Source organism: Nocardioides bigeumensis (assembly GCF_039531755.1).
Lineage (GTDB): Bacteria > Actinomycetota > Actinomycetes > Propionibacteriales > Nocardioidaceae > Nocardioides > Nocardioides bigeumensis.
The window spans coordinates 56,623-171,965 of the sequence record NZ_BAAAQQ010000014.1 but is presented as its reverse complement, the minus strand read 5'-3'; the positions used below and the strand labels follow the sequence as shown (position 1 = coordinate 171,965).

The window sequence follows — 115,343 nt, the reverse complement described above, 5'->3', positions numbered from 1 at the left end:
ACCAGGACCAAGCGCGGCGCCAAGGTGCTGGCCAAGCAGCTCAACCAGAGCGGTGTGCCCGCCGTCGAGCTCCACGGCAACCTCAGCCAGGGTGCCCGCACCCGGGCCATGGACGCCTTCCACTCCGGCAAGGCCACGACCCTGGTCGCCACCGACATCGCGGCCCGCGGCATCCACGTCGACAACGTGGCGCTCGTGGTCCACGCCGACCCGCCCGCCGAGCACAAGGCCTACCTCCACCGTTCGGGCCGCACCGCCCGGGCGGGTGCCGCCGGCAAGGTCATCACGCTGATGACCAACGACCAGGTGCGCGACGTGCGCGCGCTCAGCCGCGCGGCGGGCATCTCGCCCAGGACGACGGTCGTCGACGGTGTGAAACACCCCATGCTGCGGACGCTGGCCCCTGGCGACCGGACCCTGGTCGACGGCGGGCTGGTGCTCGAGCTCAAGGAGATGCCGGCCTACGGCGGCCGCGGTGGTCGTCAAGGCGGGGGTCAGGGCGGGGGTCAAGGCGGGGGTCAGGGCGGGGGTCAAGGCAGGCGCCAGGGTGCCCCCTCCGGCAACCGCTCGGGCGGGCCGCGTCGCAAGCCGCGCGGCTCCGGCGGCGGCACCGGGGCTCCTTCCGCATCGTCCGGCTCGTCCAAGGGCGGCTCGAACGGCGGTCGTCGTCGTGGTGGCGGCGGACGCACCGGTGCGCCCGCGGCCGCTCGCGGCGGCTCCAGCCACAGCGCCGCGTCGTTCAGCTCGCGCTGACGCCGGCCGGCCCCCTACCCCTGGGGGTGTTTGGCGGCTCCTGTCCGAGTGTCACGCTCGAAGGACACCGACGAGAGGACACAGCATGGGACTGGACGACAAGGCCAAGCACAAGCTCGAAGAGGTGGGCGGCAAGGCGAAGGAGACCACCGGACGCGCGACCGACGACGAGTCGCTCGAGGCGGAGGGTCGCGCCGACCAGTCCGAGGCCAACGCGAAGCAGGCCGGCGACAAGGTCAAGGACGCTGCCGGCAACGTGAAGGACGCGTTCAAGAACTAGGTCTCGACTGAGCTCGACCACCGGCTCGACCACCGGCTCGACCACCGGCTCGACCACCGGACGATGAGGCCCGCCTGGCGATGTTCGCCCGGCGGGTCTCGTCCATCCCGGCCTCGTACGCCGCGACGAGGCTGCTGATCGAGAGCGGCTTGAGCCGCTCGACGACCTCCTGGATCCGCTCGGGCGACGCACCCGTCTCCCGGTAGTGCGACCAGACCTGGGTGCGGAAGACCTCGTAGAGCTCCTCGGCGATGGCCCGGCCGTGCTCGGCGTACACCTTCGCCGCGGCGCGCGCGGCCTCGACGGGGTAGCCCAGGTCGAGCAGCCCCACGGCGACGGAGAGCTGCGAGAGCGCGACGCTCCACCTGCCCCGGCCGACGGGCTCGACCACGCCGAGCGACGTGAGGGTCTCGAGGTCGTCGGCGCTGAGCGCCCGCCCGGCCCGGCGGTTGAGCTCGGCGCGCGTCAACGTCGTCGGGTGGTCGGCGTGCCAGGGAGCCAGCATCGTGCGGTGCAGCGCGATGTCCTCGGGAGTGGCGTGGTCGGGGATCTGGGCGACGTACCGCTCGATGGCCGCGAGCGTGAAGCCGTGCCCCTGCAGCTCCTGCACCAGCTCGAGCCGGGCGACGTGGTCGGCGGTGTAGTAGCCCGAGCGACCACGGCGGATCGGTGGCGGCACCAGGCCGCGGGCGGTGTAGAACCGCACGTTGCGCACGGTCAGGCCGACGCGGTCGGTCAGCTGGACGAGGGTCAACAGCCCGTCAGGGGCTGGTTCCGTGACAGCCACCACACTCCTTTCGATCTTGACAGTGATGGTGTCACAATCGAACGCATGGCAGAAGCATTCGTCTACGACCACGTGCGTACGCCGCGTGGCAAGGGCAAGACCGTCGGCAGCCTCCACGAGGTCAAGCCGGTCGATCTGGTGGTCGGACTCCTCGACGAGATCCGCGCCCGCAACCCCCAGCTCGACCCGGCCGGCGTCGACGACGTCGTGCTCGGCGTGGTGACGCCGATCGGCGACCAGGGCGGTGACATCGCCAAGACCGCAGCGCTCGCCGCAGGATTCCCCGAGACCGTCGCCGGGGTGCAGCTCAACCGCTTCTGCGCCTCCGGGCTGGAGGCCGTCAACCAGGCGGCTCAGCGGGTGCGCAGCGGGTTCGAGGACCTCATCCTCGCCGGCGGCGTCGAGTCGATGAGCCGGGTGCCCATGGGCTCCGACGGCGGTGCCTGGGCGGCCGACCCCGCCACCGCGCTGACCACCGGCTTCGTGCCCCAGGGCATCGGTGCCGACCTGATCGCCACCTTGGGGGGCTGGACCCGCCACGACGTCGACGCGTACGCCGCCGAGTCGCACCACCGAGCCGCGAAGGCCTGGGCCAACGGCTACTTCTCCGACTCCGTCATCCCGGTGCGCGACCAGAACGGTCTCGTCGTCCTCGAGCACGACGAGATGGTGCGGCCCGACACCAGCGCCGAGGGCCTGGCGGCGCTGAAGCCGTCGTTCGCCCAGATGGGCAGCGACGCCGGGTTCGACGACGTGGCGCTCGAGAAGTACCACTGGGTCGAGCGGATCGACCACGTCCACCACGCCGGCAACTCCTCTGGCATCGTCGACGGCTCCGCCCTGATGCTGATCGGATCCGAGGCCGCCGGCGCTGCGCACGGCCTCGCCCCGCGGGCTCGCGTGCTCGCGACCGCGGTGTCGGGCGCCGACCCGACGATCATGCTGACCGGTCCGGCCCCGGCGTCGCGCAAGGCGCTGGCCAAGGCCGGTCTCGAGGTCGACGACATCGACCTCTTCGAGATCAACGAGGCCTTCGCAGCCGTCGCCATGCGCTTCATGCGCGACCTCGACATCTCGCCCGAGATCACCAACGTCAACGGCGGCGCCATCGCCATGGGCCACCCGCTCGGCGCCACCGGCGCGATGATCCTCGGCACCCTCGTCGACGAGCTCGAGCGTCGCGACCTGCGGCGCGGCCTCGCCACCCTCTGCGTCGGCGGCGGCATGGGTATCGCGACTGTGGTCGAGCGTGTGTGACGGCGGAGCCGTCACCACACGCGACCCTGCGAAGCCGTGACCCGCGTGTCGAGACCCGGTGAGACGAGAGAAGACCTGAACCACGTGACCGACAAGGAGAACGACATGGTCTCGACAAGCTCGACCAACGAAGTGCTGTCCGCGGTCCGCTACGACCGCGACGACGACGGCATCGTCACGCTCACGCTCGACGACCCGACGGCGAACGCCAACACGATGAACGAGCTCTACAAGGACTCGATGATCGCCGCCGTCGATCGCCTCCACGACGAGGTCGACGACGTGACCGGTGTCGTCGTCGCCAGCGCCAAGAAGACCTTCTTCGCCGGTGGCGACCTGCGCTCGATAGTCACCGCCACGCGGCAGGACGCCCCCGAGATCTTCGCCCTCTGCGAGGAGATCAAGCACGGGCTGCGTCGCCTCGAGACGTTCCCGCGCCCCGTGGTCGCGGCCATCAACGGCGCCGCGCTCGGCGGTGGTCTCGAGATCGCCCTGGCCGCCAACCACCGCATCGCGGTGGACGACCCGCGCGTCGAGCTCGGGCTCCCCGAGGCCACGCTCGGCCTGCTGCCCGGCGGTGGCGGCCTCACCCGCGTCGTACGTCTGCTCGGCCTCCAGGACGGCCTGATGGAGGTGCTGCTGCAGGGCACCCGCTTCCGTCCCGCCCAGGCCAAGGAGAAGGGCCTGGTCGACGAGCTGGTCGGCAGCCAGGACGAGCTCGTCCCGGCCGCCAAGGCCTGGATCAAGGCCAACCCGGAGAGCAGCCAGAACCCCTGGGACGCGCCGGGCTACAAGATGCCGGGCGGCTCGCCGAAGAGTCCGGCGCTGGCGCAGTTCCTGCCCGCCTTCCCCGCGCTGCTGCGCAAGCAGCTGAAGGGTGCGGACTACCCGGCACAGCGGGCCATCATGTCGGCCGCGGTCGAGGGCGCGCAGGTGGACTTCGAGACGGCGTCGCGGATCGAGTCGCGCTACTTCACCAGGCTCGTCACCGGTCAGCAGTCGAAGAACATGATCCAGGCGTTCTTCTTCGACCTGCAGGCCATCAACGCCGGCAAGCTCAGGCCCGCCGACGTGCCGGCGTACACCGCCACCAAGGTGGGCGTCCTGGGTGCCGGGATGATGGGCGCCGGCATCGCCTACGTCTGCGCCAAGGCGGGCATGCAGGTCGTGCTGAAGGACGTCTCGGCCGAGAACGCCGAGCGCGGGAAGGCCTACAGCGCCGGCATCCTCGACAAGGCGATCTCCCGCGGGCGCAGCACGGAGGACAAGAAGGCGGCGCTGCTCGACCGGATCCTGCCCACCGGCGACGCGGCCGACCTGGCCGGCTGCGACCTCGTGATCGAGGCGGTCTTCGAGGACCCGTCGCTCAAGGCCAAGGTCTTCGCCGAGGTCGCCGAGCACGTCGACCCCGGCAGCCTTCTTTGCAGCAACACCTCGACGCTGCCGATCACCGAGCTCGCCGCCGGCGTCGACCGGCCGGCCGACTTCATCGGACTGCACTTCTTCAGCCCCGTCGACAAGATGCCCTTGGTCGAGATCATCAGAGGCAAGGAGACCTCCGACGAGGCGCTGGCCAAGGCCCACGACGTGGTCCGCCAGATCGCGAAGACACCGATCGTCGTCAACGACAGCCGGGGCTTCTACACCTCGCGCGTCATCGGCTTCATGGTCAACGAGGGCCTCGCGATGCTCGCCGAGGGCGTGCACCCGCAGTCCATCGAACGCGCCGCGACCCAGTCCGGCTACCCGGTCGGTCCGCTCCAGCTCAGCGACGAGCTCAACATGGAGCTGATGGCCAAGATCGCCAAGGCCACCCGCGAGGCCGCGCTCCGTGATTCGGCAGGGGGAGAGGGTGCCGCCCCGACGGAGCACCCCGGCGGCCGGGTCGTGGAGCGCATGCTCGAGATCGGGAGGCCGTCCAAGCTCAAGGGCGCGGGCTTCTACGAGTACGCCGACGGCAGGCGACAGTCGCTGTGGGCCGGCCTGGCCGAGGAGTTCCCGGTCGCTGCCGAGCCGATCCCGTTCCGTGACGTGAAGGACCGGATGCTCTTCGCCGAGGCGCTCGAGACCGCCAAGTGCTTCGAGGAGGGCGTGCTCGACTCCGCCGCGGCGGCCAACATCGGCTCGATCATGGGCATCGGCTTCCCGCCCGGCGCCGGTGGTGCCGCGCAGTTCATGACCGGGTACCAGGACCCCGCCGACCCGGACGGCCCGGTCGGTCTCGAGGTGTTCGTGGCCCGGGCCGACGAGCTCGCGGCGGCGTACGGCGAGCGCTTCCGGCCGACCGAGCGGTTGCGCGAGATGGCGGAGAAGGGCGAGACCTTCCCCGCGTAGGCCTGCGGCAGGGCGTGGGACGCGGCTTTACCGAATCCGGCGACGGCCAAGGCTGATTCGGGGAGAATCCTCGGGTGACTTCCCCTGACCGTCCTCCCGTCGTCGACGTGGTGGGCCTGCACGTCCGCTTCGGCGAGGTCGAGGCCGTCGCCGGTGTCGACCTGCAGGGCCACGCCGGCCAGGCGACCGCGCTGCTGGGCCGCAACGGCGCTGGGAAATCGACGACCATGCGGGTGCTCGCCGGCGTGGTGCCGCCGACCGCCGGCGAGGTCCGGGTGGCGGGTCTCGACGTCCGACGCCACACCCTCGAGGTGAAGCGGCTCGTCGGCTACTGCCCCGACGTGGGCGGCCTCGTGCCGCGCGCCACCCCCTGGGAGCACCTGCAGCTCTCGGCCCGGTTGCGGCGCCTCGACGACTGGGAGAAGCGGGGCCGCGACCTGCTCGAGCGCTTCGAGCTCGGCGACGTCGCCCACCGCATCACCGCCGGCTTCTCGCACGGCATGGGCCGCCGGCTGTCCGTGGTGCTGGCGTCCCTGCACGAGCCCCAGGTGCTGCTCCTCGACGAGCCCTTCGACGGGGTCGACCCGATCGGCGTGGAGGCCACCTTCGAGATCATCGCCGACGCGCGCTCGCGCGGCGCCTGCGTGCTGATCTCGACGCACCTGCGCGAGCTGGCGATCCAGGCCTGCAGCACGGTCCTCGTCATGCGTGGCGGTTCCCGCGTCGCCACGGTCGACGCGGGCGACATGGTCGGGGAGGACGGCGCCCGTGCCTACCGCGCTCTCCTGGACTGAGACCACCAGGGCGATCCGCGACGTCGGCCACCTCGCGTGGTTCCGCAGCGCGGCGACCAAACGTCGTACGGCCTCGCGTTGGGGCGTCGGCATCATCGCTGCCATCACGACCCTGGCGGCGACGTTGCCGGCGTACACCGAAGTCTTCCGCACCGACGAGCACATCCGGGACGTGCTCCTCGTCCTGCCGTCCGCCATCGGCGCGTTCCTCCTGATCAACGTGATGTCGGGCATCGCGTCGGGAGGTGGTCGCGAGCTCCTGTCGCGCGAGCAGGGCGTGACCTTCCCGGTGAGCCCGACGACCGACCACCTCGGAGCGCTGCTCCTGACGCCGCTCAACGTCGCCTGGCTCGTGCAGAGCTGGACCCTGCTGGGGGCGATGTCGTTCGGCAACGGCCCCGACGGACTGTGGGGCGCCCAGCTGGTGGTCGTGCTCTGGATCGTCGCGGCCACCTGCGCCGCGCAGGTGGTGGCCTGGGCCGGCGAGGCCGTCCGCCGCGGCCCGGCGGGCATCCTGATCATGCGACTGGTCGGTGCCGCGCTCGGTGTGGCCGCCGGTGCGCTCTATCTCTTGGGCAAGGTCGGCGCCACCTTGGACGCGCTGCCGAGCACCCAGGTGGTGCTGGGTGCGCTGTCGGCTCACTCCGGCAACTGGGACCGGTTCTTCGGCACCGTCGCCCTCCTGCTCCTGTCGGTCCCCCCGCTCGTCGCGCTCGGCGCGGTCGCCGCGCACCTTGCGGCCCGGCGGCACCCGCGTGACGAGCTGCGCCTCGAGAGCGAGGCCCACTCGCCGCGGCCGATGGCGAGCACGAGCTTCATGAGCCTGGTCCGGACCGACCGTGCCTCGGTGTGGCGGGTCGTCCCGATGCGCCGAGGGATCGTGTTCCTCGCCTTCGGACCCGGCATCGTCGGCCTGGCCGGCGACCTCGACTGGCCCCAGCTGACGATCCTCCCCGGCCTGGTCGCCTCGGGTGGTGCCCTCCTCTTCGGCGTGAACATGTGGTGCCTGGAGGGACGCGGCGCGCTGTGGCGCGAGAGCCTGCCGATCTCGCCGGGGACCGTCTTCAGTGCGCGCGTCGTGGTGCTCCTGGAGTTCCTGCTGCTGTCCTCGGGCTTCACCATCCTGCTGTCCTCGCTCCGGGCGGGTCTCCCGTCGTCACACGAGCTGGCCTCGATCGTGGCGACCTGGCTGGTGGTGATCATGCAGGTCGTCTCGGCGGCGACGCGATGGTCGCTCAAGAAGCCCTTCGCCGTCGACCTCCGCTCGGCGCGGGCGACGCCCGCGCCGCCGGGCGTGATGGTCGGTTACTCGGCGCGCCTCGCGGTCTGCACGACCTTCACCAGCCTGATCTTCTCCGGGCTGGCCAGGATCCCGGCCTGGGAGCTGTCGGTCCTCGTCGCGCTGCCGTTCCTGGCGTGGTCGGCCGGTCGCGTCGTGATTGCGCGCGCCGACTGGATGGACCCCTTCACGCGGGTGCGCGTGGTCTCCACCGTCGCGGGCTGAACCGCTGGATCGGCGCAGGGCCGACTAGGGTCCGAGCATGCGCAGGGTCCTGGTCACCGGTGCCGCGCGCGGGCTGGGCGAGGCCCTGGTGCGGGCGTTCCGGACCCGTGGCGACGAGGTGCTGGCCACCGACCGTGACACAGCGGCGGAGATCGACCTGGCCCTCGACGTGACCAGTCCCGACGACTGGACAGCCGCGCGCGCCGCTGTCGAGGCGCGTTGGGGCGGGCTCGACGTCCTGGTCAACAACGCCGGCGTCGCCGGCGGCGGCCGCCTCGACGTCGCGGGGCTCGACGAGTGGCGCTGGATCACCGAGATCAACCTCTTCGGGGTGGTGCAGGGGACGGCGGCGTTCGTGCCGGTCTTCAAGCGCCAGGGGTCCGGCCACGTGGTCAACGTCGCCTCGCTGGCCGGGCTGGTCCACCCGGCCGGGATGGCGTCGTACAACGCGGTCAAGGCGGCGGTGGTCGCCCTCACCGAGACGACCGGCCACGAGCTTGCCGCCCACGGCGTGCGGGCCAGCGTCGTGTGCCCGTCGTACTTCCGCACCGACCTCGTCACCCGCATGCAGGGCCGCGACAAGGCGCTGAGCCAGGTGATCGCCCAGCTCGTCGCGGACTCGCCGCTGGGTCCGGAGGACATCGCGGCGGCCGTGCTCGACGGGATCGACCGGGGCGACGAGCTGATCCTCCCCGACCCCGCCGCGCGTGCGGCGTACGCGCTGAAGACGACCGACCGGGCGGCGTACGACGCCCAGCTCCGACGCCAGGCAGCCCGCCTCGAGATGCTGCCGGACGGCGTCGGTGAACGGCCTGCCGATGAGTGACGAGCCGGTCGCGCTCCGCGACGAGGACGCCTTCGACGTCGGCGCCGTGACGGTGTGGCTCCGCGCGGCGGTGGGCGACGAGGACGCCGGCGTGGTCGCGGGAGAGCCAGAGGTGCGGCAGTACCCCGGCGGTGCCTCCAACCTGACCTACCTGCTGCGCTTTCCCGCAGGCGACCTGGTGCTGCGGCGGCCACCCGTGGGGGCGAAGGCGCGCGGAGCCCACGACATGGGGCGTGAGTTCCGCATCCAGGCGGCGCTGCGCCCGGTCTTCCCCAAGGTGCCGCGGATGGTGGCGCACTGCGACGACGACTCCGTGCTGGGCTCGGAGTTCTACGTGATGGAGCGGGTCGTCGGGGAGATCCCGCGACGCGAGCTGCCCTGGCCGCTGGACGCGGCGGCCTGCGACGCTCTGTGTGCTCGCGCTTGGGGTCTGCTCGTCGACCTGCACTCCGTCGACGTCGCCGCCGTGCCCGAGCTCGCGGCGCTCGGGCGGGGCGAGGGGTACGTCGCCCGCCAGGTCGCCGGATGGACCGAGCGGCTCGCACGGGCCGCCACCCACGACCTCGGCGCCTGGGGCTCGATCACGACCTGGCTCGACGACGTGCAGCCGCCGGATGCCGGGGTGTGCCTGATCCACAACGACTTCCGGCTCGACAACTTGGTGCTGACCCGAGGCGCGCCCCGGATGGTGCCTGAGGTCGCGGCCGTGCTCGACTGGGAGCTCGCGACCGTCGGCGACCCGCTGATGGACCTCGGGGGCGCCCTGGCGTACTGGATCGAAGCCGGCGACGACGACGCCATGCAGCGCTTCCGACGGCAGCCGAGCCACCTGCCGGGCATGTGGACCCGGGCCGAGGTGGTGGCTCAGTACGCCGCTGCCACCGGTCGGGTCGTGTCGGCTGAGGCGTGGCGCTTCTACGAGGTCTTCGGGTTGTTCCGGCTCGCGGTGATCGCGCAGCAGATCTGGTACCGCTACGCGCTCGGCGAGACCACCAACCCGGCGTACGCCGTGTTCGGGCCGGCGGTGGAGATGTTGCGGCTGCGCTGTCTGCGTCTGATCGAGGGCCGGGCAGCGAGCGGATAGTCGGAATCCCTTGCCGGGCTCTTGGGGAAGGTGTGCCTACCGGGTATGCATACGTGGTATACATACCCGGTAGGCAACCCATGAGGAGTCTCCATGTCGGTCCGACAGGCACTGTTGGCGCTGCTCGACGAGCAGCCGCGCTACGGCTACCAGCTGCGCAGCGAGTTCGAGCAGCGGACGGGGGCGGCATGGCCGCTGAACGTCGGGCAGGTCTACACGACGCTGGCCCGGTTGGAGCGCGACGGCTTCGTCGAGGGTGCGGGCGACGACGGCGACGGGCACGTGATGTACCGCGTCACCGAGCAGGGGCGGGCCGAGGTCGCGGCGTGGTTCACCACGCCGGTGGGTCGGACGCAGCCGCCGCGCGACGAGCTGGCGATCAAGCTGGCGATGGCGGTCACCGTGCCGGGCGTCGACGTCGGCACCGTCATCCAGCAGCAGCGAACCGCCACGATGGGGGCGTTGCAGGACTACACCAGGCTCAAGCAACGCGCCGGGAGCACGGAACCCGCGGAGCTGGCCTGGTCGCTGGTGCTCGACTCGATGGTCTTCGCCGCCGAGGCCGAGATCCGCTGGCTCGACCACTGCGAGGCACGGGTCCGCAGGGCGGCCGCCGAGGCGCGTGCGACAGCGTCGACCAGCGACGTTCCCACCGCGGCCGAGGAGGTCGCTCGATGAGCGCCGTGCTGCGGCTCGACGACGTGACCAGGGTGCACGGCTCGGGCCCGACCGAGGTCCACGCGCTGCGCGGCATCTCCTTCGCCGCCCACGCAGGCGAGCTGGTCGCGGTCATGGGCCCGTCGGGCTCGGGCAAGTCGACGCTGCTCACGCTGGCCGGCGGACTGGACACGCCGACGACCGGCACGGTCACCGTCGAGGACGCCGACCTGGCGGCCCTGGGCAACGTCGGGCGAGCCCGGATGCGGCGTACGTCGATCGGCTACGTCTTCCAGGACTTCAACCTGATCCCCGCGCTGACGGCAGCGGAGAACGTCGCGCTCCCGCGCGAGCTCGACGGCGAGCGCCGCGGGCCTGCCCTCAGGGCCGCACTGGCCGCGTTGGAGGAGGTCGGCATCGCGGACCTGGCCGAGCGGTTCCCCGACGAGATGTCGGGCGGCCAGCAGCAACGCGTCGCGATCGCACGCGCCGTGGTCGGGGAGCGGCGGCTCATCCTCGCCGACGAACCCACCGGCGCCCTCGACACCGACACGGGAGAGGAGATCCTGCGGCTGCTGCGCCTGCGCTGCGACGCCGGCGCCGCCGGGGTGCTGGTCACCCACGAGGCCAGGCACGCCGCCTGGGCCGACCGGGTGGTCTTCCTGCGTGACGGCGTCGTCGTCGACGAGTCCGGCGCCGACCGGGTCGAGGCGCTGCTCGACGAGGGCGCCCGGCGTTGAACAGGGCGATGACGTTCTTGCACGGCTGGGCTCCGGTGCTCCGGATGGCCCGCCGCGACGCCCTGCGCCACAAGGGCCGCAGCGCCCTGGTGCTGGTGCTCATCGCGCTGCCGGTCCTGGCGGTGACGACGGCCGCGGTCGTCTACTCGACCTTCTCGGTGAACAGCGTCGAGGCGCTCGACCGTGAGCTCGGCGCCGCCGACGCGTTGGTCTCGGTGCGGCCCGGCCAGACCCGCGTGTTGCAGGGGTTCGACCCCGACGACCTCGGCAGGTCCGAGTACGACGAGACGTACCCCGAGCCGACCGCGGCCGCAATCCGCCAGGCGCTCGGCCGCGAAGTACCCCTGGCGCCATTGGTGCACGGTGACGCCCAGTTCGTGACCGAGGCCGGGGTGGCCGACGTCAGCCTCACCGAGCTCGACCTCCACGACCCGTTGGCCGAGGGGATGTTCGAGCTCACGTCCGGACGCCTGCCACGCTCCGCGGGGGAGATCGTGGTCAGCAGCGAGGTCGCCTCGCGTGGTCCGGACGTGGGCTCGACTCTCGAGCTGGGCGAGGGCGCGACGTACGACGTGGTCGGCATCGTCGAGTCGACGACCCTGCGCGAGGCCGACCTGGCGGTCGGCATGCCCGGCGCGCTCGGGCTGGCAGAGGGCGACCACTACGGCACGGACTACCTCGTGGGTGGCGGTCCGGTGAGCTGGGACGACGTCCGGGCGGTCAACGAGATCGGCGGGCTGGTCGCCTCGCGCTCGGTCCTCACGGACCCACCGCCGCGTTCCGAGCTGCCGCCGGAGATCCAGCAACAACCGACGGGTCGCGACGGCGCCACGGTCGCGGTCGTGGGTCTCATCGTGGTCATGGTGCTCCTCGAGGTCGTGCTGCTGGCGGGCCCGGCGTTCGCGGTGAGCGCGCGCCGACAGTCGCGGACCATCGCGCTGATTGCGGCCTCCGGAGGAACGCCCGCCCAGGCGCAGCGCCTGGTCCTGGCGGGCGCACTGGTGCTGGGTGTCGCCGCATCGGTGACCGGCGTGGTGCTCGGCATCGTCTCCGGCTTCGCGGTGCTGCCGGCGGTGCAGTCCTTCTCGTCGACCTGGTTCGGGCCCTTCGAGGTGCCCTGGCTGTGGCTGGTCGGCGACGCGGCGTTCGGCCTGGCGAGCGCGGTGCTCGCCGCCGGTGCACCCGCCTGGATCGCTTCGCGCCAGGACGTCGTCGCGGTGCTCGCCGGGCGCCGCGGCGACCGGGCGCCGTCGATGCGCTCGCCGATCCTGGGCGTGGTGCTGGTCGCCGTCGGCACCGCCGCGGTCCTCTTCGGCGCGACGAACGGCTCAGGGGGCGAGCTGGCCATCGCGTTCGGCGTGCTGCCCGCCGTCCTCGGCATGATCCTGCTGGTCCCGCTCGTGGTGGCCGGCCTGGCGCGCGCCGGGGGCAGCCTGCCCCTGGTGCTGCGGTATGCCGTCCGCGACGCCGCCCGGCACCGCACCCGCACCGTGCCTGCGGTCGCGGCGGTGGCCGCGACGGTGGCGGGTGTCGTGGCCTTCGGCGTCGGCGGCTCCAGCGACCAGGCGGAGCAGGAGGCGGGCTACCAGCCCGGCTTCCCGGAGGGGATGGCGGTCCTCACCGACGGGGGCCCCACCGCGGACTGGACCGCGAACCGCGCCGCCGTCGGCGCCGCCCTGCCAGGGGCGCGGGTGCAGGAGATCCACGGCGTCAACGAGTGGGGGATGCCCGACGCTGCTTCCTATCTCGCCGTCGGTGTGTACGCCGGGAGGAGCGACCAGACCCCGGGCGGCGTCTGGACCGGCAGCATGCTGGGCTCGGTCGTGGTGGACGACGACGCGACCTCGCTCGCGGTCCTCGGGTTCGCTGACCCGGTCGTCGAGGAGGCTCGGCGGACGCTGGAGGCGGGCGGGATCGTCGGCTTCGCCGACCGGACCGTCGACGCGGACGAGGCGAGGCTCGAGCTCACCGAGTTCGAGGCCGACACAGGAGACGAGGTCGACAGCACGTCGATCTCGCTGCCCGCGCTGTGGGTCCCGATCGACGGGGTGCGCGTGCCCCAGGCGGTCATCCCATCGAGCGTTGCCGAGGAGCACGGGCTCGACGTCGTCACCACGGCTCTCGTCGTCTCCGGCGCCGAGATCGACGAGGCGACCGAGCAGGACCTGGTCGAGGCGCTGGCCGCCCGCACCATGGTCGCGCAGTTCAGCGTCGAGCGCGGCTACGTCGCCGACGACGGCTGGTTCATCGTGATGCTCATCCTCGGCTGCCTGGGTGGCGTGCTCGTGCTCGGCGGGACGCTGACCGCGACGTTCCTGGCGCTCTCCGACGCGCGGCCCGACCTCGCCACGCTGTCGGCGGTGGGCGCCGCTCCGCGCACCGGACGGGGGGTCGCGTCGGCGTACGCGCTCGTGATCGGCGTGACCGGCGCGGTGCTGGGGGCGGTGCTGGGGTTCCTGCCCGGCATCGCGATCACCTACCCCCTCACCAGCGACACCTGGACGCAGCAGATCGACCCGGACCTCCCGTCGCACTACCTCGACGTGCCGTGGGTCCTCGTCCTCGGCCTGGTGGTCGGGCTGCCGCTGCTCACCGCCGCGGTCGTCGGGCTCACCGCGCGCTCACGGTTGCCGCTGGTGGCGCGGCTCGACTGACAGCTCCGCGTCGGCCGTGAGGAGGATGGTCTCTGTTTGCTGACCATCACCGACAAACAAGCAGGCTTGACTGTTTGTTGTGTTGCACGCGACGATCTGCTCGTGACGAGTCCGGCGACCACGCGCGTGCCGCAGGAGGAGCGCACCCGCGTGATGCGGGCGCGGTTGCTGGAGGCGACCGTCGAGTGCCTGGTCGAGAAGGGGTTCGCCGGCACCTCGACCACGGTGGTGTCCGAGCGGGCGGGAGTGAGCAGGGGCGCCCAGCTGCACCACTTCCCGGCCAAGAACGACCTCGTGGTCGCGGCCGTCCGGCACCTGACCGAGCGGCGCGGTGCCGACCTGCGTGCCGCGGTACGCCGGGTGCCCGCCGGGCCGACGCGCACGCGGGCGGTGCTCACCGTGCTCGCCGAGCACTTCACGTCGCCGGTCTTCACCGCCGCCCTCGAGCTGTGGGTGGCGGCCCGCACCGACCCCGCGCTGCTGGCCGCCGTCGCGCCCCTCGAGCTGGAGGTCGGCCGCGAGACGCACCGGCTCGCCGTGGAGGCCCTCGGCGTCGACGAGTCGCAGCCGGGCGCGCGCGAGCTCGTGCAGGCGACCCTCGACCTGCTCCGCGGCCTCGGGCTCGCGGGCACCATCACCGACGACGCCCGGCGGCGCGGCCGGATCCTCGACCAGTGGGCCCGCACGCTCGACACGATGCTGGACCCTGCTCCTGACGCAACGAGCGGAGCGGCGCGATGACCGACAAGACCCAGCTGCTCGACGGCCTGCTCGCGGACCTCAGGGCCGAGACCGACCAGCTGTGGGCGACGGTGTCCGGGCTCGACGACGCCGGGTGGCGCACGCCGACCCCCCCCGAGGGCTGGGACGTCGCCACGCAGGTGGCGCACCTGCTCTGGACCGACGAGGTGGCGGTTGCCGCGGCCCGGGCGAGGACCGACCCGACCCCGTGGGACGACGTCGTCGCTGCCGCGCTCGCCGACCCCGCCGGGTACGTCGACACCGCCGCCCGTGAGATCGCCACGCTCTCGCCGCAGGCACTCCTGGCCCGGTGGGGTGCGGCGCGCGACGCGCTCGGCACGACGCTGCGGGCCTACCCGGTGGGAGAGCGGATGCCCTGGTTCGGCCCGCCGATGTCGGCGGCGTCCATGGCGACCGCGCGCTTCATGGAGACCTGGGCGCACGGCCACGACGTGTACGCCGCGCTCGGCATCGAGCCGGCGGTCACCGACCGCATCCGGCACGTCGCCCACCTCGGTGTGCGCACGCGCAACTTCGCGTTCGCCACCAACGGGCTGGACGCGCCGCTGGAGGAGTTCAAGGTCAGGCTCACCGCGCCGTCGGGCGAGACGTGGGCGTGGGGGCCGGCCGAGGCTCCGCAGTCGGTGCGCGGCTCGGCGTACGACTTCTGCCAGCTGGTGACCCAGCGGATCAACCGCGTCGACACCGACCTCGAGGCGACCGGGCCCGACGCCAACCGGTGGCTCGACATCGCCCAGGCCTTCGCGGGTCTGCCTGGAGCCGGGCGGCCGCCGCGATGACGGCGGTCAGGGTCGGCAACTGCTCGGGCTTCTACGGCGACCGGTTGTCGGCGATGCGCGAACAGCTCGAGGGCGGCAACGGCGAACAGGGTCTGGACGTCCTGACCGGCGACTACCTCGCCGAGCTGACCATGCTCATCCTCGGCCGCGATCTCATGAAGGACCCGTCGCTCGGCTACGCCCGCACCTTCGTCCGGCAGCTCGAGGACTGCCTCGGCCTCGCGCTCGAGCGGGGCGTGCGGATCGTCAGCAACGCGGGTGGGCTCAATCCGTCCGGCCTCGCCGAGCGGCTGCGCGAGGTGGCGCGCGGGCTCGGCCTCGATCCCGCCATCGCCCACGTGGAGGGTGACGACCTGCGACCGGTGGCGACCAGCCTCGGGCTGGGCGAGAAGGCGCTCACCGCCAACGCCTACCTCGGCGGCTTCGGCATCGCCGCCGCCCTCCGAGCCGGGGCGGACGTCGTGGTGACCGGCCGGGTCACCGACGCCTCGCTGGTGGTGGGGGCCGCGGCGGCCCACCACGGCTGGTCCGCCACGTCGTACGACGAGCTCGCGGGCGCGACCGTCGCCGGCCACGTGCTCGAGTGCGGCTGCCAGGCGACCGGCGGCAACTTCTCGGGCTTTGGCATGGTCGACTGGACCCGCCCCCTCGGGTTCCCCGTGGCGGAGATCGCCGCCGACGGGTCGAGCGTGATCACCAAGCACGCCGGCACCGGCGGCGCGGTCACCGTCGACACCGTGACCGCCCAGCTGGTCTACGAGATCCAGTCGACGCGCTACCTCGGACCCGACGTCACCACGCGCCTCGACACGATCGAGCTCGCGCAGGCCGGGTCTGACCGGGTCGAGATCGGTGGCGTCGTCGGCGAGCCCCCGCCGCGACGGCTGAAGGTCTGCCTCAACGAGCTCGGCGGCTTCCGCAACTCCTTCGAGCTGGTGGTCACCGGGCTCGACGCGGAGGAGAAGAAGGCGCTGGTGCGCTCTCAGCTCGAGGCGGCTTGGGGCGAGCGCCGTCCGGCGACGGTCGTGTGGGACGACTCGACCCCCACGCGCTACCGCTGCACCGTGCTCGACCCGTCGCCCGACGTCGCCGGCCGGGGCTTCACCGGCCCCGCCGTCGAGCTCGCGCTGGCGTCGTACCCGGGCTTCACGCTGACCGCACCGCCCGGCCCGGCGACGCCTTACGGCATCTATCGGCCCGCGTACGTCGACCGGAGTTCCGTGACCCAGACGGTCGTCCATGCGGACGGCCGGCGCGAGGTGGTCCCGGACCCGACCGCCTTCTCCGAGACGATCTCTGACGAAGGTCAGCGACCGTCGCCCTACCCCGCACCCCAGGACGTGCGGACCCGGCAGCTGCCGCTCGGCACCTTCGTGCACGCCCGGTCCGGCGACAAGGGCGGCGACGCCAACGTCGGGCTCTGGGTGACGCACGGCTCCCCGACAGCCCGAGCCGACGACGAGCACCGCGCGGCCCGGTTCACCTGGCTCGCCAAGATGATGAGCCCGGTGCGGATCCGCGCGCTGGTGCCGGAGGCAGCCGACCTCGACATCGAGGTCTACCTGCTGCCCAACCTCGGGGCGGTCAACGTCGTCATCCACGGTCTGCTCGGGGACGGGGTCGCGGCCTCGACCCGGATCGACCCGCAGGCCAAGGGGCTCGGCGAGTGGCTGCGCGCGCAGCCGGTGGCGATCGAGACGAGCCTGTTGTGACGGAGAACCGAGAAGCGATGCTGGAGAAGCTGGCGGCGCTGGACGCCGAGCACGCGAGGGCGGTCGCTGGTGGCGGGGCGAAGTACGTCGAGCGTCACCACGCGCGCGGCAAGCTCCTGCCGCGCGAGCGGATCGAGCTCCTCGTCGACGAGGGGTCGGCGTTCCTCGAGCTCTCGCCGCTGGCGGGCTGGGGCTCGGACTTCACTGTCGGCGCCAGCGTCGTCACCGGCATCGGGGTCGTCGAGGGCGTCGAGTGCATGATCACCGCGAACGACCCGACGGTGAAGGGCGGCGCCTCCAACCCCTGGACGGTCAAGAAGATCTTCCGGGCCTCGCAGATCGCCGAGGAGAACGGCCTGCCCACCGTCGCCCTCGTCGAGTCCGGCGGCGCCGACCTGCCGACGCAGAAGGAGATCTTCATCCCCGGCGGGCGGCTCTTCCGCGACATCACCAGGTCGTCGGCCGACCGGCGGCCGACGATCGCGATCGTCTTCGGCAACTCCACCGCCGGTGGCGCCTACGTGCCGGGCATGAGCGACTACACCGTCATGGTGCGCGGGCAGGCCAAGGTGTTCCTCGGGGGGCCGCCACTGGTCAAGATGGCGACCGGCGAGGAGTCCGACGACGAGTCGCTGGGCGGGGCAGACATGCACGCCCGCGTCTCGGGGCTCGCCGACTACCTCGCCGAGGACGAGCACGACGCGCTGCGGATCGGCCGGCGGATCGTGGCGCGGCTCAACTGGCGGAAGGTCTCGGGAGGTCTCGTGACAATCGCCGGCGCGACTTCCTCGACCACAGGCGTTGCGCCTCCGGAGGAGGACCCCGACGGCTTGCTGGATCTGGTGCCGGCCGACCTCAAGGAGCCGTTCGACCCCCGCGAGGTGATCGTCCGCATCTGCGACGGGCGCTCGGCGGAGAACGGTCAGGTCTTCGACGAGTTCAAGCCGCTCTACGGCTCCTCGTTGGTCACCGGGTGGGCTCGGCTGCACGGGCACCCGATCGGCATCCTCGCCAACGCCCAGGGCGTGCTCTTCAGCGAGGAGGCACAGAAGGCGACGCAGTTCATACAGCTCGCCAACCAGGTCGACGTACCGCTGCTGTTCCTGCACAACACCACCGGCTACATGGTCGGCGCGGACTACGAGCAGGGCGGGATCATCAAGCACGGCGCGCAGATGCTCAACGCGGTCTCCAACAGCTCGGTCCCGCACCTGTCGGTGGTGATGGGCGCGTCGTACGGCGCCGGCAACTACGGCATGGCCGGCCGCGCCTTCGACCCGCGGTTCCTCTTCACGTGGCCGTCGGCGAAGTCGGCGGTGATGGGTCCCGCGCAGCTCGCCGGCGTGCTGTCGATCGTCGCGCGCGCCGCCGCGGAGGCGAAGGGGCAGTCCTACGACGAGCAGGGCGACGCCGGCATGCGTGCCTTCGTCGAGCAGTCCGTCGAGGAGGAGTCGCTGCCCTACGTCCTGAGCGGGATGCTCTACGACGACGGCGTCATCGATCCGCGCGACACCCGGACGGTGCTCGGCATCTGCCTGTCGGTGATCGCCACGCGCGGGTGGCGCGGCGGGCAGGGATACGGGGTGTTCCGGCCGTGAAGCGGCTCCTCGTCGCCAACCGGGCCGAGATCGCGTCGCGGGTGTTCCGCACCTGCCGGCGGCTCGGCATCGAGACCGTCGCCGTCCACTCCGACGCGGATGCCGACCTGCCCTACGTCGCCGAGGCCGACCTCGCCGTCCGCTTGCCGGGCGCTGCGCCGGCGGACACGTACCTGCGCTCCGATCTCCTCGTCGAGGCGGCGCGACGTGCTGGGGCGGATGCCGTGCACCCCGGCTACGGCTTCCTGTCCGAGGACGCCGGCTTCGCGCGGACCGTGACCGAGGCCGGCCTGGTCTGGGTCGGCCCCCCGCCGGAGTCGATCGAGCAGATGGGCTCGAAGGTCCGGGCGAAACGGATCATGGCTGCTGCCGGAGTACCTGTGCTGTCAGCGCCGGACCAGCCCACCGACGCCGATCTCCCGCTGCTCGTGAAGGCGTCGGCGGGCGGTGGCGGTCGGGGCATGCGGATCGTGCGGTCGCTCGACGAGCTGCCCGGGGCCATCGAGGAGGCCGGGGCCGAGGCGCTCTCGGCGTTCGGCGACCGGACCGTGTTCGTCGAGCCGTACGTCGAGCACGGCCGCCACGTCGAGGTCCAGGTCGTCGGCTTCCCCGACGGCGTCGTGGTGCTGGGCGAGAGGGACTGCTCGCTGCAGCGGCGGCACCAGAAGGTCGTCGAGGAGACGCCCGCCCCGCTGCTTCCCGACGCGACCCGCGCGAAGCTCCACGATGCGGCACGGTCCGCGGCGGCCGCCATCGACTACCGCGGCGCGGGGACCGTCGAGTTCCTCTACGACGCCGCCGCTGACCGCTTCTTCTTCCTCGAGATGAACACCCGTCTCCAGGTCGAGCACCCGGTCACGGAGCTCGTGTGGGGCGTCGACCTGGTCGAGCTGCAGCTGGCGGTCGCCGAGGTCTCGACTGCGCTCGACCACCGGGCGTCCGGAGACCCGTCCGGACACGCTGTCGAGGTGCGGCTCTACGCCGAGGACCCCGCCGACGACTACCGCCCGCAGTCGGGGGTGCTGACCCGCTTCGAGATCCCAGAGGGCGACGGAATCAGGGTGGACGCCGGGTACGCCACCGGGTCGGTCGTGTCGACGCACTACGACGCGATGCTGGCCAAGGTGATCTGCCACGCCCCGTCGCGGGAGGAGGCGATCCGACGCCTCGCGGACACGTTGTCGCGGGCGCGGATCCACGGGGTGAGGACCAACCGCGACTTCCTCGTGGAGGTGCTGCGGTCACCCCAGTTCCAGGCGGGTGGGGTGTCGACGTCGCTCCTCGGGTCCGGGGGACGGTCGCCTAGCGGCTCCTCCTCGACCACCGGTGGGGCGAACGTTGCCGCGGCGCTGGCTCTCGCGGCCCGGGCCGGCGACGAACGCCTTGTCCAGCAAGGGATTCCGGTCGGCTGGCGCAACGTCCCGAGCCAGCCGCAGCGCACCTCCTTCGAGGGCGGCGTCGTGGTCGAGTGGTGGGGCACACGCGATGGCTTCGCCGTCGACGGCCTCGAGGTCGTGTCGGCCACGCCGGATCGCGTCGTGCTCGAGGAGGACGGCGTGCGGACGGCGTACGACGTGTCGATCGTGGGAGACGCCGTCGATGTCGACTCGGTGCACGGCCACGTGCGGCTGCTGCGGCAGCCGCGGTTCATGGATCCCGCGGACGCGGTCGCGAGCGGCAGCCTGCTGGCGCCGATGCCCGGCACGGTCGTCCGGGTGGCCGTGCAACAGGGCGACGAGGTCGCCGCGGGTGACCCGGTGCTGGTCCTCGAGGCGATGAAGATGCAGCACACGGTGGCCGCGCCGTACTCCGGCACGGTCACGCAGCTCAACCTGAAGTCCGGGGTGCAGGTCGCCGCCGGAGAAGTCTTGGCAGTGGTGGAGGGGTCGTGACGATTTTCCCGCACGTGTTCGCGGAGTCCGAGGAGCGGCAGGAGCTGCGCCGACAGGTGGCCAAGCTGGCGGCGAAGTACGGCCGCGAGTGGTTCACCGACAAGGCACGCGCCGGCGACAAGACGACCGATCTCTGGCTCGAGGTGGCCAAGAACGGCTACCTCGGCATCAACATCCCCGAGGAGCACGGCGGTGGTGGTGGCGGCATCGGCGACATCGCGGCGGTCTGCGAGGAGCTCGCGGCCCAGGGGTGCCCGCTGCTGCTGATGGTCGTCAGCCCTGCCATCTGCGGCACGATCATCAGCCGCTTCGGGACCGAGGAGCAGAAGCAGAGGTGGCTGCCCGGCATCTGCGACGGCACCGGCACGATGGCGTTCGCGATCACCGAGCCCGACGCCGGGACCAACTCGCACGCGATCACCACGACCGCACGGAGGGACGGCGATGGCTGGGTGCTGACCGGTCAGAAGATCTACATCTCGGGTGTCGACGAGGCCGACCACGTGCTGATCGTCGCCCGCGCCGAGGACGCGCGGACCGGTCGGCTGAAGCCGTGCCTCTTCGTGGTGCCGACGGTCGCGCCCGGGTTCGAGCACCGCGACATCCCGATGGAGATCGTGAGCCCCGAGAAGCAGTTCACGGTCTTCCTCGACGACGTGCGGCTGAGCGACGACCACCTTGTCGGCGACGAGGACGCGGGTCTCGAGCAGCTCTTCGCGGGACTCAACCCCGAGCGGATCATGGCCGCGTCGTTCTCGACCGGGCTGGCCCGCTTCGCGCTCGGGAAGGCGGCGGCGTACGCCAAGGAGCGCGCGGTCTTCGGGCAGCCGATCGGCGCCCACCAGGCGATCGCGCACCCGTTGGCGCAGTCGCACATCGAGGTCGAGCTGGCCAGGCTGATGACCCAGAAGGCAGCCGCGCTCTACGACGCCGGCGACGACGCGGGCGCGGGCGAGGCCGCCAACATGGCCAAGTACGCCGCCGCCGAGGCCGCCTGCGACGCCGTGGACCGGGCGGTGCAGACCCATGGCGGCAACGGGATCACCCAGGAGTTCGGCATGGCCGGGCTGCTGGTCGCGACCCGCGCGGGCCGGATCGCGCCGGTCAGCCGGGAGATGATCCTCAACTACGTGGCGATGCACTCGCTGGGCCTGCCCAAGAGCTACTGACCAGCGCCCCCGACGGGCGCCGACCGGGGCAGGGCCCCGCCGACGCCCGCCAGGTCGTCGACGGATCGATCAGCGGTGGGTCGTGGCAGGCTGTGAGCGTGGCGAAGAAGGTCGAGCGCCCCCTCGTCCCCGAGGAGTGGGTGCGGCGGATCGGTGCTGTGCTGACCGCGTTCCCGCGCTGCGAGGAGGAGCCCGCCTGGGTGGGCACGCGGTGGCGGGTCGGCTCGGCCACCGTCGCCCACGTGTTCGGCGGGGAGGACCAGCTGTTCCGCATCACCTTCCGCGCCGAGACCGACGAGGTGATGGCCTTCCAGCACCTGGGCGCGCCCTACTTCAAGTCGGAGTGGGGCGGCAACGTCGTCGGGATGATCCTCGACGACGACACCGACTGGGCCGAGCTCGCCGAGCTCCTCACCGACTCCTACTGCGTCCAGGCGCCCGGGCACCTGGCGGCGCAGGTGGAGCGGCCTCCGGTGGTGGGGTGACGGCCGATCGTCTGCCGGTCCGTCTGACGCGGACGGAGCGCGGCGAGCCGTCGGGGTTGCGGATCAGCCTGACCGGGTCGTCGTCCTCGTCGTCGGGCGTGCGCGCGACCGGGCCGGCGTCGTGGTGCTGCTTGATGTCACGGGCAGCCCGGGCCTGGCCCGGGTCGAAGACGTCGATGAAGTTGCCGAAGGCGTCGGCCGTGCCGCTCGCGCCCGATCCGGCACCGCCGTTGCGCAGCCCTCGGTGGCCGATGACGGCGAGGACCAGCCCGCCGACGAGCACGAAGGCGGTGCCCATCACGAGGCCGGCGTCCATGCGATCACGGTACGCCCACGGATCCGAGAGGGCAGGTCACACCAACGGCACGAACCGGTAGCGGCCGTGCCGGGTCACCTCGTGCTCGTCGCCGTGGCGGACGACGCGCAGCATCTCCCCGGCCACGGGGATCACGAGGATCCCGCCGTCAAGGTCGAGCTGGGCGACGAGCTCGCCGGGCAGCCGGTCGGGCTCGGCGGAGACCAGGATCCGGTCGTACGGCGCGTGGGCGGGCAGGCCCAGCACCCCCGGTTCGGCCTCGAGCAGGCTGGCCCAGGGCTGGTCCGTCCTGGCGAGGTTGCGCGCACCCCACTGCGCCAGCTCCGGCACGATCTCGACCCCGCGCACCTCCCCGGTCTGCCCGACGAGCCGGGCCAGGAGCGCCGTCGTCCAGCCCGATCCGGCGCCGACGTCGAGCGCCCGCTGACCGGCCCGCACGTCGAGCAGCCGCAGCATCTCGGCGACGGTGCGCGGCTGGCTGTTGGTCTGGTGGTGCCCGATCCCGAGCGGCCCGTCGTAGTCGGCCCGGCGCCGGTCGGCCCGGCGCAGGAAGCCCTCCCGACGCACCTCGCGCATCGCAGTGGACACCGCGTCCATCCCCCGACGTTACGCCGCGTGGGACCCAGAACGGCGAGGAGGGCGTGGGACCAGCATCGGCACCCGAGCGGCGTACTCGGGGTAGCCAGGACGCTGCATCATTGTCCGCTCCAGCGGGCGGGCGCCGGTGGCGTAGGCCAGGAAGTAGGTCATCGCGAGGGGCGCGGGCACCGTCAGCAGCGCGGGCAGCCAGCCGGTGCTCACGGCGGCGACCAGCCAGATCCCCCACCACACCGCCGCGTCGCCGAAGTAGTTGGGATGCCGCGACCAGGCCCACAGACCGGAGTCGAGCACCTGCGGCCGGGACTCGCGAGGCAGCGCCTTGTAGCGCTGCAGCTGCAGGTCACCGACCCACTCGAAGAACAGGCCGACCAGGAAGACCGCGATGCCCGCGTACGCCGCCCACGTCCACGCGACCCCGTCGGCGAGCGCCGCGGCCTGGAGCGGCCACGAGACGAACCAGACGGCGCCGCCCTGGAGCACGAACACCTTGCGCGTGGCGCGGCCCCACCAGCCGGGCGACCCCACCGCGCCGACGAGCCGTTCGTAGCGGGGGTCCTCGCCGTGCCCGCGCGACCGCACCACCATGAAGCCGGACAACCGCAGTCCCCAGACCGCCACCATCACGAGGACGAGCAGCGTCAGGCTCGAGCGCGCGAACACCCAGCACCACAGCGCGGTCGCGGTCAGCGCCACTCCCCAGGTCACGTCGACCACCGAGATCCGGCGCACGCGGATGGCGACCAGGGCGGTCACGAGCATCCCGAGCACCCCGATGGCCATCGCGCCGGCCGAGACCAGGGCGAGGTCAGCCAGGGAGTCAGCCAGGGAGTCGGTCACTGCCCCATCATCGAGAACCGGACCGTGCGGCGCGCTCCAGCACGATCTGCTGCACGTCGAGGTAGCCCGACGCGAAGCCGGCCCGGGAGTACTCGAGGTAGAAGTGCCACATCCGCACGAAGGTCTCGTCGAAGCCCAGCTCCGCGACGCGGTCCCGGGCGGCGAGGAACGCGGCGTCCCAGGCGTGCAGCGTCGCGGCGTAGTGCGCGCCGAAGGAGAGGCGGTCCGTCGTGCGCAGCGACGTGCGGGTGCGGGTGATCTGCTCGATCGCCTCGACCGAGGGCAGGAAGCCGCCGGGGAAGATGTACTTGTTGATCCACGTGTAGGTACGCCGGGTCGCCAGCATCCGGTCGTGCGGCATCGTGATCGCTTGGAGCCCGACCTTCCCGCCGGGCGCGAGCAGCCGGTCGAGGATCCGGAAGTAGTCCTCCCAGTAGTCGTGGCCGACGGCCTCGATCATCTCGACCGAGCAGATGGCGTCGTAGCGGCGCCCGCCGCCGATCCGCCGGTAGTCGCGCAGCTCGACCGAGACCTGCCCGGCGTCGAAGGAGCCGTCGGCCGCAGCCGCGGCGATCCGTTGCCTGGCCAGGGACTGCTGCTCGACCGACAGCGTGACCGAGTCGACGACCGCGCCGCGGCGGGCGGCGCGGATCGCCAGCTCTCCCCAGCCCGTGCCGATCTCGAGCAGCCGCGTGCCGCGGCCGACACCGGTGGCGTCGAGGAGCCGCTCGATCTTGCGGACCTGCGCCTCCCTCAGCACCTCGCGGTCGAGGCCGGCGCCGAGACCCGGGTGGGAGTCGTCGAAGAGGGCCGAGGAGTAGGTCATCGTCTCGTCGAGGAACGTCTCGAAGAGGTCGTTCGACAGGTCGTAGTGGTGTCCGATGTTGGCCTGCGCGTTGCGCACCGAGCTCTTCTGGTGACGCGGTGGCCTGGCGACGTACGCCGCCCGCAACCGCTGCAGCGACGCCGGCACCAGCTGCGGCAGCTCGGCTGCCAGCACCGTGAGGACGGCACCGAGGTCGTCGGCCTCCCAGGCCTGGGTGAGGTAGGCCTCGCCGAAGCCGATCAGCCCGGCGCTCCCGATCCTGGCGAAGAACTCGTCGGGGTCGTGCACGGTCATCTCGGGGCCGCCGCGGCCGAGCGGGCGGTCGTCGCCGGCGAGGCGGACGCTGACCGGCAGTCGGGAGACCGCGCTGGTGAAGAGGCGCCGGGCGACCCGGCCGGACACGCGGGCGCGAGGACCGGTGGGGACTACGTGGAGGCCGGGCCAGGTCAGGGACGATGGCCGGCTGGGTGCGAGAGTCACTGGACTCCCTTCTGGGGCGAGTGGGCGGGTCGGTCGATCACCGGGAGCCGCCGCACCCAGAGCCAGATGCCGTGCGCCCGGATCAGCGCCGCCCCGCGCAGTGCGGCGGGGGCGGACCTGACCAGGCCCACGGACGACGGGGCTGCGGGCGAGCCCGTGAAGGACGCGCTGAACGCAGCTCCGTCGTCGGTGTGCAGAGTAACGGCGACGCGCAAGCCACCGGGAGCCCGGCTGGGCACGGGGACCGCGAGCTCGTAGCTGCCGTCGGTGCCGTGGAACGGCGAGACGTACATCGCCTTGTCGGTGCGGGCGCGACCCTGCTGGTCGGGGTGCACGAGATAGGCGTGCCGGTCACCGTAGGTGTTGTGCACCTCGACCACGACACCTGCCTGCTCACCGTTGGCGTCCAAGCACCAGAAAACCGAGATCGGGTTGAAGCAGTAGCCGAACGCCCGTGCGTTGGCGACCATGAGGATGCGGGTGGGGCGCTCGACGCCGTGTTGGTGCAGGAAGGCGTCGAGGTTCTCGCGGATCGTGAGACCCGGGTCGCCCAGGTGGTCGCGCGCCTCGAACCTCGCGAGGAGACCGTGGTCGGGCAGGTCGTCGAGGTCGACCAGCCACATCGTCGAGCGGTTCTTGAAGGCGCGCGCGAAGGGCTTGCGGCGGGTGTGCCTGATGTCGACGTCGTAGCGCGTGGCGGGCTCTCGTGACGGTCGCTGCGCGACCTCCTCGACCACCGGAGCAGCCCCCGGGGTGCAATGCCACCGTGCGCCGAGCTGCTCGGCGGCGGCGAGGCCGGACCTCGCGCCGTCCTCGTGGAAGCCCCAGCCGTGGTAGGCGCCGGCGAAGACCACCCGGTCGGTGGCGATCTCCGGGAGCCTTCGCTGGGCGGCGACCGAGTCCGGCGTGTAGAGAGGGTGCTCGTACTCCATCCGGTCGATCACCGTCGCCGGGTCGACGAGGTCGTCGCCGCCGAGGGTGACGAGGTAGTGGGTGTCGGTCGACAGTCGCTGCAGCCGGGTCAGGTCGTAGGTCACGGTGACCTCTCCCGCTCCGGACTCGGCGGGCCGCCGGAAGTTCCACGACGCCCAGGCGTTGCGGGTGCGCGGCAGCAGGGAGGTGTCGGTGTGCAGCAGCGCGGTGTTGGCGGAGTACGGCATCGCGCCCAGCACTGCGCGCTGGGTCGGCGTCGGCGACGCGAGCATCGTCAGCGCGTGTCCGGGGTGCGTGGCGATCACGGCGGCGTCGTAGGACGAGACATCGCCGTTGCCGTCGGTGACCTCGACACCGCCGGGTGTCTCGGCGACGGACGTGACCTTGGTGCCGAGCCGCACGTCGTGGAGGTGCTCGGCGACGCGGGCGACGTACTCACGCGAGCCACCCGTCACCGTGCGCCACGACGGTGAGCCGAAGACGCCGAGCATCCCGTGGTGCTCGAGGAAGGCGAAGAGGTAGTGCGCCGGGTAGTCGAGCGCGACGTCGGGATCGCACGACCAGACCGCGGCGACCAGCGGCTCCATGAAGTGGCGGGTGAAGTGGGGCGTGAACCTGCCGGCGCGCAGGAACTCCCGCAGCGTCGTGTCGGGCCGGTCGTCGGCGAGTGCTCGGCGAGCACGCCGGTGGAAGCGCGGGATGGCGACGAGCATCCGCAGGTACGCCGGATCGGCGAGGTGGCCCCAGGTCGGGAGGACGCCACGGCGGCCGAGGGCGCCTGCCCACTCGAGCCCCGTGCCGCGGTCGCTGATCGACATCGACATCTCGGAGTCCTGCGTCGCGACCCCGAGCTCGGCGAAGAGCCGCAGCAGCACGGGGTAGGTGCGCTCGTTGTGCACGATGAACCCGGTGTCGATCGCGAGCGATCCGTCGGGCGTCGCGACCTCGTGGGTGTCGGCGTGGCCGCCCAACCGGTCGTCGGCCTCGTAGAGCGTGACGTGCACGTCGTTGTCGGGGCGCGAGAGCACGTACGCCGAGGTCAGTCCCGCGACTCCCGAGCCGACGACCGCGACCCGGCGAGGACGGTGGGACGTCACGCGAGCTCGATGAGCGCGACGGGCGGCAGGCTCGGCTCCTCCGACCCGCCCTCGGGCTCGATCGTGATGCCCACGCCGATGGCGTCGGTGGCATCGCCCTCGAGGACGAACGTCTGGTCGGCGCGGTCGGGCATCAGGCCGGCGGCCACCATCTCGGCGCCGCGCTGGAGCCAGAGCTCGTAGACCTTGCCGTCCGGCGCGGCCGGCATGTCCTTCGTGACGATGACGGCGCGGCCGTGCTCCTTGGAGCGGTAGACGGTGGCGTGCCCGCCGCCCTCGAGGTCGAGGTTGACCATCTCCACGTCGGACGCGCCGATGATCTGGTCGGCGGCGCTGATCTGTCGTTGTGACGTCGTGTCGTCTGCCCAGGGCTGGGTGACGGCGACGCCTACCCCGACCACGGTGAGGACGGCCGCCGCGACCACAGCGGGAAACCAACGGCGGCCGGAGGCCCTCCGGGCCCCCGGGGTGGAGCCTGCAGCGGTCTTCTCGATGACCGGCGGCAGTGGCCGCACGGTGGCGATACCGGCGAGCACCGCGTCACGGACGTGGGCCGGTGGTGCGACGGCGGTGGTCTCGGCGAGGAGGGCGGTCGTCTCGAGCAGCCCGGCGACCTCCTGACGGCAGTCGGCGCAGGTCTCGAGGTGTGCCTCGAAGCGGGCTCGTTCGAAGTCGTCGAGCGCCCCGACGGCGTACGCACCCGAGAGCAGGTGGACGGCGTGCTCGGTCATTGCCCAACTCCCATCGCGTCGCGCAGCCGGATCAGTCCATCTCGGATGCGGGTCTTGGCCGTGCCGACCGGTAGATCGAGCATGGTGGCCACCTCCGTGTGCGTGTATCCCCCGAAGTACGCCAGGCCGATCGCTTCTCGTTGGGCCTCGGTGAGCTGCTGCATGGCGTGGCGTACTCGTTGTGCTTCGAGCGTCGTGGTCACCGCGTCGGCGGTCTCGTCGTGGGCGACCTGGTGGTTCGTGTCGTGGTACTTGGTGTCGCGTCTCGTGCTGGCCTCGGCCGAGCGGACCCGGTCGACGGCCTTGCGGTGACCCAGGGTGAGCAGCCAGGAGACCGCGCTTCCTCGGTCGGAGTCGAACCTGGCGGCGGTGCGCCAGATCTCCAGGAACGCCTCCTGGGTGACCTCCTCGGCCTGCGCGGGATCGCGGACGACCCTCAGCACGAGTCCGTGCACCCGCGCCGACGTGGCGTCGTACAGCTCGGCGAACGCCTGCTGGTCTCCGCGCGCCGACCGGCGCAGCAGCTCGGCGAGCTGCCCGTTCGCGTCGGTCGCAGAGGTGTCGGGCGCGCCCGTCCCCTCCGGGGTTCCGGAGGGGACGGGCGTGAGGCCTGGCATGTCAGCAATCCTGACTGATCAACGTGTCGACCGGGTAGTCGTCGATCAGGACGGCATCAGGACGGTGTCGATGATGTAGACCGTGGCGTTGGCGGTGGGGACGTTGCCGCACAGCACGGCCGCGCCCTCGGTGCCGACGGTGAAGTCCTCACCCTCGCCCTCGACGGTCAGCATGTCGCCCGCGAGGGTCTCGTGCTCCCCGGCGAGGTCGTCCGGCGACAGCTGGCCGGCGACGACGTGGTGGGTGAGCACCTTGGTGAGCGTCTCCTTGTCCTTGAGCAGACCGTTGAGCTGCTTCTTGGAGAAGGCGTCGAAGGCCGGGTTGGCCGGCGCGAAGACGGTGATCCCGTCAGCGGAGTTCAGCGTGTCGACGAGGTCGGCGGCGGTGACCGCGGCGACCAGGGTCGAGAGCAGCGGGTTGGCGCTCGCCGCGTTGGCGACGGGCTCGGTGGCCATGCCGACGAAGGAGCCGGCGCCGTCGGCGGGAACCTCGCCACAGGCGGGACCGAAGGTCTGGGCGGCCGGGTCGGCGTCGCCCATGTCGTCGGACTCCTCCTCCATCGGGGTCTCCTCCGGCGTCTCCTCGTCCATCGGCGCCGAGGACTCCGAGGTGGTGGTGTCGTCGGCGGCGTCAGGCTCGTCGGAGCCGCACGCAGAGAGGCTGAGCGAGGCCGTGAGGACCAGCGCAGCGAGGCCGGCCGTGCGGTGCAAGGTGGTGCGCTTCATGGTCGTTGTCCCTTTCGAGGGGTGATGCGATCTGGGGCTGCCACCGGCGGGTGGCGGCTTCTTTCACGGAGTGATTCGGTGCCGTCGGGCGGCCGGATGGGTACTTTTCGTAAAAGGTTTGTCCGGGCTTTGCGGTCGCCGGTCAGGCGACGATCACCGCGATCGACTGCCACCCGGACGCACCGTCGGGGAACGGGTCGGCGCGGTCCTCGGTCTGCACCTCGCCGTCCTCCGTGGTGGCGCGCACGGCGATGTCGTGGCGGCCGGACGTGGCGTCCCACTCGAGGTACCACTGGCGCCAGTAGTCGACGGTGACCTTCGGGCCGAGCTCGGCCACCTGCCAGTCGCCGTCGTCGATGCTGACCTCGACCTTCGCGATGCCGCGGCGCTGCGCCCAGGCCACGCCGCCGATGACGACCTTCCCCGCGTCGAGGCTGGCCAGCGCCTTGGGCGTGTCCACGCGGCTGGCGATCTTCACGGGCGCGTCGATCGCCCAGTCGCGCTCGGTCCAGTACGCCGTCTGCTCCTCGTACGTCGTCAGCGTGAGCTTGGTGAGCCACTTGGTGGCCCCGACGTAGCCGTAGAGGCCGGGTGTCAGGAGACGACAGGGGAAGCCGCGCTCACGGGGGAGCGGGCCGCCGTTCATGCCGAGCACGACCATGGCGTCGCGGCCGTCGGTGGCGACCTCGAGCGGGGTCGAGATGGTGAAGCCGTCGACGTCGGTCGACAGGATCTGGTCGGCCCGTCTTGATCCTGGACCGCCGCCGACACCGGCCATCTCCAGGAGGTCAGTGAGGCGGACGCCGAGCCAGCGGGCGCTGCTGATGTAAGGGCCGCCGACGGAGTTGCTGACGCAGTTGAGGGTGATGTCGCGCTCGATCAGCGGCATCGCCGAGAGCTCGTCGAAGGTGAAGGTCAGCTCCTTCTCGACGTCTCCGTCGATGGTCAGGGTCCAGTCGTCGACACCCACGGTCGGGACCACGAGCCGGGTGTCGACCCGGTAGAAGTCGCTGGTCGGGGTACGCAGGGGCGAGATGCCGTCGTACCGGCTCTCGAGGCCCTTCGGGAAGGGCCCGGCCGTGTCCGTCGCAGCCGGCAGGTCGACGGCCGTGATCCGGCTGCGGACGCGGCCGATCCACTGACCCGCTGCGCCCATCGCCACGGCGCCCGCGCCGAGGAGGAGGACGCTACGGCGGCGTGGTCTCGACTGATCGCTCGCTTCGCTCGCTGCTCGACCACCGGGTTCGCCGCTGGTCGAGCTCAGTCGAGACCCCGTCTGCACCCCGCCCGTCAGCAGGGCCAGCGCGCCGAGTCCGACGGCGGCGGCCGCGATCGCCGGCGCGGCGTCGACCACGCTGGCGGTCGGCCGGGCCAGGGCCGCCGCTCCTGCCAGCCCGACGAGGGCCAGCAGGAGGGCGGCACCCAGGACGAACGAGCGCTGCGCCAGCACGCCCGCGATCCCGGCCAGGACGAGCGTGCCCAGCAGCACGCTCCCGATGAGGATCGGCTTGTCCGCGGTCCCGAACTGCGCGACCGCGAACTCCTTGACCGGTGTCGGGGTCAGGTCGATGACCGTCGACCCGACGGCGAGCACGGGCGACGCGGCCGGGTTCAGCAGCGCGGCGACCAGGTGGCCGGCGGCCATGCCGACCAGGGTGGCGAGCACGCCGTAGGACGCGAACAGCAGTCTTCTCATGGTGGGTGGTTCGGAGCGGGGGACCCCTGCGGATGCCTGCTGGGGGAGGATGTCGGCCATGACGACGGATTCATCAGAGGGATCTGCACCAGGGGCCTCCGGCGACGTCACGGCGCGGGACCCGGAGCTGGTGCACCTCCAGGTCTGGGACCAGGTGGCGACCATCACCCTGGACTCCCCGCACAACCGCAACGCGCTGAGCAGGCAGCTGGTCGCGGAGCTGCACGCCCACCTCGAGAGGGCCGAGGCCGACCCGGCCGTGCGGGTGGTGCTGGTCCAGGCGACGGGCACGGTGTTTTGCTCCGGTGCCGACCTGACCGAGGCGACCGCCGACGGGATGGAGGAGGGCGCCCGCCGGATCGTGGCGCTGCAGCGGCTGATCGTGGCCATGGGCAAACCGGTGGTCGCGCGGGTGCAGGGCCCGGTCCGGGCGGGCGGCATCGTCGCGGCCGCGGACATCGCGATCGCGGCCGACGACGTCACGTTCGCGCTCACCGAGGTCAAGCTCGGGCTGGCCGCCGCGATCATCTCGCTCACCGTCCACCACCGGATGCACCCGCGCGCGGCCGCGGTGACCACGTTGGGGGGAGCGTCGTTCACCGGCGTGAAGGCGGCGGCGTACGGCCTCATCACCACGTCGGTGCCGCGCTCCGAGCTGAACGACGAGGTGGCCCGCACCTGCGGCGAGCTCGCCACCGGCGCTCCTCAGGGCCTGCGCGAGTCGAAGCGGATCCTCAACCGCGACCTGCTCGCCCGCATCGACGCGCACGGCGAGGAGATGGCCACCCTGAGCGCCCGGCTCTTCGCCTCCGACGAGGCGCGCGCGGCGATGACCGCCTTCTTGACCAAGAAGCGGTGACGCCGACCCCCCCGCTGTAGGCTTGGAGACTTGCCAGAACCACTCCGGGTCCGACAGCGGATCAATCCCTGGAGTGAGCATTTCGGGGGAGAAGGAACGCGTCGTTGACCGACCACATCGCCGAGCGCGAGATCCAGACGGAGCAGGAGTTCGTCGACCGGGTCTACGTGCAGCTGGACAAGTCCGCCTCGGCGGCGCAGGAGCTGGCCCGTGAAGGTCACAGCCGCGGCCACCTCGGCCACGAGGGTGGCCTGGTCGAGCGCGACGCCATCGTCTACCAGGCCGCGCGCCGGATCGCCCAGCTCGACGCCGCCCACGAGGGCCTGGTCTTCGGCCGCCTCGACCTCGACGAGTCCGTCGACAGCGAGCCCCGCTACATCGGCCGCATCGGGCTGCGCGACGACCAGCGCGACTCGCTCCTGATCGACTGGCGGGCGCCGGCTGCCGCGGTGTTCTACCAAGCCACCGCGGCCGAGCCGCACAACGTCGTACGCCGCCGGGTGCTGCGCTCCTCCGGCCCCCAGGTCGTCGGCGTCGAGGACGAGCTGCTCGACGCCGGGAACGCCGCTGCCGAGCGGCTCCCGATCATCGGCGAGGGCGCCCTGATGGCGCAGCTGTCGCGGGCCCGCGACCGCTCCATGCACTCGATCGTGGCGACCATCCAGGCCGAGCAGGACAAGGCGATCCGAGCTCCGGGCAAGGGCGTCACGTCGATCTCCGGCGGCCCCGGCACCGGCAAGACCGTCGTCGCGCTGCACCGGGCGGCGTACCTCCTCTACACCGACCGCCGGCGCTACGAAGGCGGCGGTGTCCTCGTGGTCGGCCCGTCGGGCGTCTTCATGCGCTACATCGAGCGCGTGCTCCCGAGCCTCGGGGAGACCGCGGTCGCGCTCCGCTCGCTCGGCGAGGTCGTCGACGGCGTCAAGGCCGTGCGCCACGACGAGCCGGCCGTCGCCGACGTGAAGGGCCGGGCGCGGATGGCCGAGCTGATGCGGCGTGCCGCTCGCCAGCCGGTGCCGGGCGGCCCGGAGGAGTTCCGCTACTTCTACCGCGACGACGTGCTGACCCTGGACCGCCGGGCGCTGTCCCAGCTGCGTCGTCAGCTGATGAGCCACGGCGCACGCAACCGCCAGCTGCCCCGGGTCGCCCGGACGCTGCTCGACGCGCTCTGGCGGCAGGTCCGCGGCGAGCGCGGGCGCGAGCGCGGTCGTGACTCCTTCGACGAGGAGCTCCTCTCGCAGCAGGCCTTCGTCGACTTCGCGTCCTCGTGGTGGCCGCCGTTGACCGCTCAGGACGTGCTCGGCTGGCTGCGCGACCCCGAGGTCCTCGCCCGGGTCGGTGACGGCGTCGTCTCCACCGAGGACCAGCGCCTCCTGGTGAAGTCGTGGGCCGACGGCGCGTTGTCGGTCGAGGACGTGCCGTTGGTCGACGAGCTGCGCTACGCGTTGGGTGACGTCCCCGAGCGGCACGACGACGACCACCCCCTCGACGACGTGTCCCAGGCCGTCGACCTGCAGGAGCTCACCACCGCCGCCGACCGCGAGTACGCGCCGTCCGGCCGGGCCTGGGCCCCGCCGACGCACCGCATCGAGGACGACGGCTTCGCGCACGTGCTCATCGACGAGGCGCAGGACCTCACGCCCATGCAGTGGCGGATGGTCGGCCGGCGCGGCCGGACCGCCTCGTGGACGATCGTCGGCGACCCCGCGCAGTCGTCGTGGCCCGACCGGGCCGAGGCGGACGCGGCGCGCGCGACGGCGCTGGACGGCAAGGACGTGCACGCCTTCCACCTCTCGACCAACTACCGCAACTCCTCCGAGATCTACGAGTACGCCGCGGCGTACGCCGAACGCGTCGGCCTCGACGCCGACCTCCCCACCGCCGTCCGTTCGACCGGCGTCGCCCCCCGCGAGGTGGACAGCGGCGGCGACCTCGAGGGGGCGACCCGGGCGGCGGTCGCCGACGTGGCCGGCCAGGTGAGTGGCACGGTCGGCATCGTCGTCCCCGTCGCGCGCAGGTCGATGGTCAACGCGTGGCTGGCCTCGTGGCCGGAGTTCGCGGACGACGCGCGCGGCGCCCGCGCCGCCGTGGACTCCTCGGTCCCCCCGTCCGGCGTGGACCGGATCGTCGTGCTGACCGGCGTCGACACCAAGGGTCTCGAGTTCGACGGCATCGTCGTGGTGCGCCCCGACGAGATCGAGCAGGAGTCCACCACCGGCCGGGCCACGCTCTACGTCGTGCTCACCCGCGCGACCCAGCTGCTCACCATCCTTCGCTAGGCAGCCCGGTGGACGCGTGACCGGCCCGTGACGCGGCCGATCTAGGCTGCCCGCATGTCCGCGCAGATCGACGCCATCAGGGCCGCCATCGACGAGGTGCGGACCAAGGACGCGTGGGCGATCATCCGGCGCAGCACCCGGGCGGGGGACCGCGACACCGTCGGCATCATCGGCGGACGGCGCTGGGTCGCCGAGTCCGTGCTCGACATCCCGCTCGAGGCGGGGGAGCCGGAGGCCGGGCACATGGCCGACCGCCTGGTGGCGGTGCCGTTCCGGCAGGTGGCCGAGCGCGGCTTCGAGGCGCACGACGACGGGGCCCCGCTGACGGTGGTGGACGTCGAGGTCGAGCACGAGTTCTCGGTGGCCGACGTGATCGCCGCGATCGAGCCGGTGCCGGTCGAGTTCGCCGACCGCGGGGGCTTCGAGACCGACGACGACGCCTACGCGAAGGTCGTCGACGCGATCATCCGCGACGAGATCGGCCAGGGGGAGGGCGCCAACCTGGTGGTCGGGCGGCACTACCGGGCGCAGCTCGCCGAGTGGGGCGACGACCAGGCGCTCACGGTCTTCCGTCGCCTGCTGGAGCGCGAGCACGGCGCCTACTGGACCTACGTCTTCTTCACCGGCGACCGCTACCTGGTGGGCGCCAGCCCAGAGCGACACGTGTCGGTGCGCGGCGGCGACGTCCGGATGAACCCCATCTCCGGCACCTTCCGCCTCCGCCCCACCGCGGGAGACGAGCGCGGCACCCGCCGCCGGCTGCTGCAGTTCCTGCGTGACGAGAAGGAGATCTACGAGCTCTTCATGGTCGTCGACGAAGAGCTCAAGATGATGTGCGACATCTGCCACGAGGGCGGCCAGGTGCTGGGTCCCTTCCTGAAGCCGATGACGCACCTGATCCACACCGAGTACCTCCTCGCCGGTCGCAGCCGCCGCGACGTGCGCGAGGTGCTGCGCGACACGATGTACGCCGCCACGGTGACCGGCAGTCCCGTCGAGAACGCCTGTCGGCTGATCAAGCAGTACGAGACAGAGGGCCGCGGCTACTACGGCGCCGCCCTGGCCCTCTTCGGTCGTGAGCCCGACGGCGAGCCGATGCTCGACAGCCCGATCGTCATCCGCACCGCCGACGTCGACCTCGACGGCAGGCTCAAGGTGACCGCGGGTGCGACCCTGGTGCGCGACTCCGACGCGGCGTACGAGGTGGCCGAGACGCATGCGAAGGCCGGGGGCATCCTGTCGGCCTTCGGGCTGGTCGACCCCGCCCCGGTGCCGGACGTCGACCTCGCCGAGCTCACCGCCGACGAGGACGTGCTGATCGCGCTCGGTGCGCGCAACGCCCGCCTCAGCACCTTCTGGCTGACCGACCAGGCGGGGGCGCCCCCGGACCCGCGGTTGCGGGGCAAGCGGGTGGTCGTGCTCGACGGCGAGGATGACTTCGTCAACATGCTCTGCCACGTGCTGGGCGTTCTCGGACTCGAGTCAGAGGTCGTGCGACATGAGGCGATCGACGACGCTCTCCTCGACGGGCTGACGGCGTACGACCTCGTCATCGTCGGCCCCGGACCCGGCGACCCGCGCGACGGCGACGACCCGAAGATGCAGCGTTTCCGGAAGGCGATCGACAGGCTCCTGGCGAACGGGCGGCCCTTCCTCGCCGTCTGCCTCGGCCACCAGACGCTGTGCCGCGGGCTCGACATCCCGCTGCACTTCAAGGACATCGTGTTCCAGGGCACCCAGTCGCCGGTCGAGATCGACGGCCGGGTCGAGCGGGTCGGCTTCTACAACACGTTCGTGGGACGGACCGACGGGCGAGCCCTGCCCGCCGGGGTGAGCGTGGAGGCGGACCCCGAGTCCGGCGACATCCACGTGCTCACCGGCCCGCACTACAAGGGCATCCAGTTCCACGCGGAGTCGATCCTCACCGAGCACGGCTACGACGTGGTCCACCAGATCGTTCGCGAGCTGCTGGTCTAGCTAGCCGACCGGAGGCTGCGCCGGCTGCTCAACCAAGTCGGCCCGGACACCTACGTGATCCTCACCTCCGACAACGGCTTCCACCTCGGAATGGTCAACCTCGACCGGGTGAGGGCCAGTAGGTTGTGCCGGTGTCCTCCGGGAGCTGGTCCACCGCGGCTCTCGACGTCGTCGTCGTCGACCACTACGACTCCTACACGTGGAACCTCGTGCACCTCGTCGCCGAGGTCACCGGCGTGCTGCCGACCGTGGTCCAGCACGACCAGGTCACCGCGCTCGAGGTCCTCGCGCACTCGCACGTCGTGCTGTCCCCCGGCCCGGGCACACCGGATGACCCCGCCGACTTCTCGGTCGGCCGGGCCGTCGTGCTCGACGGGAGCCGACCGGTGCTCGGGGTCTGCCTGGGCATGCAGGGCCTCGTGGCGGCGTACGGCGGGACCGTCGACCGGGTCGAGCCCGCGCATGGCGACGTGGCGCGGGTCCGCCACGACGGGCACGGGGTCTTCCGTGGTGTGCCGCAGGACTTCGCCGCCGTGCGTTACCACTCACTGGCGGCGCTGTCGCTGCCCGGGGCGCTGGTCGCGACCGCCTGGACGCCCGGGCCGGACGGTGCCGACGGTGCCGACGGTGCCGACATCGTGATGGGTGTGCGGCACCGGACGCTGCCCCTGGAGGGCGTGCAGTTCCACCCCGAGTCGATCCTGACCGAGCACGGCGCGCGGCTCGTGGCCAACTTCCTGGGGGTGGCCCGATGACCGGCCCTGGGACCGACCCTGGGACCGGGCCCAGCCCCATCGACTACTTCCGCGAGGTCGCCGCCTCGCACGCGCGGTGCTTCTGGCTCGACGGCGGCGGCGCGCGCGAGTGGTCCGGGCGCCGCTCCCTCATCGGCCGGCTCTCCGACGACGACGTCTCGCTGACCTACGACGCCGCGCGCGGCGTGGTCCGCCGCCACGTCTCCGGCACGACGACCGTCGTCGGGTCCGATCCCTTCGACGTGCTGGAGGCCGAGCTCGCCGACGGTCCGGACGACGCCTGGTGGTTCGGCTACTTCGGGTACGCCGCCCGGCCCGACCTGCCGGCGCGGCCCGACACACGGATGCCGGACGCGCTGTGGATGCGGGTGCGCGAGGTCGAGTTCTTCAACCACCCGGAGGACGCCGGCTCCGCCGACCTGGCGCGGTCCGTGCCGGCCGGGTCCGTCGGCGACGAGGTGCCGTCGGCCTATGCCACGGCCTTCGACCAGGTGCAGGCCGAGCTGCGCGCCGGCAACTCCTACGAGGTCAACCTGACCTACCGGGTCGACCTGGCGTCCGACGTGGACCCCGCGACTGCGTACGTGCGGCTGCGCGAGCTCAACCCCGCGCCGTACCAAGGGTTCCTGCAGCACGACGTGCCCGGCGCGCGGGCCTGGCTGCTCAGCTCGTCGCCCGAGCGTTACGCCCTCATCGACGCCGACCGCGTCCTCGAGACCAAGCCGATCAAGGGCACCACGCCGCGCGGCCGCACTCCCGAGCAGGACGCCGCCCTGCGCGACCGGCTCGCCGCCGACCCCAAGACCCGCGCCGAGAACCTGATGATCGTCGACCTGCTCCGCAACGACCTGTCCATGGTCTGCGAGCCCGGGTCCGTGCACGTGCCGGCGCTGATGGAGGTCGAGTCCTACCAAGCCGTGCACCAGCTCGTGTCCACGGTCCGTGGCCGGCTCGCCGACGGCGTCACCTCCATCGGCGCCCTGCGCGCGCTCTTCCCTGCCGGGTCGATGACCGGCGCGCCCAAGCTGCGCACGATGCAGATCATCGACGCGGTCGAGGCGACCCCCCGGGGCGTGTACGCCGGAGCCTTCGGTTGGGTCGCCGCCGACGGTCGCGCCGACCTCGGGGTGATCATCCGCTCGCTGATGACCACCGGCGACGGGACCTACGTGCTCGGCACCGGCGGAGGCATCACCGTGCGCTCCGACGTCGCCGAGGAGTACGCCGAGTCGCGCTGGAAGGCGGACCGGCTCCTCTCAGCGCTGGAGTAGATGTCGAGTTGGCCCTCCGGGCCCCCCGACTTGGCCCTCCGGGCCCCCCGACGGGGCCCGGAGGGCCAAGTCAAGGGGCCCGGAAGGCCAAGTCAACATTTCAGAACGCGCGCGGCACGAAGGTCTGCTCGTGCATCGGCGGCCGCACGTAGGGGACCTCCTTCATCCGGGGCAGCTCGACCACGTCGGGCGCGACGTCGACGTACGCGAACCGGCTGAGCAGGTGCCGGATGCAGTTGAGGCGGGCGGCGAGCTTGTCGTCGGAGGGGACGACGTACCAGGGGGCCTGCTTGATGTCGGTGTGCTGGAAGGTGGTGTCCTTGGCCATCGAGTAGCGGACGTACTGCTCGTGCTCGGCGAGGTCCATGTCGGAGAGCTTCCAGCGCTTCAGCGGCTCGGCGTTGCGCGCTTCGAAGCGCTTGCGCTGCTCGTCGAAGGACACCGAGAACCAGTACTTGAGGACGACGATCCCCGAGCGCACCAGCATCCGCTCGAACTCCGGGCAGGAGCGGAGGAACTCCTGGTGCTCCTCTTCGGAGCAGTAGCCCATCACCCACTCGACGTTGGAGCGGTTGTACCAGGACCGGTCGAAGAGGACCATCTCGCCGGCGGCGGGCAGGTGCTCGACGTAGCGCTGGAAGTACCACTGGGTGCGCTGCCGCTCGGTGGGCTTCGGGAGCGCGACGACGCGGACGGTGCGCGGTGAGGTGCGCTCGGTGATCCGCTTGATCACGCCGCCCTTGCCGGCCGAGCCACGGCCCTCGAAGATCACCAGCACCTTGAGGCCCTGGGTCTGGATCCAGTACTGCAGCAGGACCAGCTGCTCCTGCAGGCGCTTCATCTCGGCCTCGTAGACGGCCGCCTTCAGCCGCCCCGACTTCTTGTAGTCGGCGGGATCGCCGGTCGGCGCGTCGAAGCCGGCTGCGGCGGCGTCGGTCGCGTCGTCGGCTTCGGACGGGACCCCCTCAATCATCTGGGCTCACTCACCTGGGCTCCCTCATCTGGGCTCACTCATCGGGGCTCCCTCATCTGGGCTCCCTCATCTCGGCAACCTAGCCGCGGCGGACCTCGTCGGGCCAGGGTTGCGCCCGGCTCACGGGCTCCGGCGCACCGGGCAGGGTGAGGGTCAGTCGGGCACCACCCGTCGGTGCGGCCCCGGCGGTGACCGAACCGGAGTGCCGTTCCACGACCTGGCGCACGATCGAGAGCCCGAGGCCGGAGCCGGGCATCGCCCGGGACTCCTCGGAGCGGTAGAAGCGGTCGAAGACGTGCGGCAGGTCGGCGGGCGCGATGCCGGGGCCGTTGTCGTCGACGGTGAGGGTGCCGTCGACGAGGGTGACACGTACGACGCCGCCGGGCGGGTCGGCGGGGCTCCACTTCGCCGCGTTGTCGAGGAGGTTGGTCACCGCCCGCTCGAGCGAGGCGGACTCGCCCACCACCCACCAGGGCTCGGCGTGCACCTGGAAGTCCACCAGCGGGGCTCGGCGGCGTACCTTCGTCAGCGCCCGGTCCAGCACGTCGCCGAGATCGACGGCCTCCACCACGTGGGTGATCGGCTCGTCGCGCGCCAGCTCGACGAGGTCGCCGACGAGGTTGGTCATCTCCTCGATCTGGGCGCGTACGTCGTCGATCAGCTCGGCCCGCGCCTCCGGCGGCAGTCGCCCGTGGGAGGCGCCGGGGGCGTCGACCTGGGCCAGCAGGTCGAGGTTGGTGCGCAGCGACGTGAGCGGGGTGCGCAGCTCGTGCCCGGCGTCGGCGACGAGGCGGCGCTGCCGGTCGCGGGAGGCCGCGAGGGACACCAGCATGGAGTTGAACGCGGTCGCCAGGCGCGCCACCTCGTCGTCGCCCTCGACCTGGAGCGGCCGCAGGTCCTCGGTGCGCGCGATGTGCTCGACCGCGGAGGTGAGGCGGCGCACGGGCCGCAGGCCGTTGCGGGCCACGCCCCAGCCGGCCAGGGCGGCCGCGAGGACACCCAGGGCGCCGGCGATCAGCATCGCCAGCCCGAGCTTGCGCAGCACCAGCTCCTGGGCGGCGAGCGACTGGGCGAGGATCAGGGCCTGGTCGGTGCCGGCGGGCACGGTGACCACGCGGTAGCGCGCGCCGGCGTCGGTGCGGATCGTGCGCACCGACTGGTCCGCGGTGCCCCGCGCCACGGCGAGCTCGGGCTCGCCGAGCTCGAGGATGTCGGGTCCGCGGTCGAGCGAGCGGATCTCCCGGTTGGCGGTGATGACGGCGATCCGGACGTCGGCGGCGCCGTACATCCACGGCGGCAGCTGCAGCTGGATCTCGGCGAGCGCCCCGCCCTCGGCCGCCTTGGTGGCGCGGTTGAGCATCGACTCGTCCAGGGCGGACTGCATCGCCATCCGCACCGTGACGAATGCGGCCGCGGCGGCCACCGCGACGGACAGCCCGACGACGATGGTGGTCAGCAGCGCGACCCTGCTGGCCAGCGAACGGCGGTAGTGCCAGCCCTGCGCCTCGAAGGGTCCCTTGAGCCCGCGCTCGTGCACGTCGGCCCCCGGGTGGCCGCCCACGTCAGGCCTCCTTGAGGACGTAACCGACCCCGCGGACAGTGTGCAGCAGTCGCGGCTCCTCGTCGGCCTCGGTCTTGCGCCGCAGGTAGCCGACGTACACCTCGAGGGAGTTGGCGGTCGTGGGGAAGTCGTAGCCCCAGACCTCCTCGAGGATGAAGGAGCGCTCGAGCACCCGGCGCGGACGCCGCAGGAACATCTCGAGGAGCGTGAACTCCGTGCGGGTCAGCTCGATCGTGCGGGAGCCGCGGCGCACCTCGCGGGAGGCGAGGTCCATGGAGAGGTCGGAGAAGGTGAGGACCTCGTCGCCGTCCTCGTCGAGGGGGGCGGCCCGCCTCAGCAGCGCGCGCAGGCGGGCCAGCAGCTCTTGGAGGGCGAAGGGCTTGGTGAGGTAGTCGTCGGCTCCGGCGTCGAGTCCCTCGACCCGGTCGCCCACGGCATCACGCGCGGTGAGCACGAGGACGGGGACGTCGTTGCCGGCCGCGCGCAGCGCCTTGGTGGTCTCGATGCCGTCGAGGCGGGGCATCATCACGTCCATCACGACGACGTCGGGCGCGAGGGTGCCGATGCCGGCGAGCGCCTCGGCCCCGTCGGAGGCGAGCGCGACGGCGTACCCGTTGAACTCGAGGGACCTGCGCAGCGACTCCCGGACCGCTCGGTCGTCGTCGACGACGAGCACGCGAGGCAGGGTCTGCGCCCCAGGCGGCCAACCTGCCGTCGAGCCAGCCGTCGTGCCGGGCGTCGAGCCGGGCGTCGAGCCGGGCGTCGGGCCCGTCGAGGCGGTCGGAGGCGTCACAGGGCCACTCTGCCAGCCGCGCCTGAGTCCCCACTGAGAGAAGCCACCTCCACGGGTGTTCCCTAGGACGCCTGTGGAGGGTAGACAAGGGGACACGCCGAGGAAGGGTTTATGCTGCCCTTACCCGGTGACCTGGGTCTCACAGGTCATCATGGAGACGCACCACACCATCCGGGGGGATTGGTGTCGGTGGGCCGCCTCTCGAGGCGGCGGGACCCCGGGGGGAGTGGCCGGTGTCGGCTGCGGTCCCTCGGGGTCCCACACACCACCGACGACCGAGCTCGACCACCGATCAGATGAAGCGGGCTGCGATGCCGGCTGCCCGGCCGGCGTACCCGCCACCGAACATCGCCGCGTGCGTCAGCAGCGGGAAGAGCTGATGCAGGCCCTGGCGTGACTCCCAGCCCTCGGTGAGGGGCGTCGCCTGGTCATACGCCTCCATGACGCGAGCCAGGTGCGGCAGGCCGAACAGCGCGAGCATCGCCAGGTCGCTCTCGCGGTGCCCACCGTGGGCCGCCGGGTCGATCACCCAGCCGCGACCCTCGGCCCCCCAGACGACGTTGCCGTTCCACAGGTCTCCGTGCAGCCGGGCCGGCGGCTCCTCCGGCACCAGCTCGGCGAGCCTGCCCATGACGCCCTCGATGGTCATCGTGTCGCCGGCCGAGGCGTGCCCGCGGTCGCGGGCCAGCTTGAGGTAGGGCAGCACCCGGCGGGTCGCGAAGAACTCGGCCCACGTGGGCGCCGGTCGGCCGGGGAGCGGCAACCGGCCGATGTACCCGTCGTGCGACTCGTCAGCCTCGTCGCCGGGCAGCGCGGGAAGGCCGCCGTACGACGGCGCGCCGGCGGCGTGCGTGACGGCGAGCGCCGTGCCGAAGGCCGAGGCGCCGTCGATGGTGAGCTTGGCCGGCTCGATCCATCGGAGCAGGAGACAGTCGTGGTCGACGGCGAGGACCTCCGGGACACCGACGCCACCGTCGTCCTGGGTCTCGGACAGCCAGCGCAGCCCGGCGGCCTCGACCTCGAAGAACCGCGGGGGCGCGTGCGGGTGGGTCTTCATCAGCGCCGTCGAGCCGTCGGAGAGCCGCAGCTTGGTGGCGGTGGAGATGTCACCGCCCGCCGCGGGGGCGGTGGCGACCACGGCCGTGCCGAGCAGGGCCTCGGCGCGCCGGGCGACCGCGGGCTGCCGGGTCACCGCGCCTCCGGCGCCTGGAGGTGGCGGGCCAGGAGGGCAGCCAGGGTCTTGCTCGATCGTTCGATCATCGCCAGCACCTCCTTGAAACCGTCGTCACCACCGTAGTACGGGTCCGGTACGTCGGCGCCAGGGTCGATCGGGTCGAAGTCGCGGAACATCCGGACCCGGTCGGGGTCGGCACCGGAGTCGAGCAGCTCACCGAGGTGGGTGGCGTCCATGGCCAGGAGGAGGTCGTGCCCGTCGGAGGGGTGGTCGGGGTCGACCCAGCCCGCGGTGATCTGTCGCGCGCGGTGCTGCGAGGCGTCGTACCCCGCTGCCGCCAGGGACGCCGCGGCCCGGTGGTCCATCGGGTTCCCGGCGTGCCAGCCGCCAAGACCGCATGAGTCGACGACGACACGGTCGCCGACCCCCAGCTCGGCGAGCCTCTCGGTGAGCACCACCTCGGCCATCGGGGAGCGGCAGATGTTGCCCAGGCAGACGACCCCGACGCGGTAGTCACCCTGACCGTGCGGGGCGGGCAGCTCAGTCATCAAGGACGGCGACGTCGATGAACCCGGTGACGAGCGTGATGATGATCGACCCCACCAGCGCGTTCCAGAACCCGTCGACGTGGAACCCGATCGCCTCCGGTGCCACCTTGTCGGCGATCCAGGCCGTGAGCAGGAGCATCAGCGCGTTGATGACGAGGAGGAACAGCCCGATGGTCAGGATGATGAAGGGGATCGACAGGAGCTTGACGACCGGCTCGACGGTCACCGAGACCAGGCCGAGGATCGCGGACACCGCGAGGAGGGGCAGCACCTTCTCCTGCACCTCGGTCCCGAACGGCTCGTCGGGCCTGGCGAAGGAGATGCCGTCGAGCAGCCAGGCCGCGACCGCGATCGCGACTGCGTTGCTGAGCAGCCAGGCGAGGACTCGGGTCACCCGGAGATGCTAGCGAGAGAACGTCTTCGTTCGTGCAGTGCGGAACGCCCACCCGGAGTGTCCTAGCCTGCCGGGGTGAGCGCCCCGCAGCCCCGACCGAACGTCCTCGCGATCCCGGCCTACGTGCCGGGACGGCCTCCGACGCCACGCGAGGGCCTGACGACGTACAAGCTCTCCTCCAACGAGAACCCCTACCCGCCGCTGCCAGGCGTGCTCGCCGCGGCGGAGCAGGCAGCGGCCGCGATGAACCGCTACCCCGACATGGCCGGGATCGACCTCTATGCCGCGCTGTCGGCCAGGCTCGGCGTCCCGGCCTCCGACCTCTCGCTGGCCACTGGGAGCGTCGCGCTGATCTACCAGCTGCTGCAGGCCTTCTGCGAGCCCGGCGACGAGGTCGTCTACGCCTGGCGTTCCTTCGAGGCCTACCCGATCGCCGCGGCGGTGGCCGGGGCGGCGTCCGTGCGGGTGCCGGTCCGCGCCGACGGCCGCCACGACCTCGACGCGATGCTGGAGGCGATCACGGACCGCACCCGGGTCGTGCTGGTCTGCACGCCCAACAACCCGACCGGGCCTGCGGTGACGCAGACCGAGCTCGACACCTTCCTGGCTGCCGTCCCGTCGCACGTGCTGGTCGTGGTGGACGAGGCGTACGTCGAGTTCGTGCGGATGTCCGACGCGGTCGACGGGGTCGCGACGTACCAACGACACGAGAACGTCGTGCTGACCCGCACCTTCTCCAAGGCCTACGGCCTGGCCGGTCTGCGGGTCGGGTACGCCGTCGGCCCGGCACCGCTGGCGGCCGCACTGCGAGCCGTGTCGCTGCCCTTCGGCGTGACCTCGGTCGCCCAGGCGGCGGCCGTCGCGTCCCTGGCGGCCGAGGCGGCCTTGCTGGAACGCGTCGACGCCCTGGTGGCCGAGCGCGCCCGCGTCGTCGAGGGGCTGCGCGCCGGCGGCGTCGACGTCCCTCACGCGCAGGGCAACTTCGTCTGGTTCGGCGTCGGTGACCGGGCCCTCGATCTCGCGGCGGCCTGCGACGAGGCCGGCGTCGTCGTCCGCCCGTTCGCCGGTGACGGCGTGCGCGCGAGCATCGGCGAGGCAGAGGCCAACGACCGCCTGGTCGAGGTGGCGTCGCGGTTCCTCGGCTGAAGCGGAACGCCCCGCCACGAGATCGTGGCGGGGCGCTCGGGTGCTTGGCTGCTCAGCTGCTGCAGGTCAGCGGGTGGTGAACTTCCAGCCCTTGGTGGCGATGGAGTTGCCCGCCACGTCGGTGATCTTCTTGGACAGCTTCACCTTGTACTTCGTGTGGCCGGCGAGGTCCTTCTTCGGCTTGAGCACGACCTTCTTGCTGCCCGCCTTGTAGGTGACCTTGGCCTTGACGGTCTTGCCGCCGGCGGTGAGCTTCACGGTCTTCTTGGTGACCGTCGCCTTGACGAGGGCCTCCGAAGCCACGAAGGAGACCTTGGTGCTGGTCTTCACGTCGGTGGCGTTCTTCTTCGGCGACAGCTTCTTGGCCTTGGGCGCCTTGGTGTCCAGGACGATGGTGTCGCTGGCCGGGGCGGAGAGGTTGCCGACGCCGTCGGCGTACTGCACCCACACGGTCTTGGTGCCGTTGCCGGCGCTCAGGGTCCAGGCAGCAGTCGTGGCGTAGGGCTGGAGAGCCGACCACGTGGTGCCGTCGTTGCTGAACCGCATGTGGGTCAGGCCGGTGGTGAAGGCTGCCGGGTCGCTGGCAGCCAGGCCGAGCGTCACGGCCGACGCGTCGGTGATCGTCGCGCCGCCGTCGATGACGACCGAGCCGCTCGGGGCGGTCGGGTCGTTGTAGTCGATGTCGAGCGACCAGCCGGCCAGGCTGCCCTCGTCGCCGGCGGACTGGTCGACGATGAAGAGCTCCCAGGTGCCGGTGGCCGCCTGGCCGTCGAACACGGCGAGGGAGGTGGCGACCGGAGTCTCGCCGCCGCCCGAGCCGTCGGTCGGCTTGTAGGAGCCACTGGGCGACAGTGTCGAGGACCAGGGCAGGACGGTGGCGGCCTCGTCGTCGAAGGTGAACGTGCGCGGGGTGGTCTCGCGGCTCCAGTCACCCGCTTCGTCGAGGAGCTTCACGGTCGTGCCGTTGTGGGAGACCCAGACCTCCAGGTCGTACATGTACGTGTGTGACAACCCGTTGAGGGTCACGTCGACGTCGGTCACCTGGCCGCGGTCGGCCGGGATGGCGATAGCGGTCGAGGCGGGGGTGGACGGTCCCTCGTCGGGGATGACCATGTTGGTGGTGCTCGCTCCGGTGACGGTCTTGTCGGGGGCGGCCCAGGCGGGGGCGGCGAGCGCCCCCGTGACGGCGGTGGCGAGCAGGGCGACGGCGACGGACGTCGCCGCGGTGCGGACCCTCGGGGGGTGGTTGATCATGGGCGTAGGTAATCCTTCGATGGAGTGTTCCGAGTCGTCGGCGTTCTGCCGGCTTCCTCGATCTTCACCTTTATCGGACGTTCGTGAGGCCCGAATCGCAGATTTCGGTCGTTCCCGCGCTCGCAGGACGCTTGTCCATCTCCCGGAACGAGGGGAAGACCGCCGGTGTCATCGTCGCGGCGAAGTAGGCGACGCCGACGAGCGCGAAGGCCCACGAGAGGCCGAGGCCGCTGATCAGCACGCCTCCGAGCAGGCCGCCGAAGGGCATCAGGGCGAAGCAGACCGAGGTCGACAGCGAGCTGACCCGGCCCACGAGGGGCGCCGGGATCCGCTCGAAGAAGACCGCGCCCAGGATCGGGTTGAGGAACCCGGAGGCGACACCGCCCACCACGAAGGTCACCACGACGACCCAGAGCGGCACGTCGAACGCCAGCACCAGGAACCGGGGGATCCCGGTGATCAGGAACGCGAGCAAGTAGGTCTGGAAACGGGGGATCCGCTCGCCCCAGGCAGCGGCGACGAGCGCGCCGACCATGGAGGCGGCGGCGAAGACCGCGAACATCGTGCCGAGCAGGCCGGCACTGCGGCCGGAGTCGTGCACCCAGACCGGCATCATCACGCTCGCCCAGGCGAGGTCCAGGAGGTTGGTCACCGCGATCATCAGGGTCAGGCCGACCAGGACCGGGTCGCGGCGCAGGAACGCCCACCCCTCGCGCAGCTCGCGCCAGAAGCCCTGCGCGGGCTCGTCGGCGTCGGTCGCCGCTCGACCACCGGTGCTCTCGGTGGTCGAGCCCAGTCGAGGCTCGAGCCCGACGGTGGCCCAGCCGAGGATGGCCGCGCCGAGGAGGAAGGAGACCGCGTCGAGCACCAGCGCGGTGGCCGGCCCCACCGCCACGACGAGGGCCCCCGCCAGGGCGAAGCCGATCATGCCTGCCCCGCGCTCGACCGCGCTGGCCAGCCCGGTCGCGCGCTCCATGGGCACGCCGGCCGCGGCCACGATCGCGGGGGTGAGCGAGTCCTTGGCGGCGTCGCCGGGCCCGCGAAGGGCCCCGGCCACGGCCACCACGGCCAGCAGCATCGGGAAGGTGAGCACGCCGGCCGCGTGCAGGATCGGGACCAGACCCACCGCGACGAAGCTTCCGAGGTCGCAGGTGATCGCGACGCGTCGTGCGCCGAGACGGTCGATGAGCGGACCGCCGAGCACCTTGCAGAGCACCAGCGGGAGCATCTCCGCGAAGGCCACCAGGCCGGTCTGTGTCGCGGAGCCGGTCGTGGTGAGCACGAACCACGGGATCGCCACCATGGAGATGCGGGTCCCGGTGAGGGAGACTGCGTCGGCGGTGAGCCAACCGTAGAGCGGCCGGCGCGCACTCCTCGTGCTCACTGGATCGTCCCCGGGCGCGGGAACGTCGCGAGCTGGACGACGTAGTCGCCCACACCGTCGGCCCCGGCCTCTTCGTCGACGTCCTCGATGAGCTCGAAGAGCGCCTCGAGGAGAGCCTTGGCCTTGGCCGGGGTGAGCTTGAGGTTCCAGTCGCTCATCGTCGTCGTCGCCAGCCAGTCCGCCGGGAGGGACATCCGCTCGGAGACGGCGTTGTGCAGCTGCTCGCCGTAGAAGACGGCGAGGGCCTGCGAGTACGCGTCGTGGGCCTCGGCCTCCTCAGGATCCGCCGCGCTCGCGCCACCGGTGTACGTGGACTGGTGGGCCGCCCGCCACCACCGGTCCCGGGCGTTGCCACGCTCCTCGTCCTCCTCGATGAAGCCGTGCTGGGCGAGCTGGCGCAGGTGGTACGACGTCGCGCCGGTGTTGAGCCCGAGGCGCGTCGCCAGTCCCGTGGCCGTGGCCGGTCCTTCGATGCGCAGGAGGCCGAGCATCCGCAGGCGCACGGGGTGCCCGAGGGCCTTCAGCCCGGCAGCGTCGGGGGTGACGGCGGTGCGTTCGTCCATGGGAGCACGGTAGAACCACAAAGGGATGTTTGCAAAGAGACTTCTGCAAAATTCTGCTTGCGATCGGTCGCGAAACCCTGCAGTGGGTACCTCTCGAGCAATGAACTCCTACGTCTCCTCCTCCGAGTCCGGATCCTTCGAGCGCGACATGGACTACCTCCCCGACCGCATCACCCGCGGCGGTCGCCGCCCCTCGGACGGCCCAGTGGTGGGGGAGCCGTGGCCGGTCGAGCCCGGTCGCTACTGCCTCGTGGCCGCGCCCGCCTGCCCGTGGGCGAGCCGGTCCCTGGTGGTGCGCAAGCTCCTCGGGCTCGAGGACGTGCTGCCGCTGGCCACCCCCGGACCCGTCCACGACGAGCGCAGTTGGAACTTCGACGAGCAGCCCGGCGGCATCGACCCCGTCCTGGGCATCCACCGCCTGCAGGAGGCCTACCTCGCCCGCGACCCGGCGTACGACAAGGGCATCACGGTGCCGGCGATGGTGGACATCCCGTCGGGGAAGGTGGTCACGAACGACTTCCCCTGGATCACCCATGACCTCTTCTTCGAATGGTCCGAGCACCATCGCAGCGACGCGCCGGACCTGTGGCCAGACCACCTCCGCGACGAGATGGAGGAGGTCATGGAGCGGGTGTTCACCGACGTCAACAACGGCGTCTACAGCTGCGGCTTCGCGGGCTCCCAGGAGGCGTACGAGGAGGCGTACGACACGTTGTGGTCGGCCATGGACTGGCTGGAGGAGCGGCTCACCACACGGCGCTACCTCATGGGCGACGAGATCACCGAGGCCGACGTCCGGCTCTTCACCACGCTGGTGCGCTTCGACGCGGTCTACCACTCGCACTTCAAGTGCAACCGCAGCAAGCTGGTGGAGCTGCCTGCTTTGTGGGGCTACGCACGCGATCTCTTCCAGCAGCCGGCCTTCGGCGAGACGGTCGACTTCGAGCAGATCAAGCGGCACTACTACGTCGTCCAGGACGACCTCAACCCGACCGGGATCGTGCCGACGGGGCCGGACCTGAAGGGGTGGTGGACGCCGCACCACCGCGACCAGCTGGCCAAAGATCTGACCGATCGGACAAATGTGCGTCGCGCAGGTTAAATCGACCGGTTGGCAGTGGCGTCCTACGACTTTGGTCGGGGATCATGGGGGTCAGGCCTGGGGGGGCCGTCGCGTGTCGTCGTCTGGGGTGGCCGCGGTCGGATAGAGGGGAAGCCGCCATGTTCGTGCAGCTCGCCGTGCTGGCGATGGGGTGTCTCGTCGCCGCCGGCCTGGTGACCTCGCACCGCCGCGCTCAGCGCGGCGCGAGGTAGTCCGCTATCAGTGGCCTGTCCGATTCGTCGAAGTCGAGCACGAGCCCGTACATCGCGCGGGAGGGCAGCAGGCTGCCGTCACGTCCGCGCCGGAAGCCTCGCGGGCAGGGCTGAGCCGTCAGGTAGCAGGTCCAGCCATGGAAGAACATCCGCAACGGGCCGCCCCTGCGAGGTGCTACCACGTCGGCGCCGCCGGGGCCGCAGAGACCGGTGAGCACCGGCCCCAAGAGGTTCGTCGAGCCCGTCGGCCAGCTCCACTTCTTGCGTGAGCGCCGATAGGTCGTCCGGTAGTCGCAGTTGCTGTACTCACCCTCCGACGCGAACAGCACGTAGTAGTCGTCACGGCGTACCAGCGTGGGGTTCTCCACCGTGTCGGCGGTGCGCAGCAGCCGCTTGCTGCGACGGCCCGGCGACACCACGACCCCGTCGGGCTGGAGCAGCACCATGCGGATCGTCGACGGCTTCCCCTGGGTCTTGTAGAGCAGGTACTGCCGGCCGTCGCGCTCGGTGAACAGCGAGGCGTCGATGACGCCGCTCGCCGGCAGGTCCCCCTCGCGGTCGAGCAGCTCGTCGGACGCCGGCGCCCAGCCGACCCGCGGCGGGCAGACCAGCGGCGCGTCGCCGTATGGCGTGAACGGGCCCGCCGCGGTGGCTGCGGTCGCCACGCCGATGCACCGTCCGCCGGGCGGCAGCCCCGCGGCCGGCGCCGTGAAGTAGAGCCGCCAGGTGCCGTCCGCCACCTGCGCCAGGTCGGGTGCCCAGAGCTCTCCCGGCAGCACCCAGGAGGGGTACGCCGTGAGCGGCGTCGACAGCTCCTTGAACGGTCCGCGCGCCCCGCCCGCCCGGAAGCGGGTGATCGCGGTGCCGGTGCCGACCGCCAGGTAGTTGTCGTTGACCTCGACCACGCTCGGGTCCGCCAGGTCGCGGCCCCACACCAGCGGCTTGACCCGCGGCCGCTGGCCCGGCTCGACGTGGCCCGGCTCGACGTGGCCCCTCTCGACGTGGCCCGGCTCGACGTCGGCCGCCGCCGGGACGGTCAGGGCCGCGACCGCACTCGCCAAGGCGACGAGGACGACGACGGGGACGACGACGGGGACGACGACGGGGCCGACGACGAGGACGCGCACCCCCTTCTCCTACGTGGTGCGCGGGACTCGATCAAGTCGCCTGGCCGGTGGGCCGACTCCCGGGTGTGCTCAGTCGCGCGCGACGTAAGGCAGGACCAGCTCCTCCCACAGGCCGGCGTGGCGCGACCGGAAGAACCCGTGGTGGCCCATCCGGTCGACGTCGAGCTGGGCCGGGGTGTAGCGCTGGCGGGTCTGGTCGGCGTTGACGAACCGGTCGTGCAGGTCGTTGGTCGCGGCCAGGCTCATCAGCTCGTCGTCGGTGAAGGAGAGCACCGTCATCGGCGTCTTCACCTGCGCGAAGCGGGTCTCCGCGTCAGGGACGTCGACGCCGAGGTACGCCGGGTCGAGGCACCAGCGGCTCCACTGCCGCATCACCCCGGTCGGGATGTCGTCCATGATCCGCAGCGAGCGTCCGGGGTAGTAGCCGGCCACTCGCATGGCGAGCGGACCGATCGACCGCATCAGCACCGGCGCGGTCCAGCGCATGGTGCCGGGGAGGTGGCCGACCCAGCCGGTGCCGGAGGCGACGCTGACCACGCGGGTCAGCGACTCGTGGTCGACGAAGGGCAGCATCTGGGCGCCCAGGGAGTGCCCGATCCAGGTGACCGGCTCGGCCGACTCGCGGACCACGTGGTCGAGCGCGTCACGCGCGTCGTCGAACCAGTCGAGCAGGTCGCCGCCGTAGGCCTTCATGTCGGCTCGGGACGCACTGCCCCGGTGCTCGAGCACGACGGCGCGGACGTCCTGCGAGGCGAGCCACGCGGCGAACGGCGCGTAGTAGCGGGCCGGCGTGGCCATCGCCGGCGCGATCAGCGCGACCCGGCGGCTGACGCCGCAACGAATCGGGCCACCCACTACGCTCGGGCCCTACGCCCGGGTGCCTCGATTGGCAGCCGCGCGCTGTCGGCCGGTACTTTTGGGCGCACCACGATGTGCTTCCGATCACACCCTTGTCGGCGGCGCATGAGCGAGCGCGGAGACCCCGCGGCGCGGTGAGCGATGAGGAGTCTGACGTGTCCCACCACAACGGCTTCGGGCCCGACCTCGCGGAGGTCTTCGGCCCCGCCCAGAGCGACGGCGGCCCCGAGTTGATCCAGCTGCTGACCCCCGAGGGCGAGCGGGTCGAGCACCCCGACTTCGCCTTCGACGGCACCGACCAGGACGTGCGCGACCTCTACCGCGACATGGTCCTGGTCCGGCGCCTCGACGTCGAGGCGACCGCCCTCCAGCGTCACGGCGAGCTCGGCATCTGGGCCCAGCTGCTCGGCCAGGAGGCCGCCCAGATCGGCGCCGGCCGCGCGCTGCGCCCCCAGGACTTCGTCTTCCCGACCTACCGCGAGCACGGCGTCGCCTGGTGTCGCGGCGTCGACCCGCTCAACCTCCTCGGGCTCTTCCGCGGCGTCGACCAGGGCGGCTGGAACCCCAACGACAACAACTTCGGGCTCTACACCATCGTGATCGGCGCCCAGACCCTGCACGCCACCGGCTACGCCATGGGCATGCAGCGCGACGGTGACGTCGGCACCGGCGACCCCGACCGCGACGGCGCCGTGCTGGCCCACTTCGGCGACGGCGCGAGCTCGCAGGGCGACGTCAACGAGGCCTTCATCTTCGCGGCGTCCTACAACGCGCCCGTCGTCTTCTTCTGCCAGAACAACCAGTGGGCCATCTCCGAGCCGATCGAGCGGCAGAGCCGGATCCCCCTCTACCAGCGCGCGCTGGGCTTCGGTTTCCCCGGCCTGCGCGTCGACGGCAACGACGTCCTGGCCACGCAGGCCGTCACCAAGGCCGCGCTCAACCGCGCTCGCGAGGGGCAGGGCCCGACGTTCGTCGAGGCCTACACCTACCGGATGGGCGCCCACACCACGACCGACGACCCGACCCGCTACCGACTCAGCGACGACGTCGAGAAGTGGAAGCTGCGCGACCCGATCGCGCGCGTCGAGGTCTACCTCAAGCGCAACGGCCTCGCCGACGACGACTTCGTCGCCGGCATCAAGGCCGAGGCCGACGAGCTCGGCGCCCGCCTGCGCGAGGGCTGCAAGGCACTGCAGGACCCCTCGCCGCTCGGCATCTTCGACCACGTCTACAGCGAGATCACCGACGAGCTCGTCGCGCAGCGAGACGGCTACGCCGACTACCTCGCGTCGTTCGAGGGGAGCCACGCCTGATGTCCAAGATCACCCTGGCCAAGGGCCTCAACCTCGGTCTGCGCAAGGCGATGGAGGACGACCCGAAGGTCCTCCTCATGGGCGAGGACGTCGGCAAGCTCGGCGGCGTCTTCCGCATCACCGACGGCCTCCAGAAGGACTTCGGCGAGGACCGCGTCATCGACAGCCCGCTCGCGGAGTCCGGAATCGTCGGCACCGCCGTCGGGATGGCGATGCGCGGCTACCGCCCGGTGGTGGAGATCCAGTTCGACGGGTTCGTCTACCCGGCGTACGACCAGATCGTCTGCCAGGTCGCGAAGATCCACTTCCGCAGCCAGGGCAAGATCAAGATGCCGATCGTGATCCGGATCCCCTTCGGTGGCGGCATCGGCGCGGTCGAGCACCACTCCGAGTCGCCGGAGGCGCAGTTCGCGCACACCCCGGGCCTCAAGGTCGTCGCGTGCTCCAACCCGGTCGACGGCTACTGGATGATCCAGCAGGCCATCGCCCACGACGACCCGGTCATCTTCCTCGAGCCGAAGCGGCAGTACCACGCCGACAAGGCGGAGCTCGACGAGACCGCGACACTGGCCGATTCATACCCGCTCTTCGCCAGTCGCGTCGTCAAGGCCGGTTCGGACGCGACGCTGCTCGCCTACGGCCCGACGGTGAAGACCTGCCTCAAGGCCGCCGAGGCTGCTGCCGGCGAGGGTCGCTCGCTCGAGGTGATCGACCTGCGCACGCTGTCGCCGCTCGACATGGCGCCCGTCTACGACTCCGTCCGGCGCACCGGTCACGTGGTCGTCGCCCACGAGGCGCACGTCAACCTCGGCCTCGGCGCCGAGCTCGCCGCCCGGATCACCGAGGAGTGCTTCTACTCCCTCGAGGCTCCGGTGCTGCGCGTCGGCGCGTTCGACACCCCCTACCCGCCCTCGCGGATCGAGGAGGAGTACCTCCCCGACCTCGACCGCGTCCTCGACGCCGTCGACCGCTCGCTCGAGTTCTGAGAGGAACCCACATGGCTGAGTACCTCCTGCCCGACCCGGGCGAGGGCCTGACCGAGGCCGAGATCGTCGCCTGGAAGGTCAAGGTCGGCGACGCCGTCGCCATCAACGACATCGTCGTCGAGATCGAGACCGCCAAGTCGCTGGTCGAGCTGCCGTCGCCGTACGCCGGCACGGTGCTCGCGCTGCTGGTCAACGAGGGCGACACGGTCGAGGTCGGCACTCCGATCATCAGCATCGGCGACCCGGCCGAGGCGACGGCACCTGCGCCCGCTGCCCCGGACAAGGGCGCGACAGACGAGATCGACCTGTCCAACCCCGCTGCCAGCGGGAGCGGCGAGGGCGAGAGCCTGGTCGGTCGGATGAAGGCCGAGCGCGGCGCCGTACGCCGGGCCCGCCGCTCCGCAGCTCCGGTGTCGGCCGCGGCTGCCGCGACCCAGCAGCAGGTGCAGGGCTCCTTCGAGCCCGGACTGCCCTCTCCCGACGTGGACGAGAGCGACACCGACGTCGAGGACGCCGTTCCCGCGACCAGCGCGACGGCTCCCGCGGGGGAGCTGCGCGCGCTGGCGAAGCCGCCGGTGCGCAAGCTGGCCAAGGACCTCGGGGTCGACCTGGCTGACGTCAGCGCCAGCGGGCCGAACGGGACGATCACGCGAGACGACGTGCAGTCGGCTGCCGGAGGTTTCGAGACGGTTGCCAGCGCCCCCTCCTCAACCACCGGGGCCGCGCCTTCCTCGACCACCGGGGTCGACCGGGAGTGGTCGGAGCCGATCAAGGGCGTGCGCAAGATGATGGCCGGCGCGATGGTGCAGTCGGCCTTCAGCGCGCCCCACGTCACCGAGTGGGTCACCGTCGACGTGACGCGCACCATGGACTTCGTGGCGCGGCTCAAGCAGCGCAAGGAGTTCCGCGAGGTCAAGGTCTCGCCGCTCCTGGTGCTCGCACGTGCGGTCATGTTGGCGATGCGGCGTACCCCCGAGATCAACTCCTGCTGGGACGAGGCCGGCCAGCGCGTCGTCTTCAAGAGCTACGTCAACCTCGGCATCGCCGCCGCCACTCCGCGCGGCTTGGTGGTCCCCAACGTCAAGGACGCGGAGGCGCTGTCGCTCCTCGACCTGGCGGCGGCGCTCAACCAGCTAACCGCGACCGCGCGTGACGGGAGGACCCAGCCGGCCGAGATGAGCGGCGGCACGTTCACGATCACCAACGTGGGCGTCTTCGGCGTCGACGCGGGCACGCCGATCATCAACCCCGGCGAGTCCGCCATCCTGTGCTTCGGCGCGGTCCGCAAGCAGCCGTGGGTCGTGACGGGCGCCGACGGCTGCGACGAGATCGCGATCAGGCAGCTGAGCACGCTGGCGCTGAGCTTCGACCACCGCCACATCGACGGCGAGAAGGGCTCGCGCTTCCTCGCCGACGTCGCCGGCATCCTCGAGGACCCTGCCTCCGCGCTGTTGTTCTGATACCTGTTCGAACGGCGGATGGCTTCACCGTTCGTCGTGCGGTTCGTTTCAAGGGTGGACGCCGTCATGGGGGTCGTTTGTGGACCCCGTCGGGTCGACGTTGGACAATGACCGTGCGTTTGTCGGCGCGGGTCGTTGACCTGACTTAGGTAGGAACGGAGGATGCCCCTCGTGGGTGGGGATCCATTGGTAGTGCGTGCGTTCGGCGCGCCTGCCGGTGCGCCCGAACGCGAGCCATCCCCTGCGTCGCTCTTCCAGCGTGCGCAGGAGATCGCCGACGAGCTGACCCGCGAGAGCGCCGCCGAGGCGCGCAAGGCCACCGAGGACGCCCGTCGCTGGGAGGCCGAGACCCGGCAGGCCCACGAGCAGGCCGTCGCCGCGCGGGCTGAGGCGGAGCGGCTCAGGGAGCAGGCACAGCAGCTCTTCGACGCGGCCGCGCAGGAGGCGCGCGACCTCATCGCCGACGCCGGCGAGCAGGCGACGCTGCTGCTGCGCTCGGTCGAGATCCAGCGCGAGAAGACCATCGAAGAGGCGCGCGCCGACGCGGCCGACCTGCGCAACACCGCCCTGCGCGAGCGTCAGGAGGCCGAGGACGAGGCCGACGACGTGCGGGTCGGGGCGGCCCGCGACGCGACCCGCCTGCTGGCCCAAGCGCGCAAGCAGTCCGACGAGCTGCTGGAGGAGGCACGCGCCGAGGCCGAGCAGCTGCGCGCCCAGGCGGTCGACACCGCCGGCGTACGCCTCTCGGCCGCGACCGCGGAGGCGACAGCGCTGCGCGAGGGCGCCGAGCAGGAGGCCGCCCAGCGTCGGGCGCTGGCCCACCAGGAGCTCGAGCGCAGCCGGGCGGAGGCCGAGCAGGTGCTGCAGGCCGCCCGGCGCCAGGCCCTCGACCTGGTCACCAAGGCACGCGCCGAGAGCGAGGTCGAGCTCGCCAGGGCCGCCGAGCAGACCGCGTGGACCAAGTCCACCGTCGAGTCCGTGCTTGCCGCGGCCGCCCAGGAGGCGCGGATGATCCGCAACGCCGGGCACGCCCAGGCCGCCGCCGTCGTCCGTGAGCGTCGCCGGGAGATCCAGGCGATCCTGCACCGGTGCGCCGACGGGCTGCGGCAGCGCACCGAGGAGTCCGAGCGGCGCATCGCCGACCTGACCGCCGCGGCCGAGCTCGCCGCCGCCGAGGCCGACGAGCGGGCCGGTCGCCGGCTGGAGGAGGCCGAGCGCCAGGCCGCCGAGCTGGTGCGCGACGCCGAGGACCGCTCCGCGGCGATGGTCGGTCGTGCCGATCGCCGGCGTCAGGAGGCCGAGGACGGCGCCCGCCAGCTGCGCGAGCTCGTGGCCGAGGAGGTCGTCACCCTGCGGGCCGGGGCGTCCGAGGAGCTGCGCAAGGCGCGCGACGAGACGACCCGGATCCTGGCCCAGGCCCAGATCGAGGCCGACCGGATGCGCACCGATGCCGCCGCGGTCCTCGAGCAGGCCCGGGGCGAGGCGAATTCGCTGCGATCGCAGCGTGACGAGATAGCGACCGAGCTCACCCATCTATCCGGAGTCATCGAGGCCCTGGCAGTCTCTGACGTACCACCCCCAGGAGCAGCGCCACAGGAGTAGCCCGATGAGCCCCCAGCCCCGCGAGACCGGCCGCGAAGCAGGCCGTGACCACGCCCCGGACGAGCCGACCTTCCCCTTCGCGTTCCGCGGCTACGAGCCGTCCGAGGTGGATCGTGCGGTCCGGGGGCTGCTCGAGCAGCTCGACGAGGCGCAGGAGCGGATCCAGGCGCTCGAGGAGTCCGCCGCCGAGCGGGCCGCCGTCGTCGAGCGGGCTGCGCAGGAGCCGGAGGCTGAGTCTGCGGCGTCCCCCGTGGAGCCGGTGACGTTCAGCCACCTCGGCGAGCGCATCGCCACGATGCTCACGCTGGCCGACGAGGAGGCGACCGCGCTGCGCGACCAGGCGCGCGCCGACGCCGAGGCCGCGGCCAAGGAATCCGAGCAGGCGGCTCTCGACATCCGCGCGGCGGCGGAGCAGTACGCCGAGAAGCACCTCCGCGAGGTGCAGGCCCAGGCCGAACGGCTGCTCGCGGACGCGCACCGGCTCGCCGAGCAGGAGCGCGAGAAGGCGCAGCGGGACGCGGCTGCGCACCGCCAGGAAGCCGAAGCGCTCTACGAGCAGCAGCGGGCCAAGGCCGCGGCTGCCGCGGCCGACTTCGAGTCGACGCTCGCGGAGCGGCGGCGGCGTACGACGGCGGAGTTCCAGGAGCAGCAGGCCACCACCCAGTCGCAGCTCGAGGCGATGCGCGCGCAGGTGGAGAACCAGCGCCAGCAGGGCCGTCGCGAGCTCGAGCAGGCGCAGGCCGAGGCGGCGCGGCTGCTGGAGGAGGCGAACAAGCGCTCCGAGGCCCTGGTCGAGGAGGCGCGGTCGACCGCCGACCGGATCCGCGCCGAGTCCGACCGCGAGCTCACCGCGGCCACGCAGCGCCGCGACAGCATCAACCAGCAGCTGGTCAACGTCCGGCAGATGCTGGCGACCCTCTCGGGCACCGCCGGCTTCTCGGACCCGTTCGCCGACCGCGAGGAGGCGCCCGCGCAGAAGCAGGCCGAGCCGGAGGCACCCGCCGAGGCCGAGGCCGAGGCCGAGGACGTGGACGTGGTCGAGGCGGAGTCCGAGCCCGACTCAGTCGAGGTGGTCGAGCGGGAGTCCGAGGCGACCTCCCGCTAGGACGTCAGCTCCTCACCCATCGGTAGCGGCGGCCTCGGGGCTGTCCGTGCCGGTCAGCCAGTCGGCGAAGAACTGGGAGAGCTCCTCACCGGTCTGCTGCTCGACCCAGTCGAGGTAGACCTCCCGGGTGGCGCCGGAGTTGTCGTGGACGCCCGGCCAGGCGCGCACCATCTCCCAGAAGGCGTCGTCGCCGATCTGCTGACGCAGCGTGTGCCACATGAGCGCGGGCAGGTAGTAGATGTTGCCCTCGCCGAAGGTGCCGGGGTCGTAGGCGCCCGGCGGTCCGCTCTTCCCACGAAGGAACGCGTCGGCCGCCGCGTAGTCGGCCATGGTGGCCTCCAGCGAGGGTCCTGCGTGCTCGTCGTTCCACACTGCCTGCAGGTACATCGTCATGCCCTCGTTCATCCAGACGTCGCGCCAGTCGGTCGGGCTGGTCTGGTCGCCGTACCACTGGTGGACGAACTCGTGGACGATCACCTGCTTCGACAGCACGTAGTCGTTGTCGCCGAGGGTGATCAGGGTCTGGGTCTCCATGCCGCTCTGGGAGTCGGTGACCAGGATGCCAGCGGTGCTGAAGGGGTAAGGCCCGAGCTTGTCCTCGACCCACTCCAGCGCCTCCTTGGCGAAGCGGACGCGCGGCACGGCATGGGGCTTGTCCTCAGGGACCCAGAGCGAGATCGGGACGCCGCTGTCGGTGACCTGCTCCTCCAGCCCGTAGTCGCCGATCGCGAGGGTGGTGAGGTACGACGACATCGGCTCGTCGGTGTGGAAGGTCGTGACCCGGCGCCGAGCGCCCTTGTCGCCCACGACGTCCTCGGAGGTCAGCTCGCCGTTGGCGACCCCGATCCACCTGGCCGGCGCCGAGACCTCGAAGTCGTAGAGCGCCTTGTCGGCGGGCTGGTCGTTGACGGGGTACCACGTGAACGCGCCGTAGGGCTCCTGCATCGTCCACACCTCGCCCGCGGGAGTGATCGTGAACCCCGAGGTGGTGAAGTCGGTCCGGGTGGTGGGCGCGTCGACGGGCTCGGGCGTCCCGGAGTAGGCCACCTCGAGCACGTGGACGGAGTCCTCCTCGACCGGCGCTTGGACGACGAGGTCCTTGCCGTCGTGGGTGTGCTCGACCGGCTCGCCATCGAGGGAGGTGCTCTCGACCTCCAGCGCCTCGCCGAGGTCGAGCTGGAACTCGTCGGCCGTCTCGGTCGCTCGGAAGGTGAGGGTGTCGGTGCCGGTCAGCAGCCGCTCGTCGGGATCCCACGCCAGCACCAGGTCGTGGTGCAGCGAGTCGACCCCGGGGTCGCCGACGTCGGGGTAGTAGCTGTCCTCGCGGGTCTGGCTGACCGCCACCGCGAGCTCGTCCGGCACCTCGCGGTAGGCGTCGGAGCCGACCTGGTCGCCGGCCCCGCCCGGCGCGCCCGACGATCCAGTGCCCGACCCCTCGGACGCGGGCTCGGCGTCGTCCTTGAGCCAGAAGACGGCGACCGCCACCAGCGCGATCACCAGGACCAACGCGGTCAGCCAGCGTGCCGATCTCATCGGTCGGCTCCCTCGCGCAGCGTGGTGGACCGTCCGAGGAACGAGGCGACCAGCCGGCCCTCGACGGTGACCTCGACGTCGTACAGCCCGCGTCGGCCCTCGCGGGAACGCTCCCTCGCCGTGGCCACCAGGACCTCGCCCACGTGCACGGGTGCGTGGAACCGGATCTCGGCGCTGTGCGCGACCGTCACCGGGCCGTAGGAGTTGCACGCGAAGGCGAAGGCGGTGTCGGCGACCGAGAAGGTGAGCCCGCCGTGGCCGATGCCGTGCCCGTTGGCCATGTCGGAGGTGACCGGCATCGAGACCGTCGCCATGCCCTCGCCGACGACTTCCAGGCGCATGCCCAGGGCCTGGCTGGCCCGGTCGTCCGCCCACATCCGGCGCACGTGGTCGGGCCGGTCGTTGGGCCGGTCGTCGGGCCGGGCCTCCTCGGTCGTCACGGAGTCAGCGTAGGCAAACGCCCCTCGTGACCGATGAGTCCGGCTCGCCGCCCGGGTCGGCGTACCCAGGAAAAGAGAGCAGGGCCGGCTGTCGTACCGGACCCGCGCCGTTCGTGGAGTGGGTGAGATCCCCCTCGCCGACACAGACACAGACACAGACGAGTCACGAGATGAACGACACGCCCACCTCATCGAAGGCCCGCTGGCTCGCCCTCTGGGTGCTCTGCCTGGGCGACCTGATGATCGTGCTCGACACGAACATCGTGAACGTGGCGCTCCCCTCGATCCAGGCCGACCTGGGCTTCAGCCAGACGGCCCTGGCGTGGGTGGTGAACGCCTACATGCTGACCTTCGGCGGGTTCCTGCTGCTGAGCGGCCGGCTCGGCGACCTCTACGGCAACCGACGGGTCTTCGTCGGTGGCGTCGTCGCCTTCACCCTCAGCTCCGTCGCGTGCGGCCTGGCGCCCAACAGCGCCCTGCTCGTGGTCGGACGCGCGATCCAGGGCCTCGGCGGTGCCGCCGTCTCGGCCGTGGCGCTGGCCCTGATCATGGGGCTCTTCACCGACCCGGCCGAGCGTGCCAAGGCGATGGGCGTCTTCGGCTTCGTGATGTCCGGTGGCGGTGCCGTCGGCGTGCTGCTCGGAGGCGTGCTCACCGGCCTCTTCAGCTGGCACTGGATCTTCCTGGTGAACGTGCCGATCGGCGTGGCCGTCCTGGTCCTGTCCGGCCGGGTGCTGCCCGCCGACGGGTCCCTCGAGGACCGTGGCCCGCTCGACGTGCTGGGCGCCGGCCTGGTCACGACGGCCCTGATGATCGCGGTGTACGGCGTCGTCGGCGGCAACGAGGCCGGCTGGTCCTCGACCCGCACCCTCGCCCTGCTCGGCACCGCGGTGGTGCTGCTCGTCGCCTTCGTCGTCCGCCAGGCCCGGGCCGCGCACCCGCTGGTCCCACTGCGGCTCTTCCGCCTCCGCAACGTCGCGGTCAGCCAGGTCGTCGGCGTCCTCTGGGCTGCCGCGATGTTCGCCTGCTTCTTCCTGTCGGCGCTCTACCTCCAGCAGGTGCTGGGGTACGACGCCCTCGCGGTCGGCCTGGCGTACCTGCCCTCCTGCGTGGTGATGGCGGCGTTCTCGCTCGGCCTGAGCGACCGGGTCGTGATGCGCTTCGGCATCCGGCCCCCGCTCGCGGTCGGCCTGGGCCTGGCCGGCGTCAGCCTGGCGCTCTTCAGCCGGGCACCGGTCGACGGGACCTACGTGCTCGACGTGCTGCCCGCCATGGTGCTGCTCGGCATCGGTGCCGGCATCGCGTTCAACCCGGTGCTGCTGGCCGCCATGGGCGACGTGGAGCCCCACGAGGCCGGCCTGGCCTCGGGTGTGGTCAACACCAGCTTCATGATGGGCGGCGCGCTCGGCCTGGCCGTGCTGGTCGCCGTGTCCTCGGGGCGCACCTCGTCGGTCGCGGCCTCGGGTGCCGGCGCGGTCGTCGCGCTGAACGAGGGCCTGCACGCGGCCTTCCTCGCCGGCGCCGTCTGCGCCTTCGGTGCCGCCGTCATCGGTGCGGTGCTGCTGCGGCCGAAGCCGATGTCGCACGGCGAGGAGCCTCCGGCCGACCAGGAGCCCTTGCTCGCCGAGTGCGCCTAACCCCCCACGGCGACAACATCCGTTCAATTGTTCTGATGTGGTCGCACTGGGGGCCCAACGGCGACAACATCCCAGCAATTGCACGGAAGTTGCCGTCACTGGGGCTGGACCAAGACAGACCGAAGCCCCCGGACCGGCGGATCCGGGGGCTGCGGCGTTGGTGGGCCTCTGCTGTTCAGAGGTCGAGCGGGTTGTTCAGAGGTCGAGCGGGATCGATCAGAGGTCGAGCGGGCGCAGCACCTTGTTGATGCCGTGCGCGATCTGCTTGTTGCCCTTGTTGATGTCGGGGACCGTCACCTTGGGGTCGGCCGCGTCGGGGTCGTTGTCGACCAGCTTGATCCCGCCGCTGGTGACCTTGACCGTCACGGTGGCGCCCTCGAGGGCGGTCGGCAGCACGGCGCCGTCGGACCCGGCGGCGGCCTTCGAGTCGATCGTGGCGCCGGGGATCACGTGGTAGAGCAGGACCTGCTCGACGGTGTCGGCCCCGAACTTCTTGACGATCTTGTTGAAGACCTTCTTCTCCGAGTCGAGCTTCTTGCCCGTGACGTCCTGGACGAGCTTGCGGAACGCCTTGTCGGTGGGCGCGAAGGCCGTGAGCTTGAACTTGCCGTTGCCCAGCAGCCCGACCGGGCTGTCCGGGTTGGCGTCGAGGACGGCGAAGGCCGCGGCCTCGACGATGTCGAAGTCGCCCCACTTCTTGTCGAACTTCACGCCGTCGGCGCCGAGCACCTCGACGAGAGGGGTGTTGCCGGCTTGCGCGTCGGCTGTCGTGGCGTGGGCGGGGGCGGCGGTCAGGGCCGAGCCGGTCAGTGCCACCGCGAGGGTGGCCGTGCCGAGAAGCTTGAGCATCAGGGGAGTCCTTTCGATTGACTGCGCGACTAACCTAGGACAAACCTTGGACAGAAGCAAGTGGGGATTCAACCGGATTCCTCCTTCACCCGTTCTGCGCCGTCCTCGGGCGGCGCCCCGAGCGCCAAGGTGAGGGCCAGCACCATCTCGGGGTCGTCGAGCCGGTCGCCGTACAGCTCGCGCAGCTGGCCCATCCGGTAGCGCACCGTCTGCGGGTGCACGAACAGGGCGCCGGCGGCCTCGTCCCGACGACCCTGGTGGAGCAGCCACGCGCGCAGCGTGCTGGACAGCTTGTCCGCGGCGGCGGGCTTCAGCCCGGCCAAGGGGGCGAGGGCCTGGGCGCGCAGGTCGGCGAGCGCCTCGGGGTCCGCGCCGAGCACCAGGGTCGGCAGGTGCTCCTCGGTGTCGAGCGAGGCCTGCCCGGTCCGGAGGTGCAGCGCGCGCAGTGCCCTGCGGTACGACGTGCGCACCTCCAGCCACGCCCGCGAGGGTCCGGCGACCGCTGCCCGGCCGTCGAGGATCCGCATCAACCGCGCGCGCGAGCGACCGCCCAGGTCGGGCACGAGCAGCACCGAGAGCCCCGACGGCAGGCCCGGTGCGTCCTCTCCGACTTGGAGCGTCCGCGCCGCGTCGACCAGGCCGAGCACCGGCCGGACCTGCGCCTCCGGGAGCAGGACGGCGGTCAGCGTCTTGGGCGGGCGCCAGTCGGCCCGGGCGGCGGCGCCCGCCAGCTCGTCGGCCGCGTCGCCGCGCAGCAGGCCGGCAGCGAGCCGGTCGAGGTAGCGCTGACGCACCCGCCCGCTGGTCTCGAGCTCGTCGGCGTGACCGGCCACCGAGGCGGCCGACAGCTCGTCGATGTAGGCGAAGACCAGCTCGGCGAAGGCCGCCACGGTGTCGGCCGGCACGTCGTTGGCGACCGCGGTCGCCGCCAGCTCACGCCAGGCGACCCGGGCGCCGACCCGGTACGCCGACAGCAGCGCGTCGGCCGACCTCCCGCTGCGCGCCTCGCCGCGCCCCAGGGCGTAGGCGCCTTCTAGCGCGGGCGACAGCGGGGTACCGGGGTCGATGGTCCTGCCCTGCGACGCCAGCCTCAAGAACCCGGCCAGCGCCATCTGGACGGCCTGCTCGATGGTGCCGCCCATCGGACCGCCGAAGGCGTCGTCGTACGCCGGCACCTCGTCCATCACCGCCGCGATCGTGTGCTCGGCGACCTCGGGCAGCTTGCCCCGCAGGAGGTCGACCAGCCCGCGGTCGAGGGCGAACGCCCGACCCGGGCTGAGCTCTGGTGGGACGGGCGGGGGCGATGAGGTCACTTTTGTCTCCTCCGAACAAACAACGACGTCAGATTCACGTCGTGCGGTCAGGAATTGACACTAGCGAACGGACACTATGGAGTCATGACCACAACGCTGCCCGGATCTGAGCGCGGCCCCGCCGCGCCGGAACGCCGCACGTCAGGGCTGCGTGGACAAGCGCGTCGGTTCGCCGAGGTGGCGATGCACCCCTACGCCGCCGCCGACTTCCTCGACCTGTTCGCCCCGCTGCGTCCCGGTGCCGACCTCCGCGGTCGCATCGTCTCGGTGACGCCGGAGACCAAGGACGCCGCCACCCTGGTCATCAAGCCGGGCGCCGACTGGGCCGGCCACGTCCCGGGCCAGTACCTCCGCATCGGCGTCGACGTCGACGGCGTCCGTCAGTGGCGCGCCTACTCCCTGACCCACGGTCCGCGCCGCGACGGGCTCATCTCGATCACCGTCAAGGCCGTGCCCCACGGGCTGGTCAGCACCCACCTGGTCCGTGAGTCCCGCCCCGGCACCCTCGTGCACCTCGAGCAGGCCGCCGGCGAGTTCGTGCTCCCGACCTCGGGCGGCAAGCTCCTCTTCGTCACCGCCGGCTCGGGCATCACGCCCGTGATCGGCATGCTGCGCAACCTCTTCCCCGTCACCGAGTCCGGGGTGCTGCGCCTGCGTCGCAGCGCCATCTACGACATCGTCGTCGTGCACGTGGCGCCGTCGGCACCCGACTCGATCTTCGCCGCCGACCTGCACGCGCTCGCCGACGCCGGCGTGATCCGCCTGGTGACGAGGTACGACGACGAGCACGGCGTCCTCGACCTCGCCGACCTGCCCGGCCTGGTGCCCGACCTCGACGAGCGCACGACCTTCGCCTGCGGGCCGGGCGGTCTGCTCGACGCCCTCGGCGCCCACCACGAGGAGCGCGGCCTGACGCTGTTCACCGAGCAGTTCCGCGCCGCGCGCATCGTGGCCGGCGACGGCGGCAGGGTGGTCTTCGACAAGACCGGGCTCACGGTCGAGGGCGACGGCACCCGGCCGATCCTCGAGATCGCCGAGGACGCCGGCCAGCTGATGCCGAGCGGGTGCCGGATGGGCATCTGCTACAGCTGCGTGCTGCCCCTCAAGGAGGGCGCCGTCCGCGACCTGCGCAACGGCCAGGTCACCACGGCCGTCCCCGGCGAGACCAACGTCGGCGGGGCCCTCGTGCAGACCTGCATCAACGCGCCAGCCGGCGCCTGCCACTTCGATCACTAGCTGATCTCGACCGAGCTCGCTCACCGACCACCGACTACCGCTCGAACCCTGACGAACGGAGACCGCCCCATGACCGTCATCCAGAAGCAGCAAGTCAACCCGATCGCGCACCTGACGCGTGAGGACATCGAGGCCATCGGCCGCGAGCTCGACGAGATCCGCCAGGACGTCCTGGACTCGCGCGGCGCCGGCGACGCGGCGTACATCCGCAAGATGATCAAGACCCAGCGCTCCATCGAGCTCGGCAGTCGGGCGGTGCTCCTCTTCAGCATCTTCCCGCCGGCCTGGGTGCTCGGCACCGCCGGCCTGAGCGTCTCGAAGATCCTCGAGAACATGGAGATCGGCCACAACGTCCTCCACGGTCAGTGGGACTGGATGCGCGACCCGAAGATCCACTCGACCACGTGGGAGTGGGACTCCGCGACGCCCGCCGAGCAGTGGAAGCACAGCCACAACGAGCTGCACCACACCTACACCAACGTGATCGGCAAGGACAACGACCTCGGCTACGGCATCATGCGCGTCGACGAGGACCAGACCTGGCACCCCTTCCACCTCGGTCAGCCGATGTGGAACTTCATCAACGCGCTGTTCTTCGAGTACGGCATCGCCGCCTACGACCTCGAGGTCGGCGCGACCCTGAAGCGGTCCGGCACCAAGGGCTTCAAGGAGCCGAAGTTCCGCGAGCAGGCCAAGAAGGTCCTCAAGAAGGTCCGCCGCCAGGTGGCCAAGGACTACGTCATCCACCCGGCGCTGTCGGGCCCCTCCTTCCTGCACACGATGGCCGCCAACTTCGTGGCCAACACGGTCCGCAACCTGTGGAGCCACTCGATCATCATGTGCGGCCACTTCCCCGAGGGTGTCGAGACCTTCGAGAAGCGCTCGATCGAGGGTGAGACCAAGGGCGACTGGTACGTCCGGCAGATGCTCGGCTCGGCCAACATCTCGGGGTCGCCGCTGCTGCACATCATGTCCGGCAACCTCAGCCACCAGATCGAGCACCACCTCTTCCCCGACCTGCCGTCGAACCGCTACGGCGAGATCGCGCCGCGGGTCGAGGCGCTGTTCGAGAAGTACGGCCTCAACTACTGCGCCCGCCCGCTGGCGCCGCAGGTCTACTCCGCCTGGCACCGCGTGGTGCGGCTCTCGCTGCCCAACGGCTGGCTGCAGAGCACGAACGCGCGCAACCTGCCCGAGCAGCTGACCAAGCTCTACAAGATGATCTCCGGCACCCCGCGCGAGCGGCGCGCCCTCCAGGCTCGCCTGGTCCAGGAGGCCCGTCGCGCGGAGGCTGCCGCGGTCGCCGCCTGACCCGCGGGGCGGTGAGCCGGACAGGCTTCAGCCCCGTCTGGAATCGTGTCTAACCCACCGCCCGGTTGTGCTCGTGCCGGTGCAGCAACCCCACGGCGGCGAGCTGCGTCCTGACCTCGAGCTTGCCCAGGATCGACTTCACCTGGGTGCGCACCGTCGCCTCGCTGACGACGTCGGCGTCCGCGATGTCGTGGATCGGCAGGCCGGACGCCAGCTCGGCGAGGACCTCGCGCTCCCTCGGAGTCAGACGCGAGAGCCGCTCGCGCTCGGCGACGGTCTCGACCCGCTGCGCCTGCCAGCGCGCCACCAGCTCGTCGCGTTCGGCACGGGACTGGACGGGAAGACCCTCACCGACGCGGCGTACCGCCGCGACCATCTCGCCCAACGGCGTGCACTTGCTCAGCACGCCCCGCGCGCCGAGCAGCAGGCACCCACCCCACTCGATCCGGTCGGGGTCGGCGGTCACGACCATCACCGCGGCGCCGGCCGCCGACAACGGCATCACGAGGTCCCTGCCGGAGAGGCGGGCTCCGAGGTCCAGGTCGAGGACGACCACGTCGGGGCGGGAGCGGACGACCGCGGTGAGAACCTCCGACGGGGTGGCCAGCTCGGTGTCCAACGGCAGCCTGGTCGCGTCGTGCCCCTCGAGACGGAGCGCGAGGGCCAGTGACTCGGCCAGCAGCACGTGGTCCTCCACGATCACGACCCGCACGTCAGGAGGTCCCCACGCTGGACGGGGGCCGGCTCGGCGGCCGGGTGCCGAGCCGTGCGGTCGGCAGCACCACCCGCACGGTCGTGCCGCTGCGGGCGTCGGAGCGCACCTCGAGGCGACCAGCCATGTCCCCGACGAGCCGCGCAGCCACGGCGAGGCCGATGCCGCTCCCCGATGAGGCGATGCCGCGAGCTCCCCAGTCGAGGACGCTCGCGAGCTGCTCGCGGGGGATCCCGCGACCCTCGTCGACGACCTTGAGGATCGCCAGCTCGCCGATCGCCGTCGCGGTAAGGACGATCCGATTGCTCCCCGAATGGACGGCAGCGTTGTCGACGAGGATGGCGACCACCTCGGTCAGCGCGTCGGCGCGTCCACGCACGTGCACTCCGCTGGGGCTCCACTCGACGATCCGGCCTCGCGCTCGGTGCGCGAGCACGACCGGGTCGATCACCTCGTCCAGCGCGAGGTGGGTGACCGGTTGCTCGGCGGCGCGCCCCAGCAGCCGCTCGAGGCGGGCGTTCTCACTGGCCACGAGTGACTCGAGCTGGCCTCGATCACGGTCCTCGAGGGCGGTCTCGCCGGCGCGCAGCAGGTGCGTGGCGGCGGCGATCCCGGACACCGCGCTGGCGACCTCGTGCAGTATCTCGAGGTCCCTCCGGCGTTGTGCCTCGAGGGAGGTCACCTGGCGGTCGGAGTCCTCGACCCGGACGAGGGCATCCCGAACGAGCCGCAGCGCGGTGATCACGAAGAACCCGGCTCCGACCAGGTGGAGGACCACGGCGGTGAGGCTGCGTCCGTCAGGCGGTGGCAGCGGGAAGGTGAGCACGTGCGCGACCGCGAGGAGCACGAGCGAGAACGCCATCCGCCGACCGGCCCACGCGGGCAGGCCGACGCGGCTCAGCAGCAGCCAGGCACAGGCTGCGTAGAGCACGAGCAACGTCGCGGCCAGGAGCGCTCCCGGCAGCATCACCTCGGGAGGGTGTGGTAGCTCGAAGCGTCCGATCACGAGCACGCGCACGCTGGTGAAGAGCAGGGCCAGCGTGCAGCCGGTCAGGAGCGGGCTGCCCGGGGGCTCGGCGCGGTGGCCCGCCAGCAGCATCGTGACGAGCACGGCGGCGACCCCCACCTCGAGCACGGGCAGCCAGTCGGCGGCTGCCTGCACGGGATCTTCCCCCACGACCCGGAGCACGGCGTTCGCGACGCCCTGCGCACTGCCGAAGACCGCCGCCGCCGTGAGCCAGCCGGTGCGGCTACCAGGGGTCAACCGTAGGTGCAGGTAGAGCAGTCCGGCGCCACCGACCAGCAGCGGGTACGTCACCAGCTCGGCCACGTGCGCCGCGTGCACCGTCAGGTGCGGTCCGGGCATCAGCCGGACCGCCACCAGCCCGTGGGCGAGGACGAGGCAGGAGACGCTGACGGCGACGGGCCAGCCGACGCTGCCCCGCGTGCTCGCGTGCCCGGCGTCCATCTCAACCCCCCACATCCATCGCTGGATCCCACACGCCCGAGTGGTCGTGACTCATGCGGTCCGTGGGGGCTGCAGTGCGTGCCGGACCGATACCAAAGTATGAGACGACGGTGGCCCGAACGGCAAGGGCGCCTGCGGGCGGCCCTCAGTGGTCTGGACGAGGTGCTCAGCGGACGTCGGGCAGGCGGGGGGAGGAGCGAGGTGCGACGGCCTCGCCTCGGGGGTCCGATGAGGTGGGGCCGTCGCCGTGTGTGTCTCAACTGTGGCCCTGGGGAGGGCGCGGCCGCATACGCCAGATGGGGTATGTGGGGGCGCCTGGGTGGAACGATGACCTGATGCCCCCGTCGTCGAACCCGGCACCGGTCGAGCTTCCCGCCGACCCCATGCCCGCCCTGCCCTACGGGTACGCCGCACGTTGGCCGGTCCCCGACGACCTGCCCGCGCTGGTGGCGCTGGTCGATCAGCGGCGCGAGCTGGCTCCTGAGCACGGGCCGGTCGACCCGGACGCGGTGCGGGTCGAGGTCGTCGGGCTCGGCTCGTGGACCCGCCGGCAGGTGGTGGTCGAGGACCCGCTCGGTGAGCTGGTCGGGTGGGCGGGCGTGCACGACCGCGCTGCCGGCCGCAGCGACCTCCGCGTGGTGGTCGGGCCGGCCGAGGCCGCCGCCGACGCGATCGCGGCCTCGCTCTTTGACTGGACCGCAGTGGTGGCGGGTTCGATCGCGACCGAGCGCGACGTCCAGGAGACGCGACTGGAGCTGCTGCTCGACACCGGTGACGCACCGCTGCGCGCCTGGGCGGCTGCCGCAGGCTTCCACCTCGCCCGCACGTGGCTCAACATGAGCCGCCCGGTCACGGCCGACGACGCCGAGCCGCAGGTCCGGCCGGGTGTCGTGGTGCGCCGGGTGCGCGTCCACGACCTCGGCGACGGGACGACGATGCCGTACGCCGCCGACCTGCAGACCGTGCACCGGATGCTGGAGGAGTCGTTCGAGGACCACTTCAACTCCTACCGCGAGAGCTTCCCGGAGTTCGTGCAGCGGCTGCGCGAGGACCCGGGGCACCGGTGGGACCACTGGTGGCTGGCGTTCGTCGAAGACGGGGCCACGCTGCTGCCCGGCGGCGCGCTGGTGAGCACGCAGCTGCCGCCCGACGCCACCGGGACGCCCGGCTCCTACGTCGACTACATCGGTGTGCACCGCCGCTCCCGCGGCCGCGGCGTGGCCAAGGCGCTGCTCACCACGGTCATCGCGGACGCGGTCGAGCGCGGCCGCAACCGGGTCGGACTCGAGGTGGACGCCGACTCGCCGACCGGAGCCGACGGGCTCTACTCGTCGATGGGCTGGGAGACGGCGTACACCACCGAGTCCTGGCAGGCGGTCAGCCGGCGTACTTGAACGCCCGGCGCTCGCCCCTGACGAAGCCTGGCCGGAAGACCTTCAGGGCCAGGCGGTACGCCGCCCCTGCCTCTGTCAGGAAGCGCGTCGCGACGTCGTCGGGGACGCCGTCGAAGGCCCAGGCGACCAGGAACGGCACCAGCTTGAGGGGGTAGCCCTCCTGGGCGGCTTTCTCGCACGCGGCGTACTCCTCCGTCGTCATCACCTGCTGGAGGAACGGAAGCGCGTCGGACTCCTCGTGCACGAGGTGCTCGAGCAGGGCCGCACGTGTCGCGGTGACGTGCACGTCGAGGGCGTTGCGGTGGTCGGCGCAGGGGTGCTCGACCATGGAGGCGAACCCCGCGGTCACCGCCCCCAGACCTGGGTCGATCTGCTCGTGCTCGTCCTCCATCGCCTGGAGCATCGCGAGCGCGTCGGTGTCGGCGGCGGACTCCGCGTGCCGGACCAGGACCGGCCAGAACGCGACGTCCTCGATCCCGTGGTGGTGATGCAGGACCTCGCCGAACCTCGCCCAGCGTCGCTGCAGCGCCTGCCAGGTGGCGTCCTCGTGCAGTGGGGTGTTGCGCACGGCGGACTCGAAGGCGGCGAGGTCGCGTCTGAACGCGTGGTGCATGACGTACATGCCGGTCTGGTCGTGGGGGCCGTCCGCCACGTGAGCCTGGCCGGGGAGTGAGATCTGTCGGGTGTCCATGTCGTCATGGTGAGCGGGCCGACTTGTGCCCAACTTGGGGTCGACTTGGCATAGATTTCGCGACGTGCAGGTGGGGGTCTTCGGGTCGGCGCGCGTCGCCCCCGATGCGGGGGAGGCTGCCGGGTCCGGCGAGCCGCGCTGGTTGGACCTGGGCGCCCGCAAGCCGCGCTCGATCGTCGCCTCCCTGGCGCTGCACGCCGGGCGGCCGGTGACGGCCGACCTGCTGGCGGACCTGGTGTGGGCGGGCGAGCCGCCGCGGGCCGCGCACGGGGCACTGCACGCCTACATCTCGGGCCTGCGCAAGGTGCTCGACCCCCAGCGCACGTCGCGCTCGGCCACGTCCGTCCTGGAGACGACCGACCACGGTTACCAGCTGCGCGTGCGTGCCGAGGACGTCGACGTGCACCGCTTCGTCGTCGACGTACGCCGCCTCGAGCGCGTGCTGGCCCCGCTGGCGAGCCAGCTGACCACGGGCGACCGGACGGGGTGGCCCGGTCGCGGCACCCTGACCTCGGCGCTCGACGAGCTCGACGTCGTCCTCGCGACCTGGACGGGCACGCCGTACGCCGACCTCCTCGAGCATCCCGACGTCGTCGCCGAGCGCGCTGCCCTCGAGCAGGTGCGCGCGTCGGCCGAGCAGGCTCGGCTGCTCGGGCTGCTGGCCCTCGGTGAGCACGCGAGCGTGCTGTCGACGACCGAGTCACGGGTGTCGACCAACGCGCTCCAGGAGCGCTGGTGGGCCCTGCACGCGCTGGCGCTCACGCGCGCCGGCCGGCAGGCCGACGCGCTCGACTCCCTGCGGACCGTGCGCGTGCTGCTCGCCGACGAGCTGGGCCTCGACCCGGGACCCGAGCTGCGGGACCTGGAGCAGGCGATCCTGCGTCAGGACGACCGGCTGCTCAGCGTGCTCGAGGCCGAGCCGGTCGCCGGCGCGGTGGCCGAGCAGCGAGGTCTCGACCGGGCTCGACCACCGCTGCAGGCGGACGAAGGAGACCCCTCACCGCAGATCGGGCGTGCTGCCGAGCGGAGCCGCCTGCACGCGCTGCTGGACGTGCCGGCCGGGGCGGCGCTGATCGTCGGTGAGCCCGGCATCGGCAAGACCTGGCTCGCCGGCGAGCTCGCGGACGAGGCGCGGCGGCGTGGGTACGTCGTCGCCCGCGGCGCCTGCTCCCAGGACGACGGCGCGCCACCGCTGTGGCCGTGGCTGGGAGTGCTGCGCGCCCTCGACCCGGCCCGCGCCGGCATCGCCGCCATGGTGGAGCACGGCGGCGACGGCGACAGCGCCGCGCGCCAGGCGTTCGAGACCTCCGATCGCATCGCCCAGGCGCTGTTCGCCGCGGCCGAGGCGGCGCCGGTCCTCGTCGTGCTCGACGACCTGCACTGGGCCGACGACGCGACCCTGCGCACGCTGCGTCACGTGCTGGCCGAGACGCCGGCCGACTCGGCCCTGGTCGTGGTCGCGACCCGGCGCGCCCACCCCGAGCCGGAGGGCGCCCTGGCCGACGTCGGCGAGGCCTTCGCCCGCCGGCACGCACTGCGCCTCGACCTGACCGGCCTCGACCTCGGAGACGCGCGGGCGCTGGTGCGGTCGGTCGTCGGCGGCTCGGTCCCGGACAGCACCGCGGACGCCTGGCAGGCGCGTGCCGCCGGGAACCCCTTCTTCCTCGTCGAGCTGGCGCGCCTGGGTGAGTCGGAGGTCGCCGAGGTGCCGTCCACCGTGCGTGACGTCGTGACGCGCCGGTTGACGAGCCTGACCGCCCGAGCCCTGGACACGCTGCGACTGGCCGCTGTGGCCGGTCGGCGGTTCCAGGCGGCGATCGTGACGGCGGCGGGCGGCCTGGACCTCGACGACGTGGTCGACGACCTCGAGGCGGCGCGGGTCGCCGGCCTGGTGGTCGACGAGGGTGCCGGGGAGTACGCCTTCGTGCACGCGCTCACCCGGGACGCCGTCCACCAGTCCGTGCCCCCCACCAGGCGGGCTCGGCTGCACGCCCAGCTGGCGCACGCGCTCGACGGCGACCCGACGACGCGGGCGCTGCTCGACGAGGAGCAGCGCACCGCCGAGCTGGCACGCCACTGGCTGGCCGCCGGCCCCAGCCACCTCGACCGCGCCTGGCCCGCGGCGGCGGCCGCGGCCGCGCAGGCGCGGTCGCTGTCGGCGTACCACGAGGCGATGGTCCTGCGGGCCGCCGCCGTCGAGGCACACCGCCGCAGTGCCGGCGGTGACGAGGCGCAGCGCTACGACCTGCTCATGGAGCTCGCCGACGACGCGTCGTACGCCGCGTGGTGGCCCGAGGTCGAGCGGGCGGCGTTCGAGGCGATGGCGCTGGCCCGTGCCACCGGGTCACCGGACAAGGTGGCGGCGGCCGCGTCGGCCCTGACCCGCTACTGCGCCTGGCTCCCGCACGAGCCGGAGGCGGTCTTCGAGGACGTGATCGACGATCTTCGCTGGGCGCTCGCGCACGTGCCTGGCGAGGACCACGTGGCGCGCGCCCGGCTGCAGCTGGTGCTGGCGGTCGAGCTCTACTACGTCGAGGGCACCGCCGCCGAGCGGCTGGCGCTCGTCGAGAGCGGGCTCACCCTGGCCCGCGCCGAGCGCGACCCCCGCCTGCTGTGGTGGGCGTGCCGGACGGCCTGGATGGCCTGCTGGTCGCCCCACCTCCTCGACGTGCGCGAGCCGTGGGCCGAGGAAGGGCTCGCCGCAGCCCGAGAGGCCGGCGACCCGGCCGGGATCGCGGTGTGCTCGCTCGTCGGCGTCCTGGACGCCCTCGAGCGATGCGACCTCGCCGCGTGGGAGCGCCTCGACGCGCAGACCGGCGCGGTGGCGGACCGCGAGCGGCTGCCGTACGTGTCCATCTCGCTCCAGTGGCTGCGGATGACGTTGGCCGGCCTGCGCGACGACCGCGCCGAGGTGGCCAGGCAGTACGCCGTGATGAGCGAGACCGCACCTCAGGTGGCGATCCCGATGAAGGAGGTCCAGGCGCCCGCCGCGGCGCTCTTCAGCCGGATCTGGGACGCGGAGGCGCTCGCGGGGCAGGTCGACGAGCTGGTGGACGCCTTCAAGAACGCGTTCGGGACGGCCACAGTCGTGCACGCGATGCTCGCGCGGGTGGGCCGCGCCGACGAGGTGCGGCCGTTGCTGGTCGACAGTCCGATGCCGCACGAGACCGACCTCTACTGGTCGACCATCAACGACTGGGTCTTCGAGTCGGAGGCGGCGGTGCTCGCCGAGGACCGGCAGCTGGCCGAGACGGCGTTGGAGAAGCTGCGCCCGTTCGCCGGCCGGATGGCCGTCGCGGGCGCGTCGGCGGTGAGCGGCCCGGTCGACGGGTACGTCGCCCTCCTGGAGTCCTTCGCGGGCGACCCGGCCCGGGCGACCGCGAGCGCGGACGCGGCCGAGGCGACGGCGCGGGAGTGGGGCTTCACGGCGTACCTCACCTGGTTGCGCGGCTGGCGCGAGCGACGCGGGTTCTGATCTCGAGACGCGAGCGCGGAGCCCGTCGCTTCGCTCCGGTTCGCCGGGGCTCGAAAAATGACCAACCGCCCGGTTCCTTGTCGGAACCGGGCGGTGGGTCGGGGTGGGCGCTCGCTGCGCGCCTCACCCGAGGGGCCTCCAACCTGCAGCGAGGGCCGCCGAGTAGCGGTCACGCACGGGGATCGAGGGGTGGTGGAACTCCCGGTGGCGGGGGTTGCGGGGGCCGGACGGCTTGGTGTTGCCGGGCTGGTTCTTGCGGAACATGGCTGTTCTTTCCTCTCTGTGTGGGAGACCGTTTCGTGGTCTGGTCCGATCAGACACCTGGTGGCTTGCGGATCACTTGCGTTTCGCTTGCACCCGCTTGACCCCGTCGTGCTCTGCGGCTTCCGATGGCTGAACTCTTCCGGCTGTGCGCTCGCAGCGGATCGGCCTGGCGGACGATTCCGGCGTACGTCTGGCGGCTGACCTCGCCTTCCAAGTCGCACTCAAGCGGGAAGGGGTGTGCTGGCCGCATGACCACGACCTCCGCACCCGTCGCCACCCGTCGTACGCCCCCGCTCGCCCTGGCCCTGTCGGGCCTGCTGCTCACCGACCTGGCGGGTGGGCTCATCGCCGTCGCCTCCGGCGTCAACGACTGGTCGTCCGCCTGGGGCGGCTCGGCGCTCCTCGCGGCGCCCCTGCCGATGATCGCCGGCCAGGTCGTGCTGACCTGGCTGGCGCTGCGGCTGCGCTCCCGGTGGGCGGCGCTGCCCGCGGCGCTGCTGGCGCTGGCCTGCCTGGTGAGCGTGGCCTCCGGGTTCTTCGACGGTGGGCTGGGCAACGACGCCCTCGCGCCCGCGCACGCCGCCTTCCAGGCGTTCCTGCTCGCGGTCACCGGCGTCGTCGGGGTGCTGGCCGCGGCCCGGGTGCGCGCCGTCACCCGCAAACCTGCCGCCCGCCTCACCTGCCCAGCACCGGCTTGTTGCTCCGGATCACGCCGTCGGGGTCGCGGTCGATCTTGAGGGCGCGCAGCCGCGCGAGGCGGTCGGCGTCGTAGCCGCCCGCGTCCGACTGGGCCGCGCCGGCGAAGTTGGGCATCCGGTAGCCCGAGGCCACGCCGCCGAGGGCCGCGTCGAGCGCGGCGAAGGCGTGCGGGATCACCGCGGCGAGCTCGGGGACGGCGGGCACGCCGACGGACATCAGCTGGAACGGCTCGCTGACAGGTCTTACGGCGCCGCCGGCCGGGTTGTCGTCTGCGAACGCGCCGCCGAGCCCGCGCACCTGCGTCATCATCAGCGGGGTCGCGCCGGGAGTCCCGACGACGGCCAACAGCGCGTCGATGGCGGCGTCGTCGAAGCCGGTCAGCAGCATCGAGTGCTCCATCGACGGCATCGGGTCGACCGGCTCCTGCGCGACGTCGCCGACCTCGCTGGGCTGGATCGGGCGCATCGAGTCCATGACGACCGGTGCCGCGTCCCGCAGCGACCAGAGCAGGGCGTCGAAGAGCTGCTTCGAGCCGAGGTACGTCGCGGCGACGGTCACGAACGACTGCCCGCGGATCGGCTCGGGGAGCTCGGGCATCGGCGGGAAGTGCATGACGTGCGCCCACAGCGTGAGCTCGCGCGGGGCGACGAGAGCGAGGTCGCGGAAGGCGCGCAGCACGGCCGGCGCGTGCTCGACCGGCCAGAAGAGCTGGCCGCCGTGCATCTCGGGCGCCGGGAAGAGTGCCAGCTCGACCCGCACGACGATCGCGAAGTCGCCACCGCCGCCGCGCAGGGCCCAGAAGAGGTCGGGGTCCGACGCCCGGGTGACGTGCTCGAGCTCGCCGCAGGCGGTCACGACGTCGAAGGCGACGACGCTGTTGGCGGTGAAGCCGTGCGCGCGGGTGAACCAGCTGACGCCGCCGCCCAGGGCGAGACCGACCACGGTCACGTCGGGGTTGCTGCCGACCAGGGCCATCAGCCCGGTGCCGTCCAGCGCCGCGCACAGCTCGCCCCACTTCACGCCGGCGCCGACGGTCGCGGTGCCACGGGCCCTGTCGATCTCGATGCCGCCGAGGGCGCGGGTGCGCAGCAGCAGCGTGTCGTCGACGGTCGTCCGGGCGGCGTGCCCGCCCGGCTGCGCGCTGACGGCGAGGCCGCGGTCCCGTGCGAAGCCGACGGCCTCGACGACGTCCCCGACGTGCGCCACCTCGAGGATGGCGGCCGGCCGCTGGTCGACGTTGACGATCCAGCCGAGCCGGGCGTCGGCGTACTCCGGGTCCTCGCGGGTGACGAGCCGTCCGGAGACGTTGTCGCGCAGTGTCGCCCAGTCGGTCCACGTGGTGTCGGTCGAGGTGGTGTCGGTCGAGGTGGTGTCGGTCGAGGTGGTGAGGGTGGTCATGGGGGTGCTCCTGAGTGAGGGCCGGTCCGCTCGACCGGCGATGGAGCAACAGTCGATCCCGTCGCTTGACGTCGACTTGCGATCGACTTGCGGACCGCCTCAGGGGGACGGCAGCGCCGCCAGCCGCTCGCGCGCGGCGCGCGTCCAGCGCGTGCTGCCCGACGCGGTGTTGGCTGCCACCGCCTCCTCCAGCAACCTGCGGGCGTCGTCGGGACGACCGAGCGCGGCCAGGCCCACGCCCACGAAGTACGCCGCCGAACCGAGCGACACGACGCTGCCGTAGGTCGCCACCTTGTCCGCCCACGGCACCACCAGCTCGACGGCCTCCTCGAGGTCGGGGTGACCTGCCATCGCGAGCACCTCGATCGACCGGCAGGCGGCCGCCAGTCCCGCGTAGTCGGCGCCCAGACCCGGTGGCCGGTCGAGGACGCGCACCGCGGTGCCCGGGTCGCCGGACGCGGCCACGGCCTGCGCGACCATCGCCCGGAACGGCGGGAACGGGTGCCCCGTCGCCGCGGCGACCACGTCGGCCGGCACCGGTGCCCCAGGCGGTTGGCAGGCGATCGTGTAGAGCCCGCTCAGCTCGACCAGGCCGACCATCGTCGTACGCCGGTGCAGGGCGAGGTTGTCGCGGCCGATCCGCTCCGCGGCCGGGTCCTCGGTCTCCACGGCGCGCAGCCAGCGCCACCACCCGAGCGGGACGTCCGACCCGCTGTAGCGCAGGCGGGCGGCGATCGCATGGGCGACGGCGATCACCTCGTCGGACTCCGCCGAGCGGCCCAGGTGGTGCAGGCCGGCGGCGAGCTGGAAGCGGGCCGCGATCTCCTCCTCGGGAGTTCCCGCGACGTCGAGGGACTCGCGCGCGACCTCGACCCGGCGCTCGGCGTTGCCGGGCGACCACAGCGTGATGACCCGGGCGCTGAGGCACTGCCGGAGCACCGAGGGGTCGCCGTGCGCCCGCGCCAGCCGGAGGGACTCGTCGCTCGCTTCGTCACCGCCCCGCTCGTCGAGGCCGACGTAGAGCTCGACGCCGAGGACGGCGAGCAGCTTGGCCTTCATGCCGGCGTCGTCGACGTGCGCCGCACAGCGCTTCAGGACGTCGATCGTGCGCTCGTCCACGTCGCCCATCTCGCGCCAGTGCCACACCCCCGAGGAGCTGAAGCTGGTGGCGGCCTCGGCCAGGCGTGCCCAGTCGCCCCGCGCGTCGGCGAGGTCGATGGCGGCGTCGATGGCGGCGTCGATGGCGGCGCGCATGCCGATCATGTCGCCCATCCGCTGACGTGCCCTGGCCAGCGCGAGCAACAGCTCGTGCCGTCGGACGGGGTCCGGCGTGGCGATGCCTCGCTCGACCTCGACGGCGCGCTGCCACAGCGCCGCCGCCTCCTCGAAGGCGCCGCGACGCTCCGCGGCCACGGCGGCGTTCCGGACGTGGTCGACGGCTGCCTCCGCGATCTCGGGGAGGTACGCCGCCGCGACGGCGTGGTGGTGGGCGACGTCGCCGACCAGCTCGGGGTCGGACCCCAGCCGTTCGGCCAGCGCCCGGCCGACCGCCGCGTGCCAGTGGGCGCGCCGGCCCGCCGGGAGGTCGGCGTACACGGTCTCGCGGGTCAGCGCGTGCACGAAGCGGTAGTTGCCGCCCGGCCCCTCCACTTCCTCGACGACGCCGGCCGTGACGGCGTGGTCGAGGTCGTCGAGCACGGCGGGTCCGAGGGCGGCCGACAGCAACCGGGCGTCGAACGCGCGGCCGACGACGGACGCGACGGCCAGCGCGGTGCGGGTCGACTCGGGCAGCTGCAGCACACGCAGGCGCAGCACGTCGGCGATGCCGTCGGGGACGTCGAGCCGCTCGGCCGCCTGCGCGGTCGGCTCGCCGGTGGCGACGAGCAGCCGGGCCAGCTCGAGCACGAAGAAGGGGTTGCCGTCGGTACGCCGGGTGAGCACCTCGACCAGCGCCGGGTCCGGGTCCGGCACGACGTCGGACACCAGCTCCGCGACCGCCGTAGCGTCGAGGGGAGGGACGGGCACGCGCCGTGCGGTGAGCCGCGCGAGCCCGGCCAGCGCGTGCGCGAGGTGGGGGTGGCGCCGCGGGTCCACCGTGCGCACGGTGGCCACCAGGAGCACCGGAAGGTCGCGCAGCTCCTCGGCGACGTAGGCCAGCAGCCGCAGCGACGTCTGGTCCGCCCAGTGCAGGTCCTCGACGACGAGGACGAGCGGTCCGCCGCTCTGCCCCACGAGCCGTGCGACGGCGGCGAAGGTGCGCAACGTGGCGGCCGCGGCGGCGCCGGCGTCGGTGTCGCCGGGGTCTGATCCCCGGCCCTCGAGGAGGTCGGTCACCTCCTTCGGCACCTGGACCCCGTCGGGCGGGGCCTCGGCGAGGTCTCGGAGGATCGGCAGCCACGGCCAGTACGGCGGTGCCAGGTCGGCCTCGTGGCAGCGGCCGACGCTCACGCGCAGGTCCCGCTCGCGCGCCTGGTGGACGACCTCGGTGGCGAGCATGGACTTGCCGATGCCGGCGTCGCCGCTGATGAGCACGACGCCGCCGCGCCCGCTGCCCTCGAGCTCGCCGAGCCCGCCGTGCAAGGCGGTGAGGGCCGCTGCGCGCCCCACCACGCCGGAGACCCGGCTGCGGGTCGAGTCGCTGTCGGACCTCGACTGGTCGCTCTCGGTGGTCGAGCTCAGTCGCGACGTCGCTGCGCGACCAGCGGGCGCGCGGACCGGGGCGTCGAGCGTGGGGTCCTGGGCGAGCATCCGCTCCTCGAGCGACCGGACCGACGCCGACGGGTCGACGCCGAGCTCGTCGACGAGACCGGCCCGGAGCAGCCGCAGCTTCTCCAGCGCCTCCGCCTGCCGGTCGCTGCGATAGAGCGCGAGGGCCAGCAGCGACCACATCCGCTCGCGGAAGGGGTGCTCGGCTACCAGCCGGGAGAGAGTCTGGTGCGCGTCGCCGGGGCGGCCGAGGTCGAGCAGCGCCTGGGCGCGCGCCTCGACGAGGGAGAGGCGCACCTCGTCGAGGCGGGTGGCCTCCACGGCCAGGGTCGGCGCCGCGCCGAGGCCGACGTAGGGCTCCCCTCGCCACAGCGCCAGTGCCTGGTCCGCGGTGGCGAGTGCCTCAACGGGATCGAGTCCGGCGATCCGCTGCGCGGCCGCGGTCAGCGCATCCGCGTCGACCTCCGCGCCGACCAGGGTGTAGCCGGCGGCGTCGCGGCGTACCTCGGCGTCCTCGCCCAGCGACCGACGGATCCTGGAGACCGCGACCTGCACCGCGCTGGTGGCGCCGGCCGGCGGGTCGTCCCCCCACAGCTCGTCGACGAGACGCTCGTCGCCCACGTGGCGGCCCGGCGCGGTGGCCAGCAGGGCGAGCAGCAGGCGCTCCCGCCGGCCGCCCACGGACCGCTCCTCGGCCCGGTCGGGGCCGACGCGCACGCGCAGCGGCCCCAGCACGTCGATGGTGATCACGCGGCGTCCCTGCTGGTCTGCATGGCGTAGCGGGGCCCCCTTCCCGGCGGGAAGTGTACGGGTGCAGGGCCGCGCTCAGGCGTACTTGAAGGTACGCCGCTCGCGGCGCTCCCAGCGCCGTCCGACGAGCCGGTGCACGACGACGTACGCCGGGCCGGCCTTCGCCATCATCCGGCGGGCAGCGTCGTCGGGGAGTCCGTGCAGTCCCCAGCCGACCAGGAACGGGACGAACCGCTTCGGGAACGTCGAGAGCGCCACCCTCTCGGACTCCTCCCACACCTCGGTGGGCAGCATCCGCTGCATCAGGGGGATGGCCTCGGTCTCCTCGTGGCGCAGGTGGTCGAGCAGGGCGACGCGCGTGCGGGTGACGGCGGCGTCGAGGTCGTCGCGGTGGGCCGGGCACGGGTGCGCGACCATCGCGGTCAGCCCGGCTTCACAGTCCGCCAGGGCGGGGTCGATCTCGTGGTGCTCGGCCTCCATCGCGGTCAGCGTCTCGACCGCGCTCTGCAGGCCGACCTGCCGGGTGCGGCGCAGCATCTCCGGCCAGTAGTACTCGTCCTCGAGCTCGTGATGGTGGTGGAGCACGGCGGCGAAGCCGTCCCACCTCTTCCGAAGGAGCTCCCAGACCTCGGCGTCGTCCACCGGCGTGTTGCGCACGGCCGCCTCGAAGGCGGCCAGGTCGCGCCGGAAGCCGTGGTGGACGACGTACATGCCGGTCATGTCGTGCGGCCCCGGTGCCGCGTGGGTCTGGCCGGGCAGGAGGAGCGGGCGGTCGGCGCGCTGGCGGGTGGTGGGCCGGGTGTGCGGAGTGGTGGTCATGCCGACAACGGTGCGGGTCGCGCTGAAGGCCGACTTGAGAGTGACTTGAGTCGCCTTGTCAGTCGGTCTCAAGTGACTCACAAGCGCCACGCGGGACGGTCTCCCCATCAACCCGATCCCACCGCGGATCCCTCAACCAGGAGACCCTGCAATGAACCGCATGCTCGACCGGCTCGGCCGGTTCGCCGCCACGCACCCGTGGCGCACGTTCGCCGTCTGGCTGGTCGTCGCCGTCGCCGTGTTCGGCGTCGCCGGCGCCGTCGGCGGTCCGACCCAGGAAGACTGGGACGTCCCGGCCGCTCCCGCCCAGGCAGGCGTCGACCTGCTGCGCGAGCACCTGCCGGAGTCCGGCAACACCTCGGCCCAGGTCGTCGTCCACGACGACAGCCCGCTGTCCGAGGCGGACCTCACCGCTCTCACCGACCGGCTCGCCGGTCTCGAGCACGTCATCGGCGTGACGCCGCCGCGGATGTCCGCCGACGGCGACACCGCGCTGCTGACCGTGCAGTACGACTTGCCCGTCACCCACAACGACGTGTACGGCGACGCCGAGCCGCTCGAGCAGGCGGTCGAGCCGACGCAGGAGGCCGGCATCCAGGTCGTCCTCGGCGGCGAGCTGCCGAGCACTGCCGGCAGCGCCATGAAGGGCACCGGCGAGATCATCGGCGTCATCGCGGCGCTGGTCATCCTGCTGCTGATGTTCCGCTCGGTCGTGGCGGCGGGTCTGCCCGTCGTGGTGGCCGTCACCGGCCTCGCGGTCGGCACCGCCGGCATCACGATCCTCTGCGGCTTCATGTCGGTGAGCCCGTTCGCGCCGACGGTGGCCACGATGGTCGGCCTCGGTGTCGGCATCGACTACGCACTGCTGATGCTCACCCGGGCTCTGGAGTACCGCCGGGCCGGCTTCGGCGTCGTCGCGGCCGCGGCCGCCGCCAACCGCACCGCGGGACGCTCGGTCGTGCTCGCGGGCACCACCGTGCTGGTCTCGCTCCTCGGCCTGCGGCTGTCGGGCTTGGCGACCTTCGCGGCGTTCGGCTTCGCGACCGCGATCACCGTCGTCACCGTGATGGTGACCTCGCTGATGCTGGTGCCGGCCGTCTTCGCCCTGACGAACCGTTGGATCGAGCCGCGCGCGGCTCGGCGGGCGCGCAAGGGCAAGAAGGTACGTGCGTCGGCACTGGCCAGGGCCGACCGTCCGGTCGGGACCCGGGCCGAGGGATGGGCGCGCCGCGTCGCCGGCCGACCCTGGCCGTGGCTGCTCGGGACCGCTGCGGTGATGCTGATGCTGGCCGCGCCGGTGCTCGACATGCGCACCTGGCCGGGCAGCGGAGGTGACGAGGTGGCCAGCAGCCCGCTGCGCCAGTCCTTCGACATCGTGTCCGAGGAGTTCGGTCCCGGTGCCAACACCCCGTACCTGTTCGTCGCCGACCGCTCGGTCGTCGACGACGGCCAGATCGACGCGATGGTCTCGTCGCTCTCGCAGCGTTCCGACCTGGTCAACGTGATGCCGGCGCAGGTCTCGCCGGACGGCGCGATCGCGCTCGTGACGGCCGAGTCCGTGCTGCGGGACAACGACGAGGGCACGCCCGCCCAGATCGCCGACCTCCGGGACGACCTGCCCGACGGGGTCGAGCTCGCCGGGTCGTCGGTGATGTTCAGCGACATCGTCGACATCCTCGACACCCGCATCTGGCTGGTGATCGGGTTCGTCGTCGGGATCTCGGTGCTGCTGCTGATGGTGATGTTCCGCTCGGTGCTGATCCCGGTGAAGGCCGCGGTCATGAACCTGCTGAGCGTGACGGCGTCGTACGGCGTCCTGACCGCTGTCTTCCAGTGGGGCTGGGGCCAGGGGCTGCTCGGCCTGGACCACGCGGTGCCCGTGTCGAGCTGGCTGCCGATCCTGATGTTCGCGATCCTCTTCGGTCTGTCGATGGACTACGAGGTGTTCCTGCTCTCGCGGGTCCGTGAGGACTACGAGCGCACCGGTGACGCGCACGGCAGCGTGGCCCGAGGCCTGGCCTCGACCAGCCGGGTGATCACCACGGCCGCGGCCATCATGGTGCTGGTCTTCCTCGGCTTCGCCACCGAGGAGGGCGTGGTCATCAAGATGATCGGCTTCGGCATGGCCGTCGCGATCTTCCTGGACGCGACGCTGGTCCGGATGGTGCTGGTGCCGGCGACCATGAGCCTCCTCGGCGAGCGCAACTGGTGGTTGCCGGCCTGGCTCGACCGGCTCCTGCCGAACGTGCAGGTCGAGGCGCCGGAGCTGGACGCCCCGGTCAGGGAGCCCGCGCTGGTCGGCTGACGCGCCGACGGTCGAGCGCAGTCGAGACCAGTCCTCCGATGTCGGATGGCTGGTCTCGACTTTCCGCGCTTCGGTGATCGAGTGCAGTGGAGATCTCACTGCTCGACCGCCGCCGCCGCTTATCCTGCGACCGTGCGGGTGAACGTCCTGGGGGCGATCGAGGTCTGGCGAGGCCCTGCCCACGAGGGCGAGCCCGTCAACCTCGGCGCCCCCAAGCCGCGCTCGCTGGTGACCGCCCTGGCCCTGTCGGGCGGGCGTGCGGTCTCGCCCGACACGCTGGCCGACCTCGTCTGGGCAGGGGAGCCGCCTGACGGTGTGGCGGGCACCCTCCAGGCCTACGTGTCGGGCCTGCGTCGCGCGCTCGAGCCCGAGCGGCCGCCGCGCACGCCACCCACGGTGCTGGTCTCGGTCCCGCCCGGCTACGCGCTCCGGCTCGAGCCCGACGCCGTCGACGCCACGAGGTTCGCCGCCCTGGTCAACGGCGTACGCCGTCGGCTCGGCCGCCGCGACCACGCGTGGGACCGTCCGGCCCTCGGGCCGGACGAGGTCGCCGCGGCCCTGGCGGAGCTGGACGAGGCGCTCGGACTCTGGCGCGGCGACCCCTACCTCGAGCTGGGCGACGCACCGACGGCCGTCGCCGAGCGGGCCAGGTTGACCGAGCTCCGGGTCGTCGCGCTCGAGGACCGCGCCGCGCTCCGGCTCACGACCGGCGACCACGCCGGGGTCGCCGCCGAGCTCGAGGCGCTGGCCCCGGCGTACCCCGTCCGTGAGCAGCTCTGGGGCCTGCGCGCCGTCGCGCTCGCCAGGAGCGGGCGCCAGGCGGAGGCGCTGGACGTGCTCGCCGAGCTCCGCCGGGTGCTCGACGAGGAGCTCGGTCTCGAGCCCAGCAGGCCGCTGCAGGCCCTGCAGACGGCGCTGCTGCGCCAGGATCCCGACGTCCTCGGGGCTCCCGACCTCGACCTCCCGGCGGAGCCGGTGACCGCACCGCCTGCCCCCGCGACGAAGCCGGTGAGCGCGGCCCCGGTCGGATGGCCGCTCGTCGGGCGCGACGCGCAGCTCGCCAGCCTCGTCGGTCGCCTGGACGAGGCCCTGGCCGGCACGCCGGCCTTCGCGGCCGTCACGGGGGACCCCGGCATCGGCAAGACCCGGCTCTGCGCGGAGCTCCTCGCCGTCGCCCGGGCCCGCGGCGTCCGCGTCGTCGTCGGCAGGTGTTCCCAGGACGACGGTGCGCCGCCGCTGTGGCCCTGGCAGCAGGTGCTGACGACGCTGGGCGCGGACCTCGACCTCGGCGGGGCCGCCGACGAGGGCGCGGAGTTCCGGTCGCGGGAGGCCGTCGTACGCCGCGTGCACGAGGCGGCCCGCACCGAGCCGCTCGTGGTGGTGCTCGACGACCTGCACTGGGCGGACACGGCCAGCCTGCGGGTGCTGCGGCTCCTCCTCGAGACGGTGCACGACGGGCCGCTGCTCCTGGTCGCGACGTGGCGGGCGCATCCCGAGCCGACCGGCGCCCTGGCCGACGTGGCCGAGTCGATGGCGCGCCGGCACGCCGCGCGCCTCGCGCTCACCGGGCTGGGGAGCACCGACGTGGCGCGGATCGTGCTGGCCGTGGCCGACGTCGAGGCGAGCGGCCGCCAAGCGGGCGAGCTGGCCGAGCGGACCGACGGCAACCCGTTCTACCTCGTGGAGTACGCCCGCCTGGCCCGGGAGACCGGCGACCTGGCCGGCCTCCTGGGCGGCGCCGACCCGCCCACGGCCGTCGGCGACGTGCTGACCCGGCGGCTGGACCGCCTGCCCGAGCCCACGGCGCGGCTGCTGACCTGGGCCGCCGTGGCCGGGCGCGAGTTCGAGCTCGCCGTCGTCGCGGAGGCGTCGGGCACCTCCGAGGACGAGGTGCTCGACGCGTTGGACGCGGCGGTCGCCGCCGGCCTGGTCCGCGAGGAGCGCGAGGGTGGCTTCGTCTTCACGCACGCCCTGGTGCGGGACACGGCGTACGCCGCACTGGGCCCGACCCGCCTCGCGCGAGCCCATGCCGCCGTCGCGGCCGCGCTCGAGCGTCGCGTCGGCCGGGTGACGGAGGCGGCGCGGCACTGGCTCGCGGCGGGGAGCTCGCACGCCGACCGGGCCTGGCGGGCCGCCGAGGTGGCCGCCGAGCAGGCGCGCGAGGTGCATGCCCACGAGCAGGCCGTCGACCTGCTGGTGGCCGCGCTCGAGCGGCTCGAGGGTGACCCGACGGCCACCGACGAGGACCGCTATCGGCTTCTGATGACGCTGGCCGACGAGTACCGCTGGGTCGGTTCGTGGGTGCCGATGGCCGGCGTGGTGGAGCAGGCCATCGAGGTCGCCGGTCGCCTCGACGACGTGCACCTGCTCGCGGAGGCCTCCGCCCACCTCGCGGTCGGCGCCCTGTGGCAGACGGCCGCCTACGCGGAGCAGAACGAACGCGTGGTCGCGGCGCTCGAGGAGTCGCTGCGCCGGCTGCCGCCCGACGACGGGGAGCTCCGCTGCCGGGTGCTGATGGCCATGGGGTCCGAGCTCTACTACGTCACGCCGCTCGACCGGCGCGTCGAGATCGCCGAGGAGGCGCTCGCCATGGCCCGCCGGCTGGGCTCCGACCAGCTCGTGATGGAGGCGTGCGAGGTCGCGTTCGTGGCGCAGTGGTCGGCGAGCACGCGCCGGCGGCGGCTCGAGCTCGCCGTCGAGGCCGTCGCCCTGGCTCGCCGTCTCGGTGCCGAGCGGAGCCTGGCCACCGCGACCGCCATGCGCGCCAACGTCGAGGCCGAGCTGGGCCGGCTGGACGAGATGACCGCCTCCGTCCAGGAGGTGCGCGAGCAGGCCGGACGGTTCCAGCTGCACTTCCCCCTGCTCTTCGTCGAGGCGCTGCTGGTGTCGTGGGCGGCGATGCAGGACCGGTTCGACGACGCGGAGCGCTCACTCGCCCAGGTCGGCGCCCTGGTGTCGCGCTTCGAGATCCACAACGCCGACTACGGCTACGCCGGCGCCCTGGTGTCGGTGCGGGTCTGGCAGGAGCGCTGGGACGACGTGCTGCCGCTGTTCGCGATGTTCTCCGGCAACCCCCTCCCTATCGCCTCGACCTACATCGCGTGCCTGTTCCGGGCCGGGCGGGTGGAGCAGGCGCGAGCCGAGGCCGAGCGGCTGCCCATCGACCTGTCCCGGGACGACTGGTACTCCCCGGCCAACTGGGCCTTCTCCGCGGAGGCGGCCCTCGGCCTGGGAGACGCCGGGCTGGCCCGTGCGGCCTACGCCCTCCTGGCTCCGCACGCCGGCACCGCCGTCACGGCAGGTTCCGGGCTGGCGCTCGGCCCGGCCGACGCGTTCCTGGCGCTCGGTGCGGCCGCGGGCGGCGATCGTGAGACCGCCGCCCGGCACGCCGACGCCGCCGAGGCGCTGATGGTCGACTGGCGGATCCCGGTGTGCGCGGCGTGGTTCGGGCGCCTACGCCGCCGGCACGACTTCTGAGCGGGCCTGGCGTGCGACGACCCGAGCAGCCCTGACGAGTTACCTGACCACTATCAGCACGATTCCTCGGGCCCAGATCGTGCTCTTCGTGGTCAGTTATCTCAGCCCAGCGCGGCGGAGACCACCTCGCGTGCCTCGGCCTGCACCTCGGCGAGGTGGTCGGGACCGCGGAAGGACTCGGCGTAGATCTTGTAGACGTCCTCCGTGCCCGAGGGCCGCGCCGCGAACCACGCGTTCTCGGTGACCACCTTCAGGCCACCGATCTTGGCGCCGTTGCCGGGAGCCTCGGTGAGCTTGGCGGTGATCTCCTCGCCGGCGAGCGACGTCGCGGAGACGTCGTCGGGGGAGAGGGCGGCGAGCTTGGCCTTCTCCTCGCGGGTGGCGGGCGCGTCGACGCGGGCGTACGCCGGATCGCCGTGCTGCTCGACGAGCCGGGCGTAGAGCTCGCTGGGGGTGTTGCCCGTGACGGCGAGGATCTCCGAGGCCAGCAGGCAGAGCAGCAGCCCGTCCTTGTCGGTGGTCCACGTCGACCCGTCGCGACGCAGGAACGACGCGCCGGCCGACTCCTCGCCGCCGAAGCCGAACGACCCGTCGATCAGCCCGGGCACGAACCACTTGAAGCCGACCGGCACCTCCACCATCGGCTTGTCGAGCGAGGCGGCGACCCGGTCGATCATCGACGACGACACCAGGGTCTTGCCGATCCGCGCCGTCTCGGGCCAGTCGGGACGGTTGCCGCCGAAGAGGTAGCCGATCGCGACGGCCAGGAAGTGGTTGGGGTTCATCAGCCCGGCGTCCGGCGTGACGATGCCGTGCCGGTCTGCGTCGGCGTCGTTGCCGGTGGCGATCTGGTAGTCGTCCTTGCGGTGGATCAGCGACGCCATCGCGCTCGGCGACGAGCAGTCCATCCGGATCTTCTCGTCCCAGTCGAGTGTCATGAACCTCCACGTGGGATCCACCAGAGGGTTCACCACGGTGAGGTCGAGGCCCAGACGCTCGGCGATCGCTCCCCAGTACGCCACCGACGCTCCACCCAGCGGGTCCGCCCCGATCCGGATCCCGGCCGCGCGGATCGCGTCGATGTCGACCACCGACGGCAGGTCGTCGACGTAGGTGCCCATGAAGTCGTACGCCGTGCACGCGGCCCGCGCCCGGGCGAAGGGCGTCCGCTTCACGTCGGCGAGCCCACCGCGGATCAGCTCGTTGGCACGCTTCGCGATCACCGACGTCGCGTCGGTGTCGGCAGGTCCGCCGTGCGGCGGGTTGTACTTGAAGCCGCCGTCTGCCGGTGGGTTGTGCGAGGGGGTGACCACGATGCCGTCGGCGGGTCTCGACTGGGCTCGACCACCGGGGCGACCGCCACCGTTGGCCCGGATGATCGCGTGGGACACCGCCGGCGTCGGCGTGTAGCCGTCGGCGGCGTCGACCAGCACGGTCACGTCGTTGGCGACCAGCACCTCGATCGCGGTCGACCAGGCCGGCTCGGAGAGCCCATGGGTGTCGCGGCCGAGGAACAGCGGGCCGTCGTACCCCTGCTCCTTGCGGTAGTCGCAGATCGCCTGTGTCGTCGCCAGGATGTGTGTCTCGTTGAAGGCCGTCCTGAGGGACGACCCGCGGTGCCCGCTGGTGCCGAAGGCGACTTGCTGGTCGAGGTCGTCAGGGTCGGGGACGCCGGTGTAGTACGCCGTGACGAGGTGGGCCACGTCGACGAGGTCGGAGGGCTGGGCGAGGGTTCCGGCGCGTGACTCGGGCATGGCTCCTTTGTACCGCTAATGGCGGTGCGCGGGCTCCGGGTCGTCCACTCCGGCACGCCCGCGGATCGTTCGCCCTCGGAGTGGTCGTCGTCCATCATCGTGCGCTCGTCGAACGACCCGGCCGGGGCGGGGACGCTCCCCCGTGCGGGTGGGCGTGCGGGTGGGCGCGCGGGACGGTCGCGATGCGGCGGCGGCTGCGTGGGAGACTGCCGGGCGTGTCCCCCGACCAGTCGCTGCTCGACCTCGCGGCCAAGCACCGGATCTCCACGGACTACTGGGACTGGCAGGGACGGCAGGTGCCGGTCACCACCGAGACGCTGGTGGCGGTGCTGGCCGGTCTCGGCGTCGACGCGTCCTCACCCGACGCCGTGGCTGCGGCGCTGCGCGACGCCGACCTCCGCGAGTGGCGCCGGGTGCTACCCCCGACGGTGGTGCTCCGTGAGGGCTGGACTCCCTGGGTCGCCGTCCACGTCCCGCACGGCAGCACCGTCGACGTGCACGTCGAGCTCGAGGACGGCAGCCGTCGAGACGTCCGCGCGGTCGACAACTGGGTGGACCCCAAGGAGGTGGACGGCGCGCTCGTCGGTCGCGCCACCGTGGAGCTCAGCGCTGACCTCCCGGTCGGCTGGCACTTGCTGCACGCCGACCTCGAGGACGGCTCGCGGACCACCGCCACCTGCATCGTGACGCCGTCACGGCTCCCGCTCCCCGACGTGCTCGAGCACGACCGCGTGTGGGGCGTGATGACGCAGCTCTACCAGGTCCGCTCCGCCGGTTCGTGGGGCGTCGGCGACCTCGCCGACCTCGGCAGGCTCGCCACCTGGTCGGCCGAGCAGGGTGCCGACTTCGTGCTGGTCAACCCGCTGCACGCGGCGGAGCCGCTCGCGCCGGTCGAGGCGTCGCCGTACCTCCCGACGACGCGCCGGTTCGCCAACCCGGCCTACCTCCGCGTCGAGGACACCGACGAGTACGCCGCCGCGCCGGCCCCGATCCGCAAGCAGGTCGACACCATCGGCGCGGTCGCGAGGCTGCTCAACGGCGAGGACACCCTCGATCGCGACACCGCCTGGGAGACCAAGCGCTCGGCGCTCGAGCTGCTCTTCTCCGCCACCCCGCGGCACGTCGAGCTCGGTGCCTGGCGGGCCGCGCAGGGGGAGGGGCTCGAACGATTCGCCACGTGGTGCGCCCTGGCCGAGGAGCACGGGACCGACGGCGCGGCCTGGCCCGCGGAGCTGGACGCCGCCGAGCCGGCCGCGGTGGCGGCGTACGCCGAGGCCAACCGCGACCGCATCACCTTCCACTGCTGGCTGCAGTGGCTGGTGGCCCGGCAGCTGGCCGGCGCCCAGGAGCGCGCGGAGTCGGCCGGGATGAGGATCGGGGTCGTGCACGACCTCGCGGTCGGGGTGCACCCCGAGGGCGCCGACGCGTGGGGGCTGCGCACCGCCCTGGCGCAGGGCGTGAAGGTCGGCGCACCTCCCGACCAGTTCAACCAGGTCGGTCAGAACTGGTCGCAGCCGCCGTGGCACCCCGACCGGCTCGCCGAGCTCGGGTACGCACCGTTCCGCGACATGGTGCGCGCCCTGCTGGCCGACTCGGGCGGGCTCCGCATCGACCACGTGATCGGGCTCTTCCGGCTGTGGTGGATCCCCGACGGCATGAGCCCCCGCGAGGGTGCCTACGTCCGCTACGACCACGAGGCCCTCATCGGGATCCTGGTGCTCGAAGCAGCTCGTTCAGGCGCGGTCGTCATCGGCGAGGACCTCGGGGTCGTCGAGCCGGTCGCCCGCGACTACCTGCGCGAGCGCGGTCTCCTCGGGACCTCCATCCTGTGGTTCGAGTGGACGACGGAGCACGGGGACTCCCGTCCGCTCGCCCCCGAGGACTACCGCCAGCTCTGCCTCTCCGCCGTCACCACGCACGACCTGCCTCCGACCGCGGGCTACCTCGAGCTCGCCCACGTCGAGCTCCGCGAGCGTCTCGGTCTGCTCACCCTCTCCGTCGAGGAGGAGCGCGCCACCGAGCTCGCCGCCATCGACAAGGTCCGGGCGGCCCTCACCGAGCGAGGACTGCTGAAGCCGGGTGCCGACGTGGAGGACCAGGTCGTCGCGCTGCACCGCTACCTGCGTCTCACCCCGTCCCGCATGCTCGGCGTCGCCCTGGCCGACCTCGTCGGCGACCGGCGCATCATCAACCAGCCGGGCACCGATGAGGAGTACCCCAACTGGCGGCTCCCGCTGACCGGCCCCGACGGCCGACTGATGCCTCTCGAGGCCGTGCTCACCGACCCGCGGGCGGCGCGGCTCGCCGCGGTGATGTCCGGCCGCTGAGCTCGCCGCGCCGCCGCCAGGGCGGTCTTGGTTGCCCTCCGAGTCGATGACGATCAACCTCGGCGGCTCCCGGCCTGGCGGCGACCCCGTCTGGGGTGCGCGCGAGAAGAGCCTCGTGATCAAGCCTCGGCTCGAGGGCGAGCGCTTGCGCGTCAAGGTGAGCGCCAGGACGGCGGGCGCGCAGCCGGTCGCTGTGCTGTCGAAGCGCAGCACCCGTGTAGATCCCTGAGGGCGAGCGACAGGTGACGGTCCGGTCACGGCGGGACCGCCACAGTTGATCGCGTCAGGGGGCGGCGATACGTTGGCGCGGGCGTCGAGACCCGGCGCCCGGAGATGAGGAGGCCCACATGGCGGCAGACCAGAACATCGTCCAGGCGCTGGGCAGCACCGACCTCTTCTCCGGGGTCAGCAAGCGCGCGCTGAACGCGATCGCCGAGCAGGCCCGCGTCGTGCACCACGACGCCGGCAAGGAGATCACCGAGGAGGGCGGCGGAGCCGTCGGCTTCCACCTCATCCAGGAGGGCACCGCGGCGGTCACCGTGCACGGCGCGAGCCGGCCGAACCTCGGCCCGGGAGACTACTTCGGCGAGATCTCGCTGATCGACGGCAAGCCGCGCTCGGCGACGGTGCGGGCCGAGACCCCGCTCACCACGATCTCCCTTGCCTCCTGGTCCTTCCTGCCGATCCTCGACGCGCAGCCCGAGGTCTCCAAGTCGCTGCTGAAGGTGCTCTGCGCGCGCGTGCGCGCGGCCGAAGCGAGCAGCTGACCGCGAGGAACGAGCGGTCGGCGTCGCGAGCGCAGGTCGAGTAGCCCCGCGACCGAGCCTGCGAGGGCGCGCAAGGGCATATCGAGACCCGGTGAGGTGCCCGCCGAGGGTGGGGACGCCTCAAGACGTCCAGGCCCGCCACAGGGCGGCGTACTCGCCGTCGTCGCGCTCGACGAGCTCGTCGTGCGACCCGAGCTCGGCGATCTCGCCGTCGATGACGACGGCGATCCGGTCGGCGTCGTGCGCGGTGTGCAACCGGTGCGCGATCGCGACGACCGTGCGGCCGGACAGCAGCGCGTTCATCGAGCCCTCGAGGGTGCGCGCGGTGCGCGGGTCGATCAGGGACGTCGCCTCGTCGAGCACCAGCGTGTGCGGGTCGGCGATGATCAGGCGCGCCAGCGCGATCTGCTGGGCCTGGGCCGGCGTCAGCGCCTGCTGACCGGACCCGATCATCGTGTCGAGGCCGGCGGGGAGGCGGCGTACCCAGTCGGCGGAGCCGACCGCGGCGAGCGCGAACCAGACGGCGTCGTCGGTCGAATCCTCGCGCGCCAGCAGGATGTTGTCGCGCACCGACCCGACGAACACGTGGTGCTCCTGGGTGACCAGGGCGACCTCGGTGCGCAGCTGCTCCAGCGGCAGTGAGGTGAGCTCGACCCCACCGACGGTGACCGAGCCGGTGCGCGGCCCGTTGATGCCGGACAGCAACCGCCCCAGCGTCGACTTGCCCGAGCCCGACGGTCCGACGATGGCGAGTCGCTCGCCGATGCGCAGGTCGAGGTCGACGCCGTGCAGCACGTCGTGGCCCTCGCGGTAGGCGAAGCGGAGGTCGCGGCCGACCAGGTGCGGCCCGTCGGGCAGGTCGTCGCCGGCCTCACGGTCCGGCGGCACCTGCGCGATGCCGAGCAGCCGGCTCGTCGAGGCCACCCCGACCTGGAGCCGGTCGATCTCACCGATGAGGCGGTCGAGCGGTCCGCTCAGCGCCTCGACGAGGAGCACGGCGGTGGTGATCTCGCCGAGGCTGGTCCAGCCCTTCTGGTAGCCGTAGGCGCCGACGACGAGCGTCAGCACCCGCGGCGCGTTGAACGCGAAGTCGATGACGGCGAAGAGCAGGTTGCGCAGCGTCATGCCGTAGCGCTCGGCCTGCGCCGAGAGCGCGATGTCGTCGTCGCCCGCCTGGATCCGGCTCTCGGTCAGCCCCAGCGCCTCGACCGTGCGCGCACCCTCGACCGTCTCGGTGAGCGTGGTGTTGATGCGGGAGTACGTCGCCCCCTCGGTGATGTAGCACTTCTGGGCGCGGCGGAGGTAGCGGCGCACCTCGAAGCCCGACGACGCGATGAGCAGCAGCGCCGGGACCGCGAGCAGCAGCGAGTTGGCGAGCATGAAGACGATCGAGAGCGACACCGTCAGCATCGAGATGATCGCCATCGGCACACCGAACTGCACCGACCGGCTCATCGTGCCGACGTCACGGGTGACCCGGGTGACCAGGTCGCCGGTGCTCGCGCTCTCGACGCGGCCGAGCGGCAGCCGCAGGATCGTGTCGATGATGTACTCGCGGGCGGTCGCGAGCAGGTCCTGCCCGAAGAGCGTGGAGGTGCGCTGCCCGAGGAAGGTGAACAGGCTCTGCCCCGTGACGACGAGCAGGATCGTCAGCGCCACCGACGTCACGCCGGAGGTGTCGAGGTCGCCGTCGACGGTGCCGTCGATCAGGTCGCCGAGCAGCTTGGGCACCATCAGCGCGGCCGCCGCGGCCAGGCCGTTGAGCACGACCATCGCGGCGAACGCCCCGCGACGCAGGCGCAGCAGCCGCTTGAAGAACGCGAACACGGCGTCGTTGTCGGCGACCGGCCAGCCGCGGTCCGGGTTGCGGGACTCCGCGTACACCGTCTCCGCGCGCTGCTCGCGCAGCCGGTGCCGCTGCTGGAGGGCCCGCACGCGCACCGACCACGGCGAGGACTTGGGCGGGGGCACGAGCTCCTCGGGCACGACTGGCGGGTCGAGCGTGCGCTCGCGCCAGGTCTCGGCGGACGTGGCCAGGAGATCGGGGTGGGCCGACACGTCAGGCATGGGCCGGCTCCTCGTCCATCGCGCGGGCGACCACACGGCGGTACGCCGGGTCGGAGGCCAGGAGGTCCTCGTGGCGGCCGGTCACGACGATGCGGTCGTCGACCAGCAGCGCCACCTCGTCGGCGTGGTGGAGCCACAGCGGCGAGACGGTGGCGACCACGGTCGTGCGGCCGCGGCGGAAGTCGGCGACCCGCTCGGCGATACGTGCCTCGGTGTGGGCGTCGACCGCCGACGTGGGCTCGACGAGCACGAGGATCGGGGCGTCCGTGCCGAGGGCGCGGGCCAGCACGACGCGCTGGCGCTGGCCGCCCGACAGGCCGCGGCCACGCTCGTCGAGCACGCCCTGCCAGCCACCCGGGAGCGCGTCGTACACGTCTTCGGCGTTCGCCACCCGGATGGTCTCCTCGGCCTGCTCGCGGCTGAGCCGGCCGAGCGGGTCGACGGCGTCCTGGAGGGTGCCGGCGAAGAGCTGGCTGCCGGTGTCGCTGACGACGATCCGGCGGCGGACGTCGTCGAGCGAGACGGACCCGAGGTCGACCGACCCCAGGCGGACGCCCCAGGCCTCGCGGGCGCGGGCCTCGTCGCGTGCGGCGATCCGCTCGCGCTCGACCTGCCGCTCGGCGCGGGAGCGGCGCAGCGCCCGGCCCTTCAGGCCGCTGTCGTCGTCGATGGCGACCGGCTCGGTGTCGGCGGGGAGGTAGCGGCCCAGCCGGTCGGCGAGCGCCGCCGAGGACTCCGGGACGGCGCTCACCACGATGGTGAGCCGGCCCGGGCGGGCCACGAAGCCGCTCAGGTCGTCGACCAGGTCGCCGTCGTCGGGCAGCGGCTGCGGGGCCGCCTTGTCGGGCCAGGGCGGGGCCTGCTCGAAGATCGCGATCGCCTTGCGGGCGGAGACCAGCGCGCGGGTGAGCTTCTGGGCGAACTCGAAGAAGGTCCGGATCGGCCCGACCATGAAGAGGCCGTAGCCGAGGAAGGAGATCAGCTGGCCCACGGTGAGGTCGCCGGCCAGGACCTCGCGGGCTCCCAGCCACATCAGGCCGATGAGGAAGAAGCCCGACATCAGCACGCCGATCGCCTCGATCGCGGCCTGCCAGATCCCGGCCGAGACGCCGGCGTCCTTGGTGCGCTGGGACTGGCCGGCGTAGTTGCGGCCGAAGGTCCGCTCGCCGCCGATCCCTCTCAGGATGCGCAGCCCCGCGACGATGTCGGTGGCCATCGAGGTCAGCTCGGAGCTGCGCGCACGCTCGACGGCCTGCCGGCGGTGCAGCGGCCGCAGCATCGGGAAGGCCACGCCGACCAGCACCGGCGCCGCGACCAGCACCAGCAGGCCCATCTGCAGCGACGTGCTCAGCACGATGGCCGCCACCACGAGGTAGGCGAAGAGCTGGGCGAAGGCGCGGGCGGTGATCTCGGTGAGCGCCCCGAACTCGTCGGAGTCGCTCGACGCGACGCTGAGCACCTCGCCGGTGGGGGCGCGGCGCGGCAGCACGTGGCCGAGCTGGACGGCCTTGCGGGCGACCATCTGCGTCGTGCCGTAGAGCGCGATGAGCCAGGACCGGACGATCACGGTGTGCATCGAGATGCCGAAGACGACACCGATCAGCGTCACCACCAGGAGCAGCCCGGTCCACAGTCCGGTCTGGCTCCAGTCGCCAGGGAGGATGCCGTGGTCGACGACCTTGCCGACGAGCCACGGACCCACGGTCAGCGGCAGCTGCCAGAGGACGCCGAAGACCATCGAGGCCACGATGACCGAGCGCTGCTGGCGCAGGTGCCACCGCAGGAACGCCGCCGGGGTGCGCACATCCGGCTCCTGGGCCCCTGGGACAGGAGTGAAGGCCGTGGTGATCGGAGGGAAGTCGCGCATCGCGTGGTCCACCGTAGGTGCCGGGAGGGACGTGGGGCCAACGAGATTCACCACCGAGCGGACGTATTACGGTGGAGTGATGCCCCCGCTGCTGACGACGTCGGTCGAGGAGCAGACGATCGCCTTCCGGCTCGCCGACCCCGACGACACCCGGGCCTCGGTGAGCCTGTGGTGCGACCTCGACGTCGGGGACCCGAAGTTCAGCCAGGTGCCCGGCGGTTGGGCGCTCGACCTGCCGTACGGCGGCCCGCGAGACCTGGCGATCGACCGGATCGAGTACCTCTTCGACGTCGACGGCGCGCTCGGCCTCGACCCGGGCAACCCGCTCGTCGTCCCGGGCGCCTTCGGCGACCACTCGTGGCTGCCGCTGCCGGGCTACTCGCCGCCGTCGTGGCTCGACGTGCATCCCGCGCTCGGTGAGCGCGCGAGCGCCACCCTCGAGGACACCCCGGTCGGCCAGGTCGACCTCGAGGTGTGGGCGCCCGCCGGCGTCGACGGGGGTGAGCCGCTCCCGCTCCTCATCACCCACGACGGACCCGAGATGGACTCCCTGGGCGGGCTCACCCACTACGTCGGGGCGATGGTCGAGTCGGGCGCGCTCCCCCCGATGCGGGTCGCCCTGCTCAGTCCGGGCGATCGCAACAAGCGGTACGCCGCCAACCCGGCGTACGCCACGACGCTGGTCGACCACGTGGTGCCGATGCTGGCTGAGGCGTGTCCCTCGCCTGTCCTGCCCGTGCTGATGGGGCAGAGCCTGGGCGCTCTCGCCGCCCTGCACGCCTCGTGGACGGCGCCCGGCGTCTTCGCCGGCCTGTTCCTGCAGAGCGGCTCCTTCTTCACGCCGGAGCTCGACGCGCAGGAGTCGGGATTCGAGTTCTGGTCGGAGGTGACCGGCTTCGTCGCCACCGTCCTGGGCGCCAAGCGGGCCGCGCCGGGCGTCGCGACGATCGCCTTCGGTTGCGGCAGCGCCGAGGAGAACCTCGCCAACAACCGGCTGATGGCCGCCCAGCTGCGGCACACCGGGGCCGACGTCTCGTGGCACGAGGTCCGCGACGGCCACACCTGGACCTGCTGGCGCGACCAGCTCGACCCCGCGCTCACCGAACTCCTCATGAAGGTCTGGGCGCGCCGATGAACCGTCACCAGATCGAGCTGGACGCGCCCGGGCTCGATCGGCCCGGCACCGTGATCCGCTACGGCCACTGGGGCCGGCCGGTCGTGGTGTTCCCCAGCGAGCAGGGCCGAGCCTGGGACTACGAGAACAACGGCATGGTCGGCGCGGTCGCCGACCTCGTCGAGTCCGGCCGGGTCAAGCTCTACTGCGTCGACTCCTTCGACCACGTCACCTGGTCGGACCGGTCGGTGTCCCTGGAGGAACGGGCGCGGCGGCACGGGGCCTACGCCTCGTGGATCACCGACCGGGTCATGTCGTTCGTCGAGCACGACTCCGGCCAGCGCGAGGCGATCGCCACCGGCTGCTCGATGGGCGCCTTCCACGCGCTGCTGCTCGGCCTCACCCGCGCCGACCTCTTCCCGGTGGCGATCTGCCAGTCGGGCTCCTACGACCCGTCGCGCTGGCACGCCTGGGGCGACCGCGGCGACGCGGCGTACTTCACCAACCCCGTCGACTTCGTGCCGCACCTCGGCGGTGACCACCTCGACTGGCTGCGCTCGCGGGCCAGCATCCTGCTCGTCGTCGGCGAGGGCCCCTGGGAGGAGCACCCCACCGAGTCGCTGTCACAGGCGCGGCAGATGGCGCACCTGCTCGGCGAGCGCGGGATCCGCCACGAGCTCGACGTGTGGGGCCACGACTCCGCCCACGACTGGCCCTGGTGGCAGAAGCAGCTCGCCCACCACCTGCCGCGCTTCTGCTGAGTGGCGAGTCGGCGTGAAGTCGACTCGGCTCTGTCGCGGGTTACTCGTTTCTCCTAGGTTGGAACGCATGGGAGTCCCCGGCAACCCGGCAGCGACGGCACCCCCCGAGCTCGCCGCGAGCGAGCTGTTCGCGGTCGACGCCTACGTCCGCGAGTTCGAGGCGACGGTCGTCGAGGTCGACCGGGAGGGTCGGCGGGTGCGGTTGGACCGGACCGCCTTCTATCCCGGTGGCGGTGGCCAACCCCACGACCTGGGCACGCTGTCGACCGGCGCGTCGAGCGGCTCGGCGTCGTACGACGTCATCTCGGTCAAGCGCGACCGTGGGCCGATCTGGCACACGGTCTCGACAGGCTCGACCGACGACGAGGCCGACCTGCCCGACGTCGGGACCCAGGTCCACGGCATCCTCGACTGGCAGCGCAGGCACACGCTGATGCGGACCCACACGGCGCTGCACGTGCTCTGCGGCGTGATCTGGGCCGACTACGGCATCCCCGTCACCGGCGGCAACATGGAGCCCGGGAAGGGCCGGCTGGACTTCCCGTTCCCCCACATGTCGGCAGATCTCGGCGTCCAGGTGGAGCGGCGCATCAACGAGGAGATCGCGAAGGCGCTCGAGATCGTCGTGGACTTCGTGCCGCGAGCGACCGCCGACACCGACCCGGCCCTGATCCGCACCGCTGCCAACCTGATCCCTCTCGAGGTCGACCCGCTCCGCGTGATCGACATCCTCGGCCTCGACCGGCAGGCCGACGGCGGCACGCACGTCGTCTCCACCGCCGACGTGGGAGACGTCCGCGTCTCGGGCACCGAGTCGAAGGGCAAGGACAACAAACGCATCCGGATCGAGCTGACCGACCAGCGCACCGAAGGAGCCACTGCATGACCACGACCGCGACGGGGCGCAACCACCTGATCGGCCTGCTCCTGGGCGCCGAGCAGGACTGGCCCCAGGCGTTCGAGCAGGTGCTGCGGCTGGTCGGCCCGGTGCAGCACGACGGCGCGACGCACTCGGTCAGCTCGGAGCGGCTCACCATCGAGCCCTTCGACCTCACCGACCCCGCCCGGCCCGAGCTGGTGATCGACCGGTTGGCGCACTGGTACTACCACCCGCGCGAGTGGCTCAAGAAGGCGGCGCTCGTCAACGGCACCTACCTGCTCAACAGCCCGTTCACCTTCCAGTCGATGGAGAAGCACTCGGCGTACTGCGCGATGCTGCGGCTCGGGCTCAAGGTTCCCAAGACGGTGCTGGTGCCCTACAAGAACCCCGTCGACAACGTGCGCTGGGCCTACACCGCCGAGAGGTACAACCAGTCCTTCGACCTCGATGCGCTCGCGGCCGAGGTCGGCTACCCCCTCTACATGAAGCCGTTCGACGGGGGCGGCTGGCGGGGGGTCTCGCGCGTCAACGACAAGGCCGACCTCCACCGCGCGTACGACGAGTCCGGCGAGATGCTGATGCACCTCCAGGCCACGGTGGACTACGAGCACTTCGCCCGGGCGCTGTCGATCGGTCCCGAGACGATGGTGATGGACTTCCGGCCCGACCAGCCGATGCACAACAGGTACGCCGTGTCGCACGGCTTCCTGTCGGAGTCGGCCGGCCACCAGGCGATGGCGATCTCCCGCATCGTCAACGCGTTCTTCCGCTGGGAGTTCAACTCGGCGGAGATGCTGGTGGCGGGCGACGACGTCTACCCGATCGACTACGCGAACGCCTGCCCCGACGTCGCCGTCACGTCGTTGCACTACTACTTCCCCTGGGCGATCACCGCCCTGGTGCGCTGGTCGACGTACTGCGTCGTCACGGGTCGCACGGCCAACGTCGACCTGCGCACGTCGCGCTACTTCGCGATCGCCGACGACCCCGACCTGTCCTACGACGAGAAGCTCGCCGGCTACCTCGCGCTCGCGGACGAGCACTTCGAGACCGACCGTTACCGGGACTGGTGCGCGAGCAACCTGCCGCACCTCGAGGAGGCGGTGGTCGACTGGGTGGACTCGGAGCAGTTCCTGAGGCTGCTGACCGAGACCGTCCAGCAGACCTACCCGCCGCACGAGCAGGAGCAGTTCATGGACCACTTCAAGGGCCTGCTCGGCCTGTGGCTCGAGGACCAGCGTGCGCAGGTGCCGGCTAGCGGGTCCTGAAGGTAGCCGTCTCGACCTTCGAGAGCCCGCTGCGTCAGATGAGCTCCAGCTGCACTGTCCGCTCGGACAGCTCCCAGAGCTCCCTCTGGGCGGTCTCGTCGTGGGAGAGCTTGCTGGACGTCGTCACCTGGGCGGGACCCTGCCACTCGCCGAGACCTGACGGTCCGCAGTACGTCGAGCCCGGAAGGTCGGCGGTCGCAGCCATCAGCACGGGCCAGGCGCCAGCGGCCGGGGCCTGCGAGACCAGCTGCACGGCGCCGTGCAGGACCGACGCGAGGCCGCCGGACGCACGGCCGAGCTGGCCGTTGACGACGAGGTGGGTGCCGGCGAAGCCGGGGTGCGCGGCCAGCGCCTTGACCGGGAGGCCGGCCACGCGCAGTCGCCGGTCCAGCTCGTAGGTGAAGAGCAGGTTGGCGAGCTTGGTGGCGCCGTACTGCGACCAGCGCGAGTAGCGCCGTGGCGTGGTCAGGGGCTCGCCGAGAGGGGCCGAGCGCGCCATCCGGTGGCCGTTGGACGACACGGCCACGACGCGCGAGTCTCCGGCGGCGACGAGCTGGGGCAGCAGCAGTCCGGTCAGCAGAAAGGGTCCGAAGTGGTTGGTGGCCATCTGCAGCTCGAGGCCGTCGAGCGTGCGTGAGTACGGCGGCGCCATCACGCCCGCGTTGTTGATCAGCAGGTGGAGCGGTCCGAGCGCCGCCGCCTCCTCTGCCGCGCGCCGGACCGAGGAGAGGTCGGCCAGGTCGAGGCGCACCCGGTCGACCTGCGCGGCCGGGACCTCGGCGAGGATCAGCTCGGCGGTCCTGGCCACCTTGGCGTCGTCCCGCCCCGCGAGGGCCACCCGCGCCCCGCGTCGGGCCAGCTCGAGCGCGACGTGGTGGCCGAGGCTGTCGGGCGAGGGGCCGGTGACGAGAGCAGTGCGACCGGACTGGTCGCCGATGTCGTTGAGGGACCAGGCGCTGTCGCCTGTCACGGCGTCACGGCGAAGAGCTCGACGAGCCGTCGGCCGAGCTCCACGTCGCCGTCGATCCGGACCGCGTCGTCCGGCGGCGTACGACGGCCGCCCGCGAGGAGCGCGAACCACTCGGGGCCGGTCGTGATCGTCACCGTCGGCTCCGGGGGAAGGTCGTCGAGTCGTCGCCCGCGGCCGTCCTCACCGACGACGTACGCGACCGGGGCGTGCCCGTCGACGTCGAGACGGACCGACGTCCCGGGTGTCGCCCCGGCGCGCTTGGCGAGGACGTAGCCGAGGCTCTCCGAGAGGTAGTCGACGGTGTGGCCGGCCGCGGGCGAGTCCAGGCCGCCGGGCCTGCCGACCGCGCGACGAACGTCCTGCTCGTGCATCCAGACGTCGAGGGGACGGTTGCGCAGCAGCGTCTGCCAGTCCCAGCCGATGCCGCCGAAGATCCGGTCGGGCTTCGCGGCGCCGTCGGTCGGCGGGTCGGCCAGCAGCGCGGTGTGCCGGCTGGTCGCTGCCTCACGGATCTCGTTGATCAGCTCGTCGGGCGTCCGGTCCCGGCGGGCCACGACGCCCTGCTCGGTGTAGAGGCCCATGACCCCGCGCACGTGCTCCGGTTCGCCGACGTCCACCGTCTCCTCCGGCTGCCCGGCGAGGACGCCTTCGAGGTGGGCGGTGTGGGCGGCGACCGCGTGCACGTCCCAACCCGGCAGGTCGGTCGGTGCCGCCCAGTCGTCGGCAGTGAGCTCCTCCAGCAAGGTGGTGAGGTCGTCCACGGCCCGCCACCAGACCTCGACGTATCCTGCGAGGCGCTCCCGATCGCTCATGGCGGGAGCCTACGGACGGACGGGCTGGTCCGGACGGGCGGTACGACGCGAGACTGGGCCCATGCCGCTCTCCGACTTCCCACGCCACCCGCTCACCTTCGGCCCCAGCCCGATCCACCGGATGGACCGGCTGACCGCCCACCTCGGGGGCGCCACCGTGTGGGCCAAGCGCGAGGACTGCAACAGCGCCCTGGCGTACGGCGGCAACAAGACCCGCAAGCTGGAGTACCTCGTCCCCGAGGCGCTCGCCCAGGGCGCCGACACGCTGGTGAGCATCGGCGGCTACCAGTCCAACCACACCCGCCAGGTGGCAGCGGTCGCCGCGCACCTGGGACTGAAGTGCGTGCTGGTCCAGGAGAAGTGGGTCGACTGGCCCGACTCCGTCAACGACCGGGTCGGCAACATCATGCTCAGCCGGCTGATGGGCGCGGAGGTGCGCCTCGACTCCGCCGGCTTCGACATCGGCTTCCGGGACTCGTGGAAGCAGGCGATCGCCGACGTCGAGGCGCGGGGCGGGACGCCGTACGCCATCCCGGCCGGCGCCTCCGACCACCGCCTCGGCGGTCTGGGCTTCGCCGGCTGGGCCGACGAGGTCGCCGCCCAAGAGGAAGCGCTCGGCGTCTTCTTCGACACCGTCGTCGTGTGCACCGTGACCGGCTCGACGCACGCCGGCATGATCGCCGGCTTCGCCGCGCAGGAGCGGGAGCGCCGCGTCATCGGCATCGACGCGTCGGCGACCCTGGCCAAGACCCGCGACCAGGTCGACCGGATCGCGCGGCGTACCGCCGACCTCATCGGGCTCGGCCGCGACCTCCGCGACGACGAGATCACCGTGCTGGAGGGCTGGGCCGGTGACCTCTACGGCATCCCGGTCGACTCGACCCTGGAGGCGATGCGGCTCACCGCCCAGCTCGAGGGCGTGATCCTGGACCCCGTCTACGAAGGCAAGTCGATGGCCGGCCTGGTCGACCTCGTGTCGTCCGGCGAGATCCCCCGCGAGAGCAACGTCCTCTACGCGCACCTGGGCGGCCAGCCCGCGCTCAACGCCTACTCTGCGCTGTTCACGACGTCGGTGCGGGCGCGCGCCCTGTAGGCCTACCGGAGCCGGCCGAGCACCTCGCCGAGGTCCTCGAGCTCGCGCGCCTCCTCGGGCGAGAGCCGCGCGAGCGGCGTACCCGAGACCCGGTCGTACGCGGCCGCCATCCCGTCGAAGAGGGCCGACCCGACCTCGGCGGAGTCCTGGGTGGCGGCGATCTGCTCCATCTCGCCGACGTAGCGGCCGCTCTTGCTGGCCGCCATCGCGATGCGGCGCGCGGCGATGGCGACGTCGTCGGGGTACTCCTCACCGAGGTCGGCCAGCACGACGTCGAGGACCCCGAGCCGCTCGGCGGTGGCCAGGGCTTGGAGCCAGATCAGCGCCGTGCCCTTGTAGACCGAGGCCGTGCACATCTTCACCGCGGACGCGGTGCCGGGGCGGTCGCCGACCACGCGCGGCCGGATGCCGTCCGACGGCAGCCCGGCGACCCAGGGTGCCCGTTCCCCCGACAGGTAGACGAGGGTGTCGCCTCCGGGCGTGGGCGGGCCTCCGCTGATGGAGCCGTCCACGCAGTCGAGCCCGGCTCGTGCGGCCCTGGCGGCGAGCTCGACGGCAAGCCCGGGTGAGATCGCGTTGAGATCGGCGTACGCCGGCGTCGAGCCGTCGGCGGCAGCGAGCACGGCGTCCAGCACGTCGGACGCCGCGCCGGGCGGGCACACGCTGACGACCAGGTCGCTGGCGGCGACGACGGACGGGAGGTCGGGCAGCAGGTCCAGGCCGTGCGCGAGACCGCGAGTCCGCTCGGAGCGACCGGCGGTGGTGGCCACCACGCGAGCCCCACCACGAGCCCAGGCCCGGCCGAGCGCGGAGCCCATCGCGCCGGGCGACACGATCCCGATCGTGGTCACTCCGGCATTGAACCAGTCGCGAGGTTCAGCGCGATCAGCAGCATCGTGAGACCGATCAGCACCTCGAGCACCTGCCAGGCGCGCGGCGACGACAGCACCCGGTGCAGCCTTCGGGCGCCGTACCCAAGGCCGGCGAACCAGAGCAGGCTGCCCGCCGACGCTCCCGCGGCGAACCACCAGCGCCCGTCGCCGTGCGTGGCCGCGACGCCCCCGAGCAGGAGGACGGTGTCGAGGTAGACGTGCGGGTTCAGCCAGGTGAGCGCCACTGCCCGAAGGGCGACGCTGTAGCGAGACGCCGGCTCGGCCGACGCCGCGTGCAGGGCGTCGGCGCTCCGCGCCCGCCACAGGGACAGCACGCCGTACGTCGTCAGGAACGCCACTCCCAGCCAGCGCACCACCTCGAGCGCCGCGGGTGCACGCTCGACGATCGTGCCGATGCCGGCGACCCCGGCGAGGATCAGCACGAGGTCGGAGAGGGCGCAGATCGCGACGACGGTCCCGACGTGCTCGCGGCGCAGGCCCTGACGCAGGACGAAGGCGTTCTGCGCGCCAATCGCCACGATGAGGGACAGCCCCACGAGCAGGCCAGGCACGAACGACGACGTCACGCCTCGACGCTAGGGGGCAGGTCGTGATGTAGGCCAGCGAATGTTTCTTCACTTGCATTAGCGTTCCTACATGGAGGTCTCCACTGCCCAGCTTGCGGCTCTCGTCGCCATCGCCGACCTCGGCACCTTCGAGGGCGCCGCGCGCCACCTGCGCGTCACCCCCAGCGCGATCAGCCAGCGGGTGCGGGCCCTGGAGACGGCGAGCGGTCAGGTGCTGGTGCGCCGCGGCGCCCCGTGCGTCCCGACCGCGGCGGGGGAGCGGCTGCTGGTGGTCGCGCGGCAGACCCAGCTGCTGCTGGCCGAGGTGGCCGACGTCCTCCCCGACGCCGGCGCAGCATCCGTGGACCTGCCCGTCGCCGTCAACGCCGACTCCCTGGCGACCTGGCTGCGGCCCGTGCTCGGTGAGGTCGGCGGATGGGACAACGTCGCCCTGCGTCTCCACGTCGAGGACCAGGCGTGGTCGCACGAGCTCTTGCGCCGTGGCGAGGTGCACGCTGCTGTCACGAGCGAGGCGACGCCGGTGCAGGGCTGCCGGGTCGAGCGACTGGGCCTGCTGCGCTACCGGCCGGCGGCGTCGCCGGAGTTCGTAGAGCGCTGGCGGTCGGGCCGCAGCCATGACTGGGCCCGGATGCCGATGGTGGTCTTCAACGAGAAGGACGCCCTGCAGCACGACGTGCTGGACGCACGCGGGGTCGACCAGCCACCCGTGGTCCACAACGTGCCGACGTCGACCGACTTCCACGAGGCCGTCCGCCGCGGCCTGGGCTGGGCGACCCTGCCCGAACCCCAGCTCCTCCCCGACGTCGAGGCCGGGCGCCTGGTGCTGCTCAGCCGGCGCGAGCACCTCGACGTCGAGCTGTACTGGCAGCGCTGGCGGCTGGAGTCACCGCTGCTCGACCGGCTGACCGACGCCGTACGCCGCGCGGCGCGGGCCGGCCTGCGCCGTTGACGGCGCCCTGTCAGAAGGCCGACTCGTCGAGGTCCATCAGCTCGAGGTCGACCGCCTCGGCGATGGCGCGCTCGGCGGCCACGCGCGGCAGGAGCGAGCGCGCGAAGAACTGCGCGGCCGCGACCTTGCCCTCGTAGAACGCCTTGTCCTTGGCCGACAGGTCCCCCGACAATCGGGCGAGCGCGACCTCGGCCTGACGCAGCAGGAGCCACGAGCAGACGACGTCACCCAGCACCATCAGCAGGCGCGTGGTGTTGAGGCCGACCTTGTAGATGTTGCGCACGTCGCCGTGCTCCGACGACGCGTCCGCGGACATCAGGTCGGTGATCATGTGACCGACGACGGCGTTCGCGTCCTCGAGGGCGGCGGCGAGCAGCGCGCGCTCCTGCTTGAGCCGGCCGTTGCCGGCCCCGGACTCGACGAACGCACCGATCTCCTTGGCCAGGTGGCCGAGGGCGCGGCCCTGGTCCTTGACGATCTTGCGGAAGAAGAAGTCCTGGCCCTGGATCGCGGTGGTGCCTTCGTAGAGGGTGTCGATCTTGGCGTCGCGGACGTACTGCTCCAGGGGGTACTCCTGAAGGAAGCCCGACCCGCCCAGCGTCTGCAACGACTCGGTGCCGAGCAGCACCCACGAGCGCTCGGAGCCGTAGCCCTTCACGATCGGCAGCAGCAGGTCGTTGACGGCCGCGGCCAGCTTGGCCCGCTCGGAGTCCGACTCGCCCGCGTGCTCGGCGATCATCACCTCGTCCTGCCAGGTGGCGGTGTAGAGCACCAGCGCGCGCATCGCCTCGGCGAAGGACTTCTGGGTCATCAGCGAGCGGCGTACGTCGGGGTGGTGGGTGATCGTCACGCGCGGGGCCGTCTTGTCGGCGGCCCGGGTGAGGTCGGGGCCCTGGACCCGCTCCTTGGCGTACTCCAGAGCGTTGAGGTAGCCGGTCGACAGGGTCGCGATGGCCTTCGTGCCGACCATCATCCGGGCGTTCTCGATGACCTGGAACATCTGCGCGATCCCGTCGTGCACCTCGCCCAGCAGCCAGCCCTTGGCGGGCTCGCCGCCACCGACGCTCGGGTCACCGAAGGTGAGCTCGCAGGTGTTGGACACCTTGATGCCCATCTTGTGCTCGACGTTGGTGACGTAGACGCCGTTGCGCTCGCCGGTCAGCTCGCCGGTCTCGTGGTCGAAGTGGATCTTCGGCACGATGAAGAGGGAGAGGCCCTTGGTGCCGGCGCCGCCGACGCCCTCGGGCAGGTCGTCACCGGTGGGGCGCGCGAGCACGAGGTGGACGATGTTGTCGCTCATGTCGTGCTCGGCGGAGGTGATGAAGCGCTTGACGCCGGTGATGTTCCACGAGCCGTCGTCGTTGCGGGTCGCCTTGGCGCGGCCGGCGCCGACGTCGGAGCCGGCGTCGGGCTCGGTCAGCACCATCGAGGCGCCCCAGCCCTGCTCGACCATGATCTGCGCGATGCGCTGGTCCCGCTCGTTGCCTGCGCGGTGGATGACCGCGGCGAAGCTCGGCCCGCAGCCGTACATCCACACCGGCGCGTTCGAGCCGAGCACCAGCTCGCCCAGCGCCCAGGTCAGGGACGAGGGGCCTGGGGTCCCGCCGAGCTCCTGCGGGATGCCGAGGCGCCAGTACTCCGCGTCCATCCAGGCGTCGTACGACTTCTTGAACGCCGGCGGCACGGGTGCGGTGTGCGTCGCGGGGTCGAAGACGGGAGGGTTGCGGTCGCTCTCGACGTACGACGCCGCGAGGTCCTCGCGGGCGAGCCGGTCGACCTCGGCGAGCACCTCGCGCGCGGTCTCGCCGTCGATCTCGGCGAACGGCCCCTGGCCGAGCACCTCGTCGCGGCCCAGGACCTCGAAGAGCGTGAACTCGATGTCACGCAGGTTGCTCTTGTAGTGGCTCATTCTCGGTCACCTCGGCTGTCGGGGGCCTGCTCGGACTGCACTGCGCGCGGACTACTCATGAGTATCAATACTCGTCAGTAACATAAGTCTGCCTCGCATTCGGGGGTGGTGCAAGCGGAACCGGCGGGAATGTGACCCACGCGTCACGGCATGCTCCTCGTCCTGGCCGCGCGGGACCGACGCGTCTCGGCAACAAACTTCATCGACTTATCTGCGAGACTGGCGCCATGCGTGTCTCCGCCAAGTCCGACTACGCCCTGCGGGCGCTGATCGAGATGGCCGGTCGGACCGACGGGACCCCGGTCAGCGCCGAGGAGCTCGGCCGGCTGCAGGACATCCCCCACGGCTTCCTCCAGGCGATCCTCGCCGACCTGCGCCGGGCGGGCGTGGTGGTGTCCCAACGGGGACAGTCGGGTGGCTGGCGGCTCGGCCGCTCGGCCGACAAGGTCTCCGTCGCCGACGTGATCCGCGCCGTCGACGGTCCGCTCGTGTCGGTCTACGGCCTGCGCCCCGAGGCAGTCACCTACAACGAGTCGGCCGAGGTGCTCCAACATGTCTGGATCGCCGCCCGCGACTCCCTGCGCGACGTCTTCGAGACGGTGACCATCCAGAGCCTCTCCGACCGCAAGCTGCCCGAGTCGGTCACCTCGCGCACCGCCGACGAGGACGCGTGGCAGCCGCACTGATCAACAGTTGACCACGATCAGCACGGGTTGTGGTTCTTCGAAGCGTGCGATTCGTGGTCAGGTATCGCCGGCGTGGGTCTCGACCCAGCTGACGAGCGGCTTGAGCGCCCGCCAGTCCTGACGCACCCGTTCCGCGAGCTCGGGTGTGTGGATCAGTCCGTCGAAGCCGTAGGACCGTCCGGCGGTGAGTGACTTGTGCCGCAAGAGGTCGATCCGGGGGTGGTCGGCGTCGTACCCGCGGGGCGTCGTCTTGAGGCGCTCGCCGCCGATCTCCCAGCCGTCCTTCTGCAGCCTGTTCACAACAGTGCGCAGGCGCCTGCCCGGGCCGTCGTCGGCGATCGCGTCGCGGATCGTGCCGAGTCGCGCCGTGCTGGCGTCGTAGAACCCGCCGCCGACGCGTACGCCGCGCGCGGACAGCTCGACGTAGTAGCCGGTCGCCGGCGCGACGGCCACGTAGCCGCCCTGGTGGGTCTTGTAGGGGGTCTTGTCCTTCGCGAAACGCACGTCGCGGTAGGGCCGGAAGATCTTGCCGCTCCCGAACTCAGGCTCCAGCTCGGCCAGCAGCGCGGTCATCGGCGCCTTCACGCCCTCGTCGTACACGGCCTTGTGCTTGTCCCAGAACGACTTGGTGTTGTCCATCTCGAGGTCGTCGTAGAAGTCGAGAGCCGCGACGGGGAAGCCGGTGAACGCCACGGCCCCGACGTTACGCGGCCGCTACGAGACGCGTGCGGTGAGCTGCTGGTCGCCGGACTCGGCGAGGACCGAGATGGTGATCCGGTCGCCCCCGCAGCGTGGACCGTCGATGAAGGCTCGGCCACCCTTGGCTTCGTAGACGACGTCGGCCTTCGCGCCGCCCGTCCATCGGAGCAGGCGGGCGGGGGCGCCACGGGAGGAGTCGCGCGAGAAGTACGCCGCGTCGCCGCACCAGACCAGGCTGCCCGCCGCGGCCTCACCGAGGTCGACGGGATCGCTGTCCGAGCTGGTCGCGGGTGCGGCGTACACATGGGCGACGTCGAGCTCGTTCTCCTTGGGGATGACCGACCAGATCGTGCCGAGACGGGTGGGGACGAGCTCCCAGCCCTTGCACTCGTCAACGCCGGCTTGGGGAGCGACGGCGGAGCCGTCGACCACGCCCACCGTGCGACACGAGGGGCGGCCGTCGTCGAACGTCATCAGGCCCAGGCCGGCGTCGGTGACGCGCGCGTTGGTGAAGCCGTGCCGGTCCTCGGCGCAGTAGACGACCTCGCCTGTGGCCTCGACGCCGTCCGCGAGATCGCGCCGCGCCAGGCAGTAGGCGCCGTCTTGTCCGCGCGTGGCGTGCACGAGGGTGTCGCCGTGCAACGCCCAGGTGCCGCCGCTCACCGTCGGCGGGTCGGAGGTCCCGTCGAGCTGTGCGGAGTCTCCGGTGACGAGGTCGACGACCGTCGCCTCGCCGGGCTTCTGCCTGAGGGTGTCGCCGCGGACGACGACCGCCCAGCGCTCGTCGATGAGCGCCTGCTCGATGCGGAAGCGATCCCCGGCCATCACCGTCACGGAGGCCGCGCCGGTGACGGTGGCCCGGGTGCGCTCCTCGTCGACGGTGACCGACCCGCCGCGCGTCGTGGTGACGGTCGACCCCGGCGGCGCATCCACCCGCTTCCAGTCCTGCGCTCGCGGTGACCGGGGTTCGTCTGCTGGCTGGAGTCCAGGGTCCTGGTCGCCGGAGCAGGCGGCGAGCAGGAGCGCGCCGGCGACGACTGCGATTCGCGCGATCCCTTTCACAGACCCAGGTTCTGCATCGGGTGCGCCTTGTTGGCGCGGAAGCTGCGGTAGGCGCTGCGCCACTGCACGCGCTCGACGTACGGCGAGCCCGGGTCGAAGGCCTGCTGGTTCCAGGGCTCGAAGAAGCCGATCTTCTCGACGCCGTTGCGCCGGTCGCGGTAGCCGCGGCCGACCTGGAAGTGCCCGGACGCGTCGAAGGAGAGGTAGGGGTAGAAGCGCGACAGCAGCTGTGGGTGCAGCACCAGTGGGGCACGCAGCTTGGCGATGTGCCGCTTGGTCATCCGCCACCACTGGCGGTAGGTGAAGTCGGAGATGTCGAGGACGACGTAGGGGCCGGCCCGCCGGGGGCTGTCATATCCCGTCGACCTGTTCACCTGCCTGACGATCTCGCTGATGGAGCTGCCGCTGGTGGTGGTGCCGAGGCGCTTGGCCCAATAGCTCTGCGGGCGCTTGTCGTGGTCCCAGCCCCAGGCGATCGACTGCATCGCCGTCGGGCCGCACCACCAGCTGCGGTTCTGCGCCAGCGTGCGCGAGCCCTTCATGATGCGGGCGGTTCGTGGGTACACCCGGCCCTTGTCCTTGGGCCTGGCCAGGGCGGCGTACTTGGCGGGGAGCGGCACGCCCTGGATCTCGTGGCGCAGCTGCCACACCTTCGCCACCGACGCGGCGGCGTCGGTGAGCTCGGCACGTTCGCCCGCCACCCGCTCGGACTCGGACCGGCTCGCCGCTGCTTGCAGTCCCGCCACCAGGTCGAGGTCACCGGTGGTGGTCGCAGGCGTACGCCGCAACGTGCTCGACGCCGCCGCGGCGATCCGGTCGCGCACCTCGGCCTCGGAGTCCTGTGTCCACCCGATCCCGAGGCAGTAGCGCTGGCCGGCGAACACCGCGCACCGCACCTGGGTGTCGACCAGCATCCTCGGCGTGACCCGCCCGGCATCGGGTCCCAGCGACCGTCCGGACGCGACCACGCGCTCGATCTCGCGGCGCATCCGCGGCGTCACCTCGCCGCGCCCGGGGGAGGCCGTCTGCGCCGTTGCGGTCGGCCGGGACTCGGTCAGCCTGGCGCGGTCGGCGCGTCCGGCGACGGACCCGGCGTCGGGCAGCAGCGGCGCAAGACCCAGCGCTACGGCCAACAGGCCGACGGCGACGAGGACGGAAGTGCGACGAGACATGCGGGACTGAACCTTCGTCCGGGGAAGTGGACCGTCCCACTGTCCCCTCTAGTCACAGAAACCGCAACCGTCACAGCGGGCGATCGACGTTGAGCAGAGTGTCGCGCGCTTCGGGTGTTGGAGCGGATGACGAGACTCGAACTCGCGACATCGACGTTGAGCAGAGTGTCGCGCGCTTCGGGTGTTGGAGCGGATGACGAGACTCGAACTCGCGACATCGACCTTGGGAAGGCGATCCCGCGCAGCGGTGAGTCCCGACCAGGGCGCAGTTGACGGCTGTCGTCAACGTGACGGTGATGATCGTCAACGAACGGGTAGGCGCGTGCGGGGGCACGACGGGGGCACAGCCCGCTTGAGTCGGCTAGCCAGGGTCATTCGGATGTGGCGTCAGAGGATGGATGGTCAGCGTCATGAACCGACGCAGGGGGAGGCTGTCGAGCAAGAGGCGGAGCGCTTCTTCGTCGTCTGCTCGCCATAGGCCCCAGTTGGCCCAGTCGTCAGGGACTCTCCACAGCCTGACCAGGTGGCCCACAGCAGCCAGTTCGCTGGCCCGCACTGCCTCCGCCTCACGGAGTCGGTCGATCTCGGGAGCTGTGACTCCGTCCGGAACGGATATGAGGACGTTCACTAAGAAGTCCATGGGTGCAGCCTGCCGCTAGTGCTGGGCGAGCTTGCGGGCAGCGTCGACGATGTCGGCAGCCGATGGCAGCACCGCGTCCTGGAGAGCTGGCGCGGACGGCATCCGCACGTCGGGCAGGCCGAGGCGGACCACCGGGCCGGCGAGACGGTCGAAGTGCTGCTCGGTGATCCGGGCGCTCACTTCGGCACCGAAGCCACCTGTCAGGTGCGCCTCGTGGACGACGACCACGCGACCCGACGTTGCAGCGACCACCGCTGCGATCGCGTCGGTGTCCAACGGCCGCAGCCATCGCAGGTCGAGCACCGCGGCGTTGATGCCGTCCTGCTCCAGATCGGCGGCTGCGTCCAGTGCCTTGCTGACCGTGGTGCCCCAGCAGATGACGGCGACGTCGGACCCGGTGCGGCGCAGCCGGGCTCCGTGCGTGGCGGCGACTTGCCCACCGAAGGCCACCTCGCCCGCTTCGGTGTACATGACGCGGTTCTCGATCAGGACGACCGGGTCAGGGTCGTAGACGGCGGCGCGGGTCATCTCGTAGGCGTCCTGTGCAGAGGCGGGAAGGCCGACCTTGATGCCGGGTACGTGCGCGAGTATCGCCTCGATGGACTGGGAGTGCTGGGCGCACGAGCCGGGGGTGGCGCCCTGCTGCATGCGGATGGTCAGCGGGGCGGTGAGCTTGGATCGGCTGACGTAGCGCACGTTCGCTGCTTGGTTGACGATCTGGTCGAGGGCGACGAACACAAAGTCGGCCCACATCACCTCCACGACCGGCCGCATGCCTACCATCGCGGCTCCGACAGCGGAGCCGAGGATGGCCGCCTCAGCGATGGGGGTGTCAAAGACCCGTCCCACGCCGAACTCCTTCTGAAGGCCTCGGGTGACGCCGAAGATGCCGCCGGCGAAACCGACGTCTTCGCCGTAGACCATGACCGTCGGGGAGTGCTCGAGCGCTTCCTTGAGGGCCTGGTTCACTGCCCGGTGGTACGGCACGGACCTAGGCGGCTGAAGCGGCAGCGTCGGAGCCGTATCGGGGTCGTGGTCGGCGGCGTACAGGTGACTGGTGGCGTCTGCGGGATCCGGCGCTGGCATCGCCTTGACGGCGGTCACGACCTCGGCCAACTGGGCAGCGACCTTCGCGCTGATGGTGTCGGCCTCCTGTCGCTGAGCGTCGTCGAGCTGGCTCACGAGCCGGGCGATCGGGTCGGCGTCCTTGGCGCGTTGCGCGTCATCGGCCGGGCGGTAGTGCTCGATGTCCTTGTTGTAGTGGCCCGACAGGCGCGCGGTCTTGCACTCGAGCAGGACCGGCCCTTCGCCGCGGCGGCACGCGTCAGCGGCGTCGGAGACAGCGCCTCGGACGGCGAACGGGTCGTTCCCGTCGACGACCCGGCTCGTGATGCCGAGCCCACGGCCGCGGGCGGCAAGATCCTCGCCGCGCGTTGTGGCGCTGATGGGAGTCATCTCCGACCAGCCATTGTTCTCGCACAAGAAGATGACCGGCAGGTTCCGGGCTGCGGCGAACACCATCCCTTCGGTGGTCGCGCCTTGGTTCATCGCGCCGTCTCCGAACGAGACGAGGACGACCGCGTCGCTGCCTTGCTGTTGGCTCGCCAAGGCCACTCCGGCGGCGACCGGGACGCCGGCGCCGACGATGGAGTTCTCGCCGAGGAAGCCGCGCTCGGGGTCGCTGAGCAGGGGTGAGCCTGCGCGGCCACCGTTCAGGCCTGCGCCACGCTGGGCGATCTCGGCCATCAAGGCCAAGGGGTCGGAGCCGCAGGCGATGGCCCAGCCGTGGCCGCGGTAGGTAGCCAAAACTCGGTCCTGGGGCTCGAGGGCCGCGAGCGCCCCGACCGGGATGGCTTCCTGTCCGAGGCACAGGTGGATGGAGCCGGCTACCTCACCGTCGCGGGACAGGCTGAGGGCCTGCTCCTCAAAGCAGCGGATGAACGTCATGCGTTCGAAGGCGAGCGTGGGAGTGAGCGGAGCGGGCACGTGGTCTCCTAAGGCTGCTCGGCGGTGCCGCGGTCGAGCGCTCGACCTCGGTCAGTCCGGGGAACCATACAGGACTTACAACCATACGAAAATGCAACATCCCATTGTGATAACCAGTGTGTTGCTGCTTGACTAGTTGTGCACAACACCGCCGTGAAGGAGCTGTTCGATGGCCGACGCCGCCGTGATGACCACCGACGGGCCGGTGGACCCGGCTGCCCTCGGCCTGGTCCTGCCGCACGAGCACATCTTCCTCGACCTGACCCGCGAGTACCGCGGCGACGGGCTGCTCAATGACTTCGACGCGGCCGTCGGCGAGCTGCGCGACTTCGCCGACCACGGCGGCGGCACGATCATCGACTGCACCACGCGCGGACTGTCCCCTCAACATGTCCAGGTGGCGGAGGCCGCGAAGGCTGCCGGGGTGCTCGTGGTGCTGGGGACCGGGTTCTACCGCGACCCGTACTTGCGACCGGAGTGGATGGACCCCACGTCGGTGAAGGCGCTTGCCGACGAGCTCATCTCCGAGGTCGACGACGGTATCGACGGCACCGGTGTGCGGGCCGGCATCATCGGAGAGATCGGCTCTGACAGAGGCTTCATCTCCGCCGCCGAGGAGCGGTCGTTCCGGGCGGCCGGCCGTGCTCAGGTCGCGACCGGACTTGGCCTGACCACCCACGCCGCGCGGTGGCCGGTCGGCCACGCGCAGCTCGACCTGCTCGCCGAGGAGGGAGTCGACCCCCGCTGCGTGATCGTCGGCCACTGCGACACGGTCCCGCTCCCCGACTATCACGTCTCCATCGCCGAACGCGGCGCCTTCGTGCAGTTCGACACGATCCGTGCCGGCAGCAAGTTTGACCTCGAGTGCCGGGTCCGCTGGGTGCGCAACCTGGTCGACCGCGGCCACGCTGCCAGGATCCTGCTCTCGCACGACGTGTGCCTGGCCTCTCACCTGGCTGTGCGCGGCGGGAGCGGCTACACGCTGCTGATGCGGGAGTTTCTGCCCATGCTGAAGGCCGCCGGCGTCAGCGACGAGGTCATCGAGCTGATCACTGTGCACAACCCCCGCCGAGCGCTCCTGGCCGAGCGGGGGACGCAAGGTGAATGACCAGGTGCGAGACCAGGCGAGTCTTCAGGCGAGTGATCCGATGGACGAGCGGGTGGGTGTGCAGGAGCGATTCTCCGCGCCGCCGGCTGACCCGGATGTTGTCGAGCAGCTCGCCGCGAAGTACTCCACGTGGGGCCGGTGGGGCGAACACGACGAGGCCGGCACGCTGAACGAGGCGGGCCGCGAGCAGGTGGGCCAAGCAGCTGCGCTCGTCCGTGACGGTGCGGTGTTCTCGCTGTCGCTGAACTTCGACGCCAACGGCCCACAGAGCGGAGAGTTCGGAAGGGTCAACCCGATCCATACGATGCTGCAAGACGGCGGCGACATACTGGCCGGCGCGCAACGGCACCTGAACATGGAGTACACGGACGACGCTGTCTACATGCCACTTCAGTGCGGAACGCAGTGGGACGCGCTTTCTCACTCGTTCTACCGCCAGAAGATGTACAACGGGCATGGCCCTGAGCGGGTCACCAGCGCCGGCGCGGAGAAGAACAGCATCGACAAGGTGGCATCCCGTTTCGTCGGCCGGGGGGTTCTGGCCGACCTGCCGCGCTACGCGGGCCGGCCGTGGCTGGACCCCGGGGAGCCGATTACCTCCGAGGTCCTCGCCGACTGCCTGGCCGCCCAGCGGGTGGAGCTGCGTCCCGGCGACTTCCTGATGGTGCGCACCGGCCACCTCGCCGCGGCCCGCGCTCGCGGAGCGTGGGGAGACTACGTCGGCGGCTCCTCGCCGGGCCTGTCGGTCCATGCCGCGCCGCTGCTGTGCGAGACCCGCGTGGCCGCAGTGGCCATCGACACCTGGACCACTGAGGTGTGGCCGGCAGAAGTCCCCGCAATTCGAACCTCGGTCCACGTCATCCTGCTGGTCCATGCCGGAATCCACTTGGGCGAGATGTTCGACCTCGATGCGCTGGCCGAGGCGTGCGCCGTCGACGGTCGTTTCGAGTTCCTGTTTGTCGCCCCGGCGCTGCCCATCACGGGTGCCGTCGGGTCCCCCGTCAACCCGCTGGCCTTGCGATGACCCATCACGACAGGAGTCCCACGTGACGATCCACCACATGCACCATGTCGGCCTGACCGTCACCGACCTCGACAGGTCGGCGGAGTTCTACTCGACGGCGTTCGATTACACCGAGGTGATGCGGCAAGAGATGGACGCGGCCTACCTCGGCCAGATCGTCGGGCTGCCCGGCGCCCGGGTGAAGATGGCGCACCTGCGGTTGCGCGACGCACCCCACGTCCTCGAGCTGTTCGAGTACGTGACGCCCGTCGTGAAGAAGGCGCCGCTCCAGCCGAACCACGCCGGGAACGCGCACCTGTGCTTCATCGTCGACGACATCGCCGCTGACCACGCCCGACTGGTGAGCCAGGGGGTCACCTTCATATCCCCTCCGGTGTTCATCGACGCCGGCAGGAACGCCGGGGGGGTCAGCTGCTACCTGCGTGACCCCGATGGCATCACTCTGGAGCTGTTCCAAAGCCCGGAGCGGAACGACGACCAGTGACCGACCCAGCTACGCACCCAGCAAGCCAGCCATCGGCCCAACCCACGACCGCGGATGTGAGTGGGCTGCACGCGTTTGTCACCGGCGGCGCCGGAGCGCTGGGCAGAGCTACCGCTACTCACTTGGTCCAGTTGGGCTACACCGTGCATCTCGCAGACATCGACGAGGCCGCCGTGACCCGCGTAGCGGAGGAATTCGCCGCCACCGGCGGTCGCGTTCACGCCTACGTCTGCGACGTGTCCGACCCTGAAAGCGTCAACGACGCTGCTCAAGCAGTCGTCCACCAGGTCTCTGTCGACGCCGGCACGATCGACTTGGTCGTCAACAACGCCGGAACCACCCACGTCGACGACCTGCTCAACGTGACCTTCAAGACCTGGCGGCGG

97 protein-coding genes (2 of these 97 only partly in view) are annotated in these 115,343 nt (G+C 72.0%); 52 read left to right on the top strand and 45 right to left on the bottom strand.

The genetic code is table 11. From position 1 onward, the window contains the following. Together ABD295_RS20110 and ABD295_RS20105 are read left to right on the top strand one after the other, a co-directional pair. Positions 1-753: the final stretch of a DEAD/DEAH box helicase gene (locus ABD295_RS20110; protein WP_344305628.1), read on the top strand. The gene continues 771 nt to the left of window position 1, outside the view; only the last 753 of its 1,524 coding nucleotides appear in the window; the start codon falls outside the window, past its left edge; the stop codon is at positions 751-753. 85 nt (positions 754-838) lie between these two features. Further along, positions 839-1,033, top strand: coding sequence for a CsbD family protein (locus ABD295_RS20105; RefSeq protein WP_344305627.1), 195 nt, complete (start codon positions 839-841; stop codon positions 1,031-1,033). Here ABD295_RS20105 and ABD295_RS20100 read toward each other — a convergent pair. Further along, positions 1,023-1,820, bottom strand: coding sequence for a MerR family transcriptional regulator (locus ABD295_RS20100; RefSeq protein WP_344305626.1), 798 nt, complete (start codon positions 1,818-1,820; stop codon positions 1,023-1,025). The genes ABD295_RS20105 and ABD295_RS20100 overlap by 11 nt on opposite strands. A 45-nt stretch (positions 1,821-1,865) precedes the next feature. Between ABD295_RS20100 and ABD295_RS20095 the strand changes: the two genes are divergently transcribed. The 16 genes from ABD295_RS20095 to ABD295_RS20020 all read left to right on the top strand — a co-directional run bounded on the left by ABD295_RS20095 (position 1,866) and on the right by ABD295_RS20020 (position 22,067). Beyond that, positions 1,866-3,077, top strand: a complete 1,212-nt coding sequence (locus ABD295_RS20095) for an acetyl-CoA C-acetyltransferase (protein ID WP_344305625.1) — start codon at positions 1,866-1,868, stop codon at positions 3,075-3,077. 84 nt (positions 3,078-3,161) lie between these two features. Beyond that, on the top strand, positions 3,162-5,411 hold the full coding sequence (locus ABD295_RS20090; protein ID WP_425574145.1) for a 3-hydroxyacyl-CoA dehydrogenase NAD-binding domain-containing protein: 2,250 nt from the start codon (positions 3,162-3,164) through the stop codon (positions 5,409-5,411). A 74-nt stretch (positions 5,412-5,485) separates the two neighbouring features. After that, entirely contained in the window at positions 5,486-6,205 is a 720-nt protein-coding gene (locus ABD295_RS20085; RefSeq protein ID WP_344305624.1) for an ABC transporter ATP-binding protein, read from the top strand. After that, positions 6,180-7,709 (top strand): hypothetical protein, encoded by a 1,530-nt coding sequence (locus tag ABD295_RS20080; RefSeq protein WP_344305623.1) that lies wholly within the window; start codon positions 6,180-6,182, stop codon positions 7,707-7,709. The genes ABD295_RS20085 and ABD295_RS20080 overlap by 26 nt, the downstream gene beginning before the upstream one ends. 37 nt (positions 7,710-7,746) lie before the next feature. Further along, entirely contained in the window at positions 7,747-8,535 is a 789-nt protein-coding gene (locus ABD295_RS20075) for an SDR family NAD(P)-dependent oxidoreductase (protein WP_344305622.1), read from the top strand. Then, positions 8,528-9,619, top strand: a complete 1,092-nt coding sequence (locus ABD295_RS20070; RefSeq protein WP_344305621.1) for a phosphotransferase family protein — start codon at positions 8,528-8,530, stop codon at positions 9,617-9,619. Before ABD295_RS20075 ends, ABD295_RS20070 begins: the two co-directional genes overlap by 8 nt. Positions 9,620-9,712: 93 nt before the next feature. Next, positions 9,713-10,297 carry a PadR family transcriptional regulator gene (locus tag ABD295_RS20065; RefSeq protein WP_344305620.1) on the top strand — a complete coding sequence of 195 codons (585 nt, stop codon included), beginning with the start codon at positions 9,713-9,715 and terminating at the stop codon, positions 10,295-10,297. Continuing rightward, positions 10,294-11,016: an ABC transporter ATP-binding protein gene (locus ABD295_RS20060; RefSeq protein WP_344305619.1), complete on the top strand. Its 723-nt coding sequence runs from the start codon at positions 10,294-10,296 to the stop codon at positions 11,014-11,016. The genes ABD295_RS20065 and ABD295_RS20060 overlap by 4 nt, the downstream gene beginning before the upstream one ends. 8 nt (positions 11,017-11,024) lie before the next feature. Beyond that, complete coding sequence (locus tag ABD295_RS20055) at positions 11,025-13,670, top strand: FtsX-like permease family protein (RefSeq protein ID WP_344305618.1); 2,646 nt, start codon at positions 11,025-11,027, stop codon at positions 13,668-13,670. Positions 13,671-13,772: 102 nt separating this feature from the next. Then, entirely contained in the window at positions 13,773-14,411 is a 639-nt protein-coding gene (locus ABD295_RS20050) for a TetR/AcrR family transcriptional regulator (RefSeq protein ID WP_344305617.1), read from the top strand. Then, the gene (locus tag ABD295_RS20045) at positions 14,408-15,211 is read left to right on the top strand and encodes a TIGR03084 family metal-binding protein (protein WP_344305616.1); all 804 of its coding nucleotides are present in this window, start codon (positions 14,408-14,410) and stop codon (positions 15,209-15,211) included. The genes ABD295_RS20050 and ABD295_RS20045 overlap by 4 nt, the downstream gene beginning before the upstream one ends. Further along, on the top strand, positions 15,208-16,923 hold the full coding sequence (locus tag ABD295_RS20040) for an acyclic terpene utilization AtuA family protein (RefSeq protein WP_344305615.1): 1,716 nt from the start codon (positions 15,208-15,210) through the stop codon (positions 16,921-16,923). The genes ABD295_RS20045 and ABD295_RS20040 overlap by 4 nt, the downstream gene beginning before the upstream one ends. Positions 16,924-16,940: 17 nt before the next feature. Further along, positions 16,941-18,521 carry an acyl-CoA carboxylase subunit beta gene (locus ABD295_RS20035; protein WP_344305815.1) on the top strand — a complete coding sequence of 527 codons (1,581 nt, stop codon included), beginning with the start codon at positions 16,941-16,943 and terminating at the stop codon, positions 18,519-18,521. After that, positions 18,518-20,413, top strand: coding sequence for an acetyl/propionyl/methylcrotonyl-CoA carboxylase subunit alpha (locus ABD295_RS20030; RefSeq protein WP_344305614.1), 1,896 nt, complete (start codon positions 18,518-18,520; stop codon positions 20,411-20,413). Before ABD295_RS20035 ends, ABD295_RS20030 begins: the two co-directional genes overlap by 4 nt. Beyond that, positions 20,410-21,582, top strand: coding sequence for an acyl-CoA dehydrogenase family protein (locus ABD295_RS20025; protein ID WP_425574144.1), 1,173 nt, complete (start codon positions 20,410-20,412; stop codon positions 21,580-21,582). The genes ABD295_RS20030 and ABD295_RS20025 overlap by 4 nt, the downstream gene beginning before the upstream one ends. A gap of 98 nt (positions 21,583-21,680) precedes the next feature. Beyond that, positions 21,681-22,067, top strand: coding sequence for an MmcQ/YjbR family DNA-binding protein (locus ABD295_RS20020; RefSeq protein ID WP_344305613.1), 387 nt, complete (start codon positions 21,681-21,683; stop codon positions 22,065-22,067). Here ABD295_RS20020 and ABD295_RS20015 read toward each other — a convergent pair. The 9 genes from ABD295_RS20015 to ABD295_RS19975 all read right to left on the bottom strand — a co-directional run bounded on the left by ABD295_RS20015 (position 21,994) and on the right by ABD295_RS19975 (position 30,926). Next, positions 21,994-22,383, bottom strand: a complete 390-nt coding sequence (locus tag ABD295_RS20015; RefSeq protein ID WP_344305612.1) for a hypothetical protein — start codon at positions 22,381-22,383, stop codon at positions 21,994-21,996. The two genes, ABD295_RS20020 and ABD295_RS20015, sit on opposite strands and share 74 nt — an antisense overlap. Before the next feature lie 36 nt (positions 22,384-22,419). Then, positions 22,420-22,980, bottom strand: coding sequence for a protein-L-isoaspartate O-methyltransferase family protein (locus ABD295_RS20010; protein WP_344305611.1), 561 nt, complete (start codon positions 22,978-22,980; stop codon positions 22,420-22,422). A gap of 9 nt (positions 22,981-22,989) precedes the next feature. Next, positions 22,990-23,820 (bottom strand): DUF1295 domain-containing protein, encoded by an 831-nt coding sequence (locus ABD295_RS20005; protein WP_344305610.1) that lies wholly within the window; start codon positions 23,818-23,820, stop codon positions 22,990-22,992. A 7-nt stretch (positions 23,821-23,827) separates the two neighbouring features. Continuing rightward, on the bottom strand, positions 23,828-25,048 hold the full coding sequence (locus ABD295_RS20000) for a class I SAM-dependent methyltransferase (protein ID WP_344305609.1): 1,221 nt from the start codon (positions 25,046-25,048) through the stop codon (positions 23,828-23,830). Between the two features lie 74 nt (positions 25,049-25,122). Further along, positions 25,123-27,156, bottom strand: coding sequence for an FAD-dependent oxidoreductase (locus tag ABD295_RS19995; RefSeq protein WP_344305608.1), 2,034 nt, complete (start codon positions 27,154-27,156; stop codon positions 25,123-25,125). Beyond that, positions 27,153-27,887, bottom strand: a complete 735-nt coding sequence (locus ABD295_RS19990; RefSeq protein ID WP_344305607.1) for an anti-sigma factor — start codon at positions 27,885-27,887, stop codon at positions 27,153-27,155. Before ABD295_RS19990 ends, ABD295_RS19995 begins: the two co-directional genes overlap by 4 nt. Continuing rightward, a complete protein-coding gene (locus ABD295_RS19985; protein WP_344305606.1) occupies positions 27,884-28,504 on the bottom strand; it encodes a sigma-70 family RNA polymerase sigma factor in 621 nt (206 codons plus the stop codon). The genes ABD295_RS19990 and ABD295_RS19985 overlap by 4 nt, the downstream gene beginning before the upstream one ends. A gap of 45 nt (positions 28,505-28,549) precedes the next feature. Next, a complete protein-coding gene (locus ABD295_RS19980) occupies positions 28,550-29,230 on the bottom strand; it encodes a fasciclin domain-containing protein (RefSeq protein WP_344305605.1) in 681 nt (226 codons plus the stop codon). 142 nt (positions 29,231-29,372) lie between these two features. Next, entirely contained in the window at positions 29,373-30,926 is a 1,554-nt protein-coding gene (locus ABD295_RS19975; RefSeq protein ID WP_344305604.1) for a molybdopterin-dependent oxidoreductase, read from the bottom strand. 58 nt (positions 30,927-30,984) lie between these two features. Between ABD295_RS19975 and ABD295_RS19970 the strand changes: the two genes are divergently transcribed. From ABD295_RS19970 to ABD295_RS19950, 5 genes are all read left to right on the top strand, one after another. Continuing rightward, positions 30,985-31,785 carry an enoyl-CoA hydratase-related protein gene (locus ABD295_RS19970; RefSeq protein WP_344305603.1) on the top strand — a complete coding sequence of 267 codons (801 nt, stop codon included), beginning with the start codon at positions 30,985-30,987 and terminating at the stop codon, positions 31,783-31,785. A 104-nt stretch (positions 31,786-31,889) separates the two neighbouring features. Beyond that, complete coding sequence (locus ABD295_RS19965) at positions 31,890-34,064, top strand: HelD family protein (protein ID WP_344305602.1); 2,175 nt, start codon at positions 31,890-31,892, stop codon at positions 34,062-34,064. 54 nt (positions 34,065-34,118) lie between these two features. Continuing rightward, entirely contained in the window at positions 34,119-36,041 is a 1,923-nt protein-coding gene (locus ABD295_RS19960; protein WP_344305601.1) for an anthranilate synthase family protein, read from the top strand. Positions 36,042-36,172: 131 nt separating this feature from the next. Next, positions 36,173-36,796 (top strand): anthranilate synthase component II, encoded by a 624-nt coding sequence (locus tag ABD295_RS19955; RefSeq protein ID WP_344305600.1) that lies wholly within the window; start codon positions 36,173-36,175, stop codon positions 36,794-36,796. Then, positions 36,793-38,067: an anthranilate synthase component I family protein gene (locus ABD295_RS19950; protein ID WP_344305599.1), complete on the top strand. Its 1,275-nt coding sequence runs from the start codon at positions 36,793-36,795 to the stop codon at positions 38,065-38,067. The genes ABD295_RS19955 and ABD295_RS19950 overlap by 4 nt, the downstream gene beginning before the upstream one ends. 100 nt (positions 38,068-38,167) lie before the next feature. Here ABD295_RS19950 and ppk2 read toward each other — a convergent pair whose 3' ends face one another. From ppk2 to ABD295_RS19920, 6 genes are all read right to left on the bottom strand, one after another. Further along, positions 38,168-39,040 (bottom strand): polyphosphate kinase 2, encoded by an 873-nt coding sequence (gene ppk2 / locus ABD295_RS19945; protein ID WP_344305598.1) that lies wholly within the window; start codon positions 39,038-39,040, stop codon positions 38,168-38,170. A 79-nt stretch (positions 39,041-39,119) separates the two neighbouring features. After that, complete coding sequence (locus ABD295_RS19940) at positions 39,120-40,601, bottom strand: sensor histidine kinase (RefSeq protein WP_344305597.1); 1,482 nt, start codon at positions 40,599-40,601, stop codon at positions 39,120-39,122. Position 40,602: 1 nt separating this feature from the next. Next, positions 40,603-41,277 carry a response regulator transcription factor gene (locus tag ABD295_RS19935; RefSeq protein ID WP_425574153.1) on the bottom strand — a complete coding sequence of 225 codons (675 nt, stop codon included), beginning with the start codon at positions 41,275-41,277 and terminating at the stop codon, positions 40,603-40,605. A gap of 409 nt (positions 41,278-41,686) precedes the next feature. After that, on the bottom strand, positions 41,687-42,586 hold the full coding sequence (locus tag ABD295_RS19930) for a fructosamine kinase family protein (protein WP_344305596.1): 900 nt from the start codon (positions 42,584-42,586) through the stop codon (positions 41,687-41,689). Further along, the gene (locus ABD295_RS19925; protein ID WP_344305595.1) at positions 42,583-43,116 is read right to left on the bottom strand and encodes a low molecular weight protein-tyrosine-phosphatase; all 534 of its coding nucleotides are present in this window, start codon (positions 43,114-43,116) and stop codon (positions 42,583-42,585) included. The genes ABD295_RS19930 and ABD295_RS19925 overlap by 4 nt, the downstream gene beginning before the upstream one ends. Then, positions 43,109-43,510, bottom strand: coding sequence for a phage holin family protein (locus ABD295_RS19920; RefSeq protein ID WP_344305594.1), 402 nt, complete (start codon positions 43,508-43,510; stop codon positions 43,109-43,111). The genes ABD295_RS19925 and ABD295_RS19920 overlap by 8 nt, the downstream gene beginning before the upstream one ends. Positions 43,511-43,585: 75 nt before the next feature. On the opposite strand from ABD295_RS19920, the gene hisC reads away from it, so the two are divergent. Next, on the top strand, positions 43,586-44,656 hold the full coding sequence (gene hisC, locus ABD295_RS19915) for a histidinol-phosphate transaminase (protein WP_344305593.1): 1,071 nt from the start codon (positions 43,586-43,588) through the stop codon (positions 44,654-44,656). A gap of 66 nt (positions 44,657-44,722) precedes the next feature. Here the strand turns inward: hisC and ABD295_RS19910 are convergent, their stop codons facing one another. From ABD295_RS19910 to ABD295_RS19900, 3 genes are all read right to left on the bottom strand, one after another. Then, entirely contained in the window at positions 44,723-45,910 is a 1,188-nt protein-coding gene (locus ABD295_RS19910) for an Ig-like domain-containing protein (RefSeq protein ID WP_344305592.1), read from the bottom strand. A 70-nt stretch (positions 45,911-45,980) separates the two neighbouring features. Then, entirely contained in the window at positions 45,981-47,294 is a 1,314-nt protein-coding gene (locus ABD295_RS19905) for an MFS transporter (RefSeq protein WP_344305591.1), read from the bottom strand. Further along, positions 47,291-47,857, bottom strand: a complete 567-nt coding sequence (locus ABD295_RS19900) for an ArsR/SmtB family transcription factor (RefSeq protein ID WP_344305590.1) — start codon at positions 47,855-47,857, stop codon at positions 47,291-47,293. The genes ABD295_RS19905 and ABD295_RS19900 overlap by 4 nt, the downstream gene beginning before the upstream one ends. A gap of 100 nt (positions 47,858-47,957) precedes the next feature. Between ABD295_RS19900 and ABD295_RS19895 the strand changes: the two genes are divergently transcribed. Beyond that, complete coding sequence (locus ABD295_RS19895; RefSeq protein WP_344305589.1) at positions 47,958-48,959, top strand: glutathione S-transferase family protein; 1,002 nt, start codon at positions 47,958-47,960, stop codon at positions 48,957-48,959. A 193-nt stretch (positions 48,960-49,152) separates the two neighbouring features. Here ABD295_RS19895 and ABD295_RS19890 read toward each other — a convergent pair whose 3' ends face one another. Further along, the gene (locus ABD295_RS19890; RefSeq protein ID WP_344305588.1) at positions 49,153-50,298 is read right to left on the bottom strand and encodes a family 43 glycosylhydrolase; all 1,146 of its coding nucleotides are present in this window, start codon (positions 50,296-50,298) and stop codon (positions 49,153-49,155) included. A 69-nt stretch (positions 50,299-50,367) separates the two neighbouring features. Then, positions 50,368-51,153, bottom strand: coding sequence for an alpha/beta hydrolase family protein (locus ABD295_RS19885; RefSeq protein WP_344305587.1), 786 nt, complete (start codon positions 51,151-51,153; stop codon positions 50,368-50,370). A 158-nt stretch (positions 51,154-51,311) separates the two neighbouring features. On the opposite strand from ABD295_RS19885, the gene pdhA reads away from it, so the two are divergent. The 5 genes from pdhA (at position 51,312) to ABD295_RS19860 (ending at position 57,622) form a co-directional block, all read left to right on the top strand. Next, positions 51,312-52,469, top strand: coding sequence for a pyruvate dehydrogenase (acetyl-transferring) E1 component subunit alpha (gene pdhA / locus ABD295_RS19880; RefSeq protein ID WP_344305586.1), 1,158 nt, complete (start codon positions 51,312-51,314; stop codon positions 52,467-52,469). Further along, positions 52,469-53,455: an alpha-ketoacid dehydrogenase subunit beta gene (locus tag ABD295_RS19875; protein ID WP_344305585.1), complete on the top strand. Its 987-nt coding sequence runs from the start codon at positions 52,469-52,471 to the stop codon at positions 53,453-53,455. The genes pdhA and ABD295_RS19875 overlap by 1 nt, the downstream gene beginning before the upstream one ends. An 11-nt stretch (positions 53,456-53,466) precedes the next feature. Continuing rightward, positions 53,467-54,915 carry a dihydrolipoamide acetyltransferase family protein gene (locus tag ABD295_RS19870; protein WP_344305584.1) on the top strand — a complete coding sequence of 483 codons (1,449 nt, stop codon included), beginning with the start codon at positions 53,467-53,469 and terminating at the stop codon, positions 54,913-54,915. Between the two features lie 162 nt (positions 54,916-55,077). Next, positions 55,078-56,517 carry a coiled-coil domain-containing protein gene (locus tag ABD295_RS19865; RefSeq protein WP_344305583.1) on the top strand — a complete coding sequence of 480 codons (1,440 nt, stop codon included), beginning with the start codon at positions 55,078-55,080 and terminating at the stop codon, positions 56,515-56,517. Between the two features lie 4 nt (positions 56,518-56,521). Then, positions 56,522-57,622 (top strand): coiled-coil domain-containing protein, encoded by a 1,101-nt coding sequence (locus ABD295_RS19860; RefSeq protein WP_344305582.1) that lies wholly within the window; start codon positions 56,522-56,524, stop codon positions 57,620-57,622. Between the two features lie 12 nt (positions 57,623-57,634). Here the strand turns inward: ABD295_RS19860 and ABD295_RS19855 are convergent, their stop codons facing one another. After that, the gene (locus ABD295_RS19855) at positions 57,635-59,155 is read right to left on the bottom strand and encodes a M1 family metallopeptidase (RefSeq protein ID WP_344305581.1); all 1,521 of its coding nucleotides are present in this window, start codon (positions 59,153-59,155) and stop codon (positions 57,635-57,637) included. After that, the gene (gene paaI / locus ABD295_RS19850) at positions 59,152-59,595 is read right to left on the bottom strand and encodes a hydroxyphenylacetyl-CoA thioesterase PaaI (protein ID WP_344305580.1); all 444 of its coding nucleotides are present in this window, start codon (positions 59,593-59,595) and stop codon (positions 59,152-59,154) included. Before paaI ends, ABD295_RS19855 begins: the two co-directional genes overlap by 4 nt. A gap of 170 nt (positions 59,596-59,765) precedes the next feature. On the opposite strand from paaI, the gene ABD295_RS19845 reads away from it, so the two are divergent. Continuing rightward, the gene (locus tag ABD295_RS19845; protein ID WP_344305579.1) at positions 59,766-61,232 is read left to right on the top strand and encodes a DHA2 family efflux MFS transporter permease subunit; all 1,467 of its coding nucleotides are present in this window, start codon (positions 59,766-59,768) and stop codon (positions 61,230-61,232) included. A 216-nt stretch (positions 61,233-61,448) separates the two neighbouring features. Here the strand turns inward: ABD295_RS19845 and ABD295_RS19840 are convergent, their stop codons facing one another. Continuing rightward, positions 61,449-62,081 carry a fasciclin domain-containing protein gene (locus tag ABD295_RS19840; RefSeq protein WP_344305578.1) on the bottom strand — a complete coding sequence of 211 codons (633 nt, stop codon included), beginning with the start codon at positions 62,079-62,081 and terminating at the stop codon, positions 61,449-61,451. Between the two features lie 68 nt (positions 62,082-62,149). Beyond that, positions 62,150-63,394 (bottom strand): PucR family transcriptional regulator, encoded by a 1,245-nt coding sequence (locus ABD295_RS19835; RefSeq protein ID WP_344305577.1) that lies wholly within the window; start codon positions 63,392-63,394, stop codon positions 62,150-62,152. An 84-nt stretch (positions 63,395-63,478) separates the two neighbouring features. Between ABD295_RS19835 and ABD295_RS19830 the strand changes: the two genes are divergently transcribed. Both ABD295_RS19830 and ABD295_RS19825 read left to right on the top strand, forming a co-directional pair. After that, positions 63,479-64,630: a ferredoxin reductase gene (locus ABD295_RS19830; protein WP_344305576.1), complete on the top strand. Its 1,152-nt coding sequence runs from the start codon at positions 63,479-63,481 to the stop codon at positions 64,628-64,630. Positions 64,631-64,699: 69 nt separating this feature from the next. Then, positions 64,700-65,941, top strand: coding sequence for a fatty acid desaturase family protein (locus tag ABD295_RS19825; protein WP_344305575.1), 1,242 nt, complete (start codon positions 64,700-64,702; stop codon positions 65,939-65,941). Between the two features lie 49 nt (positions 65,942-65,990). On the opposite strand, the gene ABD295_RS19820 is transcribed toward ABD295_RS19825, so the two are convergent. Next, positions 65,991-66,644, bottom strand: a complete 654-nt coding sequence (locus ABD295_RS19820; protein WP_344305574.1) for a LuxR C-terminal-related transcriptional regulator — start codon at positions 66,642-66,644, stop codon at positions 65,991-65,993. 10 nt (positions 66,645-66,654) lie between these two features. Further along, positions 66,655-68,121: a sensor histidine kinase gene (locus ABD295_RS19815; RefSeq protein ID WP_344305573.1), complete on the bottom strand. Its 1,467-nt coding sequence runs from the start codon at positions 68,119-68,121 to the stop codon at positions 66,655-66,657. A 335-nt stretch (positions 68,122-68,456) separates the two neighbouring features. Here ABD295_RS19815 and ABD295_RS19810 point away from each other — a divergent pair, with 335 nt between their 5' ends. After that, positions 68,457-69,515: a GNAT family N-acetyltransferase gene (locus tag ABD295_RS19810; RefSeq protein WP_344305572.1), complete on the top strand. Its 1,059-nt coding sequence runs from the start codon at positions 68,457-68,459 to the stop codon at positions 69,513-69,515. Here the strand turns inward: ABD295_RS19810 and ABD295_RS19805 are convergent. Next, the gene (locus tag ABD295_RS19805) at positions 69,499-70,206 is read right to left on the bottom strand and encodes a hemerythrin domain-containing protein (protein WP_344305571.1); all 708 of its coding nucleotides are present in this window, start codon (positions 70,204-70,206) and stop codon (positions 69,499-69,501) included. The two genes, ABD295_RS19810 and ABD295_RS19805, sit on opposite strands and share 17 nt — an antisense overlap. 64 nt (positions 70,207-70,270) lie before the next feature. Here ABD295_RS19805 and ABD295_RS19800 point away from each other — a divergent pair, with 64 nt between their 5' ends. After that, positions 70,271-73,681, top strand: a complete 3,411-nt coding sequence (locus ABD295_RS19800) for an ATP-binding protein (RefSeq protein WP_344305570.1) — start codon at positions 70,271-70,273, stop codon at positions 73,679-73,681. 123 nt (positions 73,682-73,804) lie between these two features. Here the strand turns inward: ABD295_RS19800 and ABD295_RS19795 are convergent, their stop codons facing one another. Continuing rightward, entirely contained in the window at positions 73,805-73,945 is a 141-nt protein-coding gene (locus ABD295_RS19795; RefSeq protein ID WP_344305569.1) for a hypothetical protein, read from the bottom strand. A gap of 248 nt (positions 73,946-74,193) precedes the next feature. Between ABD295_RS19795 and ABD295_RS19790 the strand changes: the two genes are divergently transcribed. Then, positions 74,194-74,682 carry a hypothetical protein gene (locus ABD295_RS19790; protein WP_344305568.1) on the top strand — a complete coding sequence of 163 codons (489 nt, stop codon included), beginning with the start codon at positions 74,194-74,196 and terminating at the stop codon, positions 74,680-74,682. On the opposite strand, the gene ABD295_RS19785 is transcribed toward ABD295_RS19790, so the two are convergent. From ABD295_RS19785 to ABD295_RS19775, 3 genes are all read right to left on the bottom strand, one after another. Further along, positions 74,621-76,042, bottom strand: a complete 1,422-nt coding sequence (locus ABD295_RS19785; protein WP_344305567.1) for an FAD-binding oxidoreductase — start codon at positions 76,040-76,042, stop codon at positions 74,621-74,623. The two genes, ABD295_RS19790 and ABD295_RS19785, sit on opposite strands and share 62 nt — an antisense overlap. A gap of 99 nt (positions 76,043-76,141) precedes the next feature. Next, positions 76,142-79,498, bottom strand: coding sequence for an ATP-binding protein (locus ABD295_RS19780; RefSeq protein WP_344305566.1), 3,357 nt, complete (start codon positions 79,496-79,498; stop codon positions 76,142-76,144). A gap of 75 nt (positions 79,499-79,573) precedes the next feature. Then, a complete protein-coding gene (locus ABD295_RS19775) occupies positions 79,574-80,317 on the bottom strand; it encodes a hemerythrin domain-containing protein (protein WP_344305565.1) in 744 nt (247 codons plus the stop codon). A 151-nt stretch (positions 80,318-80,468) separates the two neighbouring features. Between ABD295_RS19775 and ABD295_RS19770 the strand changes: the two genes are divergently transcribed. Beyond that, complete coding sequence (locus ABD295_RS19770; protein WP_344305564.1) at positions 80,469-82,622, top strand: MMPL family transporter; 2,154 nt, start codon at positions 80,469-80,471, stop codon at positions 82,620-82,622. A gap of 132 nt (positions 82,623-82,754) precedes the next feature. Continuing rightward, positions 82,755-86,099, top strand: coding sequence for an ATP-binding protein (locus ABD295_RS19765; RefSeq protein WP_344305563.1), 3,345 nt, complete (start codon positions 82,755-82,757; stop codon positions 86,097-86,099). Between the two features lie 101 nt (positions 86,100-86,200). Here the strand turns inward: ABD295_RS19765 and pgm are convergent, their stop codons facing one another. Further along, positions 86,201-87,853, bottom strand: coding sequence for a phosphoglucomutase (alpha-D-glucose-1,6-bisphosphate-dependent) (gene pgm, locus ABD295_RS19760; RefSeq protein ID WP_344305562.1), 1,653 nt, complete (start codon positions 87,851-87,853; stop codon positions 86,201-86,203). Positions 87,854-88,068: 215 nt separating this feature from the next. On the opposite strand from pgm, the gene malQ reads away from it, so the two are divergent. From malQ to ABD295_RS19745, 3 genes are all read left to right on the top strand, one after another. Next, positions 88,069-90,180 carry a 4-alpha-glucanotransferase gene (gene malQ / locus ABD295_RS19755; RefSeq protein WP_344305561.1) on the top strand — a complete coding sequence of 704 codons (2,112 nt, stop codon included), beginning with the start codon at positions 88,069-88,071 and terminating at the stop codon, positions 90,178-90,180. Between the two features lie 46 nt (positions 90,181-90,226). Beyond that, on the top strand, positions 90,227-90,409 hold the full coding sequence (locus ABD295_RS19750; protein ID WP_344305560.1) for a hypothetical protein: 183 nt from the start codon (positions 90,227-90,229) through the stop codon (positions 90,407-90,409). A gap of 118 nt (positions 90,410-90,527) precedes the next feature. After that, complete coding sequence (locus tag ABD295_RS19745) at positions 90,528-90,947, top strand: cyclic nucleotide-binding domain-containing protein (RefSeq protein ID WP_344305559.1); 420 nt, start codon at positions 90,528-90,530, stop codon at positions 90,945-90,947. A 120-nt stretch (positions 90,948-91,067) separates the two neighbouring features. On the opposite strand, the gene ABD295_RS19740 is transcribed toward ABD295_RS19745, so the two are convergent. Beyond that, the gene (locus ABD295_RS19740) at positions 91,068-93,014 is read right to left on the bottom strand and encodes an ABC transporter ATP-binding protein (protein WP_344305558.1); all 1,947 of its coding nucleotides are present in this window, start codon (positions 93,012-93,014) and stop codon (positions 91,068-91,070) included. Next, the gene (locus tag ABD295_RS19735; protein WP_344305557.1) at positions 93,007-94,881 is read right to left on the bottom strand and encodes an ABC transporter ATP-binding protein; all 1,875 of its coding nucleotides are present in this window, start codon (positions 94,879-94,881) and stop codon (positions 93,007-93,009) included. Before ABD295_RS19735 ends, ABD295_RS19740 begins: the two co-directional genes overlap by 8 nt. Before the next feature lie 79 nt (positions 94,882-94,960). On the opposite strand from ABD295_RS19735, the gene ABD295_RS19730 reads away from it, so the two are divergent. From ABD295_RS19730 to ABD295_RS19715, 4 genes are all read left to right on the top strand, one after another. Next, a complete protein-coding gene (locus ABD295_RS19730; protein WP_344305556.1) occupies positions 94,961-96,016 on the top strand; it encodes an alpha/beta hydrolase in 1,056 nt (351 codons plus the stop codon). Continuing rightward, entirely contained in the window at positions 96,013-96,756 is a 744-nt protein-coding gene (locus tag ABD295_RS19725) for an esterase family protein (RefSeq protein ID WP_344305555.1), read from the top strand. Before ABD295_RS19730 ends, ABD295_RS19725 begins: the two co-directional genes overlap by 4 nt. A gap of 67 nt (positions 96,757-96,823) precedes the next feature. Beyond that, a complete protein-coding gene (locus ABD295_RS19720) occupies positions 96,824-97,642 on the top strand; it encodes an alanyl-tRNA editing protein (protein ID WP_344305554.1) in 819 nt (272 codons plus the stop codon). Continuing rightward, entirely contained in the window at positions 97,639-98,904 is a 1,266-nt protein-coding gene (locus ABD295_RS19715) for an ATP-grasp domain-containing protein (RefSeq protein ID WP_344305553.1), read from the top strand. Before ABD295_RS19720 ends, ABD295_RS19715 begins: the two co-directional genes overlap by 4 nt. Before the next feature lie 34 nt (positions 98,905-98,938). Here ABD295_RS19715 and ABD295_RS19710 read toward each other — a convergent pair whose 3' ends face one another. Then, the gene (locus ABD295_RS19710) at positions 98,939-99,874 is read right to left on the bottom strand and encodes an oxidoreductase (RefSeq protein ID WP_344305552.1); all 936 of its coding nucleotides are present in this window, start codon (positions 99,872-99,874) and stop codon (positions 98,939-98,941) included. After that, positions 99,871-100,686, bottom strand: a complete 816-nt coding sequence (locus tag ABD295_RS19705; RefSeq protein WP_344305551.1) for a maleylpyruvate isomerase family mycothiol-dependent enzyme — start codon at positions 100,684-100,686, stop codon at positions 99,871-99,873. The genes ABD295_RS19710 and ABD295_RS19705 overlap by 4 nt, the downstream gene beginning before the upstream one ends. A 61-nt stretch (positions 100,687-100,747) precedes the next feature. On the opposite strand from ABD295_RS19705, the gene ABD295_RS19700 reads away from it, so the two are divergent. Then, positions 100,748-101,779, top strand: coding sequence for a 1-aminocyclopropane-1-carboxylate deaminase (locus tag ABD295_RS19700; RefSeq protein ID WP_344305550.1), 1,032 nt, complete (start codon positions 100,748-100,750; stop codon positions 101,777-101,779). Between the two features lie 2 nt (positions 101,780-101,781). Here ABD295_RS19700 and ABD295_RS19695 read toward each other — a convergent pair whose 3' ends face one another. Then, entirely contained in the window at positions 101,782-102,630 is an 849-nt protein-coding gene (locus ABD295_RS19695) for an NAD(P)-dependent oxidoreductase (RefSeq protein ID WP_344305549.1), read from the bottom strand. Further along, entirely contained in the window at positions 102,627-103,238 is a 612-nt protein-coding gene (locus tag ABD295_RS19690) for a LysE/ArgO family amino acid transporter (protein ID WP_344305547.1), read from the bottom strand. The genes ABD295_RS19695 and ABD295_RS19690 overlap by 4 nt, the downstream gene beginning before the upstream one ends. Positions 103,239-103,308: 70 nt before the next feature. On the opposite strand from ABD295_RS19690, the gene ABD295_RS19685 reads away from it, so the two are divergent. Beyond that, positions 103,309-104,187, top strand: coding sequence for a LysR family transcriptional regulator ArgP (locus ABD295_RS19685; protein ID WP_344305546.1), 879 nt, complete (start codon positions 103,309-103,311; stop codon positions 104,185-104,187). Between the two features lie 10 nt (positions 104,188-104,197). On the opposite strand, the gene ABD295_RS19680 is transcribed toward ABD295_RS19685, so the two are convergent. After that, complete coding sequence (locus ABD295_RS19680) at positions 104,198-106,096, bottom strand: acyl-CoA dehydrogenase (protein ID WP_344305545.1); 1,899 nt, start codon at positions 106,094-106,096, stop codon at positions 104,198-104,200. Positions 106,097-106,323: 227 nt separating this feature from the next. On the opposite strand from ABD295_RS19680, the gene ABD295_RS19675 reads away from it, so the two are divergent. Next, positions 106,324-106,782: an RrF2 family transcriptional regulator gene (locus ABD295_RS19675; protein ID WP_344305544.1), complete on the top strand. Its 459-nt coding sequence runs from the start codon at positions 106,324-106,326 to the stop codon at positions 106,780-106,782. Between the two features lie 57 nt (positions 106,783-106,839). Here the strand turns inward: ABD295_RS19675 and ABD295_RS19670 are convergent, their stop codons facing one another. From ABD295_RS19670 to ABD295_RS19650, 5 genes are all read right to left on the bottom strand, one after another. After that, positions 106,840-107,475, bottom strand: a complete 636-nt coding sequence (locus ABD295_RS19670) for a DUF2461 domain-containing protein (RefSeq protein ID WP_344305543.1) — start codon at positions 107,473-107,475, stop codon at positions 106,840-106,842. A 21-nt stretch (positions 107,476-107,496) separates the two neighbouring features. Further along, a complete protein-coding gene (locus ABD295_RS19665; protein ID WP_344305542.1) occupies positions 107,497-108,414 on the bottom strand; it encodes a hypothetical protein in 918 nt (305 codons plus the stop codon). A 125-nt stretch (positions 108,415-108,539) separates the two neighbouring features. Next, the gene (locus ABD295_RS19660) at positions 108,540-109,715 is read right to left on the bottom strand and encodes a C39 family peptidase (protein ID WP_344305541.1); all 1,176 of its coding nucleotides are present in this window, start codon (positions 109,713-109,715) and stop codon (positions 108,540-108,542) included. Positions 109,716-110,076: 361 nt separating this feature from the next. Next, a complete protein-coding gene (locus ABD295_RS19655; RefSeq protein ID WP_344305540.1) occupies positions 110,077-110,355 on the bottom strand; it encodes a muconolactone Delta-isomerase in 279 nt (92 codons plus the stop codon). A 15-nt stretch (positions 110,356-110,370) separates the two neighbouring features. Then, entirely contained in the window at positions 110,371-112,341 is a 1,971-nt protein-coding gene (locus tag ABD295_RS19650; protein WP_344305539.1) for an alpha-ketoacid dehydrogenase subunit alpha/beta, read from the bottom strand. Between the two features lie 169 nt (positions 112,342-112,510). Here ABD295_RS19650 and ABD295_RS19645 point away from each other — a divergent pair, with 169 nt between their 5' ends. The 4 genes in view from ABD295_RS19645 to ABD295_RS19630 are tightly spaced (at most 40 nt apart) and all read left to right on the top strand, a layout consistent with a single transcriptional unit that may run on beyond the window. Next, positions 112,511-113,449 carry a phosphotriesterase family protein gene (locus ABD295_RS19645; RefSeq protein ID WP_344305538.1) on the top strand — a complete coding sequence of 313 codons (939 nt, stop codon included), beginning with the start codon at positions 112,511-112,513 and terminating at the stop codon, positions 113,447-113,449. Between the two features lie 40 nt (positions 113,450-113,489). Further along, a complete protein-coding gene (locus tag ABD295_RS19640) occupies positions 113,490-114,473 on the top strand; it encodes a cyclase family protein (RefSeq protein WP_344305537.1) in 984 nt (327 codons plus the stop codon). 22 nt (positions 114,474-114,495) lie between these two features. After that, positions 114,496-114,957, top strand: a complete 462-nt coding sequence (locus ABD295_RS19635; protein ID WP_344305536.1) for a VOC family protein — start codon at positions 114,496-114,498, stop codon at positions 114,955-114,957. Beyond that, positions 114,954-115,343, top strand: the 5' end (the start) of a protein-coding gene (locus ABD295_RS19630) for an SDR family NAD(P)-dependent oxidoreductase (RefSeq protein WP_344305535.1). The gene runs 474 nt beyond the window's last position; 390 of the gene's 864 nt are visible here — the first part of the coding sequence; its start codon is at positions 114,954-114,956; its stop codon lies beyond the right edge, outside the window. The genes ABD295_RS19635 and ABD295_RS19630 overlap by 4 nt, the downstream gene beginning before the upstream one ends.

Coding starts and splice junctions, on each gene's coding strand:
- ABD295_RS20105 (WP_344305627.1), top strand. CDS start 839: ATGGGACTGGACGACAAGGCCAAGCACAAGCTCGAAGAGGTGGGCGGC.
- ABD295_RS20095 (WP_344305625.1), top strand. CDS start 1,866: ATGGCAGAAGCATTCGTCTACGACCACGTGCGTACGCCGCGTGGCAAG.
- ABD295_RS20075 (WP_344305622.1), top strand. CDS start 7,747: ATGCGCAGGGTCCTGGTCACCGGTGCCGCGCGCGGGCTGGGCGAGGCC.
- ABD295_RS20070 (WP_344305621.1), top strand. CDS start 8,528: ATGAGTGACGAGCCGGTCGCGCTCCGCGACGAGGACGCCTTCGACGTC.
- ABD295_RS20065 (WP_344305620.1), top strand. CDS start 9,713: ATGTCGGTCCGACAGGCACTGTTGGCGCTGCTCGACGAGCAGCCGCGC.
- ABD295_RS20060 (WP_344305619.1), top strand. CDS start 10,294: ATGAGCGCCGTGCTGCGGCTCGACGACGTGACCAGGGTGCACGGCTCG.
- ABD295_RS20055 (WP_344305618.1), top strand. CDS start 11,025: ATGACGTTCTTGCACGGCTGGGCTCCGGTGCTCCGGATGGCCCGCCGC.
- ABD295_RS20045 (WP_344305616.1), top strand. CDS start 14,408: ATGACCGACAAGACCCAGCTGCTCGACGGCCTGCTCGCGGACCTCAGG.
- ABD295_RS20040 (WP_344305615.1), top strand. CDS start 15,208: ATGACGGCGGTCAGGGTCGGCAACTGCTCGGGCTTCTACGGCGACCGG.
- ABD295_RS20035 (WP_344305815.1), top strand. CDS start 16,941: ATGCTGGAGAAGCTGGCGGCGCTGGACGCCGAGCACGCGAGGGCGGTC.
- ABD295_RS20015 (WP_344305612.1), bottom strand. CDS start 22,383: ATGGACGCCGGCCTCGTGATGGGCACCGCCTTCGTGCTCGTCGGCGGG.
- ABD295_RS20010 (WP_344305611.1), bottom strand. CDS start 22,980: ATGGACGCGGTGTCCACTGCGATGCGCGAGGTGCGTCGGGAGGGCTTC.
- ABD295_RS19990 (WP_344305607.1), bottom strand. CDS start 27,887: ATGACCGAGCACGCCGTCCACCTGCTCTCGGGTGCGTACGCCGTCGGG.
- ABD295_RS19985 (WP_344305606.1), bottom strand. CDS start 28,504: ATGCCAGGCCTCACGCCCGTCCCCTCCGGAACCCCGGAGGGGACGGGC.
- ABD295_RS19980 (WP_344305605.1), bottom strand. CDS start 29,230: ATGAAGCGCACCACCTTGCACCGCACGGCCGGCCTCGCTGCGCTGGTC.
- ABD295_RS19975 (WP_344305604.1), bottom strand. CDS start 30,926: ATGAGAAGACTGCTGTTCGCGTCCTACGGCGTGCTCGCCACCCTGGTC.
- ABD295_RS19970 (WP_344305603.1), top strand. CDS start 30,985: ATGACGACGGATTCATCAGAGGGATCTGCACCAGGGGCCTCCGGCGAC.
- ABD295_RS19960 (WP_344305601.1), top strand. CDS start 34,119: ATGTCCGCGCAGATCGACGCCATCAGGGCCGCCATCGACGAGGTGCGG.
- ABD295_RS19950 (WP_344305599.1), top strand. CDS start 36,793: ATGACCGGCCCTGGGACCGACCCTGGGACCGGGCCCAGCCCCATCGAC.
- ppk2 (WP_344305598.1), bottom strand. CDS start 39,040: ATGATTGAGGGGGTCCCGTCCGAAGCCGACGACGCGACCGACGCCGCC.
- ABD295_RS19925 (WP_344305595.1), bottom strand. CDS start 43,116: ATGACTGAGCTGCCCGCCCCGCACGGTCAGGGTGACTACCGCGTCGGG.
- ABD295_RS19910 (WP_344305592.1), bottom strand. CDS start 45,910: ATGATCAACCACCCCCCGAGGGTCCGCACCGCGGCGACGTCCGTCGCC.
- ABD295_RS19900 (WP_344305590.1), bottom strand. CDS start 47,857: ATGGACGAACGCACCGCCGTCACCCCCGACGCTGCCGGGCTGAAGGCC.
- ABD295_RS19895 (WP_344305589.1), top strand. CDS start 47,958: ATGAACTCCTACGTCTCCTCCTCCGAGTCCGGATCCTTCGAGCGCGAC.
- ABD295_RS19875 (WP_344305585.1), top strand. CDS start 52,469: ATGTCCAAGATCACCCTGGCCAAGGGCCTCAACCTCGGTCTGCGCAAG.
- ABD295_RS19870 (WP_344305584.1), top strand. CDS start 53,467: ATGGCTGAGTACCTCCTGCCCGACCCGGGCGAGGGCCTGACCGAGGCC.
- ABD295_RS19865 (WP_344305583.1), top strand. CDS start 55,078: ATGCCCCTCGTGGGTGGGGATCCATTGGTAGTGCGTGCGTTCGGCGCG.
- ABD295_RS19860 (WP_344305582.1), top strand. CDS start 56,522: ATGAGCCCCCAGCCCCGCGAGACCGGCCGCGAAGCAGGCCGTGACCAC.
- ABD295_RS19855 (WP_344305581.1), bottom strand. CDS start 59,155: ATGAGATCGGCACGCTGGCTGACCGCGTTGGTCCTGGTGATCGCGCTG.
- ABD295_RS19845 (WP_344305579.1), top strand. CDS start 59,766: ATGAACGACACGCCCACCTCATCGAAGGCCCGCTGGCTCGCCCTCTGG.
- ABD295_RS19840 (WP_344305578.1), bottom strand. CDS start 62,081: ATGCTCAAGCTTCTCGGCACGGCCACCCTCGCGGTGGCACTGACCGGC.
- ABD295_RS19830 (WP_344305576.1), top strand. CDS start 63,479: ATGACCACAACGCTGCCCGGATCTGAGCGCGGCCCCGCCGCGCCGGAA.
- ABD295_RS19825 (WP_344305575.1), top strand. CDS start 64,700: ATGACCGTCATCCAGAAGCAGCAAGTCAACCCGATCGCGCACCTGACG.
- ABD295_RS19815 (WP_344305573.1), bottom strand. CDS start 68,121: ATGGACGCCGGGCACGCGAGCACGCGGGGCAGCGTCGGCTGGCCCGTC.
- ABD295_RS19810 (WP_344305572.1), top strand. CDS start 68,457: ATGCCCCCGTCGTCGAACCCGGCACCGGTCGAGCTTCCCGCCGACCCC.
- ABD295_RS19805 (WP_344305571.1), bottom strand. CDS start 70,206: ATGGACACCCGACAGATCTCACTCCCCGGCCAGGCTCACGTGGCGGAC.
- ABD295_RS19795 (WP_344305569.1), bottom strand. CDS start 73,945: ATGTTCCGCAAGAACCAGCCCGGCAACACCAAGCCGTCCGGCCCCCGC.
- ABD295_RS19790 (WP_344305568.1), top strand. CDS start 74,194: ATGACCACGACCTCCGCACCCGTCGCCACCCGTCGTACGCCCCCGCTC.
- ABD295_RS19785 (WP_344305567.1), bottom strand. CDS start 76,042: ATGACCACCCTCACCACCTCGACCGACACCACCTCGACCGACACCACC.
- ABD295_RS19775 (WP_344305565.1), bottom strand. CDS start 80,317: ATGACCACCACTCCGCACACCCGGCCCACCACCCGCCAGCGCGCCGAC.
- ABD295_RS19770 (WP_344305564.1), top strand. CDS start 80,469: ATGAACCGCATGCTCGACCGGCTCGGCCGGTTCGCCGCCACGCACCCG.
- pgm (WP_344305562.1), bottom strand. CDS start 87,853: ATGCCCGAGTCACGCGCCGGAACCCTCGCCCAGCCCTCCGACCTCGTC.
- ABD295_RS19750 (WP_344305560.1), top strand. CDS start 90,227: ATGACGATCAACCTCGGCGGCTCCCGGCCTGGCGGCGACCCCGTCTGG.
- ABD295_RS19745 (WP_344305559.1), top strand. CDS start 90,528: ATGGCGGCAGACCAGAACATCGTCCAGGCGCTGGGCAGCACCGACCTC.
- ABD295_RS19740 (WP_344305558.1), bottom strand. CDS start 93,014: ATGCCTGACGTGTCGGCCCACCCCGATCTCCTGGCCACGTCCGCCGAG.
- ABD295_RS19735 (WP_344305557.1), bottom strand. CDS start 94,881: ATGCGCGACTTCCCTCCGATCACCACGGCCTTCACTCCTGTCCCAGGG.
- ABD295_RS19730 (WP_344305556.1), top strand. CDS start 94,961: ATGCCCCCGCTGCTGACGACGTCGGTCGAGGAGCAGACGATCGCCTTC.
- ABD295_RS19725 (WP_344305555.1), top strand. CDS start 96,013: ATGAACCGTCACCAGATCGAGCTGGACGCGCCCGGGCTCGATCGGCCC.
- ABD295_RS19720 (WP_344305554.1), top strand. CDS start 96,824: ATGGGAGTCCCCGGCAACCCGGCAGCGACGGCACCCCCCGAGCTCGCC.
- ABD295_RS19715 (WP_344305553.1), top strand. CDS start 97,639: ATGACCACGACCGCGACGGGGCGCAACCACCTGATCGGCCTGCTCCTG.
- ABD295_RS19705 (WP_344305551.1), bottom strand. CDS start 100,686: ATGAGCGATCGGGAGCGCCTCGCAGGATACGTCGAGGTCTGGTGGCGG.
- ABD295_RS19700 (WP_344305550.1), top strand. CDS start 100,748: ATGCCGCTCTCCGACTTCCCACGCCACCCGCTCACCTTCGGCCCCAGC.
- ABD295_RS19685 (WP_344305546.1), top strand. CDS start 103,309: ATGGAGGTCTCCACTGCCCAGCTTGCGGCTCTCGTCGCCATCGCCGAC.
- ABD295_RS19680 (WP_344305545.1), bottom strand. CDS start 106,096: ATGAGCCACTACAAGAGCAACCTGCGTGACATCGAGTTCACGCTCTTC.
- ABD295_RS19675 (WP_344305544.1), top strand. CDS start 106,324: ATGCGTGTCTCCGCCAAGTCCGACTACGCCCTGCGGGCGCTGATCGAG.
- ABD295_RS19660 (WP_344305541.1), bottom strand. CDS start 109,715: ATGTCTCGTCGCACTTCCGTCCTCGTCGCCGTCGGCCTGTTGGCCGTA.
- ABD295_RS19655 (WP_344305540.1), bottom strand. CDS start 110,355: ATGGACTTCTTAGTGAACGTCCTCATATCCGTTCCGGACGGAGTCACA.
- ABD295_RS19645 (WP_344305538.1), top strand. CDS start 112,511: ATGGCCGACGCCGCCGTGATGACCACCGACGGGCCGGTGGACCCGGCT.
- ABD295_RS19640 (WP_344305537.1), top strand. CDS start 113,490: ATGGACGAGCGGGTGGGTGTGCAGGAGCGATTCTCCGCGCCGCCGGCT.